The following is an 81,897-nucleotide window of genomic DNA, read 5'->3' as shown; positions in this document are numbered from 1 at the left end:
GTGCCGGCCGGGCCGCCCGACGGCGGGCCGGTGCGGCTCGCGGGCGCGTCCGTGCCGATCGGGCCCGGACCGCGGGTGGCCGACGCCCGGGCCGCCGCGGTGAAGGCGCCTCCCCCCGAGGCGGGTCTCGCCGCGTCCTGGTCCCGGCCGGGCACCGGGGTCAACGGAGTGGTCGGATCCGTGCCCACGGTCCCGCCGCCGAGCCTGCCCCCGGAGACGGCCACCGGCTGGCGGCCGTGGCGCTTCCGCATGTCCAACGACGTCTGGGGCACGCCGTCCGTCGCCGACGACCTCGTCTACGTCACGTCCTTCGAGGTCCACGCCCTGGACGTGGCGACGGGCCGCCGCCGCTTCAAGACCCGGGACGTGGCCTGGTCGATGGCGGTCGCGGACGGCCGTATCCACGCCTCCGACGGTCCCACGCTCTTCGCCCTGGACGCCCGTGAGGGCACGGACCTGTGGCGGCTGTCGACGGACGGCTGGGTGTACTCCCTCAAGGCCGACCGCGGCACGGTCGTCACCGGCACCCGCGGCGGCGGCGTGCAGGCGTGGGAGGCGTCCAACGGCCAGAAGCTGTGGGAGATCACCGGCGCACAGACGGACTTCGAGGCGCCGGAGGCCGGACCGCTGGTCCAGGACGGCACGGTGTACGTGTGGAAGGACGCCCGGCTGCGCGCCCTGGAGGCGCGTACGGGCGAGGAGCGCTGGTCGTACCCCATCGGGGACGCGGCGTCCTGCGGCGGCGTACCGGTGCGCCTGACCCAGGCGCCGGACGGCTATGTGTACGTCTCGGCCGGCACCCGGGTCCTGGCCGTCGAGGTGGCGAGCGGAATGGTGCGCTGGCACTTCGAGGCGCCGGCGGTGTTCCTGTGCCCGCCCACCTTCGTACCGGGCCCGGCGGTGAGCGGCGGCGGCATCTACCTCGCCGACTACCTGGGCACGGTGTACGCCCTCGACGCGACGGACGGCCGCGACCGCTGGCGCATCGCGACGGAGTCGCGGGCGGCGATCGAACCGGTGCTGGTGGCCGCGGGACACGTCCACGTGGGCAGCGGCAAGGGTCTCTACACCCTGGACGCGGTCACGGGCACCCCGAAGTGGCGCTTCCAGGCGGGCGGCGACATCGTGGGTACCCCGGCGGTGTCGGAGGGCCGCATCCACTTCGGCTCCACGGACCACCTGCTCTACACCCTCAAGGCCGACGACGGCCGGCTGCGCTGGAAACTGGCGACCGGCGGCGAGATCACCGGCGCGCCGGTCGTGAAGGACGGCGTGGTGTACGCGTGCAGCAAGGACCGCTGCGTCTACGCCCTGGACGCCGAGAAGGGGACGGGGACGGCACGGACCGCCTGAGCGGCCCAAGGGTCAAGACGGCCGTCGTACCAGACCGTACGGAAGGGGCTTTGGACGGCGGCCGTCATCGAAGACGCTACGCCCAGTACCCGAGACGTGCCACGCGGTGGCCACCCGCCCGGCCGTCACCGCACCCGGAACCCCTCCGCCCGCCTCCGGGCGAACAGCTCCGCCTGCCGCTCCGCCGGCAGGTTCCCGAGCGTGATGAGCGCGGGCGCCTGCGCGAAGGCCTGCGCTCGCGCCGCCTCCTTCGCCGCCCACAGGGCCCGTACGGTGCCCTGCACCCCCTCAGGTGGGTAGGAGGCGATGACGGCGGCGCAGCTGATGGCCGCCTCCAGCGCGCCACCGGGGGCGGTGAGTTCGGAGACCAGCCCGACCTCGTACGCCCGCTGCGCGGAGATCCGCTCGGCGGTCCCCATGAGCGCCATCCGCGCCGCCTCCCCGTAGGGCATCCGGTGCGCCATGTAGACGGACTCGTACGCGCTGACCATCCCGTAGGTGGTGTGCGGGTCGAAGAAGGCCGCGGTCGTGTCGGCGACGGTGAACTCGCTCTCGCCGAGCAGATAGAACGCCCCGCCGCAGGCCATGCCGCGCACGGCGGCGATCACCGGTTTCCACAGGTCGTTGGCCTTCGGGCCGATCCTCAGCAGGGGATCGTCCACCATGTACGGCGAGCCCGGCTGCGGCACGTCCGCGTCCCGGTCGAGCCCCGTGCAGAAGGCCCGCTCGCCCGCCCCGGTGAGAACGACGGCCCGTACGGAGTCGTCGAACCGCAACGCGCGCCAGCAGTCGGCGAGTTCGCAGGCCATGGTCAGGTCGACGGCGTTGAGCTTCGCCGGGCGGTCGAGGGTGACGACCGCGACCCCGGTCTCCTTGTCGGCGGCGATCCGCAGCCCCCCGCTCACGACCGCTCCAGAACCCACCGGGGCAGCCCGTCCCCGTCGAAGACGACCTGCACCCTGGCACCGATGCGGATCCGGTCGGTGGGCAGCGAGTTCAAAGGCGCGTCGGGGCCGCCGACGAGATTCCCGACCAGCCGGACGCGTGGCGCCTCGGCCAGCTCCACCACGATCACGTTGTACGGCGCCTGGGCCGCGTAGGCCGGAAGCAGCGGCGGATGCGGTACGACGTACGACCAGATCCGTCCCCTCCCGCTCATCCGCCGCCACTCGCTCGCGAACGACCGGCAGTGCGGGCAGCAGGGGCGGGGCGGGAAGCGCAGCTCGCCGCAGTGGGCGCAGGCCTGGATGCGCAGCTCGCCGAGGGCCGCGTACTCCCAGAAAGGAGCACCGTCCTCGTCGTGGACGGGAGAGAGGAGAGCGTCGCTCACGGTTCAGCTCCTCAGGAGAAGGGCGGAGGTCGGGACACCCTCGCCGGCGGTGACCAGACAGGTGGCGGCGCCCGGAACCTGCGCGGTGCTGGTTCCCCGGAGCTGCTTCACACCCTCGTTGATGAGATTGAACCCGTGGACGTACGCCTCGGACAGTCCGCCGCCCCCGGTGTTGAGGGGCAAGCGCCCCCCGATCTCCAGCGCGCCCCCCTCGGTGAACGCCCCGCCCTCCCCCCTGCCGCAGAAGCCGTACCCCTCCAGGGAGAGCGGTATCAGGGGCGTGAACGCGTCGTAGATCTGGGCGACGTCGATGTCGTCCGGAGTGAAGTCGGCGTGTTTCCACAGGTGCCGGGCGGCCGTCCAGGCCGGGCCGGTGAGCGGGTCGTCGTTCCAGTAGTTGACCATGCCGTGGTGCTGGGAGGGGAGGCCCTGGGCCGCGGAGTGGACGTACACGGGCCTGCGCCGGCAGTCGCGGGCGCGCTCGGCGGAGACGACGACGCAGGCCAGGGCGCCGTCCGTCTCGAGGCAGTTGTCGAAGAGACAGAGCGGCTCGCTGATCCACCGCGAGGTCATATACATGTCCCGCGTCAGGGGCCGCTCGTACATCATCGCGGCGGGATTCTGATTGGCCCGGTTCCGGCAGGCGAGGGCGACGTTGAAGAGATGGTCCCTGGTCGCGCCGTACTCGTGCATGTAGCGGCGGGCGAGCATCCCGATCTCGTCGACCGGCCTCAGCAGCCCGAAGGGCCGTGTCCACTGCGCCGGGGTGGGCAGCTGGACGGCCGTGTTCTTCCAGGGCCGGGGCCCGCTTCCGCGCTTGCGCGACCGCCAGGCGACACCGACGGTCGCCTGTCCGGTGGCGACGGCGGCCGCGAGGTGCGCGACGGTGGCACAGGAGCCGCCGCCCCCGTAGCCGACCTTGCTGAAGAAGGTGAGGTCACCGAGCCCGAGGGCCTTGGCGACCTCGACCTCGTCGGTCTCCTCCATGGTGTAGGAGGCGAGCGCGTCGACCTCGCCGGGCGCGATCCCGGCGTCATCGAGAGCGGCGAGGACGGCACGACAGGCCAAGGCCTTCTCGGACTGCGGGAGTTGCCGGGCGAAGGAGGTCTGTCCGATACCGACGATGGCGGTGGCGTCCTTGAGCCCGTTGAGCCCTGCCGTTGCCATGTGCACACCTCCGCGGGAGTCGCGACGGGCGGCTGACAGCCCGTCAGGCTACAGCTAATCTGACGGGTAGTCAGCTATGCGTCCGGGGTCGCGTTTCGGGAGGTCGCTGTGCGCGCAGACGTGGAGTGGGGCAGCATTCCGGGGCTGGTGCGGAGCGCCGCCCGGCGCTACGCCGCCGTCGAGGCGGTCGTCGAGGGCCGTACGCGGATCTCGTACGCCGAACTGGGCGCCCGGGTGGAACGTGCGGCGGGGGCCTGCGTCGCGAACGGGATCGGCGTCGGCGACCGGGTGGCGATCTGGGCGCCGAACACGCTCGACTGGATCGTCTCGGCGCTCGGCGCGGTGTCGGCGGGCGCGGTCCTGGTCCCGCTCAACACGCGCTTCAAGGGCACGGAGGCGGCGTACGTACTGGAGCGGAGCCGGGCGAAGCTGCTGTTCGTGACGGGCACGTTCCTGGGGACGTCGTACGTGGCGTCCCTGCGCCGCGCGGCGGGCGACGGACCCGGCGACGGCCCCCTCCCGGGCCTTCCGAACCTTGAACAGGTGGTGGTCCTGGCGGACGACGCGCCGGCCGACTTCCGTACGTGGAAGGACTTCCTGGCGAGCGGGGAGGGCGTCGGCGAGCCGGAGGTGCGGGAGCGTGCGGCGGCCCTGACCGGGACGTCCCTGTCGGACATCATCTTCACCTCGGGCACGACGGGCCGCCCGAAGGGCGCGATGATCACGCACGCGCAGACCCTGCGGGCCTACGGGATCTGGACGGACCTGGCGGGCCTGAGGCAGGGCGACCGCTATCTGATCGTGAACCCCTTCTTCCACACGTTCGGCTACAAGGCGGGCGTCCTGGCCTGCCTGATGCGCGGCGCGACGATGATCCCGCAGCCGGTGTTCAACGTGGACACGGCGCTTGCGAACATAGCGGCCGAGCGCGTCTCGGTCCTGCCCGGCCCGCCGACCCTGCACCAGTCCCTCCTGGACCACCCCTCCCGGGACGCCCACGACCTCTCGGCCCTGCGCCTGGTGGTGACGGGAGCGGCGGTGGTGCCTTTGAGGCTGGTGGAACGCCTGCGCGGCGAACTCGGCGTCGAAACGGTCCTGACGGCGTACGGCCTGTCGGAGGCGAGCGGTTTCGTGACGATGTGCCGCCGGGGGGACGATCCCTCGGTGACAGCGACGACCTCGGGCCGGGCGATACCCGGAACCGAGGTGCGGGTGGTGGACGCGAACGGCGCCCCGCTGCCCCCGGGCACCCCGGGGGAGATCCTGGTCCGCGGCTTCAACGTGATGCAGGGCTATTTCGAGGACGAGCGCGCCACGACGGAGGTCCTGACCCGGGACGGCTGGCTGAGGACGGGCGACGTGGGCATTCTCGACGCGTCCGGCAACCTCCGCATCACGGACCGCATCAAGGACATGTACATCGTGGGCGGCTTCAACGCCTACCCCGCGGAGATAGAGCAACTGCTGGGCCTGCACCCGGACGTGGCGGACGTGGCGGTGATCGGCGTACCGGATCCGCGGCTGGGCGAGGTCGGCAAGGCATACGTCGTCCGCCGCCCGCACTCGCTCCTGACGAGCGACGACCTGATCGCCTGGTCCCGCCGCGAGATGGCGAACTACAAGGTGCCGCGGGAGGTGGAGTTCGTCCCCGAACTGCCGCGGAACGCGAGCGGGAAGGTGGTGAAGGGGGAGTTGCGGGGGCGTGCGCGCTAGGGCCTGTCTTTCGGATCGGCTCGGCGTCCGAAAGACAGGCCCTGGCCGGACACACTTCGGCCGCGGCGGCTCCCCCTCCGCGCCGCCGCGGCCGATCCCCGTGTGGAGATGGGTCTGTTCAGGCCTTCTCGTCCGTCGCGTGGTTGTCCAGCGGGGTCACCGTGCCGCCGGTCGCGTGGTTGTCCAGCGGGATCACCGTGCCGCCGGTCGCGTGGTTGTCCAGCGCGATGATTTCCTCGTCGGTGGCGTGGTTGTCGAGCGTGGTGACGTCCTTCACGTCCGTGGCGTGGTTGTCGAGCGGCTTGACCACGGAGTCCTTCTTGGCATCGCTCATGGACTTGTAACTCCCGTTCAGTGATGGGCGCTGCCCGCCCGGCAACTCCCCCGAGGGCCGCCGGACGGGCATATCAGGGCCGTTCACCCTAGCGGTGGTAATCACCGCTGACCCGTCTGCCCCCCGACGCGACGGATCGACAACTCGAGAGTGCCTTGCCGCGATAAACGAACGATGAACGTCCCGCCGCAGGCTACGCGGCAGCCGCGGGGGTGAGCAGGAGCCGCACGTCGGCGGCCTCGGGCGAACCGAGTTGATCGAAGATTCCGAGGGCTTCCAGCCAGCAGGCCTGTGCCCGGCCGGTCTGGCCCAGGCCGCTGAGCGCGCGGCCGAGGACGGTGAGCACATTGCCCCGCCGCCATTCGCCTCCGATCCCGCGCAGGACCGCCAGCGCCTGCTCGGCAAGGGCCGCCGCCTGGGCCGGCCGTTGCCCGGCGAGGTGGGCCTCGGCGAGCCGGAAGAGCGTCATCCCTTCCCACAGCCGCTGCCTGCTGTCGCGGAAGACCTCCAGCGCCTCGGTCAGCCGGTCGACCGCGGCATCCAGTTCGCCCTGCCCGGTCAGCGCCATCCCCAGCGCGTACCGGCCGTTGGCGCCGCGCAGCGTGTGGCCCAGCCGGTCGTAGATGACGATTCCCTGCTGCGCGAGTTCCACCGCGCTGCCTACCTGCCCCATGGCCAGATGGATACGGGAGAGGTTGCAGAGCGCACTGGCCTCTCCCGCGAGGTTCCTGTCCAGGCGGAAGCTTTCGATGGCCTGCCGCAGATAGGCCTCGCCGTCGGCATGGCGGTTCTGGTAGAGCGCGATGATGCCCCGGTCGTTGGCGGCCCAGCAGCTGGGTGCCAAGTCGTCCGCGATGTGGGCCAGTTCCATCGCCGTGCGCGCTTCCTCGTCCGCCTGGCCGAAGCGCCCGGCCACGAGATGGACGTTGGTGAGCGTCGTGAGCGCACGGCTCCGGGCCTGCGGATCGCCCGCCTGGTCGGCGGCCTCCCGCAGTGCGTGCGCGGCGGTCTCGTACTGCTTGGAGTTGGCGCCCGATTCCGCGAGGTCCTTGGCCGCCCACAACAGGTCCACGGCGCGCCGCAGCATGGAACTCTTCGCGCACTGCTGGATGAAGGCGAGCAGGGCGTGGGCTTCGGAGTACAGCCAGTCCTGGGCCTGATGGCGGTCCTCGAACGTCAGCCCCGGGTACTGCGTGGCCTCGAGGTGCTCCACCAGCCGGTCCCCCGGCCGCTCGATCGCATAGACCCCCGCCGCCGTCGCCAGATAGAAGTCCAGCAGTCGCGACATCGCCGCGTCCCGCTCGCTCGGCGGTTGTTCGTCCCGTTCCGCGCACGCACGCGCGTAGAGCCGGACCAGGTCGTGGTAGCGGTAGCGGCCGGGCGCTGCCGACTCCAGCAGTGAGGTGTCCACCAAGGACTCCAGCAGGTCCTCGGTCGCCTCCACGGGCAGGTCCAGCACCGCCGCGGCCGCCGCCAGGGAGATGTCCGGACCGTCCGCCAGGCCGAGGAGGCGGAAGGCGCGGGCCTGGGCCGGCTCCAGCTGTCCGTAGCCCAGCTCGAAGGTGGCCTTGACCGCGAGGTCACCGGCCTGCAGCTCGTCCAGCCGGCGGCGTTCGTCCGCCAGCTTCGCGGCCAGGACCGAGACCGTCCAGGTGCGGCGCGCCGCGAGGCGGGAGGCTGCGATACGGATCGCCAGAGGGAGGAAGCCGCAGGCCGCGACCACGTCCAGTGCGGCCTTGCGCTCCGAGCCCACCCGCTCCTCGCCCACGATCTTCGTGAAGAGATGCAGGGCCTCCTCGGGGGACATCACGTCCAGGTCCACCAGATGGGCGCCCGCCAGGTCCACCATGCGCACCCGGGAGGTGACGAGGGCCGCGCAGCCCTCCGTGCCCGGCAGCAGCGGGCGTACCTGGGCCGCGTCCTTCGCGTTGTCCAGCAGGACCAGGACCCGTCGCCCGTCCAGCACCGAGCGGTACAGCGCCGCCCGCTCCTCCATCGAGTCGGGGATCGCCGAGTCCGGCGTGCCCAGGGCGCGCAGGAAGGAACCCAGGACCGTCTCCGGTTCCGCCGCACGCTGGCCCGCGCCCTGCAGGTCCACGTACAGCTGGCCGTCGGGGAACGCTCCGCGTGCCTGGTGCGCCACGTGCACGGCAAGGGTCGTCTTGCCGACGCCCCCGATGCCCGCCAGTGCCGAGACCGCCATCACCCGGCCCTCCGCCGAGGCCAGCACGTCGCTCAGCTCGGCGACGAAGGACGCGCGGCCCGTGAAGTCCGGGACCGTGGCCGGTAGTTGGGCCGGGCGCACCGGTGCGACGGAAGGCTCCGCTGCCGGGGCCGACGGTTCCGCCAGGGCCGGGTCCGCCCGCAGTATGCGCTGCTGGAGTTCCTTGAGGCCCGGACGCGGGTCGACCCCGAGTTCGTCGGCGAGCAGGCGGCGCGTGTCCGCGTACACCGCCAGCGCCTCCGCCTGGCGGCCGGACCGGTACAGCGCCAGCATCAGCAGCTCCCGCAGGCGCTCGCGCAGCGGGTGGGCCGCCGTCAGCGCGGTCAGCTCCGACACCGCCTCCGCGTGGCAGCCCTGCTCCAGGTCCATGTCGAGGCGGGACTCCAGCAACTGCTGGCGCCATTCCTCCAGGCGTGTGCGCTGCGCCTCCGCGTACGGGCCGGGCACGCTCGCCAGCGTCTCGCCGTCCCACAGCGCCAGCGACTCGTTCAGTGCATGCCGGGCATGGCACAGGTCCCCGGCGCTCTTCGCCTTCTCCGCCTCCGCGGCCAGCTCCTGGGCCGCCGCGAGGTCCAGGCTGCGGGACTCCCGCAGCCGCACCGCGTATCCGCCCGACTCGCTGACCAGCGTCCCGGCGGAGAGGATCTTCCGCAGCCGGGAGGCGTACGTCCGCACGGCCGCCAGCGCCCGCGGCGGCGGTTCGTCGCCCCACAGCGCGTCGATCAGCTCCGACGCCGTCGCCGTTCGGCCCTCGCGCAGCAGCAACGCGGCCAGCAGGGCACGCTGCTGTGGCGAGCCCGTGGGCAGCAACTCGTCTCCGTGCCAGGCGCGCACCGGTCCGAGCACGCCGAAGCGCAGTGTCGCCGATTGCTCGGGACTCCGCTGCTCCGGTACTCGCGGTACACCGTCCATCGCTGCTCCCTGGGCCCCTGCCGAACCGTCCACAACCAAGAGGCCAGTTTGCCTTGTTCATGGCGGATGCGTCAGCCGTGGGAGACGGCGATCACAGGCCGCCGCTCGGGGCATCACACGGTCTGCACATGCTCTCCCCACGGCGGGAGGCGGTCACGGTAGCTGACGGTTCGTCAGATCGGCGCTACCGTGACCGGCATGGAGACCTCACAGGCCAACGGAACCAACGGAACCAACGTCACCAATGGCACCTTCCCCAGGATCATCTCCGTCGACGACCACACGGTGGAGCCCCCGGACGTCTGGCAGGACCGGCTCCCGAAGAAGTACCGGGACGTCGGTCCGCGTATCGTCCGTGCGCCCCTGAAGGAAATGACCTTCCTCGGCGGGAAGTTCGCCCCGGTCATGGGCGCCCCCGGCGACGACGGCCCGCTCGGCGACTGGTGGGTGTACGAGGACCTGCACCGGCCCCTCACCCGCCTCGACACCGCCGTCGGCTGCAGCAGGGACGAGATCAAGCTGGAGATCATCACGTACGAGCAGATGCGGCCCGGCTCGTACGACGTCCCCCAGCGTCTCGCCGACATGGACGTCAACCACGTCCAGTCCGCCCTGTGCTTCCCCACCTTCCCCCGCTTCTGCGGGCAGACCTTCACCGAGGCCAAGGACCGCGAGCTGGGACTGCTGTCCGTCCGGGCCTACAACGACTGGATGGTGGAGGAATGGTGTGGGCCCGAGGCGCACGGCCGTCTCATACCTCTCACCCTCATCCCGCTCTGGGACGCGGAGCTCGCCGCCGCCGAGGTGCGCCGCAACGCGGAGCGCGGCGTCCGCGCCGTCGCCTTCTCCGAGATCCCGCCCCGCCTCGGGCTGCCGTCGGTCCATACCGACGACTGGGACCCCTTCCTCGCCGCCTGCGACGAGACGGGCACCGTCATCGCGATGCACATCGGCTCCAGCAGCAGGATGCCGTCCACGTCGGCCGACGCCCCGCCGGCCGTCGGCTCCACCATCACCTTCGCCAACTGCTGCTTCTCGATGGTCGACTGGCTGATGAGCGGCAAGTTCGAGCGCTTCCCGGACCTGAGGGTGATGTACGCGGAGGGGCAGATCGGCTGGATCCCCTACATCCTCGAGCGCGCCGACGTGGTGTGGGAGGAGAACCGGGGCTGGGGCGGGGTCGCCGACAAGGTCCACCGCCCGCCGTCCGAGCTCTTCGCCGACCACGTCTACGGCTGCTTCTTCGACGACGCCTTCGGCCTGAGGAACCTGGACGCCATCGGGGTCGGGAACGTCCTCTACGAGACCGACTATCCGCACTCCGACTCCACCTGGCCTAAGTCGCGGGAGGTCGGTGAGGCCCAGATGGGGCATCTGGACGGGGATGTCGTGGAGCGGATCGTACGGCGCAACGCCATCGAGCTGCTGGGGCTGACGGACGACGGTCTGTGGTCCGGGCCGGGCGGTACCCGTTGAGCGGGCGCCTGCGGTACGGGATGCAGCTGCCCGTCCAGTCCCAGAGCACGATCTACGCCGAGCTCTGGGAGGCCGGTGCGGGTCCGGAGGACCTCGTCGCCGTCGCCCGGGCCGCCGAGCGCGCCGGGTTCGACTATGTCGCGAGCTGCGACCACGTCGCCGTCCCGCGCCGTCTCGCGCCCGCCATGAGCACGGTCTGGTACGACCCCGTCGCCACCCTCTCCTACCTAGCGGGTGTCACCGAACGCGTGCGGCTGCTCAGCCATGTCGCGATCGTCGGGCTGCGGCATCCCCTCGTCACGGCCAAGCAGTACGCGACCCTCGACCACCTCTCCGGCGGACGGCTCGTCCTGGGGGTGGGGGCCGGGCACGTGGAGGAGGAGTTCGAGGCCCTGGGAGTGGACTTCCGCCGCAGGGGCGCCGTGCTGGACGAGTGCATCGACGCCCTGAGGGCGGCGCTCGGACCGGAGGAGTTCCCCGAGTACCACGGGAAGTCGTACGACTTCGAGGGGCTCGGGCAGCGGCCCCGGCCCCGGCAGGAGAACATCCCCCTCTGGGTCGGCGGCTCCTCGCCGGCCGCCGTGCGCCGGGCCGCGCTGAAGGGCGACGGCTGGCTGCCGCAGGGCGACCCGCGCGACCGGCTGCCCGGGCAGATCGGCCGTCTCAGGCGGCTGCGGGCGGAGGCGGGCATCGAGGCCCCGCTCACCGTCGGCGCCATCACCGAGCCTCTGTATGTGGGCGATCCGGCCTGGGACGTGGGGCGGCGCACGGTCAGCGGGGCACCGGAGGCGGTCGCCGAGTCGCTGCGCGCGTACCGCGCGATGGGCGTGGACCAGATCCAGGTGCGGTTCCGCTGCCGGAGCCGTACCGAACTCACGGACCAGATAGCAGCGTTCGGGGCCGAGGTCGCGCCCCGCCTGGACTGAGGAGACCCATGGGCAAGCTGGACGGGCGCGTCGTCATCGTCACCGGTGCGGCGCGCGGACAGGGCGAGCAGGAGGCGCGGCTGTTCACGGCGGAGGGCGCCCGGGTGGTCCTCGGGGATGTGCTGGACGACCAGGGCGAGGCCCTCGCCAAGGAGCTGGGCCAGTCGTACGTCCATCTCGATGTGAGCCGGGAGGCCGACTGGGCCGCCGCCGTGGCCGCCGCGAAGAAGGCGTACGGGCGCATCGACGGGCTGGTGAACAACGCCGGGATCCTGCGGTTCAACGCGCTGGTCGACACGCCTCTCGACGAGTTCATGAACGTCGTGCAGGTCAACCAGGTCGGCTGCTTCCTCGGCATCAAGGCCGTCGCCCCTCAGATCGCGGCCGCCGGCGGCGGCACCGTCGTCAACACCGCCTCGTACACCGCGATGACCGGGATGGCGGCCGTGGGCACGTACGCGGCGACCAAGCACGCCATCCTCGGTCTCACCCGGGTCGCCGCGATCGAGCTGGCGCCGCAGAAGGTCCGCGTCAACGCCATGTGTCCGGGGGCCATAGACACCCCGATGTCCAACCCCGCCCGGCTGGACGCGGAGGCGGACGCGGAGGAGATGTCCAGGGCCCTCGACGAGCTGTACCGCAAGCTGGTGCCGCTGGGCCGGATCGGGAAGCCTGCGGAAGTGGCGAAGCTCGCCCTCTTCCTGACCTCGGACGACTCCTCGTACATCACCGGGCAGCCGTTCGTGATCGACGGCGGGTGGCTGGCCGGGGTCTCCGTTATCTGACTTACCGTCAGCTATTGACGCTCCATCCCGGCAGTGCCAGAGTTTCGGCGCAGATGAATCTGACGGTATGTCAGATAGGCGACCGTCGGACAGGACTCGTGGGGACGGTGAACCTCCTTGGAATTCGGGCTCTTTGTACAGGGATACGTCGGCAAGCGGGCCGAGACCGACCCGCTCGCGGAGCACAAGGCGCTGATGGAGGAGACCGAGTACGTCATCCAGGCGGACAAGTCCGGCTTCAAGTACGCCTGGGCGTCCGAGCACCACTTCCTGGAGGAGTACTCGCACCTCTCCGCCAACGACGTCTTCCTCGGCTATCTGGCCCACGCGACGGAACGGATCCACCTCGGCTCCGGGATCTTCAACCCGCTCGCCCAGGTCAACCACCCGGTGAAGGTCGCCGAGAAGGTCGCCATGCTCGACCATCTCTCCGGCAACCGCTTCGAGTTCGGCAGCGGACGCGGGGCCGGGTCCCACGAGATCCTCGGGTTCCTGCCGGGCATAACCGACATGAACCACACCAAGGAGATCTGGGAAGAGACCATCGCCGAGTTCCCGAAGATGTGGCTGCAGGACGAGTACCAGGGCTTCCAGGGCAAGCACTGGTCGCTTCCCCCGAGGAAGGTGCTGCCCAAGCCGTACGGGAAGTCGCACCCCGCGATGTGGTACGCGGCCGGGTCCCCGCCGTCGTACGCCATGGCCGCGAAGAAGGGCCTCGGCGTGCTCGGCTTCAGCGTGCAGAAGGTCTCCGACATGGAGTGGGTGCTGGAGCAGTACAAGACGGCGGTCGTCGACGCGGAACCCATCGGGGACTTCGTCAACGACAACGTGATGGTGACGACCACCGCCATCTGCGCGCCCACGCACGAGGAGGCGATCCGGATCGCGGTGAACGGCGGACTGCACTACCTGCCGTCCCTCGTCTTCCGCTATCACGACACCTTCCCGCGCCCCGAGGGCTTCCCCGTCTGGCCCGAGACCCTCCCCGAGTACACCGAGGAATTCCTCGAACTCCTCATCGAGGAGGAGCTGCTCATCTGCGGCGACCCCGACGAGGTGCTCACCCAGTGCAAGAGGTGGGAGCAGGCCGGGGCCGACCAGCTCAGCTTCGGGCTGCCCGTCGGGATCCCGAAGGAGGAGACGCTTCAGACGATCCGGCTGATCGGGGAGCACGTGATCCCGAAGATCGACACGGATCCCGTGCACCGCACTACGCGGTTTCGGCAGGCCGCGTGATCGCTCCGCTTGGGCGGGCCGGATCGCCTGCCCGCCGTGGAGGCTGAGGAGCGTTCGCGACTGCGGGCCGTCTGTGGCTGGTCGCGCAGTTCCCCGCGCCCCTTCGGGCGCGACGCCGCACCGGACGTGAGGAGGCAAAACGACATGCTCGACCACCTGATCAGGGGTGCGACCGTGGTCGACGGCACGGGCCGCCCTGCGTACCGCGCCGACGTCGGCATACGGGACGGCCGTATCGCGGCCATCGGCGAGATCACCGAGGAGGCCAGGACCAGCGAAGACGCGCACGGCCTCGTCCTCGCCCCCGGCTTCGTCGACCCGCACACCCACTACGACGCCCAGCTCTTCTGGGACCCGTACGCGACCCCGTCCCTGAACCACGGGGTCACCACGGTCGCGGCGGGCAACTGCGGTTTCACCCTTGCGCCCCTCAACCCCGCCCGCCCCGAGGACGCCGACTACACCCGCCGGATGATGTCCAAGGTGGAGGGCATGTCCCTGGTCGCCCTGGAGGAGGGGGCGCCCTGGAACTGGCACACCTTCGGGGAGTACCTGGACAACCTCGAAGGCCGGATCGCCGTCAACGCGGGTTTCATGGTGGGGCACTGCGCGCTGCGGCGGTATGTGATGGGCCCGGACGCGATCGGCGGACAGCCGACCGGGGAGCAGTCGGCCGCCATGATCCGGCTCTTCCACGAGGCCATGGACGCGGGCGCCTGGGGCCTGTCCACCACCCAGTCCTCCACGCACTCCGACGGCGACGGGCAGCCGGTCGCCTCCCGGCATGCGAAACCCGCCGAGCTGCTGGCCCTCGCCAAAGCGTTGGGGGAGCACGAGGGCACTCAGATCGAGGCGATCGTCGCGGGCTGCCTGGACCAGTTCAGCGACGCCGAGATCGACCTGTTCGTGGAGATGAGCGCGGCGGCGGGACGCCCCCTGAACTGGAACGTCCTCACGATCGACGCCTCCGTTCCCGAGCGCGTTCCGCGCCAGCTCGTCGCGAGCGAGCGGGCCCGGAAGGCGGGCGGCCGGGTGGTGGCCCTCACCATGCCGATCCTCACGCCGATGAACATGTCGCTCGGCACCTTCTGCGCGCTCAATCTCATCCCCGGGTGGGGCCCGATCCTGGGCCTGCCCGTGCCCGAGCGGATCGAGAGACTGCGCGACGCCGACGTACGGGCCGAGATGCTGAGGCGCGCCGGTTCCAAGGAGGCGGGCGTCTTCCGGCGGCTCGCGAACTTCGGGCGGTACGTCATCGGGGACACCTACAGCCCGCGGAACGACGGCCTGACCGGGCGGGTGGTGAAGGACATCGCGGCCGAGCGCGGCCAGGACCCCTTCCACTGCCTGGTGGAGATCTGCGCGAACGACGACCTGCGTACGGTCCTGTGGCCCATGCCCACCGACAACGACCCCGACTCCTGGGCCCTGCGGGCCGAGACCTGGCGGCACGAGGACGTCCTGCTCGGTGGCTCCGACGCGGGCGCCCATCTGGACCGCATGTGCGGGGCGCCGTACACGACGCGGTTCCTCGGGGACTGTCTGCGCGGCCGGAGGCTGGTGCCGCTGGAGCAGGCCGTGAAGATGCTGACGGACGATCCCGCGCAGCTGTTCGGGCTCCGGGAGCGCGGCCTGGTGCGGGAGGGCTTCCATGCTGACCTGGTCCTCTTCGACCCGGAGCGGATCGACGCCGGCCAGGCCACCCTGGTGCACGACCTGCCGGGAGAGAGCCCGCGGCTGGACTCCCGGGCGATCGGGGTGAGGGCGGTCTGGGTCAACGGCGTCGAGGCGATCCGGGACGACGTGGTGTCCGGGGCCGTACCGGGCAGGGTGCTGCGGTCCGGGCAGGACACCAGGACGGTGAGCACCACGTGACCGAACGGCAGCGGCTGTTCGTCGGCGGCGCGTGGGTCGAGCCCGACGGGGGCCACTACGAGGTCGTCGACCCGGCGACCGAGCAGACCGTCGGATGGGCGCCGGAGGCCTCGCGGGATCAGGTGCACGCGGCCTGCGCCGCGGCCCGCGAGGCCTTCGGACCCTGGGCGCGGAAGACACCGGAGGAACGGGCGACCGTCCTCGCCCGTGCGGCGGACGTGATGCAGCGCAACCTCGTGCCGTACGCCGAGCTGGCGCAGGCGGAGAGCGGCGCCACGACCGGTACGGCGCGCGGGATGCAGGTCGGGGTCGCGGTGGCCCGGTTCCGGCGGTACGCGCGGGTGGAGCCGGTGGAGCAGCCGCTGCCGCCGCAGATCAACGAGGCGGGGCCGTTCGGACCGGCCGCCGTCATGGGTGCGCTCGCGGTGCGCCGGCCGGTCGGCGTGGTCACGTGCATCACCTCGTACAACAACCCGTGGGCGAACCCGGCGGGCAAGGTCGCCCCCGCGCTGGCGATGGGCAACACGGTGGTCGTGAAGCCGGCCCCGCAGGACCCGCTGTCGGTGTACCGCATGGCGGAGGCGCTGGAGGCGGCCGGTGCGCCGCCCGGTGTGGTGAACGTGGTCAGCGGTTCCCGGCCGGAGGCCGGTGAGGCGGCCGTGGACTGCCCGGACGTCGACATGGTGAGCTTCACCGGGTCGACGGCGGTCGGGCAGCGCATCGCCGAGGTCTGCGGTCGGTCCATGAAACGGCAGTTGATGGAGCTGGGCGGCAAGGGCGCGGCACTCGTCTTCGACGACGCGGACGTCCGGTCGGCGGTGGCCGGAATAGGAACCACCTTCTCCTTCTACAGCGGCCAGATCTGCACGGCGCCGACGCGGGTGATCGCACAGCGGGGCGTCTACGACCGCGTGGTCTCCGAACTCGCCGCTTACGCACGGGCCTTGACGATCGGCGACCCACGGGCGCGGGGCACGGTGGTGGGCCCGGTGATCTCGGCGGCGCACCGGGACCATGTGGAGTCGTACGTGGAACTGGGCCGCAAGGAGGGCGCGCGGCTGGTCACCGGCGGCGAACGCCCTCGGCACGACCACGGCTTCTACGTCGCCCCCACCCTCCTCGCGGACTGCACCCCCGACATGCGGGTGGTCCGTGAGGAGATCTTCGGCCCGGTCGTCGTGGTCGTCCCCTTCGACGACGAGGAGGAAGGCATGGCGCTGGCCAACGACACGGACTACGGCCTGATCGACTACGTCTGGTCCGGCGACGTGGCCCGCGCCTTCCGCGTCGCCGGCCGGCTGCGGGCGGGCGGCGTCGGCGTGAACACGGTCGGCCGCAACATGGAGGCCCCGTTCGGCGGCTTCAAGAAGAGCGGAGTCGGCCGCGACGTGGGCTCGTACGCCCTGCACGCGTACAGCGAGCTGCAGGCGATCGTGTGGCCCGGGTGAGGGTGACCTCACCCGTCCAGATCCACCCGCACCGTGAGCAACCCCGTCCCCAGCACCCGCACCGCCGCGCTGTTCATGCGGGGCAGCGTCTTCAGGCGGGCGCGGGGGTCGTCGTCAGGGAGGAGATGGGCCGTGCCCGGGTGCCAGCGGCCCCGGATGCGGACACGGACCCGCGGGTTCGCCCGGACGTTGCGGACGTACTGCGACCTCTCGCCGTACTCCGAGACCAGCCAGAAGGAATCCCCGATACGGCGCCCGCCCACGGGCGTCCGGCGCGGCAGCCCGGAGACGCGTCCCGTCGTCTCCAGGACCGTCTGGAGGGGCAGGCGGCGCAGCACCGGATTGCCGATGTTGCGCTGGAACGCGGTGACGGCCCGGTACTTGAGGTCGGCGTAGCGTGTCATGGTTCCATGATCTCCTCACCGGCCCGCCACCGTCGGCTGCGCCACCCCCAAGGGCCTACGCCCCGCCCAGGAAAATTGGATTGGTGAAGGCGGCCAGCGCCCCCGGCACCGGCCCCGCCGCCGTCTCGTGCCGCAGCTCCGCGCGTACGTACGCCGCGTACGACGGCGTCGTGTGCCACTCGACCGCGCCCGCCCCGGACACCGACAGCGGGTCGCTCGTGAACAGCACCCCCTGGTCGGTGACGAGGCGGATCGTGCAGCGCGGCACGCCCTGCGCCTCCACGCGGACCGTGACCGGCGTGTCGCGGTCCACCCGCAACCGCTCGCCGATGCCCGCGTGTTCGCCGCGGCTGCCCGACGCCGTGAAGGCCAGCGAGACGTTCTTCGACTCGGCGACATACGAACGGCCCGCGCGGATGCCCTCCTGGATGGCCTCCCGGGTCAGGTCGTCGGCGAGGACCACCGTCTGCGGCGTACCGATCGCATCGGGATCGCGGTGCGCGTCGCTGTTGCCCATCGCCGGCAGCCACCGGGCGTGGCCCTCACGGACCGACGCCACCAGCGTGTTGTCCCACTCCGCCAGCGTCGCCTCGTCGTCCGGCGTGTACGGGCCGTTCCACACCTCGACCGCATCGGCCTCGCCGAAGCCGAACTTCCAGCCGCAGCCGATGCAGGTGGCGTGCGGATGGGCGGGGACGACCAGGCCGCCCGCGCGGCGGATCTCCCGGGCGAACCGGGCCCAGCGGTTGTCGCGCGCCCGGTAGCGCCAGTCGATGAAGGTGCCGGGGTCGACGCCCAGCGCCACCACGTGCCCGTTCCGTGTGGTCACCTCCTCGCCCGTCATGATCAGCAGGTCGTCGCCCGCCTGGTCGGCCCAGTGGGCGTGCGAGGAGTGGGTGTTGTGCTCCGAGGTGTTGATGAAGTCGAGGCCGGCGGCCCGCGCCAGCGCCGCGATCTCCGCGGGCGTACGGCGGCCGTCCGAGTACCAGGAGTGCATATGGCAGTCACCGCGGTACCAGGCGCGGCCACGCCCCTTGGCCCGGGACGGCGGGTACACGGGCGCCGGGGTCTCGCCCTGCGCGCCGTAGGTGAGCGTGATCGTGACCTCGTAGGTGAGGCCCTGCGGCGCCACCGTGTACGGGCCCAGCGCGATATGCCAGGTGCCGGGGTTCACCGGGCCGGGGATGTACCCCGGGGTCGCGTCGTCCGCGCGGACGTAGAACTCGGTGCGGGCGCCGCCCGACCAGCCGCGGAAGCCCTTGCCGCCCAGTTCGGTGCCGCGCTCGTCGAAGATGCCGATGTCGAGGGCGTTGCCCTGGGTGCCGGCCGGGACGGACGGCTTGTCGTAGGTGTAGGCGACCTTGATCTCACGGACGTCCTCGGGGACGTCGACGGGGAGGTAGACGAAGTCGGGGGAGCCGGTGGGCAGAGTGCCGCGCACCGTCCTCGTCTCCTGGTTGTCGGCCGCTTCGGCGGCGGGACCGTTGGAGAAGCTCACGCTTCCCAACGTAAGCGCGGCGGCCGCACCCGTCACGAACAGTGCGCGTCTGCCGATGCCGTGGTCGTCCTCGCACATGCTGCTGCTCCCAACGTGTCGGATGACAGGGGTTGTGCAGGGGTAGCGCGTACCACTGTCATGGCGTGGGATTGCCGCGGTGCCGCGTGTCGGGTGACCCCGGAGCCACGCGCGGTGGAACATCCGGTGCAGGCGTCGGCCGGTCGGCCGGTCACATCGTGTCCAGTGACACCCTGTAACGAACGGCCCGGCCCACCGACTCACGTACGCCCTGTATGACCTGATCACCGCAAACGTATGCTCGGAGAATGACGACTTCCGCGACCCCCGGAACCGGCCCCACCGAGAACTCCATGCGTCGCGCCCTCAAACGTGCCCGTGACGGTGTCGCGCTCGACGTCACCGAGGCCGCGGTGCTCCTCCAGGCCCGCGGCGCCGACCTCGACGACCTGGCCGCCTCGGCCGCCCGGGTGCGCGACGCGGGCCTGCTGGCCGCGGGCCGGCCCGGTGTCATCACGTACTCGAAGAGCGTCTTCATCCCCCTGACCCGCCTGTGCCGCGACAAGTGCCACTACTGCACCTTCGTCACCGTGCCGGGCAAGCTGCGCCGGGCCGGGCACGGGATGTTCATGTCCCCCGACGAGGTCCTGGACATCGCCCGCAAGGGCGCCGCCCTCGGCTGCAAGGAAGCCCTCATCACCCTCGGCGACAAGCCGGAGGACCGCTGGCCCGAGGCCCGCGAATGGCTGGACGCGCACGGCTACGACGACACGATCGCCTACGTACGGGCCATCTCGATCCGGATCCTGGAGGAGACGGGCCTGCTGCCCCACCTCAACCCCGGGGTGATGTCCTGGACGGACTTCCAGCGCCTGAAGCCCGTCGCCCTCTCGATGGGCATGATGCTGGAGACCACGGCGACCCGGCTGTGGTCCGAGCCGGGCGGCCCCCACTACGGCTCCCCGGACAAGGAACCGGCGGTCCGCCTGCGGGTCCTGGAGGACGCGGGCCGTTCCTCCGTCCCCTTCACCTCCGGACTCCTCATCGGCATCGGCGAGACGCACGAGGAGCGCGCGGAGTCGCTGTTCGCGCTGCGGAAGGTCTCCCGCGCCTACCACGGCATCCAGGAGCTGATCATCCAGAACTTCCGCGCCAAGCCGGACACGGCGATGCGCGGCATGCCGGACGCGGAACTCGACGAGCTGGTCGCCGCGGTGGCCGTGGCCCGGCACATCATGGGGCCGAGCGCCTGCCTCCAGGCGCCGCCGAACCTGGTCGACGGCGAGTACGAGCGGCTCATCGGCGCCGGTATCGACGACTGGGGCGGGGTCTCGCCGCTGACGATCGACCATGTGAACCCGGAGCGCCCCTGGCCGCAGATCGAGCGGCTGGCCGAGCGCTCGCGCGCGGCGGGCTTCTCCCTGCGTGAACGTCTGTGCGTGTACCCGGAGTTCGTCCAGCGGGGCGAGCCGTGGCTGGATCCGCGGCTGCTGCCGCACGTCCGGGCGCTGGCGGACCCCGAGACGGGGCTCGCGCGCGAGGACGCGGTTGTCGAGGGGCATCCGTGGCAGGAGCCGGAAGAGGCCTTCCAGCCGTCCGGCCGTACGGATCTGCACCGCACGATCGACACCGAGGGGCGCACGGCCGACCGCCGGGACGACTTCGACGAGGTGTACGGCGACTGGGAGGCGCTGCGTGAGGCGGCGGCGCCGGGCATGGCACCGGAGCGCATCGACACGGACGTACGGACGGCACTGCGGACGGCCGCCGACGACCCGACCCGCCTGACCGACGACGAGGCGCTGGCCCTGCTGCACGCGGACGGCCCGGCGCTGGACGCGCTGTGCCGGGTGGCCGACGACGTCCGCAGGTCGGCGGTCGGCGACGACGTCACGTACATCGTCACCCGGAACATCAACTTCACGAATGTCTGTTACACGGGCTGCCGCTTCTGCGCCTTCGCGCAGCGCCGCACGGACGCCGACGCGTACACCCTCTCGCTGGAGCAGGTCGCGGACCGCGCCCAGCAGGCGTGGGACGTGGGCGCGGTGGAGGTGTGCATGCAGGGCGGGATCCACCCCGACCTGCCCGGGACGGCGTACTTCGACATCGCGCGGGCGGTGAAGAAGCGCGTCCCCGGCATGCACGTCCACGCCTTCTCCCCCATGGAGGTGGTGAACGGCGCGACGCGTACCGGCATGTCGATCCGCGAGTGGCTGACCGCGGCGAAGGAGGCGGGTCTCGACACGATCCCCGGCACGGCGGCCGAGATCCTGGACGACGAGGTCCGCTGGGTCCTGACCAAGGGCAAGCTGCCGACGGCGACGTGGATCGAGGTGGTGACAACAGCCCACGAACTGGGCATCCGGTCCTCGTCCACGATGATGTACGGCCATGTCGACCAGCCCCGCCACTGGCTGGGCCATCTGCGTACCCTCGCCCGCATCCAGCAACGGACCGGCGGCTTCACCGAGTTCGTCACCCTCCCCTTCATCCACACCAACGCGCCGGTGTATCTGGCGGGCATCTCCCGCCCCGGCCCGACGACCCGCGACAACCGTGCGGTCACGGCGATGGCGCGCCTGCTTCTGCACCCGCACATCCCCAACATCCAGACCAGCTGGGTGAAACTGGGCATGGAGGGCGCGGCGGAGATGCTCCGCTCCGGCGCCAACGACCTGGGCGGCACGCTGATGGAGGAGACCATCTCCCGTATGGCGGGTTCGTCCTACGGCTCGTACAAGTCGATCAAGGACCTCATCGCGGTGGCGGAGGCGGCGGGCCGCCCGGCCAAGCCCCGCACGACGCTGTACGGCGAGGTCGCGGAGGAGCGGCAGCGGGCGGCGGAGGCATCGGACGGGCATCTGCCTGAGCTGTTGCCGGTGCTGGACTGAGCAGGGGGCTGGACGGGCCCTACTCCGCATCTGCCGGGGCCGCCCCCGGCAGATGCGTCACCAGCAGGACCACCCCTGTCAGCACGATGATCCGGGTGGCCGCCTCCAGACCGTTCCACGTCTTGGACTGCCACATCGCGAACCACTCGCCGCCTATCGCGATGAACCCGGCGCCGAACAGCAGCAGAAGCATCAGCAGGCCGATGGTGGAGAGCTGCCGGGCGCGCGGATGGCGGCGGGCCCACAGATGGGTTGCGGCTGTCAGGACCAGCGCCGCGAGTGTCTCCCAGACGATGATCGCGACGTACGCCGCGTCCTGCCAGGCGTGCGAGGTGATGGCACGCCACATCAGGTCGTCGTCCTTGAACGTCGTGTCCATCGCCAGCACATGGCGGACGAACTGCTGGTTGGTGCCGAAGTCGGTGATGTTCCCGAAAGCCACGAGCGTGGTGTAGAGAGCGACGGTGGCGGTGAGGAGGGTGGCGGTGAGGGAGAGGGTGCGTGATGTGGGGGTGGCCATGCCCGTCTCCTTCCCGGCATCGGCCGCAATGTTCCGTACGCATTGAGCCAGAATGGTTCCGGGCCTGACCGGGCGAGTACGAGGGGGACGTACGGATGGCGCAGGCGCGACCGTCGATGCAGCAACTGATCCGGCAGCGCAGACGCGCCGGATTCGTGGGCCGGAGCGGCGAACGGGCCGCGTTCCGGGCGAACTTCGACCTTCCGCCGGAGGACGAGCGGCACCGCTTCCTCTTCCATGTGCACGGCAACGCGGGTGTGGGGAAGACCTTCCTCGTAAGGGAGTTGGAGCAACTCGCACGCGAGAGGGGCGCGCTCACCGCATACGTCGACGAGAGCGCCGGCAGTGTCCCGGAGGCGATGGCGACGATCAGCCGTCAATTCGCCGCCCAGGGGCGTCGGTTCAAGGACCTTGACCGGTTGCTGGCCGCACACCGGGAACGGCGGCACGAGGCGGAGGCGGTCGCCCTGATCGACCCCGATCCCGGGGAGCCCTCGGGGGGCAGCCTGGCGGTGGCGCGGGCCGGGCTGATCGGGCTGGGGATGGTGCCGGGGGTCGCCCCCTTCGTCGGTGCCCTGGATGCCGGTCAACTCGCCCAGGGGGCCGATCGGTTGAGGGCAAGCCTCAGCGCGCGCTTCCGCAACCAGGAGGACGTGCAGCTGGTCCTGTCCCCGGAGCGGGTGCTGACACCTGTGCTGCTGAGCGAATTGTCGGACGCTGCGTCCACCGTGCCGTGGATCGTCCTGTTCTTCGACACCTACGAGCGGACCGGGCCGTTCCTCGACGGGTGGCTCCACGAAGTGATGACGAGCGACCGCCACGGCGCGCTGCCCGCCACCGTCGTCGTGGTCACCGCCGGTCAACGCCCCTTCGACACCGCGCGCTGGGGCGGCTTCGCCGACTTCATGACGGACATACCGCTCGGGCCGTTCACGGAGGCGGAAGCGCGGGGGCTGCTCGCGGACAGGGGCGTGCGGGACGAGCCGGTGGTTGCCGAGGTGCTGCGGCTCACGGGCGGACTGCCGGTGCTCGTGTCGACCCTCGCCGAGGCGCGGCCCGCCGACCCGGACGACGTGGGCGATCCGAGTGCCACGGCCGTGGAGAGGTTTCTGAAGTGGGAGCAGGATCCGGTGCGCCGGAGCGTCGCGCTGGCATGTGCGCTGCCCCGGCGGCTGGACGCGGATGTGTTCCACGTGGTTGTCGAGTCCGGCGAGCACGCTGTGACTTCAGCCGCTGCCGCGGCGGGCGACGCGTTGTACGCGTGGTTGAGGGAGCTGCCGTTCGTCGACGAGCGCGGGGAGCGGGTGCAGTACCACGACGTCGTACGCGCGCCGATGCTGCGGTTGCAGCGGCGGCGGTCGCCGAGGGGGTGGGTGGAGCGGCACGGGCGGCTCGCGGAGGCCTTCGCCCGGTGGCGGGAGGAGGCCGAAACGGGCCTGGAGCCCCGCGAGTTCTGGGCGGACGACGGCTGGCGTGAGATGCGGCTCGCGGAGTCGTACCACTCCTTGTGCGCGGTGCCTCGTGCCGCACTGCCCGAGGTGCTGACGGATGTCGTCACCGTCTGCGACTACGGGGACGACGTTGCGCGGCGGTGGGCGCGGCTCCTCGTCGAGGCCGGCGGGGACGCGGAGGCGGAAGCCGTACGGGCGTGGGGCGGTGAACTCTCGGAGGCGCTTGCGGAGGGCGGGGTGGCCGAGGCGCTACGGCTGCTGCTGAGCCGAGCCCGGGGGGACGAGCCCTGGCGGGCGACGGCCTGGGCGTCACGTGGCGACGCCCTTGCGCGCGGCGGCGAGTACGAGCGGGCACTGGAGCAGTACGACCGGGCCCTCGCCCTCGACCCGGACCTGGTGCGGGCCCACCGGGGCAGGGCCCTGACGCGCGGCGGAACGGACGAGCACGAGGCCGCGCTCGACGACCTCGACCGCGCGCTCGCGCTGGAGCCCGACAACCCCTACAACCTCATCCTGCGTGGCGAGTACCACCGCATCCTGCGGCACCACGACGAGGCGGTCCGGGACCTGACCGAGGGCATCCGGCTCGACCCGACGAGCGACTTCGCCTGGGCCTCCCGCGGCGCCGCGTACGAACGCCACGGCGACCTGGAGGCGGCGCTCGCGGACTTCGACCGGGCCCTGGAACTCAAACCGGACTACGCCTGGGCGCTCGGCCGCCGGGCCCGGGCCTGGCGCGGGCTCGGCGACCACGCCCGGCAACTGGCCGACCTCGACCGGGCCCTCGTCCTGTGGCCCGACTGGGGGTGGGGCCACTGCGAGCGCGGCGACGCGCTGCGTGCGGCCGGCCGCGACGAGGAGGCCCTGGCCGACTACGACCGCGCGCTCGCCATCGATCCCGAGTACGCGTCGGCGTATGCGAGCCGGGGGGTGTCGCTGTCCAACCTCGGCCGCCACGAGGCCGCGCTCGCGGACCTGGACCGGGCCCTGGAACTGAACCCGTCGTACCCGTGGGCGCGGGAGCAACGGGCAGCCGTCCGGGCCCGGCTCGACCGAGCGCGCTACGCGGAGTGACTGGCGAAGGCGAGGAATGCCGTCCAGGAAGGGACTTCCGGCTCGGGCTGAAGCTGCACGACGACAGCACCCTCCGTATCGAGGTGACCGATGCCCGGGGCGACCGGATCCCGCGTATCCCGGACCCGGCGGCGGAGGACGCGGAAGCCGGCCGCGGTTTGCGGATCGCGGTGGCGTACGCGGATCGTTGGGGCGTGGACGAGGCGCCCGCGCACGGCAAGACGGTGTGGGCCGAACTCGTACCGGGTCGCGGCGGGGCGTGACCCGGCGGGTCCCGACGCCAAAGACCAAAGGACCGGGGAAAGAACCGAACCCGCCCCCGCCGCCCCCGTCGATCACCCGCCGGAGTGAATATGCCCAACGCAACTGGCGCGGCAGGGCAGTTGTGGTGCAGCGTCAGCCGCAACAGCCCCACACATGCATCGGCCCTCGCCGGGACTGGCATCCCAGTGCGAGGGCCTGATCACCAAGGAAGAAGACGCTTCCCGATGACTGACAAGCAGCGTAACGCGCCCAAGGGCGCGAAGTCCGCCCATTCCCACTCCGGTGTCATCCACGTCAACGAACCGCACCACGACAACTTCACCGTGGTCGGAAACCACTTGGCGCAGCACCCGGAGCTGTCTCTGACAGCGATCGGCCTGGCGACCCACATCCAGTCGCTGCCCGCCGGAACGCCGATCGGGATCAAGGTGCTGGCGGCCAAGTTCCCCGAGGGTGAGATCCGGATCGCCGCCGCCCTGCGGGAGCTGGAGGAACACGGTTACCTCACGCGTGCCAGGGAGCGTCTTCAATCGGGGCGAGTGACAACCCGGACGACCTCGTACAACAAGCCCCGGCTTGCGGTGGTCCGGGCGGCTGCGGAGCCTGAACCACGACCGGCACCGCCGCCCGCCCCGAAGGCCCCGGCCGTTCCCCGCGCCGCCGCCGACCTCCTCGCCGGTCTGCGCGCCCACGATTCCCGCCTGCTGCTGACCGAACGGGACGTACACCGCCTGGCGCCGACCGTCGCCGCCTGGCTGGAAAGGGGCGTTCCGCCCATCGCTGTACAGCGGACACTGACGAACAGCCTGCCCGAGGACCCGATCCTGCATCCGGCGGCATTTCTCGCCCACCGCCTCAAGTCGCTCCTGCCTCCGCCTCTCCCAGCCCCGGCACACCACCCGACTCCCGTCCGCCCATACCCCCTCCAGACCTGCGACGGCTGCGACCGCGCCTTCCGGGCTCCTGAGCCCGGAGCGTGCCGGGACTGCCGGTCGGCAACTGCGCGAGAGGTGGCGTAGGCATGACGGGGACGAGTCGTGTGGCCCGCACCGTCCCGGGGGTGCGCCGGGGTCCCCACCGGTACCGTACGAGGAGCGAACCACCACCACCGGAGGTCACCGTGAGTGCTCAGAGCGACGGCCCGTACGGACCGCTGATTCCCATGCCTGAGCCGACTCCGGACGCACTGAGGAGTGCAGTCGCACGCATCGCGCCCAGTCGTCTTCCGGCGCTCACACAGCACCTCTTCGAGGCCACGACCAACGCCCAGCAGACGCAGAGCCTCGCGCCTCTGCGGGCCTTCGTGCATTCCTGGGCCGTATTCATCGCCATCGAGCGCCACCCCGCGCGTGCCGAGCGACTGCGTGAGCTGGAGCGGATCGTGGATGCCGGGGAGCGGGACCCTTCGGAGGCCATCGCAGAGATCCGCGCCATCCGGGAGGCGGCGGAGGCAGAGGCAGGACTGTGACGGACTGGTCCTGGGACTACAACCCGAGCGCCGAATACATCACCGAGGGGCTGCCGCCCGGCGTCGTGGCCGAGGTGGAGAGGATCGCTGCGGAATTGGCTGCTCTCGGGCGCGATTCCGTGAGGGTCGGCAGGCCCTTCGACAGGGAGGGCGGGCTGCGTGAGTTCGACATCCTCGCCGGGCGTGGCTTCATCAGCTTCCTGGCCGTGCCCCGTCACGAGTGCGTCTACGTCTGCAACGTGACCTGGTACGGCTGACACGTTCCGCCCTGAGCTGCCGGAGCTCCACGCGGCTGTGACGTGGTCACCTCAACCCACCGTCCACGGTCGATTACAGTGCTGGCGTCGGACGTGCGTACGGTGCCGTGAGGAGGTGCAGGTGAGCGCGACAGCCGGCGCCGTCTGGGGGCGCAGCGAGCAGCAGGACTTTCGCAGCCGGGTGCGCGGGACGCTGCTGGGCGTGGCCGTCGGTGATGCCTTCGGCGCGCCGCTCGACGGGCTCACCCTGGAGGAGATCCGGCAGACACATGGCCACGAGGGGCTGACCGACCTCGCGTTCGGGCACGGCCGCTGCGGCGCGATCACCGACCTCACCCAGCTCACCCTGTTCTCGGTCGACGGCCTCATACGCGCCCAGGTCCGCCGCGACACCGGCGCCTGGCATCCGCCGACGGATCTGCACCGGGCGTATCTGCGCTGGGCGGCCACGCAGCGGGACTGGGGGCCGGACGAGCGCCGCAAGGAGGACGGCTGGCTGGCGCGCGAGGAGTGGCTGTACGCGCGCCGCTCCCCGGCCCGCGCCTGTCTGCTCGGCTTGGGCGACGACACCATGGGCACGCTGGACGCGCCCAAGAACCCCGGCGAGCTGGGGCCCGAGGCGGCCGTGCGCTCCGCGCCGTTCGGGCTGCTCGTCGGCTGGGAGCCGCAGCTCGTGCTGCAGCTCGCGATCGAGTGCGCCACGCAGACGCACGGGCACCCCACGGCGTACCTCGCTGCGGGCGCGTATGCCGTGATCGTGCACGCCCTGGCCCGTGGCGAGACGCTGGACGCGGGCGTGCAGCGGGCCCTCGCGCTGCTCGCACCGCGGCCGGGCATGCAGCCGGTCGCCGACGCGTTGCAGCATGCGCTGGGCGCGGTGCGGCAGGGGATGCCCGCTCCCGAGCGGATCGAGGAACTGGCCGGTGGCGGTACGGCGGAGGGGGCGCTGGCCGTCGCCGTGTACTGCACGCTGGTGGGGGAGGACGTACGGCACGGGCTGTGCCTGGCGGTGAACCACGGTGGGCCGTCGGGGGCGGCGGGTGCGCTGGCCGGCGGGCTGCTGGGCGCCCTGCACGGCGAGACGGCCCTCCCTCCGGCCTGGCTGGCCGAACTGGAGGGCCGTCCCACGCTGTTGGTCCTCGCGGACGACTTCGCGATGGAGATGACACAGGGCACGGCGCTGCACAGCCCTACGGGGTCTGCGCCGGGGTGGCTGGCCCGGTACCCCCGGGCGTAGCCGCCACACCCGGGGGCTGTGCCCCCGGATCCCCGGCCCGGGGGCTGCGCCCCCGGATCCCCGGCCCGGGGGCTGCGCCCCCGGACCCCCGTCGGCCTGAACGGCCTCGTCCTCAAACTCCCCCACTCTCGACTTCGCTCGAGCGGGGGGACCCCCACGGCGGGCCGGTTGTCGTACCCGGAGTCGGGATTGCGGCCGTCGCCCCGTCGTCGTCCCTGTTCACCTTGTCGATGATCTCGTCCCGCTCCGGCGTGTCCTCGGGCTTCACCAGGCCGATCAGGATGTACAGGACCAACGAGATCACCATCGGCAGCGCCACCTGGTACTCCAGCTTCACGTCCGTGCGCTGGGAGAAGTCGAGGTGGTAGTTGACGAAGAAGAACGCCAGCAGACCGGCCGCCCAGCTGGCCAGCGCCGCCGTCGGGCCCGACTTACGGAACGGGCGCAGCAGGCCCAGGATGAACGGGATGGCGATCGGGCCCATCAGACCGGCCACCCACTTGATGACCACCGTGATGATGTCCTTGAAGGCGGGGGAGTTGACCTGTGTCGCCACCGCCATCGACAGGCCCAGGAAGGCGACCGTGGTCACCCGGCCCGCGATCAGGCCGGCCCGCGTGGTCCAGGCCCGCGCCGCCTTCGAGAACACCGGTGCCACGTCCCGTGTGAACACCGCAGCGATCGCGTTCGCGTCGGAGGAGCACATGGCCATCGTGTGGGAGAAGAAGCCCACGACCACGAGCCCCAGCAGGCCGTGCGGCAGCAGCTGTTCCGTCATCAGACCGTACGCGTCCGAGCCGTCCGGCTTCTTCGCCGTGACCAGGAGCGGCGACAGCCACATCGGGATGAAGAGGATGACAGGCCAGACGAACCAGAGGCCCGCCGACAGCAGCGCGCTCCGGGTCGCCTCCTTCGCGCTGCCCGTCGCCATGTAGCGCTGGGCCTGGTTCCACATTCCGCCGTTGTACTCGAACAGCTTGATGAACAGGTACGCGAGGAAGAAGACCGTCAGGTACGGGCCCGCGAACCCGTGTCCGTGACCGTCCAGCTTCGGTGAGTCCAGCGCCTTGGACAGACCACCCCGGTCGGAGATCTTGTTCAGCGCGATGACCAGCATCGCGAGACCGGCCAGCAACTGGATGACGAACTGGCCCAGTTCGGTCAGCGCGTCCGCCCACAGACCGCCGATCGTGCAGTACACCGCCGTGATGCCGCCGGTGATGATGATGCCCTGGGTGAGCGTGACGCCGGTGAAGACGCTGAGCAGCGTGGCGATCGCCGCCCACTTCGCGCCCACGTCCACGATCTTCAGCAGAATGCCGGACCAGGCCAGCGCCTGCTGGGTGGGGACGTTGTAGCGGTCCTTCAGATACTCCAGCGGCGAGGCCACGTGCAGCCGGGACCTCAGCCGGTTCAGGCGCGGCGCGAACAGCTTCGCGCCGACCAGCACGCCGATGGCGATGGGCAGCGCCCAGGTGACGTAGGACGTGACGCCGTAGGTGTAGGCGATGCCGGCGTACCCCGTGAACATCACCGCGCTGTAGCCCGACATGTGGTGGGAGATGCCGGACAGCCACCACGGCATCTTGCCGCCCGCGGTGAAGAAGTCGCTGACGTTGTCGACCCGTTTGTGGGACCAGATGCCGATCGCGGTCATCACGCCGAAGTACGCGACCAGGACGGCCCAGTCGAGACCGTTCATGTGCCCCTCCCTGCCTGCCGGACTGCCCGCTCATCGTGGGTGCGGGGCCATGAGCACGACAACCGGCGGGAAGGTCAAGAGGAAGCAAAATCGTTCCTACTGGTGATGAGGGTTCATATACATGAAAAGCTGCCTGGTGGGGCTTAGCGCATCAGCTCACCCGCGTTCACCAGCAGGGACTGACCTGTGATCGCCCGCGCCCGGTCGGAGGCGAGGAACACCGCGGCGTCCGCCACATCGCCGTCCGTGGCCAGTTCGGGCAGCGCCATCCGGTCGGTCAGGCGCTGCTTCACCTCCGTCTCCGGTACGCCCTCCGTGTGCGCGGTGAACTGCACGTACGCCTCGACGGGCGGGCCCCACATCCAGCCGGGCAGCACGGTGTTGACCCGGATCCGGTACCGGCCGAGCTCACGCGCCAGCGAGTACATGGTGCTGGTCAGCGCTCCCTTGGACGCCGCGTACGCCGCCTGCCGCACCTGGGAGGGTGCGGCCACCGACGACTGCGTGCCGATGAAGACCACCGAGCCGCCGCACCGCTTCAGGGCGGGCAGGCACGCCCGTGTCATCCGCAGGGTTCCCAGCAGATTCACGTCGATGACCGACTGCCAGGTGGCGAAATCCGCGTCCTCCAGGCCGCCGAAGTAGCTGTCCCAGGCCGCGACATGGACCACCGCGTCGATCCGCCCGAACCGCTCCAGCGCGCGCGTCGCGAGCGCCTCGCACTGTGCCTCGTCGGTGATGTCCGTCGCCCGGTACGCCGTGTGCGCGCCGTCCGGGTCGAGCTCGGCGGCGGCCTTGGCGAGATTCGCCTCCGTGCGCGCCCCGAGCACCGCGTTGCCGCCGTCGCGCACCACGGCTGCCGCGACCTGGTGACCGAGCCCGGCGCCGACCCCCGACACGACGACGGTCTTGCCCTGGAGCAGTGACATCGACGCCTCCCCTTTTTCGCCCGGCGGCTGCCGTGGCTCTGGCGCATCATCTGACGGAGCGTCAGAGTATGGGCGACCGGCGGAGGAAGGAAGGGGAACGGCATGGGTGAGGACACGCGCAGCGAGGTGTACGCGGAACTGGCCGCCGTGGGGCCCTACGGCGTCCACCCGGGTCACGCCCTGATCACCATGGTGGAACCGCACCCGGGGCACGAGTACGCGTACAACCGCTGGTACGAGGACGATCACTACTACGCCGGCGCGATGGCCATGCCGTGGATGTACGCGGGCCGCCGCTGGGTCGCCACCCGGGATCTGCAACTCCTGCGCTACCCCGAGAAGTCGGCGGTCGCCCAGCCGGTGACCGCCGGATGCTACCTCTCGACGTACTGGGTCACGGACGGCCGCTACGACGACCACATGCGCTGGACGGTCTCGATCAACAAGCGCCTCAACCGCGACGCCCGGGTCTACCAGGACCGTACGCACGTCTTCACCGCCTTCCAGGACCACGAGGCGACGGTGTACCGGGACGGCGCGGCGGGCCCGCGCGACTTCCATGCGCTGGACCACCCGTACGTGGGTCTGGTCCTCGAGGTCGTCGACGCGGACGGGCCCGCGGAGCGCGCCGAGTTGCTGGAGTGGCTGCGCACCCGCCACCTGCCCCGGCGCCTGGCGGGATCCCCCGCGGCCATGGTCACGCTCTTTCGCCCGACGCCGCTGCCGGGCGACCGTATGACGTATGTGAAGCAGGTGGAAGGGGTGGACACCCGTCTGACCCTGCTGTGGTTCCTGGAGGCGGACCCGAGGGACTGCTGGGAGGAACACTTCACGGGACTGGACGGGGCGGTGGCGGAAGGGGGCCTGGGGCGGGTGGAGCTGGTGGCCCCGTTCATTCCGACGGTGCCGGGAACGGACCGGTACGTCGACCGGCTCCGCTGATGCCGGAGGCTCGGAGGCGAACCGAACCCGGAAAACAGACAGCCCCCTCGGCCGGGACGGCGGGCCAGTCGAGAGGGCTCTGTCGGTGAGCTGTGTGGAGTTGTTCTGCTCGGTCCTACTTGATCGACGCCACGAAGGCGTTCCAGGCGTCGGCGGGGAAAGCCAGGACGGGCCCCTCGGATACCTTGGAGTCGCGTACGGCGAGTCCCGCCGCGGTGGGCGACTTGACTTCGACGCAGGCGCCGTTGCCCGCCGAATACGACGACTTGGTCCACGTTTCCGTGGCCCCCTGAAGAACTGCCATGTTCACTCCGGTAGCGAGTTGCTGAGTTGCTGTCGTCGCGTCACGGGTTCCGGATGGTGCCCGCGATGCGATTCGCGCCAACTTGTTTTGCTGATGGCGAGATCGAAGCTACTCGGCAACATCGCCACTCGGAGCAGTCGTTCACTCGACCGGATGGCATATTCCAAGGGTGTCTTCCGCGGGAAGGCGGCTCTGGTGTAAGATCCGCCGCCCGCCGCGCGGAGGGCTCAGCGTGCGTACTCCTTCGCCACATCCGAGATGTACTGCCGGGACTGATCCACATTCAGGGCCTGCGCCCGCAGGTGCTCGTACATCACGGCGTACTTCTGCACGTCGTGCGCCTTTTCCAGGTACAGGTCGCTGGTGACCCCTTCGAGGTACACCACGCTGGAGTCGGCCGCGTCGGAGAACTCGAGGATCGCGTACTGTCCGTTGAGGCCGGGGTGCGCCCCCACCTCGAAGGGCAGCACCTGCACGGTGACGTGCGGGAGCCGGGACATCTCCGCGAGGTGCTCCAACTGCTCCCGCATCACCAGGTTGTTGCCCACGACGCGGCGCAGCGCGGCCTCGTCCAGGACCACCCACAGCCGCAGCGGGTTGTTCTCGGCGGCGATACGTTCCTGGCGCCGCATCCGTACCTGGACGCGCTTCTCGATATCGGCCGGCGACGTCTCGGGCAGTGCCCCATGGATGAGGGCTTCGGCGTAGGAGCGGGTCTGCAACAGCCCGGTGATGATCTGGGGTTCGTACACCCGCAGCGACTCCGCGTCGGTCTCAAGGCCGATGTAGACGCTGTAGGGGATGTCTCCGAACGCGTGCCACCAGCCCTGCTGGCGCGAGTCGCGGGCCATCTCCATCAGCGACTCGACCACACGCTGGTCCTCGACCTCGTACACCCCGCACAGATCGCGGACGTCGCGCTGGCTGATGCTGCGTCGGCCGTTCTCGAGGCGGCTGATCTTCGACTGCGAGACGAGCAACCGCTCGGCGACCTCTTCGGCGGTCATGCCCTTGAGCTCACGGAGCCGGCGGAGTTCCTGACCGAGCCGGCGTCGCCGGACGGTGGGATTGACATTCGACGCCACGGACGCGCACCTCCGGCTTACCGGCCTCTACTTTGTGTATCTGCTGCTGAGCAGATTGCCACCAAGCTGCTTCCTACCGCTGGGAAACCGCGGATATGCGGAGTGTGCGCACCGGTTGGGCGGTCCTCGGCCAAAATGTTGGCCCCGCCGTACCACGAATGCCGTACGGCTGCGGGCATGCGGCCGCGCGGGGCGGGTGAGGCCGTGTCGTCGTCCGGACGGACGGTCTCATCGCCCCGCGCGTGCCTGCGGCTCCCGAACCGGGTCTCGGGACTGCGTGCGTGTGCCGGGCCGTGCGGTACCTGCTGTACCGATCCTGCTGGTTCAGCCGGTGGTCGTGCCGGTGGTTCTGCCGTGATCCTGGCGAGCCGCGGGGCTGCGGCTCAGTGGGCCACGACGCGCGCCATGGGTCCGCGGCGCGGCTGCATCGGAACGCCACGAGCGGGTTCCGGTGCGGGCCTGGCTCCGGCGGCCGGACGGCCGGCCGTGGCCGGGCTGCGGCGCGGTTGTGCGACCGCACCGTTCTGGACGTCCATCACGGCGTGCGCCACGAGGCCGCCCATGGGGTCGTGCCTGATCAGATCCCGCAGCCGGGAGCGGGACGAGCGTCCCTCGTTGCCCGGATACAGGTGCTTGCCGAGACCGACCGCATGGGCCAGCGCGGCGAGCGCCGCGGTCCGCGGGTCCGGCGGAACGCCGGTGCGGATCGCGGAATCGAGCCGGGACCTGATCTCCCGGCTGATGGCCGTGTCCGTCGCCTGGTAGCGAGTCGTCGGCAGAACCCCGCACATCTGGCCGGCCACGGCCTGGACCATGCCGCACCGCTCCAGATGTGAGAGATAGGTTTGGCGTAGCCCGAGACGCGGCCCGCCGATCCAGTGGACCGCCCGTACCGGAGCGCCGCGCCTGCGCAGCAACTCCAACGCGCTGTCCAGAGTTGGATCTCCAGTCGGCCGTGGTGCCACCACGGCGATACGATCCCCGTCTGGGGCTATCCGTCCGGCCAGCGCCAGCTCCACTAGCTGTGCTCCGGCCAGACCAAGGTCGAGCGACTGCGGCTGTGCAGTGGTACCCGTGGCCGGGTCCAATGCCAGCAGCAGAAGCTCCTCCGGAAGTGTTCTGCGGCTCCTGCCCATCCATGCCTCCCCGCGTGGATGAATGACAGGGTGACCCCTCTCACATTGGTCTGTCGAGGGTGCGTGACCGGAATGTAGTGGAACCAGTAGGTATGTCGTTCTCGTCTAGCGCAGTGGTCAATCCCTCACACAGGACACTGGTACATGGTTCGGGCAGCGGTGTCCGGGCGGCGGTTCACGGTTCGGCAAGGCGCGCGAGTGGGTGCGTGGCGCAAGGAGGAGGCATCGGTGGCGGGCGAGTCCCCCGACAGGTCGAAGCAGCACGGGGCGTCGGCGGAACCGACGTCGGGGAGCGGGGCTCCGGTTCCCGGGCCGGCCACGGCCGACCGTGACCCCCGGCTCGCGATGACCGACGAGAAGGTGCGCGTCGACCAGGCTACGGCGGTGTTCTCCACGCGGGCGCTGCGCAGCTCCGCCGGTTCGGCCGTGGACGAGGCCGATACGGCGTCCGAGAGCACCGCGGTCCGCGGGAACGGTGCCGGGGGAGACGCGGCGAGGCGTGTTTCGCCGGCTTCCTGGGTAAGGAGTGCGGACGAGGCCGAGTCCGGGAGCGGGTCCGGGGCCGGGTCCAAGTCGGGTGCGGCGGACGGCCGTTCGGGTGATGTGGAGGGGGCGGCTGCCGAGGAGACCGAGGGCAAGGAGTCCGAGAGGTCCGTGGACGCCGAGGGCGAGGGCGCCGACGAGGAGGACACGAAGGCCGGGGACGCAGCCGAGTCGGAGACGGACACCGCCGACACCTCTGAGCCGGAGACGAAGGCCGAGGACGCCGCCGAGTCGGAGACGGACACCGCCGACACCTCCGGGGCCGAGGCGACGACCGCGGACGCTTCCGACGCCGAGCCGGCGGCCGAGGAGGACGCCGAGAGCGGGACCGAGGCCGGGACCGCCTCCGAAGCCGAGGCCGAGGAAGCCCTTGAGGCCGACGACAAGGCGGATGGCGGGGAAGCCTCCGACGACATCGCCGAGGCCGGGACCGGGACCGGGGGCAAGGACACCCCCAAGTCCGAAGACAAGGACGACTCCGAAGCCGAAGCCGAAGTCGAAGCCGAGGAAGGCTCCAGGGCCGCCAAGCCGTCCGTCGACCAGGCCACCGCCGTCTTCAAGACCGTACGACGCCCCGCCGTGGACCAGCCCACGACCATGCTCAAGGTCGGCGACGCCAAGCCGTCCGAGAAGCCTGAGGACAAGGCCCCGGAGAAGCCCGAGAGCAAGGCCCTGGAGAAGCCCGAGAGTAAGCCTTCGGAGGAGCCCGAGGACAAGGTCGCCGACAAGCCGGCCGTGGACCAGCCCACGACCATGCTCAAGCTGGGCGACGCCAAGCCGTCCGACAAGCCCGCCGTCGACCAGCCCACCACGATGCTCAAGCTCGGCGGCACCAAGCCGTCCGCGAAGCCCGGGGACAAGGCAGCCGACAGCCCCAACGACAAGCCCGCGCCGTCCTGGGCGGCCAAGTCGTCCGCGCCCGCGACCGGCAAACCGGAGACCGACAAGCCGGAGGCCGACAAGCCGGAAGCCGACGAGGCCGAGCCGGACGCGAAGTCCACCCCCAAGCCGCCGGCCGAGGGCGACGCCGAACGCACCAGCAGGTTCGTCGCGTTGAAGCAGCTGGACGAGCCGAAGCCCGCGAAGCCGAAGTCCCCTGCCGGCCCCGCCGATGCGACCGCCGCGCTGCCCCAGGTCGGCCCGGAGCGCACCGCGCAGCAGCCGCTTCCCCCGAAGCCGCCGCTGGACCTGCTCGCCGAGCTGACGAACACCCCGCCGCCCCCGGACACGGCGGTGCGCACCGTTCTGCGGCGGATCAAGATCTGGACGCCGCTGGTCATCCTGCTGGCGATCATCTTTGCGATCGTGCAGGCGGTCCGTCCGCTGCCGGCCGCGGCCCTGACACTCACCGCAGACGGCACGTACACCTTCGGCGGCGGCAAGCTCGACCTGCCCTGGCCGGGTCAGGGCCAGTCGGCGATAGAGGTCGAGGGCGTCGGCGTCGTCGGCGCCGACGGCAAGCAGTCCCCGAAGCCGATCGCGAGCGTCACCAAGATCATGACGGCGTACGTCACCCTCCAGGAGCACCCGCTCAAGGGGAACGACGGCGGCCCGAAGATCACCGTGGACCAGCAGGCCGAGGACGAGTCGAAGAACCAGGACGAGTCGACGGCGGCCATGAAGAAGGGGGAGGTGTTCACCGAGCGGCAGATGCTCCAGATGCTGATGATCCCGTCTGGGAACAACGCGGCCCGGCTGCTGGCCCGCTGGGACTCCGACAACAAGACCTTCGTCGGCAAGATGAACGCCGCCGCGAAGAAGCTCGGCATGACGAACACGACGTACACGGACCCGAGCGGGCTGGACAAGTCGACGGTGAGCACCGCGGTCGACCAGCTGAAGCTGGCGAAGAAGGTCATGCAGGACCCGGTGTTCCGCAGCATCGTCGGCATGGCCAAGGCGGACATTCCTGGTCTCAGCGGGACGATCTACAACAACAATGATCTGCTGGTGAAGCAGGTCGGCGTGATCGGCCTGAAGACCGGTTCGTCGACCCCGGCCGGCGGCAACCTGGTGTGGGCGGCCACGAAGGTCGTCAACGGCAGGACGCAGACGATCTACGGCGCGGTCCTCAACCAGGACGCCCACACCGGCCGCGTCTGGGACAGCCTCCAACTGGCGCTCACCAACAGCCAGAAGCTGATCGACAAGATCCAGCAGAGCCTGACGTCCGCGACGGTGGTGAAGAAGGGCGAGGTCGTCGGGTACGTGGACGACCAACTCGGCGGGAAGACGCCGGTGGTCGCCACCAAGAACATGACGGCGGTCGGCTGGCCGGGCCTGACGACCAAGCTCTCCATCGGTGACGACGGCAAGGCCCTCCCGCACGAGGCGAAGGCGGGCACGTCCGTCGGCGTCCTGACGGTCGGCGACGGTTCGAGTCACGCGGTGAAGATCCCGGTCGCCGTCCAGAAGGACCTCACCGAACCGGGCTACGGCGCGAAGTTCACCCGACTGGGCTGAACCGCCGTACCGGACGTCCCCTACCACGCCGCACACCCCGCCGGCGGAGCCCCCACCCGGGAGCCCGTCGGCGGGGTGCGTGCTAGCGTCGCGAGACCGGAGCAGGTCGCAAGCCGCCGACCTGGCCCGGGACGGATTCCCGAGAGAACCCCGATGGAACGGTGGCGGAACTCTTGCGGATGTCCGGACACGGGGAGAGAACGGAACCGGACGCGGGGCGAGAAAAGAAACGGGACACGGGGAGTGCCTTCAGGTGGCCACAGCGGAGCCGACACACGCCGACGACGCCCATCCGGGTCGTCCTGCGGACGGTCATACGGGCCCGCGAATACCGCTGCGCGCGCCCGCCGCTGACGCGAACCGCCCTCGGACCACCACGCCCCACGCCGAGGGCCCTCGACCAACGGCGGAGGACGCGACCTCCGGCGGCAGCCCCCGACCCACAGCCGGGGACGCGCCCCGGGACGGCGGCTCCCGGCCCGGGACCACGGCCCACGGCGGCAGCGCCCGGCCGCCGGCCGCGGACCCGTCGCCCGCGGGCATGGACTCGTCGGCGGCGGACTCGGACCCATCGCCTGCCGACACGGAAATGGACACGGACACGGGCCGCGGCTCCCGGCCCCCGGCCGAAGGCGCGCCCCCCGGCGGCATGCCCGAACCCCCCGCCGAGGACGCGACTTCCGGCGGTACCCCCGAACCCCCTGCCGAGGACAGGCCGTCGCCATCCCGCCTCCGCGCCCTGCTCACCCGTGTGAAGTCCTCCCGCTACGCGGACCGGGCCCGCCGGCACCCCGTCGTCGCGGTCACGGCGCTCGCCGGGATCCTGCACCTCGTCTGGTTCTTCACCTTCGCGAACAGCGGAGGTGACCTCGCCGCACAGGACGCATGGGCGGAGTTCGTGGGCCGGCACCCGGACTCGGCGTACAACCTCGCCTGGTACGGGGGCATGCACCCGGTGTCGTACAGCGTGGTGTCGCCGTATCTGATGTCGATCCTCGGCGTCCGTACGACGATGATGATCGCGGGGACGATCTCGGCCGGGTTGCTGACGCTGATCCTCATCCGCAGCCGAGCGGTCCGTGAGCCGTGGTGGCCCGCCCTGGCCGGAGTGTTCGCGCTGCTGTGCAACGCCATCTCGGGGCGTGTGACGTTCGGCCTGGGCACGATGTTCGCGCTGGGCGCCACCGCATGCGTCTTCTGCTGGCCGCACCGCCTGCGCCACAAACGCTGGGCGAAGGCCCTGAGCGCCGCGCCGCTGGCCGCGCTGGCCACGATGTCCTCCCCGGTGGCGGGCCTGTTCGTCGGCCTGGTCGCGGTCGCGCTGTTCCTGCAGAAGCGCCGCCCGGGCGCGTGGGCGCTGGGCCTGGCCCCGACCGTGGTCGTCGCGCTGTCGGCCTGGCTGTTCCCGTTCTCCGGTACGCAGCCGATGACCTGGGCGTCGGCGCTTCTGCCCTTCCTCTTTGCCGTCCTGGTCTTCCTTCTGGTCCCGCAGGAGTGGAAGACGGTACGGATCACGGCGGCGGTGTACGGGCTCTCCGTGCTCCTCGTCTGGCTGATCAGCTCCCAGATCGGCTCGAACATCACCCGCCTCGCGATGCTGTTCGCCGGTGTGGCGCTGGTCGCGGCGCTGCCGTTCACGGTGCCGCGCAGCCGGAAGTGGTACGCCGTCGTCCTCGCGCTCGTCGGCTTCACCGGCTGGATCGGCTTCAAGACGGTCGACGACATCATCCACACGACCCCGGCGGCCTCCTGGGCGCGCGAGCTGGCGCCGCTGGTCAACCAGCTCCAGGTGGTGGGCGCGGAGAAGGGCCGTGTGGAGGTCGTCCCCGCGCGCTCGCACCGCGAGGCGTCGGCGCTGGCCCCGTACGTGAACCTGGCCCGCGGCTGGAACCGCCAGGCCGACATGGAGCGCAACCCGCTCTTCTACGACGACACCCTCAACTCCGCGAACTACCACGCGTGGCTGCAGCGCTGGGCGGTGCACTATGTCGTGCTGCCGAAGGGCGAGCCGGACGGGGACGGCGGTGAACGCGAACGCGAACTCGTCCAGCGCGGCATGCCGTATCTGAAGCAGATCTGGGGCGACGCGAACTGGCAGCTGTTCGCGGTGACCGACTCCACCCCGATGGCGGACCCGCCGGCGGTCGTCGACCGGGCGGACCAGGGCGAGCTGACGATCGAGGTGAAGAAGGCGGGCCGCGTCCTCATCCGGATCCCCTACTCGCCGTGGCTCGGCCTGGTCGACGCGAAGGGCAAGGGCGTCAAGCCGCCGCAGGAGACGGAGACGTCGAAGCACCGCCCGGCAGGCACGCCGAAGACGTACGACAACGTCAACGGCTGTCTGATGGAGACGACGCAGGACGCGTCGGGTGACAAGTGGACGGAACTGCTGGCCCCTCGCGCGGGCACGTACCGCCTGGCGGCGCCGTACCAGCTGCCACGGGGGACCCCCTGTCCGCAGGAGCTGCGGCAGGGGAGCTGAGAAATTCAGCCCCTCCGGCGTGTGAGGAGCGGAGGCCAAGGGGGCGGCGGAGCCCCCTTGGCGCCCTGGCTCACCTCACGGGAAACGCGACATCACAGACGGAGTCGTCCGGCCCCGCCGCGTCCCAGTCCGCGAAGTACACCTCCCGGCAGGGGCCCGCGTACTCCAGTCCCTGCTCCGCGATCCATGCCTCCACCGCCTCGAAGGCCGCCAGGATCTGCGGATGCGCCACCTGGGCCTTGGTGATGCGGGTGTACGCGAGCCGCTGCGCCGGTTCCACCCGCACTCGCGTCTCCCACGCCCGCCCGTGGGTCTCCGCCCACGCCCGCGCCGCCGCCCGGTCGGCCACCGGCACACACGCCTCCGCGGGCCCGTCGCTCTCCTGGGACACCTCCGCGTGGTAGACGACGAAGGGTGCCGCGGTCACCCCGCCGCACTCCTTCGCGGCCGCCTCCAGCCGTCCCAGCGACGCCCCGATCCAGGCCGGCAGCTCGTCCGCCAGCGTGTGCCGCGTCTCGGTGATCAGCACCTGCTCCGGCACGTCCACCGTTTCGACCACGAACTTCCCGTACAACTCGGAGCTCCTCCCCGACAGTCGTCCACGGAGGTATTCGGCGAGGGTCCGCTGCGCGGCGATCCGCTCTTCGACGCCGGCCCAGTAGCCGGCGAGCAGCGCGGACGCGCGTACGCCGTCCGACTCGCGCGCCTCCACCACGTCGGCGATCCGCGCGAGCGGCATGTCGAGCCGACGCAGCAGCGCGACCATGCGGGCGCGTTCGACCTGCTCGGCCCGGTAGTAGCGGTAACCGCTGGTCTCGTCGACGTGCGCGGGCGCGAGCAGCCCCAGCCGGTCGTACAGCCGCAGTGCCTTCGGCGACAGCCGCGAGCGCGCGGCGAACGCGCCGATGGTCAGCAGATCGTCGTTCACCCTGTCATCCTCCGTCACCGGACGCCTTCCGCCCGGTGACGAGGACACTCCGCCCTGCCCCAGGGGCAAGGTCAACCGCGTGGGCGGGCCGTCAGGCGATCGCCTTCTCCACCGCCGCCAGGACCTCCGCCGACTCCGGCTCCGTCTGCGGCGAGAAGCGGGCGGCGATCTGTCCGTCCTTCCCGATCAGGAACTTCTCGAAGTTCCAGCGGATGTCCCCGCTGTGGCCCTCGGCGTCCGCGAACCCGACAAGACGGTCGTACAGCGTGTGCCGGCCCTCGCCGTTCACCTCGATCTTCTCGGTCATCGGGAAGGTGACGCCGTAGGTCGCCGAGCAGAACTCCGCGATCTCCTCCGCGCTCCCGGGCTCCTGGCCGAGGAACTGGTTGCAGGGCACCCCGAGCACGGTGAAGCCCAGCGGCGCAAACCGCTCCTGCAGCCGCTCAAGGCCCGCGTACTGCGGGGTCAGTCCGCACTTGGAGGCCACGTTCACCACGAGGACGGCCTTGCCCGCGTACTGGGACAGGTCTGCGGAACCGCCCTGCAGGGCGCCGATCTCGACGTCGAGGACGGAGGACCCGGAATTGTTGTCTGTAGTCGTCATGAAGCGGATGCTAACTCCGCTTCATGACGCTTCATGACGTGCCCGTCAGCCCCGCTGCTGCGCTGTGACGAGCACCTCACCGGCGGCCGTACGGGAATACAGCACCGACCGTCCCGCCCGGCGCCGCTCCACCAGCCGCGCGTCCAGCAGCACCTTGAGGTGGCGCCCGACCGAGCCGAGCCCCTGTCCGGTCACGGCGACCAACTGGCTCGTGCTCATGGGTGAGTCGAGCAGGACGAGGACCCCGGCCCGGGCCGGCCCGAGCAGCGCGCCGAGGCTCGCCGGCACCGCCGTCCGCGGCCCCTGGGCCAGCACGCCCGCACACGGGTAGATGACGGCGTACCGGTCGGGCTCCTCCCAGGACACCCAGCCGGTCTGCGGTGTGACGGGGACGAAGACCAACTCGGCGCCGGAGATCTCGCGGGGCGGGTACTCGTGAAGGTTGACCTGGAGCCGGTTGCCGCCGAGCCAGCGTGTCCGGCCCGGCCGCAGGGTGTCCACCGCGGCCGCCCAGCCGCCCCGGGTGAGCTGCGCCGTACGGGCGACCACATCGGCCTCCAGGATGCGCCGCCGCCGGTCCCAGTACGGTCGTACGGTCTCCGTCCATACGTAGGCCAGCAGATCGGCGGCGCGTTCGGGCAGGTCGTCGCGGTCGTCCAGGGCGGCGGGGAGCGGGCCGCGCAGGGAGACGGTGAGGTGAGCGCGGGCCTCGGCGGGAGGGGCCGCGCGGACCCGGGCGACACCCTCCTCGAAGCTCTCCCCGTCCCTCGGGGTGGGCGTGAGGAAGTCCGCGATCCACTCCGTCCCGAGGCCGGAGCGGATGAGCAGCGCGGTGAGGGGGTCGGCGGCCAGCCGCCGGCGGTAGGCGGGCAGGTGGGCGTCCAGCCAGGCCCGTTCCCCGGGGTGGGAGGCGGCGCCCGTGTGCAGCAGCTTCAGACTCGCGAAGACCTCGGCGAGCGGCGACAGCACGAAACGGCTCCCGGCGAGGGTGTCGGCGTTGACGTACCAGAGACCCATGGGCAGTACGCCCCCCTCGATGTTTCGCGCCTGCGCGAAACAATATCGGCCGTCCTCGGCGCCTGCTCAGACTCCGTGCATGCGCAGCTACTCCGACCTCTTCCGCACCCGGGAGTTCACTCCGTTCTTCCTGTCCACCGCTCTCCAGACGGCCGCCTCGACGGTCAGCGGTCTGGCGCTCGGCACGCTGGTGTACCGGGCCACCGACTCGCCGCTGCTCTCCGCGGTGAGCATGTTCGGCCCGCAGCTGGCGCAGGTCGTGGGCGCGACAACACTGCTGTCGGCCGCGGACCGGCTGCCGCCGCGCGCGACGATGACCGGTATCGCGTGCGCGTTCGCGGCCGGTACGGCGGCGATGGCCCTGCCCGGCCTGCCGGTCGGTGCGGTCTTCGTGCTGATTCTGCTCCTCGGCCTGGTCCAGTCGCTCGGCGGCGGGGTCCGCTGGGGCCTGCTGAACGAGATCCTGTCCAAGGACGGCTATCTGCCGGGCCGTTCCGTCTTCAACATGATGAACGGGCTTGTGCAGATCGCCGGGTACGCGACCGGTGGCCTCCTGGTGGCGGTGCTGTCCCCGCGCACGACGCTTGTGACGGCATCCGCTCTGTACCTGGCAGCCGCCCTCGGCACCCGCTTCGGCCTCACCCGCCGCGCCCCGCGCACCTCCGGCCGCCCGTCGGTCGCGCAGACCTGGCGCACCAACGCGCTGCTGTGGTCGTCCCCGCCGCGCCGGACGACATACCTCCTCCTGTGGGTCCCCAACGGTCTGGTCGTCGGCTGCGAGTCGCTGTTCGTCGCCTACGCCCCCGACCGTGCGGGCGCGCTGTTCGCGTGCGCCGCGTTCGGGATGTTCGTCGGGGACGTGACGACGGGCCGCATCCTCCCGCCCGCGTTGCGCCGCCGCCTCGGCATCCCGTTCCTGCTGGTGCTGGCGACCCCGTACCTGCTGTTCGCGCTGCACCCCGCCGTGCCGGTCGCGGCGGCCTGCGCGGCCCTGGCATCGGTCGGCTTCAGCGCGAGCCTCGTCCAGCAGGAGCGTCTGATGGCCCTGACTCCGGAGGAACTCAGCGGCCACGCCCTGGGACTGCACTCGGCGGGCATGCTCACGATGCAGGGCGTGAGCGCGGCCCTGGCGGGTGCGGTGGCCCAACTGACCTCGCCAGGATCGGCGATGACGGTGATGGCGGCGGCGTCCCTGGCGGCGACGCTGACGCTGGCGGCCGCGGGCGGACGGCGACGACGGATCCCGGCCGGCGGCATCGAAAGGGCGAAGGAACCGAGTTCCTCTCCCGAGTGCGTGATCAGCGGGCAGGATTGAGCGGTAGGTGCTGACACGTCGGGGGGACCGCGCTCATGCCGTACAGCTTCGCGGAGTGGCCCGCACGCAGTCTGCTCGGGGTGCTGTCGCCGCAGGCCCGGCGGGAGCTGCTCGAACTGGGTGTGGAGACACGGTTCGAGGCCGGCGACGTCCTGCTGAGCGAGGGGGCGCGCGACCGGCATGTCCTGGTCCTGCTCTCCGGCTTCGCCAAGGTGACGGCGCGAGTCGAGAACGGGGAGACGTCGCTGCTCGCGGTCCGCGTCGGCGGTGACACGGTCGGCGAGATGGCGGCCATGGACGGTTCGCCGCGCTCCGCAACGGTGACGGCCTGCGGGACCGTCACGGCTCGGGTGCTGCAACCCGCCGTGCTGCACCCGCTGTTGATGCGGCGGCCGGAGGTGTCCATGGCGCTGACCGGGATCGTCGCCGACCGGCTGCGCTGGGCCAACCGGCGCCGGCTGGACTTCCGCGGCTATCCGGCCAAGGTACGGCTGGCCCGGCTCCTGGTCGAACTCGCCACCTCCTACGGTCACCCGGTGGACGGCGGTGTGGTCGTCGGCTGCAGGCTGACCCAGCCGGAGATGGCCGCGCTCACCGGGGCCGCCGAGACGACCGTGCAGAAGGGGCTGCGGGAGCTGCGCCAGGACGGCCTGCTGGACACCGGCTACCGCTCGACGACGGTCCGCGATCTGCCCCGGCTCAGGCGGCTGGCGGACCTGGCACCGGAGGAATGAGCCCCTCGGACGCACGGATGCGCCCGCGCCGGATCTCCGGCGCCGGGCGGCGGCCGGTCGCAGACCGCGGCCATCGGGCCGGCGCTCCTGATGCGCCGGGGCGTGGCCGGGTGTCGTGCCTTCGCCGTTGGCACCTGGTGCCGGGTGCCCGGCCGGGGGCCGTGTGCCCGCGCGGCTCGGTGCGTGCCACTGTGACGGCTGCACGCGCCGAGCCGGGACGGCCTGCGGCCGGCACCGGGAGCGGCGCCGAGGTCGCGGGCGTGCCGAGGAGTTCGGCGGCGTCAGGCTCTCAGCAGGCTCCCGTAACCAGACCCGCACCGTAGCCGTCCGGCACCCCGGAGTGCCCCCCGGCACCGGTCCCGTTACCACGACCGTCCCGTAGCCGGTCCGCTTGCGGCCGGGCGAGGGTCAGGACAGCAACGGGCGCAGCACCACCAGCAGTCCGGCGCTGACGCCCATCACCGCTGTGCACACCACCGCGGCCGTCAGGCACCGGTACTTGCGCACGGCCACACGGGCGAGGAACCGGATCGTGCGGGACAACTCCTGTCGCTCCGAGGCCTCTTCGCCGCCCGTGCCCCCGCTCGGCAGGATGTCGGGCCCCGTCGCGAGGTGGACGAAGCCGTACCGGTTGGCGTCGGCGGAGTGCAGCAGCCGGGGGCGCAGGGTGGCGGCAAGGAAGGCGGCGCCGCCGAAGAGCCCGCACAGGAACAGCACGAGCAGGGTCCCGGCGAGCACCCCCGCCGCTCCGCCGCGCTCCGCGGTGTGCAGGGCCCGCCCGCTCCACGAGCCCGCCGTACCGACCAGTGCCGCCTGCGCGGCGGCCAGGATCCCGGCCTTGGTGTCGGCGTGCTGGTGGGTGGTCTGCAGGGCGCTGAACATGTGCTGGGCGGGACGGTTGTCCGGGTCGGCACCGACGGACGGCATAGGGTCCTCCTTCTTCGGCTCGGCGGGCCTCTCGTCGGGGCCGTCGAGGTCGCGGAGGTCCAGTAGGCCCGGAATCCGCCGGGACAACCCGGCATTTCTGCGGGTTCCGGGTTCTTTGGGAACCCGTCCGTAACATCCGTCGGCAGCTGTATGTTCTCGCCTTCTTCCACATCCCGTATTTCCACGGGGTTCGCGCGGGACGCGACGTGTACGACTGGCCTACCGGCGTCCGCACCCGGGGGAGCGGACGCCGGCGTGTTCCGGAGCGCATCCCGGACCCGAGGGGCACGGGGATGTGACTCCACTGAGTGAGCGGGGAGTTCGAGCATGGGAACGTTCGGTCGCAGACTGCTGCTGGCGGTCGACGCGAAGGGGTACGGCGGTGTCGACGTACTGACGCAGCGGCAGTTGCAGGAGGCCATCCAGCGGCTGCTCGGCGAGGCGGCCGACGCGGCCGGGCTGCAGCGGGAGCGGTGGGAGACGCAGGAGGCCGGGGACTCGGTGCTCGCCGTCCTGCCGGAGGGGGCGTCCGAGCCGGATCTGGTCGACCCGTTCATGCGCCATCTGGACGCCGGCCTGCGGGCCTTCAACCACGGCCGGCTGCCCGAGGCCCGGCTGCGGCTGCGGGCCGCCGTGCACTTCGGTACGGCGTCGCCGGCGGCCAACGGTTTCGTAGGCCGGGCCCCCGTCGAGATCGGCCGGATGCTGGACAGCGCGATGCTGCGGTCGGCCCTGGCCGCGGCCCCGGAGGCGTGCCTGGCCCTCGCGGTCTCGGCGACCGTCTTCAACGACGTGGTGCGCGAGGCGTACACGACCATCCGGGCCCAGGAGTTCCACGAGGTGCTGATCGAGGAGAAGGAGTACGCGGGGAGGGCGTGGATCTGGGTACCCGGGCACGACGCCCGCGCGCTGGGGCTGGACGGGGGTGCACCGCGTGGCGGGGGCACCCGCGCGGGTGCAGGTGCCGGTGGTGATGCGGGTGCGAGCGGTGGAGTTGGCGCGAGTGGGGGTGGTGAAGCGCCTGCCGTGCGCCCCCTGAGTGCGCCAACTGCACCAGCAGACACGGTAGTTCAGGCCTTTCACGGAACCGTCCACGCCGAGGGTGCCGTCTTCGGGATCTCCAAGTGACTCCAAGTGACTCCGAGTGACGGCTGAGGATGGACGAGGAACAGAGCGAACAGAGAGCTCAGGGCGGTCAGGGGGCCCGGAGCGATCAGCTGAGAGACGCTTGCGCGCCTGAGGATCCCTCGGGCGCGCAAGCCCCGGCCCCGGGCGCTCCCGGCCAGGGGCCGCCGCCCGGGGACGGACCGGCCGCCTCCGCCGAAGGTCCGGGCGCTCCCGCCGACAGCCAGGGCTCACACGGGGAACGGGCCACGGGCCAGGTGCACCACAACAACGTCAACCAGTTCTTCTACGGTCCCCTCGACGCGCGCCAGGCCCACTTCGGGATCGGCGGCACCGATCCCGCCCAGGCCCGCCGACGGGCCGTGGGGCGCCTGGACGCCGAGGAGGCGGACGCGCTCCTGGCGTCGTACGTCCCACCGTCCTGCTTCGACGAGGCGGTACACGCACTCCAGCGGGACAGGGTGGTGGTGCTGGTCGGGCCGCCCGGATCGGGCAAGCGCTCGGGGGCCGTGGCCCTTCTCAAGGAGGTCGCCGACGGGATGGAGTACGTGATGCTCTCCCCGGACCGGAGCCTGGAGGAACTCGCCGGCCGTCCCACCTTCGCGCCGGGCGTCGGCTATGTGCTCCTCGACCGGACGAACGAAGGCCCGTCGGAGACGGCGGACTTCGACTGGCGGCGGGTGCGCGACAAGGTGTGCGAGCAGGGTGCGCACCTGGTGGTCACCACCGTGCACGAGGTCGAGGGGGAGCGGCTCGAGTCCGTGCGCCATGTGCCGTGGCGGGCCCCCGAACCGAGCGATGTGATCCGGCTGCGGCTGCGCAAGGCGGGATGCGACGAGGTGACGGTCAAGGAGGCCGTCGAACTGCTGCCCGCCGGGTGCACGATCACGGAGGTCGTCGCGGCGGCGGACCGGATCGCGCAGGGAGCGGATGCCGCCGGGGTCTGGAAGGAGTACGGCAGCGGCGCGGCCCGGCCCGTGCGCGACTGGTTCGCCGCCGAGCGCTCGTTGCAGGAGATAGCCGAGGTCACCACGCTCGTCTTCGCCACGGGCCTCGGCCTGCGCGACTTCGAGTCCTGCCAGCAGCTCCTGGAGCCACACCTGGCCCCCGCCTTCCCCCACCCGCCGCCGGCCGGACCGGAGGCCGCCGACATCGTGGACGGCACGGCCGCCCCCCGGCGGGCGGCCGACCGCCGGCGCTCCCTGATCCGCAACGATCTGGCCGCCACCCAGGAGCAGAAGCTCGGTTCCCTCACCCGGACCGTTCTGGTCTTCGGCGCCCCGCAGTACCGCCAGTGGGTTCTGGAGGAGCTGTGGGTGAACCACTCGATGTCGTACTGGAACGGCGTACGGGACTGGCTCACCGCACTCGTCGGCGCAGAGCCGGACCCCTACCTCCAGCTGTCGATCGCCTCCGGACTCACCCTGCTCGCCCGCCCCGCCTTCGACGAGGTCGCCGACTGTTATCTGCGCCCCTGGGCCCAGGGCGTGGCGGGCATGCGCGGACAGGGCATGGCCACCCTGGTCCTGTGCTGCATGTCCCTGGACGAGGACCTCGGCGCCACCGCGCTCACCCTCGCCCGCAGCTGGGCCCAGTCGGGGGACAGGGGCCTGAGGTCGACGGCGGCACGGGCATTCGGCGGACAGCTCGGGGTCCGCTTCCCGACCGACGCCGTCAAGTGGCTGTGGCACCTGACCAGCCGCGGCGACGGCCAGTCGAACGAGGCGATGGGGGCGCTGGCCGATCTCGTCGTCGCGCTGGCCGAGAGCAGGGAGGACCCGAGCGTCGTCTTCTGGGCCCTGGCGCACCGGCTGAGCGTCCAGCGCGGGACCACGGTCGCCACCCGTTTGAAGGAGACCACCTTCGACACGGTCATGGCCGTGCTGACGGCGCACGATCTGCGGTCGGGACGGCCGGTCTGTGCCGGACTGGTCGCCCGCCAGCCCCAACTGACCGAAAAACTTGGCGAGTTGTGGGCCGGTGTGCTGTGCAACCGGCCGCGGCGCGCCAAGGCCCTGCGGGCCCTGCGCACCACCCTGCGCGCGGTGCCGGCCACCGGCGTCCGCCCCGAGCCCGTCGCCGAACGCTTCGGCAAGGCCGTCGGCGGGGCGCTGCCGATGCACGAGCGCCCGCTGCTTACGGCCGCGCTGCGGGCCGTGAGGGCCCAACCGGACGAGGCCGCGCTCGTCGAGATCTTCCTCAACGCCGTCATGGGCACGGCCGTACTGAGCACGAAGGACTGAAGGCATGGTTGAGAGGTATCCCCTCGTCGAGCAGAGGGAGTACGGGCGCCCGCAAAAGCGCGTCGGCCTGCTCCACAAACGGCCGGCCAGGGACGAAGACGAACTCCCCCGGCTCGCCGCACACGAGGTGCGGGTCTTCCGGCTGGGGGAGGACTACGTCGAGGACCACGGTCTGCTGCGCTGCGACGACAGCGTGGTGGTGGCCGCGAGCTCCGTCACCGTCGTCGACCGGCGGGTCGGTGTGCCCGTCGTCGTGGAGATGCGCATCCCCTCCGCCGAGGCGGGCGATTTCACCCTGCGCACGACCTTCCACTGCACCGTCACGGATGCGCGTGCGGTCGTACGGGACGGGATCACCGATGTCGAGGCACTGCTCTTCGGCTATCTGCGGGGGATCCCGGGCCTCACCGAGGAGGGCGCCGATCTGCCGATCGTCGAATCGGGCACCGTCCGCCGCCGGATCGACGCGCGGCTGACCGCCTACCTGGAGATGCGGCCGCCGGTCGTCTCGGGCCTCAACGCCGTGCCGTCCGCGGTCGACGTCCTCACCCCCGAGGAGCTGGCCGCCCATGTACGCGAGGTCGAGGAGGCCAGGCGCGCCCTGGAGAAGGACCGGCTCAGGGAGGAGCTGGAGCAGGAGCGGGCCCGGGCCGAGGCGGAGAAGAAGCGCCTGCTGGAGGAGATCCGGCGCGAGGACGCGCTCCGCAAGGAGCTGAACCGCCAGGAGTACGAAAGGATGCGCACCCGGTTCGAGCACGAAAGCGGCGCCGAGGGCCAGGAGCACGAGCTCATGATGAAGGCCCAGTACAACGGGTTCGTCAGGAACCAGCTGACCGAGGATCTGCGGGTCATCGGCAGCGATCCCGTCGCCGCCGACTTCAACGCGTACCGCAGCGGGGACATCTCCGCGGACACGCTCGCCGGACGGGTACGCGCGGACGCGTCGCACCGCAGCGAACGGGAGGGCGAACTGGCCAGGCTGGAGCGGGAGTACCTGGAGCGCCGGGCCGCCCTCGAACGCGAGGAACGGGAGCGCCGGGCCGCCCTGGAACGCGACGACAAGCGCCACAAGCTCGAACGGGACGACAGGCTCAGGGAGCTGACCCGCCAGGACCGGCGCGAGGACCTGGCCGCCAGGCGGCAGGAGGAGGCGCGCCGCTGGGACCTGAAGCGGGGCGACACGCTGCGGGAGCGGCAGGAGAACCGGGAGGACGCGCATCTGCAGCGCCAGGAGCAGCGTGAGTGGGCGGACCATCTCCTCGCCGCGAACCGGGACCTCAAGGCGCGGGCCATCGACCGCGGCCTTCTCGATGACACCGGTGCCGACATGGGCGCCTTCATCAACAGCATGGGGGAGATCCCCCAGTACGGGGCCCAGGCACTGCGGCAGGGGGACGCCCAGCCGGTGCAGAAGGTCTCCGCGGAACGGCTCGACCAGCGCCCGAAGGACGACGACGTGGTCGACGGCGACAGCGGCGACGACAGCGACCTCGACATCGGACCGGCGGGACTGGAGGAGCACGTTGGCCACTGACGTACCGGTCCGGCCGGCGGACGACGCCGCGTTCTCCGGGCCCCCGCTGCCCTTCCGCCCCGTGCTCCCCGACCTGGGCCCGTCGACCCGGCTGCGCCGGGTGATCGGGATCCGCGAGGACGTCCTGGACTGGGTGCCGGAGGAGCGCCCCCGCTACACCCGCTACGGCGCCATCGTCGTCAACACGGCGCTGCTCGCGGGCGTGTCCATGGGCCTGGCACTCGCGACCATCCGCGCCGAACTCCCCTTTGTGGTCGTCGTCGTGGTCGCCGTGTGCTGGTTCTGGGTCATCCTCGCCCTGGACAGCTGGCTGGTGGCCAGCACCCATGGCGTACCGGCCAGGAACCCGCTGCGGGTGCTGCTGCCCCGGCTTGTGATCTCCTTGCTGCTCAGCATCTTCATCGCGGAACCGCTTCTCTTCCAGATCTTCGACAAGGAAATCCGCCAGGAGATAGCCGTGGGCAACGAGCGCAAGGTCGCCGACTACCGCGGCATGCTCGTCTCCTGCAACCCCGCCGACGGTACGTCGACCACCGGCCGGCCCGCGTGCCAGGACTACCAGCTGAAGGTGCCGGGCTCCCCGGCCGAGCTGAACGAACAGATCAAGGCGAACGCGGCACAGACCAACGACCTGCAGACCCAGGTCGACCGGATCAACAAGACCCTGAGCGGCAAGAACACCATCGCCAACCGCGAGTGCGACAGCAGCAAGTGGATCCGGTACGCAGGCGGCGGCCGCGATGTCACCGAGACGTGCAAACGCGCTCGCGACGACCGCGACGCCTACAACAGCACCAGCCACATCAAGAAGTACCAGGGCCAACTGGCGGACCTGGTCGAGAAGGGCCAGACCCTGGCCGCGAAGAAGGACTCGGTCGCCAACGCCTACCAGCCCCTCCTGCAGCGGGCCATCGACACCAAGACGCGGCAGCGGGCGGCCGCCCTCGACAGCGACGGACTCCTCACCCGGGCGCACGGGCTCGAAGGCGTCGCCTGGTCCGACTGGTACGCCGGTCTTGTCTTCGTCGTGCTGCACCTGCTGCTCGTCGCCATCGACGCCATGCCCGTCCTGGCCAAGCTCATGAGCGGCTGCACGACGTACGACCGCCTGCTGACCACCCGCTTCGACGCGAGCCGCAAGATGCACGCCGAGGAACTGGAGGTCCAGCACGCCTGTGCCGTGATGGAGTACGAGGAGCGGAGGCACCGGGTCGAACAGGAGACGACCGACCGCATGCGCCGGCTCGAACACGACTACGGCCTGGCCCAGGCCGAACGCTCCGTCCGCCTCCGCGCGGAACTCGATGCGAGGGCGGCGCGGATCCTTCGGGGGACCCGTTCCTGACGAACGGGCGGGTGCGGCCCCGGGACCGGCGGTCCCGGGGCCGCGTCGTGTCACGCGCCCGTGCCGTGCGCTTCTTCGCCCTGCGTGGGCACACCGGCGGCAAGCCGCGGATCAACGGGCTGCGGACGCGGCGCCGCCTGCCCGTGCCCGTTGCCCGTCTCCGCCTTGGGACCGTCGTCGGACCCGAACTGGCGCGCCGCCCGGTCGAAGTACCGCAGCAGTTCGACGGGGAACGGCATCACGAGCGTCGAGTTCTTCTCGGCGGCGACCTCCACGACCGTCTGCAGGAGCCGCAGCTGCATGGCCTCCGGGGTGTCCGACATGATCCGGGAGGCGTTCGCGAGCTGCTGGGCGGCCTGGAACTCACCGTCCGCGGTGATGACCCGGGCCCGCCGCTCACGCTCGGCCTCGGCCTGCCGGGACATGGACCGCTTGAGCGACTCGGGGAGCTGTACGTCCTTGATCTCGACCCGGTCGATGTGGATGCCCCACTCGGCGGCAGGGCTGTCGATCATCAGCGCGAGCCCCTCGTGCAACCGCTCCCGGTCGGACAGCAGATCGTCCAGATCGCTCTTGCCGATGATGGACCGGAGCGAGGACTGGGCGACCTGCCCGACCGCGAACATGTAGTCCTGCACCTCGATGGCGGCCCGCACCGGGTCGGTCACCCGGAAGTACACGACCGCGTCGACCTTGACCGAGACATTGTCCTTGGTGATGCCTTCCTGGGTGGGCACCGGCATGGTGACCACCTGCACATTCACCTTCCGCATCCGGTCGGCGAACGGGATCAGGAACGTGATGCCCGGCTGCCGGTAGTTCGGCAGCGCCTTCCCCCAGCGGAACACGACCCCACGGTCGACCTGGTTGATCACCCGTATCCCGCTGCGCAATACGAGCAGCCCCAGCAGGACCACCAGCCCGACCGCGACGACGGTGCCTTCCATGGCACTTCACTTCCCTCACAGGGTGTCGATGAGTGACACCCAAGTGGACACCTGGGAACGGATCTTCGGATGCGGTGCGCGCGTCAGGACTTCGTCAAGAAACGGCGGTCGGCGGGGCAGGTGAGTGGGGGAAGTCGCCGGGTGAGCGGGGGAGGCCGCCGGGTGAGCGGGGGAGGTCGCCGGGTGAGCAGGGGGCCGGTGCGGGGCTCGGGCAGACGCGGCGGCCAGGCGGTCCGGGCCGAGGCCTCGACAACTCCGGGAAATACCACACTTGTTACTGAGGCTGACATGTCATCATGGCCGCGTTCTGGTTCAAGATCGGGGGAAGAGCAGAATGACGGCCGCCACCGACGTGTACGACAGGCCGCCCTACCGCGTCACCAGCCCGCCCCGGCCGAGCAGACCGGGCGCGTGGGTGCTCGACGTTTTCCTCCCCTGGCGGCTGGCCCGCCGTATCTACGGGCCGTTCCGCATCTTCCGGTTCAGCGCCGCCGACGCCATCGGCCTGGCCGGGCCCGGCGCCCTGTTCGGGCGGTACGGTGAGCCGGTCGCGGCCGCCGTCGCCGAGCAGGTGGCCGACCCGGTCATCGAACGCCTGCTGCTCCCGCGCGCGTTGCTGGGGCTCGGTGCCATCGTGTTCGTCATCCGGCTGCTGACCGGGGCGGGCGGGAACGACCTCCTCGAGGAGACCTTCGGCGACAGCCTCGTGATGCTGGGCACCGGGCCGGTGTCGCTGCTCCTCGCGTGCGTGCCGCTCGTCGTCCTGGCCCGCCGCGGCAACCGCTGGACGGTCACCCGTATGGTCACCCGCCCGCTGGTGACCGGGGTGATCACCGCGGCTTTCTGCGCCCTCTTCCTGTACTGGGCAAGCCACGGCGGAGCCAACTACCAGCAGCGCTCCATCACCGAGCTGTTGCTCTCGCTGGTCTTCGGCCCCTGGCTCGTGGTGTTCTTCGGCTCCGCCCTCTATCTGATCCACCGCAACGCCTTCAGCGTGGGCGGCCACCCCCTGGTGCGCCCCCTGACCAGCGTCCCGCTCGTCTGGCTGACCGCCGCAGGCCACGCCGTCCTCGTCGACCACGCCTTCTACGACTTCCGGCCGACGTCGGGCTACCTCGTGGCCCTGGTCGCCGGGCCCGCCGGGGTCACCCTCACCTCGGTGCTCGAGGTGGTTCTGCTGCGCCGCCGGCACGGGGTGGGTTTCCGTGGGCCGCTGCTGGGCTGGGAGCCGCCGCCGCGGCGGACGACCACGGTGCCGGGGGACATCGTCGAGCGACTGCAGGCCGACATGGCCCGCGGTCACGCGTATGCCTGGCCGCACTTCAGCGACCGCAACGGTGTCGTCTGGGCCGCCACCCCTGCGGTGTGGGCCCGGCAGACGGTCATGTGGCCGTATGTGCACCTCTTCAGCGAGCAGACACGTCCCATGCTGCGCTCGGACGTCGAGGCCACCGCTGGTCCCCTGACCCCGCGATAGCGGATGTGCATCAGGAGGGCCTTCAGCGAGCACCGGGCCGGGATGCACCCGGCCGCCAGTCGTCCCGTCTGCGCGTCCGTGCCCTCTTGTGAACGCCTGCCTCGCGGACGGCACGGAAAGCGGCCACGGCCTGCTGCTCAGCCGGTACATCCAGGGCATCGGCGCGCAACGCACGCCCGAGTCCCAGCTCCAGCCCGGCTCCGGCTTCGGCTTCGGCTCGGTGGCACTCGCTGCGGTGTCGGTGCCGGGCACGGGGCCGTCCGGGGCGGCGCGTCGGCGGGCCACGCCCTCGCCGTCGCTGAGTCGGTCGCCCATACCCGTGTCCATCTCCGTCGCTTGCTGCTCATTCCAGTGGAGCGCCTGGCAGGACCTCGAACTGGACGTCGACCAAGGGCAACGTACGGCACCCGGTAAATGGTTGATCAAGGATCGCTGAGGCCGCCCGATGCGGTGTTACGCTCCGCGAGCTCTGCGGCTCCGCACCGCAGCAACGGGGGACGGGTGGCCCGATGCGCCGGGGAGACGCATGCCGCCCTGGCAAACGCCGTGCGCACCACCCGATTCACGCGCGTTGACCCCGCCGCGAGCGGAGGCACTCAACACTGATGGTCGGGCCCTGCCCGGAAAGAAGACACCTGTGAATCGAACCGCGCACCGACGCGGCTGGCTCGCGCTTGTGCTGGCCGGCGCGTTCGTGGCAGCGCTTCCGGCGGCAGCGGCCGCCGACGAGACCCCGATCGACCCGGCACTACCGACGCCCACAGTGCCGGCCGGCACGAACTGCGGCAGCGACAGCAGCCCGGTCTGGAGCACCGTGTCCAGTCCGCCTCCGGCGGGCATGACGGTCACCATCGGCATCCCGCGACCGACGGTGAACGGGGTGTCGTACCAGGGAGTCGTCCACGCGTGGGACGTGGACGGTTCACAGGCCGCGGACGGGTCCGTCTCCGGCCTGCCGGTGCCCTCTCAATCCGTGTACGTCCCGTTGCCCTTGGCGGACGGGCACACCTACGGCTGGCACGCGTCGACATACGACGGGACGTCGTACTCGAATCCGACCGCGCCCTGCTACTTCAGGGTGGACGTAAGCGCGCCCGTCACCCCGGTCGTCACCAACCCGGACTTCCCCCCGGTGGGCGGCCCCGGAGCGCCGACGAAGGCCGCCGGGCAGCCCACCACGTTCAGCTTCGGCTCCAGCGACCCGCTGCCCGCCGGATGCACCCAGGCGGGAGTTCCGGACTGCCAGTCCAGCGGTTTGGACCACTTCGAGTACGCCTGGGACCAGGAGCCCGGCATCGGAGCTGCCCGGGTTCAGGCGGACGCACAGGGCAAGGGCAGTGTGACGGCCGCTCTGTCCTGGGGAACTCACACCCTCTACGTCGTCGGGGTCGATGCCGCGGGGAACGAGTCGCAGGTGCCGGCTGCATACACGTTCTACGTTCCGTCACAACTCCCGCCCCCCAACCCCACGACCCTCGACCTCACCGCCCCGGCGACCACGGCCCGAGCGGCCCAACTGACCGTCTCCGGCCAGCTGTCGGCAGCTCCATACCCCTCTGGTGAGGCGGTCCACGTGGTCAAGAGCGACCTTGCCCACCCCGCCGGTGAGGCACTGCCCGATGCGCCGCTCGCCGCCGACGGCACCTTCCGCATCACCGATGTCCCGCAGGTCGGCGGAGCCAACACCTACACCGTGACCTACCCGGGTGACTCCACCCACCAGACCGTCACCGCATCCGCGACCGTCCAGGTCTCCCGCAGCACCACGGCGGTGAACATCACCACCAACGCCGCGTCGTACGCCTACGGCTCGACCGCAAAGGTCACGGCCCACCTCGGCACGACATACAACGGCCGTACCCTCGCGATCTACGCCCAGCCCTACGGCGGCAAGAAGGTGCTGGTCAGTACCGGCACTGTGGACAGCCACGGCAACCTGACCACGACCTACAAGCTCACCCGCAGGACCACCTTCACCGCAGCTTTCGCCGGTGACTACCGCTACGCCCCGGCCTCGGCCTCCAGGACCGCGTCGGTGTACGCCAAGGTGTCCGAGTCGCTGAGCGGTTACTACGGGAGCACCTACTACGGCAGCCTCCTCTACCGGATCTACCATCACACCGCCGCGGCCAGGCTGAACGTCACGGTCACGCCCAACAAGGCCGGCCAGTGCGTGCAGTTCCAGACCCAGCGGTACTACAGCGGTGCCTGGCACACGCAGAGCACCTCCTCATGCCGCACGCTCAGCACCACGAGCACCGGCTACGCGACGCTGAGCCTGACCAGGTCGGTCAACAGCAAGTTCCGTATCCGGGCCGAGTACATCCACAGCAGCAAGGACAGCGGAAACCTCAGTACTTGGGGCGAATGGCAGTACTTCACCGTCAGGCAGTGACACACGAGGCGCCGGGCCCTCGCTGAGGGGGTACCCGGCGCCTTGCGCTGCCACTGTCTCTACCCATCGAGTGGACAGCCCGGTTCGGCGCGGACGATGGGGCTGTGGGCGCGCGACGAAGACCCCTGCCGAGCGGTCCAGCTAGCCCCCGCACGGGCCGTCGACAACGGCGCCGCTGCCGTCCGCGGTGTCCGGGACGGTGGCGCAGACCTGCTTCCCGCTGTCCGGGTCGGTCACGGTCACGTGCCCGTTCGTGTCGAAGGAGTCCGCTTCCTGCGCCCGGTACACGCCGTGGGAAGTCACCATCGTCGGGTCCGGCAGTGCGTCGCGCGGCGAGGTGCTGCACGGCGACGGAACGTACGTGGCCGCGCCCCCGGACCCCGGCTCGCTCGGGTAGACGATGGTGGGTTCCGGGGCGGCGGTTTCGCAGTTCCGGGCCGCTTCCAGTGCCTCGTCGATGATCTGACGACCAGCCGCGTGCAGCCCGTCGCTCGTCTGCCGGTCCTCGAAATAACGGCCCAGCAGCCCGAGTCCGCCCAGAAAGCACAAGCTCAGTCCGAGCCCGAACAACCAGCGGGTCAGGCGTCCGGCATCGCGCTCCCGCCGCGTCAGCGCGGCCGCCACGCCCGCTGTAACGACGACCACCCCGCCGGCCCCGAGCAGGGCCACGGCCGGCCCGGTCGAGATGGGTCCGAAGTGCTCCCCGTTGCGCGGCATCCACTGGGCGACCAGCATCCGCACCACCCCCGTTCGATCGTGGCTCCCAGACGTGATGTCCCCGGCACGGTCACGCGCCGGGGACATCACACTGCTCGCTCGTCAGTTCACCGAGAAGTCGTCATCGTAGGGGGCCAGTGTTCGACCCGCTCTCGGTGTAGACGTCCGAACTCACGGGCGGCGTGGGCGTGCCGGGCACCTTCACGTTCGCTCCGAAGGTGTAGGGCGTCGTGAGTTACACGTACTCCTTCAACGGGGGTGCCTGCTGCTCGTCAAGGACGCGATCGTGGCGGTGGCGGGCGACACGGTCTTCTCCGTACGTCCCGACCGTCCCACCGCCCAGCCGTTGCAGATCACCGGCAAATGACCGGCACCCGCCCGACCGGCGCTCTCGGCGCGACACCGCTTCCCACCCGTTCGCCCCGGGCCCGCCTAGAGGTCATCTTGCCGCAGACAGACGAACTCGTAGATCCGGCCGGGGCCTTGGCCATGCCCGGCGATCAACTTTCCGAAGGACGCGCCGTGCCGCACAGGCGTGTGACCTGACGGGGACCTTCACGACCGGCGAGGGCTGGAGGCCCTGGCCGGGAGAGGTGCTCGCCCGGCGGGTGGAGCCGCCCGGCGAGCACTCGAGGTGCGGTGACGGGTCACTTCTCGGCGCGCAGGGTTCCGAGCAGTCCGTGTTCCTCGTCTTCGATTCCCGCGGCGAACCAGACGCTCTCCCTGCCGCCGGACTGGTCGGTGCCGCGTTGCAGCCCCCACAGACCGGGGATCACGATCGGGTTCCCGCTGGGGTCCTTCACGGTGCCCTCGAACCGGCCGGTCCTCAGGTCGAAGGCGTTGATGCGGCCGTCTCCGAAGTTGCCGACGAGCAGGTCACCGGAGAACTTTCCGAATCCCTTGGGCGCCGTTTCGAGGCCCCAGGGCGAGTTGAGCACCCCCTGGCTCGCGAAGCGCCTGAGCAGCTTGCCCTCGGTGTTGAACACGTCGATGAAGCCGTTGCCCGGACCGGGGACGTCGTCGTGCTTGTCCTCGTCCTGCAAGGCGTACGTCACGAAGATCTTCTCGCCGATCTTCTTGATGTTGAACGGCGCGAAACCGGCGGGGAGGTTCGGGTCCTGGAACCGGTCGTCGGGCGGCAGCAGGTTGAAATCCGTGTCGAAGCTGTCGACGCGGGCGTCACGGAAGTTCGCGACGAGGAGGCGTGGCTTGTTGCGCTTGCCGTCATTCCCCCTCCCTCTGCCCTTCCTGTCGTGCCTCTTGCCCTTCTTCTCGCCCGGTACCAGCGTCAGGCCCTTGAAAACGGCGTTCGTGCCGTCGCTGGGCTCGAACGCGACCTGGATGGCGTTCGAGCTCACGTCCGGGTTGAACGCGAACAGGGCGCCGTTCTCGCCCGCGAAGATGAACCGGGCGGGACCGGACTTCCCGCCGTCACTGAAGCGGAAGTTGTCGGTGTCGTTGCGCACGACCCCGGTCGGAGCGGCACCGTCGGGGAACGGCACGACCAGCGGGCTGATGTCGACCGGCTGGTTGTCCACGGCGCCCGAGTACGCCGTGGCCTTGTCGGAGCCGTTGTCCGACACGAGGATCTCGCCAGTGGTCTTGGGGACCAGACCCCAGGAGTTGACCAGGTTCGGGTCGAGCTTCTCCGCCCTGCCCGGGAGGTCGGAGACGAGGTCGCGCTCCCGGAAGCCGTGATCGGCCCGGTGCGGCGTGTGCCCCGCCCCGGGCGGCGCCGCGGCGGCGAGCCCGCCGACCGCGCCCAGGGTCAGCATGACCGCCGTCAGCCGCCGCAGGCCGGGGCGGGATCTAGGGGCCATTGCCTGTGATGCCATGGCAGATGCTCCTGTTCCAGTGTGGGTCTCTGATGGGACGAACTGGTAGAAGTCATCTCATGTGCGCCCAATCGCACCCGTCATCGACACGCGAGCGAACCACGTCGTCCGACGCGCTCCGCGTTCGTAGGTCGAAAAGCTGGACGAACCCGTTGACCGGTCGGCGGGTGAGTGCGGCGTCGTTGAGATCGAGGGCACAGGCATCGAGTGACTGTGGGCTCCAACCCTGTTCCACGACCTCGGAACGGCGAGTGCTTCCCGATGCGAACGCGAGTTCTGTACGGCTTCTGCGCGATCTCGCACACGAAGATCTGTTCGCATGCGATCACCGCAGAGGCAGAAAGCGATCGCCCCGCAGGCGCCCGAGATGCCTGCCGCAGTGGGTACCACCGACGGCATCCGGCTGACCTGGTCCGTCAACGACCCCGCCGCAGCCCGCTACGAGGTCTGGCGCCGCACCGAGTCGGACGCCGTGTACATCAAGACCGGCGACACCCCCGCGACGACGTCCCCGGAGCGGACCGACACCGGCGCACCGGCCGGAGCGCCCTCCTGCTACCGGACGGTCGCGGTGGACGCGGTGGGGAACCGACACTCCGCCGCCCGTCGCACCGATGTGACACGGCGCCTGAAACGGCGAAGGGCCGGCCCGGGAGGAAAACCCTCCTGAGCCGGCCCTTCTCTCTGGGCCCCCGTCAGCATTCGAACCTGCGGCACCGACTACATGCGGCGCCCCCTGACGTGCCGGTACCCGACGGGCAGGTTCACAGGCTGCATCGGCAGGCCAGCTGATCGGTGAAGGGGACGGCCTCGGCGCAGGCGACCAGTTGGGCCAGGACGACGTTGGGGTCCAGGCCCTTCGCGTCGATCCAGTCCGCGCCCGCCTCCTCCAGCGAGGTCCCGTGGAGCCAGTCGCCGCCCCAGGAGATGAGGCCGCCCGGCTGAGGATGGAACGGGTACGGGACGGGTGCCGGGGCGGCACACCCGGCAAGTGCATCAGCTCGTCCAGACCCGACATGTGCCCATGTGCCTTTCGCATCCGCTCGTGACGCGGCAACCGTGACGCAGTCCTCGGCGCTGAAGCACGCTTTCCAAGTCTGTTGGTGGCACGCGGGGCCATGTGCGGGGGCGTTCAGCTGCGTTCATGGACAGCTGGTCTCCGCTGTGAAGGCGCCTGGCGCCTCACCCGAACGGCCGTGGAATGGGCTGAATGAGACGGAACCCAAAGGTGTCCATGGCGGACTTCCATCCAGGAGTGTTGAGGTAGAGGCGTCCGGCCAGATGATCAACCGGCGCGCAGATCTTCCTTCTCAGTGGGGCTGGACGCAAGGGCCTTCATGCCGATGGGCGGGAGCCCATGGACGGCCTGGCACCAGCCCTGATTGAAGGCGTCGTAACCTCCTCGGGTGGACAACTCCTCTTGCTTCTGCCTCCTGTGCGCGCCTCCTGCCGATGGCCCGGCCTGGGAAGCACGTGATGGCCGTATAGCCGCAAGCGTTACCGAGTTCGGCTGGCACGTGATGGGTGTCGGCGCCGGGGGCGATGCGCCCGCGGACTGGGCCTACTCGATCGGCCTGTGGCACACCCTGCGCAGCCCTGAAGTCTGCATCTTCGGCCTCCGGGTCGAATCGATGATGTCCATCCTCAACGTTGCAGGAGGAGAGATCCGTAACGGTCATGCGCTGGAAGCCGACCAGGTGCGTGACGACATCCTGAACGGGTATCCGGTGACCGTCCGGCCGGTCCACCCGAGTTGGTACCGGGACTTCTTCGGCGCCGGGACCGACTTCTACCAGACCCCTCCGCTTCCCGTCATGCAGCTGTTCTGGCCGGACAAGGAAGGCCGCTTCCCCTGGGATGACCAGACCGAGGAGTACTGCCGCACGAGCCAGCCTCTTCTGTGGATCCCGAAGGCGAAAACCAGCGGACCGTGGGCAGATCTCGACTGAGGCCGACGCTCAATCCTGCCGCGGGTCGCACTGAGTTGTTGTTGCCTTCCGACGTTGATGTCAGGTGTGGATGTCGGGCAGAGGGCTCGCGGGGCCTCGGAGATCTGCCGGCCCAACTACAGATGTCCGGCAGCGGGAGTGCCGTCAACAGGCGGCCGTAGGGCGGTTCAGGCGCCAGACCACCTCGATGCCGCTACCCGAGGGAGCTGCGGGAGGTGTTACCTGCTCACGCCGGACTTCGGTGAACCCCAAGCGGCGCGGAATGGCACCACTGGAGCTGTTGGCCAGATCGTGCGTGATTTCCAAGTACTCCACGTCCGGCAGGGCGAACATCTCGGTAACCATGGCTGCCGTCGCTCTCGTGGCGATGCCCTGGCCGGTGGCGGCAGGATGCAGCCAGTACCCCATCCTCCATCCCGGAGGTTCGGCCCCGCGGTAGGTCTGGCACATGCCGATCAGCGTGCCGTCTTTGGTGATGGCGTAGTTGTACGCGTCGCCGGTTGCCCACTTCCACTCGGACTTCGCGAGAAAGTCTCGGGTGCTCTTCTCGCTGTGACGGGCGACCCACGGCATCCACGGGCGCAGGTGGTCCAGAGACTCCTCGATCAACTTGAACGCCGGAGCGAAATCGCTCTGTCCCCGCCAGCGCCGCAGGACGAAGTCTCCGCACTCGATGATCTGACTCGGTCGCTCCATGACAGCCATGATTGTTTCGCAGAACGGGTCACTGCAACGGGACATGACGAACCGGCTGGCCGTCTACCTGGCAAGACGGCGGAAACAGAGCAAAACGGCTGCAATGCCGACGAAGGAGGAGGAGGAGTCGATGCGGTGCCGTGAAGACTCTGCTGTCGGACCCGGGCTTCTCCCGTGCCAGGTTGCGCTCCTTGATCGTGAAGGTTGTGTGGGGGCCTTTCATGAAACTGGCGCGATTCTCGACGCCATCAGCCGCAGCGCTGCTCCTGGGACTGACGACTGTCATCGGTCCCGGCGCGGTCGAGTCGTACGGGGCGTCGGTCGTTTGTGGTGCAACCCTCTGATGCGTGCCGTACCGAGGAGGCATCAGTGTCGGCCGGCCTGAGGCAGAGCAGACCCAAGCCGAAGGCGCGTCCGCGGCCAATGCCGGACAGGACCGCTCTCTGCAGTGCGACGGGGTCAGTGATCACGGCCACACCTTCGAGACGGGTTGCCTGGAGAAAGGTGGGGTTCCTTGCTGCGCGACTGGCAATGACAGGTCCCAATGACTGGTTGCGGACTTCGACAGTTGCCAGCCCGGCTCGGGAGGCTTGGCGTTCCCACCAGGCGGATATTTCAGCAGTCCCTAAGCCCACGCGTTTGCCGCGTTGCCCTGTCCTTGGGATCGCCTTGGTGGCGTTCGCGTCCAGGAGGAACCGCACCCGCTGCCCCTCGAAGCCTGTCTCCGACCAAGCGACCCGCTCAACCGCCACTGCGCGGGCGTAGTCGGCAGTCAGAGCGCGGAGAAACACGGGCTCGGTGGTCTGCACACGCAGGATCGCGTCACCACGGTCCATGTCCAATCGGTAGAGCAGGCGTCCGGTGTGTGGTGAGACGTGCCCCGCAGCGGCGTTCGGACACAGGGAGCGGACAGTGTGATGGAGGTGAAGGGCATCGCCGAGGTCACGTAGCACTTGTGGGTTGCGCGGGTTGAGGTGCAACACGATTTGCTGGGCGCTGTGGGGCGGCCGACGCGTCTGCTGAACGGCGCCCTCCGCCTTGGCTCGGTGCCACAACTCGTGGAAGCGGTTGGAGATCGCATCCAAAGCCTGCTCCCGTGAGGCTCCCATGGGGCGACGAGCGAGAGCCCGCAGGGCAAGACACCCTGTCACCGCCATGAACTGGTCGTACTGTGGCAGCCGACCCCGGGCGAACAGGTTGTGCACGGTGGAATGTCCCAAGCTTGCTGCCCGGGCCATCTCGCGGGCCGAGGGAAACCCCGCTTCCCGGTGCAACTCATGCAGCCCCGCGTTGAGGTCCCGCATCGGCCCCGCCGGCAGGTTCGGTCGTTTGATCTCACCGGCACGGCCCATGGCTTGCCCCCTTCATGAGTCGGACGTCTTCCCGCGTCGCGCCGCAGAGTTCGCCTGTGCCGTGGGCCTGCTCCGCTTCCGGCGGTGCCTCGCCCGGCTGCGCTGCCATGATTTTCCCGCTTGCCGGGCCGACCAGAGGACGAATGCCGCGATAACGCCGGCTGCTGCGTTCTCCAAGATGTTCACGGAGCCAACCTCCCTCGGCTCTCCCCGGCCGTGGACAGCTGTGGACAGCGACTTGGGGCCGGACAGGAGTCTCCAACTGCACGGTCCCGAGACGCCGAACGGCTCCGCACCCACCCCCTCGTGCGGGTTGATGCCCCCCTTGGGCCGTCCACCGCAGTTGGTTCCAGGGTGATCAACCTCGTATACCCTGCGTCGATGCTATGAACGCTTGCGATCTTTACTGCCCTGAAACCAGACGTGGCGGTCTGACATGTCTTGAGGCAGACTGCGTAGCGCGGCAAGAATGACAGAAAAGATCTTACGTTCGATTCAGTCATCCAACGAAGTGGCGGGGGCCTTGATGTCTGCGCGCAGGTCAGGTCGAGATGGAAATCGGGCGGCGTTCGAAAACTTCAGGCGGATTCTGGGCAGAGTCAAGCCGATTCTCATTAAGGCTACTCTCGGTGCAGTAGCTGTCTTGGGGGTTTTGGCGGAGATATTTGAGCCGGTGGGAGACTTTCTGAAGCGGAGCAGCTTCCTTGGGGGATCCTTTATCGCGCTTGTTGCTCTGATAATCTTTGACGCCATAAGCGAGTCCAGTGATGCGGCCGGAGATGACGGCGTATATCTCGTTTCCCGAGTGGAGGATCTTCGAGATCATGTGGAACTCGCCTTCGATTCGAAAGAAGTACGTATCGATTTCTCGGGCTTCACCATGGAGTCACTCCTGTTGGCTCTCCGGCCGGCCCTAGGGCGACTCGGAGACAGCAGGAGTCACAACAGAAGCATCAGGATCCGAGTGGCTTTGGCCCATCTGGACGCACCGATGAATTTTCCAAGCGGCCTGAGGCCGGCGAGGGAGTCGCCGAATGGATCCCCCGCAGGACTTCAATACTTCGAGGACTCTCCGCTTGTGCGAGAGCGCGCCCGGGAAATTAGAGAGAGAAGTGTGGCGTGGATGCGGAATTTGATCGCTTCCGCACAACAAGCGAATCCTCACTTGAGGGTGGAGTGCGAGGTGCGTGAATCTCCTGTAGGTCCAGCCTTCAAACTTTGCCTGATCAACAATGAAGTGGCATTTTTTGGCCTGTACGGGATCTCCGACGTTGAAATTTCTGAGCAGTTTCGCATGTTGGATGTCTCGGCATTTCGCGACGCCCCGGGCGGCTTGTCCCTGGTCGGTTGGAGTCGAAACTCGCGATCGGAATCCGTCCGTAAGGTTTTTGATCATTATTCTGAATGGTTTGAAAACCTTTGGGGGATGCTGGACTATGTGTCACCTCCTTCAAGGAATTCTGAATAGCGTAGGACGGTGGTTGTCAACGTCCGTCAACGTTGAGCGCCCTCCCACGGCTCGGAGACGCCCTCGGAAACTTGTCGAGAGCCACCGTAGGTCCACAGGGTGGGCAACGACTGTGCCAAGTACCGGTCAGTTCGGTGAGTGCCTCGCGCGCCGGCCAAGCGGACGCGCACCGCAGCGAAGCGGGAACGTAACGTAATTCCTCGCGCGAGCCCTGCCGCCGGCTGACAGGGGGTTATGGCCTCCTGCCCGAGACCGGCGGCGAGGGCCACCACCGACGGTGCGGGCTCACGGTAGCGAGGCTGGGGCCGGCACCTGGCCAGACCAACCGCGCCCCCGCTACGTTGGCGTCTGCGCACAACTGGACAGGAAATGAGGGGGCCAGGCGTGACGAGCGGGGAGCCCGGCGGCGGTGTATCCGCCACAGCAACAGCCGATACGGACACCACACCAGGCACGGACCCGCACGGGGACTCGCACACGGACCCGGACGCGCAGCCGAACCCGGGTGACGGGCCGGACCACTTAGCGGGTGGCGATCCGGGGCAGGGCGAAGCCAGCCTCACCGAGTACCTGTTCTTCTTCCTCGGCCTGTTGCCCACACTCATCGCCGGGACTCGGATCTATCTGATCGCTCACGGCGATCGTACGACCATGCTGGAACTGCTCGGCACGCTGAACGTGAGCGCCCTGGTGCTGGACACCTTCATCCGCTTCATCGGTGTGATCGGCGGGGCGGTGACGGCGTTCCTCCTGGTGCGCCTCCTCCTCGAACGCCCGGAATCCCCTCCCCGCTTCTGGCTCCGCCGCGTGATCTGGGCCCACCGCCGCCCGGCCCTCTGGCTGCTGGCAGGCACCTTCGCGGCGTTCATCAGTACCGCCTACCTGGAAGAGTTCTACGACGCCGACAACAAGTGGACCTGGCAGCCCGTCGACCTCTTCAGGATCTACGCCTGGCTCGCGGTGCTGTATGTAGGCCGCGCGCTGGCGGTCCGTGCCTGGCGACGCCGGACCGCATCCCGACGACCGAGCCCGGACGGCACAACGGCCGGCACGACGGACGACTCCGGCGACCCGGACCAGGCTTGGACGCCGGCTGCGCCCGCCCGCAGCCCCTGGCGTCTGTGGGGAGTGGCGACGTACACCCTCCTCCCGGTCGCCGTCCTGATGACGTGGTCATTGCTCAAGCAGTCCGACGACCGCATGTGGCTGCCCGCCCAGGTGATCACCCTCGACGGCGTCCCGGCCCCGGTCACGCAGGAGGGCATTCGGCAGGACCCGGAATTCCCGCATCTGAACGTCGAGCACGACGGTCACTACACCTTCGTCGGCTATGTCCTCGACGACGACGGCACCGCGGAGACCATCCTGTCCTCCAAGGGAGTTCTGCTGACCACCGACTCCAAACACGTTGTCGACCAGGAGTTCTGCCAGTACGAGCCCACCCACGACGTCGCGGACGACACCCCTTTCATCGACCGCATGCTCAACCACGACGACTCCTGGAATCCCGGATTCACCTGTGAGGACCTCCTCAAGAAGGTCATCGGGCTCAAGTAGGTCGTCGGCGAGCTCCTGCACCAACTCCCCCAGAACCGACCCGTACCGCCTTCCGGCGCGATTCCCAGGTCAATGCGAGTGAGCGCCGCCCGCACCCTCCAACGGGTCCAGCGCCGCCAGAAAGGCAGCAGGCCGCGCAACGTCTGTCAGCCCTTCACCCGCATCGTGGCCGATTCCCGTGCTGCGGGTGATCCGTGCCGCTGCGGCGCCGAGGTGGCATCGGACCCACCCCGGAACCCACGTCATCATGCTCATTCGAACCTGCGACACCCGCTTCAGGAGCGAGAGTTGAGACTCCGTCTGCTGACCTGGGACTTCGATTCCTGGTCAGGCGGACGGCAACGCGACTGCCGGACGCTCTCGTTGACCTTGCCCGGCCGAAGGGTGACGCGCGAGGTCAAAGATCAAACTGAGGCGGTGGGGAGGGGTTGTTCGGTCCAGATGGACTTGCCGGTGTGGGTGTGACGGGTGCCCCAGCGCTGGCAGAGTGCGGAGATGAGCTGCAGGCCGCGGCCGCCCTCGTCGGTGGCGGAGGTGTGGCGGATGTGCGGCGTGGTCAGGCTGGCGTCGGAGACCTCGCAGATCAGTGCGCGGCTGCGGAGCATGCGCAGCCGGATGGGGCCGCAGGCGTGCCGGACGACGTTCCCGACCAACTCGCTGACCAGGAGTTCGGTGGTCATGATCAGGTCCTCATCGGCCAGGTCCCAGTCGGTGAGCTGGGCGCGGACCAGGTCGCGGGCCTGGCCCGCCGCCACCGGGTCCTCCGGCAACGGCCACTCGGCGACGTTCTCCGCGTCCAGCGGGTGGGTGCGGGCCAGCAGCAGGGCGGCGTCGTCTGTCAGCGCGCCGTGGGCGGGGAGGAGAGCGGAGGTGAGGGTGGCGCAGAGGGCGTCCAGGTCGGACGCGTCCGACGGTGGGGCCGGCATGGCGTTCACGGACTGAAAGAGGAGCTCGGCGAGGCGGCTCATGCCGGTGGTGACATCCCTGTCCTTGCTCTCCACCAGGCCGTCGCTGTAGAGGGCGAGCAGGCTGTCGGCGGGCAGTAGGGTCTCGAGGGTTTCGAAGGGCGGAGCGGCCACCCCCAGTGGCGGGTCCGGGGACATGGACAGGAAGGTGACGGTGCCGTCGGGGTGGGCCACCGCCGGGGGCGGCTGACCGGCGCTGGCGTACGACAGACGCCGGGTCACCGGGTCGTAGATGCCGTACAGGCAGGTTGCGAAGGCATCGGTGCCCAGCTCGCCGACGATGTCGTTGAGGTGGCCGAGGATTTCGTCGGGCGGCAGCTCCAGCTCCGAAAGGGTGCGGACGGCCGTGCGGAGCGCGCCCATGGTGGCGGCCTCGGCCATGCCGTGGCCCATGACGTCGCCGATCACGAGCGCCACCCGGGCCGCGGAGAGCGGGATCACGTCGTACCAGTCGCCGCCGACGTCGGCTCCCTGCTTGGCCGGCTGGTAGCGCGCCGCCGTCGTCACCTCGGGCAGCTTGGGCAGTTCCTGCGGCAGCAGGCTGCGCTGGAGGGTACGGGCCCGGGTCGTCGCCTCGTCGTAGAGCCCGGCCCGCTCCAGGGCCTGCGCGATCAGTCCGCTGAGCGCGGTCAGCAGCGTTCTTTCGTCATCGTCCAGCACCCGCGGTCGGCCGAAGCCGATCACTGCCGCGCCGATCCCGCGCCCCGATACCGCCAGCGGCAGAAAGGCCCACGCCTGCCGGCCGCCCTCCCGGATCAGGATCTCGGTCCCCGGGTAACGCTTCAGGAACTCCTCCGGGGAGGAGATGCAGAGGGGGGTGCGGGTGCGCAGGGCGTCCCCCACCGGGTTCGTGGTGTCCCTCACTGTCCAGTGCCCGTCCAGCAGTCGGGTGAAGCGCTCCGGATATCCCCGGGAGCCGACCACGGTCAGCCGGTCGCCGACGACGCCGAGCATGATGAGTCCGGTGGCACCGAGGGGTGTCATCACGCCGTCGGCCACCGCCGCCATCACATCCTGGGCCGTGACGGCCTCGGCCAGCTCCCGCGTGATCCGCTGCACCAGGGCCGACCGCTCCGCGGCCGACCGCTCTGCGGCGGCCCGCTCGGCCTCCCGCAGATGCCGCTCGGTGGTGTCGGTGATGTAGAGCGTGAGGCCTTCCGGCACCGGAACCAGCCGCAGGTGGTACCAGGACGTCCCGTCCGGTCCCGGTACGTCGAATTCGGTCGGCCGGCCCTCGGCCGCCGTGGCCCTGCATCGCTGCTCCAGCCCCGGCACGGCCCGTACCGCGGGAATGTTCCAGAACAGGGCTCCGGCCACATCTCCCGCGGCGCCGAAGAGCCGTTCGGCGGCCTGATTGAGAAATCCGATGCGCCAGTCCGTGTCCAGGGAGACGAACCCGTCGCTCATGTGTCGCAGCGCCCGCCCCACCGACTCGGCGGCGGCGTGCGTTTCGCTGCTGTCCCAGAGGGTGCCGATCACCTTCACCGGCGTCTCTTCTTCGTCCGTGATCGTCCGGGCGCGGGCCTCGATCCAGAGGTATGTGCCGTCCTGGCGCCGGATCCGGTACTCGCTCTGGAAGCCGCCGCGCAGCTGGATGCCCGTGTCGAAGCCGGCTACCGCCCCCGGCAGGTCGTCCGGGTGGATCAGCGCTGCCCACGCCTCGATGCCGCCGTTCATCACCGCAGGATCGATGCCGGACAGCACCTCCTCGACGGGCCGGTCGGAGGTCAGCGCGCCGGTGCGCAGGTCCCAGGTGTACATGAGGGAGGGCATCCCGTCCGCGTCCCGCGGGGCGGTCTCCCGCGGTCCTGGACCGCTCGCCAGGGCGCGCAGCAGGGTGGGGGACGGATTGAGGATCCCGGACGACCTGAGCCTCCCGGACATCCAGGCCGCCACCTCGTTCAGAAACGCGTGCTCCGCAGCGCCGGGCTCGGCGCCAGGGGCGAAGAGGACGGAGAGCGCGCCGCGTCGCCGGCCATCGCTCGGAATGGGGACGGCCAGGTGACCGATGCCGGCGGGGAGCCGGGAGGGCCACAGGGCGGCGGGGTCCCGGCCTGGCACCGGGTCGGGCGGGGCCAGGTCGGGCTGCCAGGTGATGGTGTCGTTGCGGGCGGCCCTGCTGGGCGGCGCCGTGCCCCGTGCCGGGATGATCAGCCAGGGCCGGGTCATCGACTCCGGCAGGCCACTGTCGGCGACCAGGTAGAGGATGCCGCTCATGCCGCCGCCCGGGAGATGCACCATGCCACCCAGGCCGTGCACCTCGGCCACCGCCTGCTGGAGCGCGGTCAGCAGCACGTCGACATCGCGCCGGTCCTCGTCCACGGCGTCGAGCAGCCGCATCCGCATGCGGTGTCGCTCCAAGGGCCGTACGGCCTGTATGGTCCGCAGGCCCTGCGGCTGGTGCAGCGGATGGGGGACGTGGGGTATGGACGGGCCGGTGTTGTCATCGCCGCCTCTGGTGTTCACCACTGCCGACTGTCGCCTCCGCTCGCTGCTTGGGCACCCGCTGGGCCGCATGCGATCGGATGTGGACCTGCAGCGATCTACATCCGTCCAATCCATCCTAATCGGACCTAATCGGAATAACTTAGGCGATTTCATCTGTCCTGGGGAGCCTTTCGCATCCGATTAACCGTATGTGGCGTCAACTCACCCTTCGTTACCACTGAGGCTTTGTCCGCCGTTCTGCCGTCCCCTGCCGCGAACGGTTGAGGCGTCGCTCCGGAATGCAGAGATCAAGCGTCCGTAGCCATCGGTGAGCCGTGCGGTGCCGAGCCGCACCTCATATCCGTGGCACCTCATACCCGTGGCGCGGCATATCCGTGGCGCGGCATACCCGTGGCGCGGCATATCCGTGGCGCGGCATATCCATGGCACGGCATATCCATGGCACGGCCGACGCAGGGCCAGGCCACAGGCTGTCGTGGGGGATGATCGAATGAAATGGGGGCGGGTACGACGAGAGGGGTCCCGGGGTCGTGGATGAACAGGTGGAGATCTCGACGCCGCATGATGCCGCGAACAATGCGCTGGTCTTGGCCTTCGGGCGGCTGCAGGGGGCTGCGAACCGGCTGGAGTACATCCTGGGGCGGTCCCTGGAACAGGAGTGCGGGATCAGTCATCTCATGTACGAGGTGTTGCTCATCCTGGGGCGCGCCGACGAGCCAGGGCTGTCGATGCGAGCCATCGCCCAGGAACAGGTACTGACCACCGGGGGCGCGACTCGCCTGGTGGACCGTATGGAGGCTGCCGGGCTGGTCGAGCGGGCCGAGGATCCCGGCGACCGGCGTGGACGGCTGGTACGCCTGACCCGGAAGGGCGCGGCGACCACCGTGGCCGCTTCCCGCGTGCATGTGGGGAACATCCGCCGTTTCTTCCTGGCGCCGCTTCCGCCGGAGGATCGTGACCGGTTCGCCGAGGATCTGCGGATCCTGAGCCATGCGGCGCGGGACGAGCTGCCGCGGCTGCCCTGACTTCGGGCAGCCGGGCGGTGCCGCTGCTGCACTGACGGCAGAGGCAGAGATGTGGCAGCCGTCACACGAGTAGGGAAATATCTGACGCGTCAGTTACTGTTCTCTCAGGTGAATCGCTCGCATCCGGCGGGCGCCGCACCCCCTGCCGAGGTCCTCGATGAAGCTCGTCTACGTCTTCGACGCCTATTGCGGCTGGTCGCACGGGTTCTCCGGAACGCTGAGCGAGGTCGTCTCCCATCACCCCGAACTGCCGGTCGAAGTCGTGTCCGGCGGACTGTTCACCGGACCACGCCGGGTGCCGATCCGCGAGTTCGGCTACGTCCAGGGCGCGAACGCCAAGATCGCCGAGCTGACCGGCGCCGAGTTCGGCGAGGCGTATGAGCGGCTGATCGCCGACGGCTCGTTCGTGATGGACTCGGAGGCCGCTGCACGTGGGGTCGCCGCCCTGCGCCAGGCCGCTCCCGCCCGTGCGGCGGAACTGGCCATCGCACTGCAGCGGGCCTTCTACATGGACGGCCGCAGCCTCTCCGCCCCCGCGACCTACCGGAAGATCGCCGAGGAGGCCGGCCTGGACGCCGACGCCGTGGTCGCCGCCTCCGAAGGGTCCGAGGCGCGGGCAGCGGCGGGAGCCGATTTCCACCGGTCCGCCTCGCTGGGCGTCACCGGCTTCCCCACCCTCCTCGCAGTCGACGGCGACCGTGTCACCGCGCTGGCCCATGGCCATGCCACCGCCGACGAAGTCGACCAGCGGCTCGCGGCCCTTCGTGCCCCCTGAGCCTTGCCCGTCCCCAACTACCCCTCTCCGCAAGGAGTCAAAAGATGAGCACCCTCTCCTTCAAGGTCCTCGACCTGGACTTCCCCGCCGGCAGCAAGAACAAGACCGCCACCCTCGTCATGGGTGAGAGCGAGGCACTGCTCGTGGACGCCGGCTTCACCCGGGCCGACGGCCACCGCCTGGCTGCCGAGATCCTCGACTCGGGCAGGAAGCTGACCACCGTCTTCGTCAGCCACGGCGACCCCGACTTCTACTTCGGCGCCGAAGTCCTCGCCGATGCCTTCCCCGACGCGGAGTTCGTCGCCACCCCGATCGTCATCGAGCACATCAAGCACTCCTACGAGGGCAAGCTCAAGGCATGGGAGGCCCTTGGCCCCAACCTGCCCACCCGCCTGGTCGAGTTGCAGCCGCTGAACGGCGACCTCGCCCTGGAGGACAACCGGTTCGAGCTCAAGGGTGGCGCATCCGGGCTTCCCGACCGTCACTACCTGTGGCAGCCCGAGCAGCGCGCGATCCTCGGTGGCGTCCTGCTCTTCCAGCAGGAGCACGTATGGGTCGCCGACACGCCTGCCCCCGCCGACCGCGCCGCCTGGATCAAGCTGCTGGACGAGATGGCCGCCCTCGACCCCCAACTGGTCGTCCCCGGACACCGCCTGCCCGGCGCCCCGGCCGACGCCTCCGCCATCACCGCCACCCGTGCGTACCTGCTCGCCTTCGAGGAGGAACTGGGCAAGGCCGCTGACGGTGCCGCGCTGACGGACGCGCTGGTCAAGCGCTACCCGGACTACGGCATGCTGATCGCCGCCCAGATCGGTGCCAAGGTCGCCAAGGGCGAGATGAAGTGGGGCTGACCGCCATGACGCACGACAGCACCGATTTCGCGACCTCCACCGCCTCCGCGGACGTCGTACGCCGCCAGTACCTGGCCTCGGCCGCCGGCGACCTGCAGGCCCTGCGGGCCACCCTTGCCCCGGACGTGGAGTGGACGGAGATGGCCGGCTTTCCACTCGCCGGCACCTTCCGTACCCCCGAGGGGGTGACCTCGAACGTGATGGAGAAGCTCGGCCAGGACTGGGACGGCTGGACCGCCCACGACGACACCTACGTCGTCGACGGCGAGAACGTCGTCGTCCTCGCCCGCTACACCGCGACCAACAAGGCGACCGGCAAGCCGATCGACGTCCGCGTCGCTCACCACTTCGTCGTACGCGGCGGCCTGATCGTCCGCTTCGAGCAGTTCGTCGACACCGCGCTCGTCCGCGAGGCCATGACCGACTGACCTGCGCACCACCGGCCGTACGCTGCGGCCCGTCACATCGCGGCGTACGGACCGGTCGAAGGACGTCTGAAGCGCGCCGCCTCGCGCATTCAGCTGCTCGCTGCGCGAGAGGAAGCCGACCTGGAAGCCGACCTGTACGTCGGCGCTCGTCGCTGCGCGCGAGAGGAAGCCGGAGACCGCTCAGTCGGAGACGACGGCGGTGCGATGGATCCACTCGCTGCTGTGTACTGCCTGATGCATGAAGGCGGCGACGTCCGCCCGGCTGATGGTCGGGTTGCCGTTCATCGGCAGCCGGTCGTCCGCCCGGTAGCTGCCGCCCGCCGGGCCGTGGGTCAGCCTGGTCGGGTGGACCAGGGTCCAGTCCAGTCCGCTGGAGCGGATGGTCTCGTCGGCGATTTTCTTGATCGTGCTGCGAGGTGGCGTCTCCGGTGACCGCAGTGACCTGACCTGCCAGGTCACCCAGCGCAGTCGGGTTGCTTTGCCTGATCAGCGCCGCGCGGCTTCCTGCTCGGTCCCGCTCATGACGTCCTGTGCCGGGCAGTCCGCTCACGCATCGCGCACGCAGGAGCCCTGTCAGGGAGGGCGTAGCCACAGGTGGTGTGGTTTCCTTCAAAGCTGCGGGCCGTCGCTGAGCCCAGGGCCGCGGTCTCGGGGGTGGTTCGGATGCGGGCGTGGCGCTGACTTGTTCCGCCGTCCGCAGTGGGGGCGCATGGCTGGCCGGGCCGTCTCTGTCGACCTGCCCGGGTGGGCGTCAGGCCGTGTGCTGATAGGCAGGATAGGTGAGGTAGCCGGTGTCGCCGCCCTGGTAGTAGGTGGTCTCGTCGACGGGGGCGATCGGCAGGCCGGTGCGGAGGCGTTCGACGAGGTCGGGGTTGGCCAGGAAGCCGCGGCCGAAGCTGATCAGGTCGGCGCCCAGGCCCAGCCAGTGGTCGGCTTCCGCGCGGCCGGTCTGCTTGGGGCCCATGGGGAGGACCGGATTGACGATCAGGGTGCCGGGCCAGGCGCGGCGCAGGCCGATGAGCACCTCCTCGTCCGTGGTCACCTCCAGGTGGACGTAGGCGAGTTGGAGCCGGTCCAGTTCCGTCAGCAGCGCGGTGTTGAGGGCGAGCGCGTCGGTCTCCTCGACGCCCCAGAAGCCGCCCCCAGGGGAGAGGCGGATGCCCGTCCGGGCCGCGCCGATCGCGTCCACCGTCGCGGCCACGGCCTCTACGGCGAACCGGATCCGGCCCGCGATCGTGCCGCCGTAGCGGTCCGTGCGGCGGTTGGCGTTGGAGGAGAGGAACTGGGAGATCAAGTAGCCGTTGGCGCCGTGGAGTTCGACTCCGTCGAAGCCCGCGTCGATCGCGCGGCGGGCCGCCTCGGCATAGGCGTGGGCATGCTCGGGCACCTCGGTGGTGTCCAGTGCGCGGGGCGTGGGTGCGGGCTGCGGGCCGGATGGAGTGAAGACGTCGCCCACTGCGGCGATCGCCGAGGGGCCGACGGGCTGGTGGCCGGTCGTGTCGGGGTGCGAGACCCGGCCGCCGTGCATGAGCTGGGCGAAGATCCGCCCGCCGTTGATGTGTACGGCGTCGGTCACGGCACGCCACGAGGTGACCTGCTCCCCTGTGTGCAGTCCGGGCGTGCCCGGGTTGGACTGCCCGATGAGGCTGGGCTGCACGCCCTCGGACACGATCAGTCCGGCCGTCGCGCGTTGCGCGTAGTACGTAGCCATGGACGGTGTGGCGAGGCCGCCGGTCGCGGCCCTGACACGGGTCATCGGGGCCATCACCATCCGGTTGGGCAGGGTCAGGTCGCCGAGTCGGTAGCTGCTGAACAAGGTCGTCACGTCGGGCTCCTCCGTCCGTACATCGCGTGTCCGGATGCCGGGCACAGCGCTACGCTAAAACCTGACATGGATGTCAGAGGCAAGCGGTGTGGCGTGGTTCACCATGGGAGGCAGTCATGCGGATCGGCGAGCTCGCGGCGCGTACCGACGTCAGCGTCCGGTCGCTGCGCTACTACGAGGAGCAGGGGCTGCTGACCAGCAGTCGTAGCGCAAGTGGGCAGCGGCATTACACGGAGGCCGAGGTGGAGCGGGTGCGATTCATCCAGCGCCTGTACGCGGCGGGCCTGTCCAGTCGTACGATTGCCGAGCTGCTGCCCTGCGTCGACACGCCCAGCGAGGGTAACTACGATGCCGCTCTCGAGCGGATGGCGCAGGAGCGCAACCGGCTCTCCGAGCACATCGACGAACTCGTGCGGACCCGGGCCGCATTGGACGGCCTGATGGTCACGGCACGGGCCCATCGGGAGAGCGAGGCACTCGCGCACAGTGTCCGAGCGCGCCGTGGGTCAGGTGAGGGGACGAGCGCCCCACGCGGTCTGGAGAGCTGACTGCACGTCTTCCCCAAGAACCAGGTGCGTCATCCCGCCTGGAAGGGTGGGCAGCTCGGCCCAGTGAGTCACGGTTTCAGCACTGCCAAGGCCGTAAGGCAATCGGACAACCCCGTCGGAGTCGACGAAGCAGTCCCTGTGCTCCGCCCCGTCCTCACTCCAGTGCAGAGTCATGAAGACCATCGGCCTCACCAGCCAAAATTCCTCACCCAACGCCGTATCGGCCTCGGACTCAGTGGCGCTGTCAGCTGGATACCGGCCCGTGATCGCTGCTGCCACCGGTGCACCGCTCCAAGGCAGCCTCTCGCGTGCGTCAACCCACGTCACCACGGTGTTCAGATTCGTCATCTCCACCCTCACCAGGCCACTCGGCACATCGTCTTCTGCCCCTATGCCGGCGCCCGGCAAGGGCACTGCCCCGACCCCGGCATCTGGCAAGACTGACCGGCGCGCGCGAGGGTTGCTTGAGTCGCAACGAGCTCCGAGATGCCGGCGGATTCCGCGAGTTCGGCCAGTAACTCGCGAGGTTGTGCGGGATTCAGGAAGGCGCCGCCGTCTGACGTTGCTCACCGGCCGGCGGCATCAGGCGCGTTCCGGCTTGTTCGTCTCCTCGGTGGCTGCGGTCCGGGCGCGACGGCGGCTCAGCAAGGTGCTTCCAGCGATCACCAGGCCGATGGCGATGACCCTGGCGGCCTGGTAGTAGCCGGACGCCAGCTCCTCCGGGGTCCCGGGCAGCCGGAAAAAGACCCACGCTGCCGCGAGACCCCCGAAGACGATCAGTGCGACAGCCCCCCACGTCCCGAGGCTCGCCCACCAGGGCCCTGGGTCGTAACCCCGCTCGTCGGTCTGCTCAACGTCCTTGTCGGCCACGGTCTGTTCTCCTGGGCGCGTGGTGGCGGTCGCGCGGGAAGACGCGGGACGGGCGCGGAAGGTTCACCGGGCCAAACGTTCGCTGCTGGAGCCGACATCCTGCCAGCCGGCGAAAACCCCCGTCGTCCAACCCCACACGAACGACTCCCGCAGGGGTGCCGGCAGGACCAGCATCTGTGGGCGGCCGTGCTGCGGGACCTGTCTCGGCAGGGGTATGACGCGACGGGCCTCTGCTTCGCCCGCGGCGACCTGCGGCCCACGCCCGAAGAGGCCTCCGTGTTCGAACGGTTGGGGCTGCGGGGCGTCTACGTATCGCGCCTGAGCGACGAGAACGTACGGATCGAGGCGTACGTCTTCCGGGAGGGCGAACCGGCGACGGCGCGCGTCGTCGTGGTGAAGGACGAGCAGCCCGCGACGGGCGAACAGGAAGCGCGGAAGCGGAAGTTCGCGGGGGCCACGGGCGGCCGGATCGCGGTGCACCCGCAGGCCGCGGCCATCGGGACCTGGCGGGAGATGGAGCGGGCACGGCCCGCCGCCGGGTTGGACCAGCCACCGGTCTTCGGTACGTACGAGGTGCTGGAGTGCGTCGGCGAGGGCGGCTTCGGGCGTGTCTACCTGTGTCAGGATCCCGACGGGCTGATGGTCGCGGTCAAGACCCTGCATGCGCACCTCGCGGCGGCTCCCCCGATCAAGCGGGGCTTCGCCCACGAGGTGCGGGCGGCCCAGCGGGTCGGTGGGCGGTTCACCGTGCCGGTGATCGCCGCGGACTGCCGCGGGCGGCGGTGTCGAAGTTCGCCGCGCCGATGAGCTGGTCGTAGATGTTCCAGCTGGTGCCGACCTGCACCCGCGGCCGGAACGGCTGGCTGAGACTGTTCTGGCTGGCGTAGTACCAGAGCCGGCCGTGCGTGTCCCGGGCCATCAGATCGGCCCGGCCGTCGCCGCTGGGGTCGCCGACGACGGTGACCTGGTTGTACGTCTGCCACCCACTGCCGATGGCGATGTACTTCGCGCTGGGCCGGGTGTAGCTGCTGGGGTACAGGCGCAGCTGGCCGGAGGCGGTGACGCCGAGATAGTCGTCGCCGCTGCCGCCGCTGATGTGACCGACATCCAGCAGTTGCCGGAACTCGGCCGCACCCATGGGGGTGATGTCGGAGTAGTTCTGGCCACTCAGGGTTTCCACCGTCGTGCCGTACAACGACTGCGCGGTCACGCCGCCGGGCTCGGCCCAGGCGGTCACCGCCGCCGCGGTGCCGGCGGCCGAGACAGTGAGCGTGAGGGCGCTGAGGCCAAGGGCGGTACCCGTGGCCAGGGCCACGAGCCGTCTCACGGCCCTGATCGGGACTCTTGCCCTTCCGAACCTCGGTCCGCTCCCACCACCGGATGCCGAGACTCATGAGGACCAGCGCGCACCCCATCGCGACCACGGACCAGTCCATGAACCGCAGCATCACAACTCTTTATCGGGAGGAGGATCTTCCTCCCGAGGGTGTTCGCGGTCAAGGGGTCAGCGCCCCGCAACGGCCCTGGTCGGCCTCTATACGTCCGGGATCCGTGCGCTGGCGCCCCGGCACGCTTCGAACCTGTGACACTCGCTTCAGGAGTTCGGTTGGGCAGCTCTCAGACGGCCCTCGCACTCCTACCGGCATGGGCGTGCGTGATTGCTCAAGGATGCCTGCGTCTGCCGTCGTTGATGTCAGCTGGTGATGTCACGTTGGATGGTCCGATGGAGCGCATTGAGGCCGAACTCTTCACAGATGGCGGCAATGACGCCGTGGTCCGCATGCCCGGCAGACGGTTCCCCGGGGTCTTGGTACAGGGCGACTCTCTTCACGTCCTCCGCGGCGCCGTGGCCGAGGTGGCGGAAGCGTGCGAGCGAGGTGACCTGGATGAAGCTCGAGACTCCGCCGGCCTTCTCTTGGCGGACCTGGACGCTCTGCTGGCGCGGTACGAGGCTGCGTTGGGCGAGCACCACATTCCGCGGCCTTACTGAGATGTCGGGACGTCAGCTTGGGATGCTGCGATCATGCGGCGTCGGTTCGGGCGCTGACCTGGGCGAACGGCCGAAGCGTGGTCTCATCGGGCTCCGGCTGCTGACGCCGTGACTCCCCGCCATTCCCCGCGCGATCTGGTGCGCTTGTGGTGCGCTCGACCGTGGACGCGGTCGTCCGTAACCAGTCGGCAGGGTGCCGGCGCATACCGAGAGTCGGTTTCGTTGCGCTGGGTGCCTCGGCTGTGCCGCGTGCGGCCGCGTTCTGGATGGAGGCCGTGGGGTACGTCTCGCGCAAGGACATGGAAGACGACTGGATGGTGCCGGCGCCGGCGGAAGGGGCCGGAGTGCAGCCGGCACGGTACGACCGGCCTCTCCCCCACGCCGCTCGCCGGGCTGCACGGCGGGCCCGGCTTCCGTCCTGATCAGGACTGAGCGGCGGCGGCTCGGCGGTGAGGGATGCCGCCCAGCGCCGAGGGTGACTTCCTGGGGGCGATTCTGGGGCCGGTGGAGCGCGAAAGAAACGGAAGCCCATGTTCTATGACGTCAGTCACAGTGCTCCGCCAACCAACCAGCGCACTTAGTAGATACGGCGTGACGGACATCTGAGGATTTGTCCGTCTTGTACCGGATGCGGATCTCGACGCGCGTCCCGGAATTCCGCCCGGCCGGCCCGCACGCCCACTGCCCTGCAGCGTAAGGCTTCTGACGTCGCGACAGCTTTCCCTCCCGCCGCCATATCGCGGACCGGAGACCCGCGTACTGCCCTGGCAGGGTCCTGGGACCTACGAGGTGAGGTAGTGGCGGGACCCTTTGCACTCCCTGTCAAGCCGTTCTAAGAATGACGACCCACAGGACGTCGCCGCAGTTCAGAACCGGTGTTCACGCGGAGTCGACCCCGCACCGGGCGCTCGGCGTCATCGAGTGAGTAGGAGCCCCCCACATGAAGTCGTCCCGAACGTCCGCGAGACTCCTCGCTCTCGCTCTCGGCCTGGGTCTGGCCTCCAGCGCGCTGGGCGCGGCGGTGCCGGCAAGCGCCCAGACGGCCGCCACCCCGTCCGCTTCCGCCGGTACCTCCGTGGCGGGGTACGACGGGTCGGTTGAGGGGGCCGCGAACAACAAGGCGTTCTTCGAGGCTGTGCTCAAGTCGGTCGCCGAGAAGCGCGCCGCCCAGCCCAACGCGCAGGCGGTGACCGTCTACTACAACGCCTCCCGGGCACCGAGCTTCCGTTCGCAGATATCGAGCGCGGCCGCGATCTGGAACAGCTCCGAGTCCAACGTCAAGCTCCAGGAGACTTCGAGCGGTGCCGACTTCTCCTACTACGAGGGCAACGACTCGCGCGGGTCCTACGCCTCCACCAACGGCCACGGAAGCGGCTACATCTTCCTTGACTACACCCAGAGCCGGCAGTACGACTCGGTCCGCGTGGTCGCCCACGAGACCGGGCACGTGCTGGGCCTGCCGGACGACTACAGCGGGCCGTGCAGTGAGCTGATGTCGGGCGGCGGCCCCGGCCCGTCCTGCACCAACCGCTACCCGAACGCCGCCGAGCGCTCGCGTGTCGACCAGCTGTGGGCCACCGGACCCGCGCAGGCCCCGGGCACAGTGAACCAGCCCTCTGACCGGCCGAGCGCTACACCGCCGGTATGGACCGTGGCGCCGGGCCATGGCCCGTGGCGTCGGCTCCACCGCACGCCCTGGAGTTGATCGCGTTCCCAAGTGGGAAGCGGCTCGCTGTCGAGGATGGCTTCAGCCTTAGGCTCAAGGCCTGCTGATCCGTGACCGATGCGGGTGTCCGTACGGTCGTCCTCCCGGCCTTCTGGTGCACCTCCTTCGGTCGGAAGTGGCGCCGTGCGCGCGAGGCCGTCGGCCTCCCGGACGGCTTCCGGTTCTACGGCCTTCGTCACACCGGGCACACCCTCTTCAAAGAACCCCCGGGTCCACGACCCGGGGGTTTCTGCTGGAGCGGGTGGCGAGAATCGAACTCGCGCTCTCAGCTTGGGAGCTGCGGTCATTTGCGGTCGGCTCGGACGCTGACCTGCGTCAACGTCCGGAGCACGGCTCCTTTGGACTCGGCCGCCTTCACCGTGATTCCCCGCTGTTCCCCGCTCGATCTGGTGCGCTTGTGGTGCAGAGACGGGCACGGCTTCAGCGGTGGACGTCACCGCTGCGGACGAGTTGGGGATTTCTCTACGGCGTCCGCTACGACGCACTAGGGTGGAAGCCTGGCACCCCTGGAGCGCCCAGCTTCGGGAGCACGCGTTAGGCGCGTAAGAGCATCCATTGGTTGGCCGAGGTGAACTGATCAAGGTGGCTTTTTTGAGCGGCCCGGAGGTTCGCCCTGTGCGCATGCTCCCTGTCTCTGCAATCGTCGCTCTCATCGGTGCTCTCGGTGTGTTCACCGTCCAATTCACCCCGCTTGGGCGGGAACTGTGCCGACTTTACCTCGGGAAGCAGGCCCTTTCGAAGTGCAAGGCAGAGGACGTGCCTGCGGTACTTAAGGCGCTGTACTTCGACAAGGATGGGCCCACTCGTACCAACCGCCGGTAGCTGAACCCGCGGGCGGCGGAACGATTTTGGCCTGGAGTTTGAATGGCCGAGCCAAACGGATGGGGTGCCGTACATGAGTCAGGACGGCGCCTGCGCACGCTGAGCCTGCGTGGCGCTCACGCGGTTGTCGGATCCTCACGAGCCCAGTCGAAAGGCATCGGCGCGCCCTGCGGGATCACCCAAGGGCGGGGAAGTGAGCGTGACAACCAGTGCAGCGCGCGATGAACGGACCGACCTCGGGGTTCGTGAGAACGCTGTAGTGGCTGGAGGGCTGAGCCGGGAGCATATGCCCGTTCGCCGTCGGGCGGTCCTGGAGGACGCCACCTCAAACGCGTCCCGCCGGACCTCCAGGCCCGTGGTCTCCTCGCCCCAGGCGGCGAGGGCCTCGACGGCTCGCTCCTGGTACTGCCACAGGGTGCTGGTGGCCAGCGTCTCTCGCAGTAGCGGGGCCACGCCTTTCCGATGACGGCGCAGGCGGGGGTCGTCCAGTAGGGGGACGCAGGCGGCGAGAGCTGCTTCACGAACGTGCGGATCGTGGTCGTCGAAACAGGCGGAGACGGCGGAAAAAAGCAGCGGGCGAATTTCACGGGTTCGGACGAACGGAGGGTCGTCCTCTGGGGAGAAACCGAAGTGGCGCATCGTTGCCGCGGCCTGGTCGCTGACGGCGTCGGCCCCGAGTTCAGCCACGCCAGCAGCTCGGCGCGCAGCGGTCCAGGGAAGTCGTGGGGCCGCTTGTCGACGGCCACGGCGGTGCGCGGGTCACGGAGGACGGCGGCCACGTAGAGCGCGGCCGGGACCGTCGTGATGTAGAGGGTGTTCTGGTGGTGCACCACGTGATGCAGGTGGTTCCAGGGCCTGCGATCTCACGAGTTGGTCATCGTCCAACAGTCCGACGAGCTGCGCGGGGGTGTCCTCCGCCATTCCGTAGGCATGCTGCAGAGCGCTCCAGTCGGTCTCGGCCAGCACCACGGCGGTCTCGGGCAGGTGCACCAAGCTCACTGGTGCTCCCGCCGGGCCCGGTCCATCGCCGCGGCTGCCGTGTTCCCGGCGAGCTGCTGGACCTCCTCGGGTGACTCGCGCTCGTCGAGGACGAAGAGCCGGTCCCCGACAAGCCTGGTGGTCGGCTTCCAACCGAGGCGGCGGCCGGCTTCCTGCGCCGCACGCCGGACGTCCTTCAGGTCGCCCATTTCTTCAAGGTCGCCGCTGCTCGGAACGAGCTGTCCGTAGTACCCCTCGTACTGGGGCTTGAGAGCGACCCGCATCAGCGACTGCAGGTGGTCGACCAGCTTCTCGTACGGCGCCGGGCCACTCGTCCTTCGTGGGCATCCCGCACAGCTCCCCACCTCTGCCCGCAGCCCCATGTGTGCCATATGTGTGCTGCGAGTACGAAGGCCCTCCCGTCCGACGGACGGAAGGGCCTCTGAACAGGTGTTTCTCTGTGCCCCCGGCAGGATTCGAACCTGCGACACCCGCTTTAGGAGTGGGATCGAATCCTTGCCGGTGGGTGCCCGACGCTGCCACGTTGTGCTGATCTCCCTGGTCAGCGCGTCGCGGCAGCGCACTCGGTCCCGCTCATGCCACCTCGTGCCAGGCAGTCCGCTCACGCATCGCTCACGCATGAGGCACTGTTGAGCAGCGGGTTCACTCGCCGCCGAAGGACCAGGACCTGGACGACCTTGAGCCCCTCGACACGGTGACCAGCGCGAGGCGTGCCGCGTCGTGGGTACTCGCACGACGAGCCTCCGGCGCCTGCGGCGGTGGCAATCCGTCATACGGCGCTGTCCCATGCCGGCGATCGGCCATGGCGGCATTCCTCCGTGCGGGCCGCTGTGCTGAAGGCCCGGTGCATCGGGGCGGACAATACCGATCACCAGCGCGAATCTCGCTAGCTAGTGTCGTGCGCCGCAAATCACACGGGTAAGTTGCTACTCTTTTCGGGTGTCGCATCCGGGGCCTTCCGCAGTGTCGATCACGTTGTCTGAGGACGAGCGTGCCGAGTTGGTGCGCCG

At 70.1% G+C, this 81,897-nt stretch carries 68 protein-coding genes; 39 read left to right on the top strand and 29 right to left on the bottom strand.

Going from position 1 to position 81,897, the window contains the following annotated elements; translation table 11 throughout:
- Positions 1–1,353: outer membrane protein assembly factor BamB family protein (locus tag ABT186_RS26235; protein ID WP_351927099.1), on the top strand; the 1,353-nt coding region annotated here is incomplete at its 5' end.
- 125 nt (positions 1,354–1,478) lie between these two features.
- Here ABT186_RS26235 and ABT186_RS26230 read toward each other — a convergent pair.
- Genes ABT186_RS26230 through ABT186_RS26220 form a run of 3 tightly spaced genes read right to left on the bottom strand, consistent with a single transcriptional unit; the run spans position 1,479 to position 3,850 of the window.
- Positions 1,479–2,258, bottom strand: coding sequence for an enoyl-CoA hydratase/isomerase family protein (locus tag ABT186_RS26230; RefSeq protein ID WP_351230814.1), 780 nt, complete (start codon positions 2,256–2,258; stop codon positions 1,479–1,481).
- Positions 2,255–2,683, bottom strand: coding sequence for a Zn-ribbon domain-containing OB-fold protein (locus tag ABT186_RS26225; RefSeq protein ID WP_351927097.1), 429 nt, complete (start codon positions 2,681–2,683; stop codon positions 2,255–2,257). Before ABT186_RS26225 ends, ABT186_RS26230 begins: the two co-directional genes overlap by 4 nt.
- A 3-nt stretch (positions 2,684–2,686) precedes the next feature.
- The gene (locus tag ABT186_RS26220; RefSeq protein WP_351927095.1) at positions 2,687–3,850 is read right to left on the bottom strand and encodes a lipid-transfer protein; all 1,164 of its coding nucleotides are present in this window, start codon (positions 3,848–3,850) and stop codon (positions 2,687–2,689) included.
- 108 nt (positions 3,851–3,958) lie between these two features.
- Between ABT186_RS26220 and ABT186_RS26215 the strand changes: the two genes are divergently transcribed.
- Entirely contained in the window at positions 3,959–5,563 is a 1,605-nt protein-coding gene (locus ABT186_RS26215) for a FadD3 family acyl-CoA ligase (RefSeq protein WP_351927093.1), read from the top strand.
- A gap of 118 nt (positions 5,564–5,681) precedes the next feature.
- Here ABT186_RS26215 and ABT186_RS26210 read toward each other — a convergent pair whose 3' ends face one another.
- Entirely contained in the window at positions 5,682–5,897 is a 216-nt protein-coding gene (locus tag ABT186_RS26210; RefSeq protein WP_351230806.1) for a hypothetical protein, read from the bottom strand.
- 193 nt (positions 5,898–6,090) lie between these two features.
- The gene (afsR, locus tag ABT186_RS26205) at positions 6,091–9,033 is read right to left on the bottom strand and encodes an SARP-family global regulator AfsR (protein ID WP_351927091.1); all 2,943 of its coding nucleotides are present in this window, start codon (positions 9,031–9,033) and stop codon (positions 6,091–6,093) included.
- 198 nt (positions 9,034–9,231) lie between these two features.
- Between afsR and ABT186_RS26200 the strand changes: the two genes are divergently transcribed.
- The 6 genes from ABT186_RS26200 to ABT186_RS26175 all read left to right on the top strand — a co-directional run bounded on the left by ABT186_RS26200 (position 9,232) and on the right by ABT186_RS26175 (position 16,779).
- Entirely contained in the window at positions 9,232–10,509 is a 1,278-nt protein-coding gene (locus ABT186_RS26200; RefSeq protein WP_351230802.1) for an amidohydrolase family protein, read from the top strand.
- 20 nt (positions 10,510–10,529) lie between these two features.
- Entirely contained in the window at positions 10,530–11,435 is a 906-nt protein-coding gene (locus ABT186_RS26195) for an LLM class F420-dependent oxidoreductase (protein ID WP_351927101.1), read from the top strand.
- 8 nt (positions 11,436–11,443) lie between these two features.
- The gene (locus tag ABT186_RS26190) at positions 11,444–12,220 is read left to right on the top strand and encodes an SDR family NAD(P)-dependent oxidoreductase (RefSeq protein ID WP_351230800.1); all 777 of its coding nucleotides are present in this window, start codon (positions 11,444–11,446) and stop codon (positions 12,218–12,220) included.
- 117 nt (positions 12,221–12,337) lie between these two features.
- Complete coding sequence (locus ABT186_RS26185) at positions 12,338–13,456, top strand: LLM class flavin-dependent oxidoreductase (protein WP_351230798.1); 1,119 nt, start codon at positions 12,338–12,340, stop codon at positions 13,454–13,456.
- A 126-nt stretch (positions 13,457–13,582) separates the two neighbouring features.
- Complete coding sequence (locus ABT186_RS26180; RefSeq protein WP_351927089.1) at positions 13,583–15,331, top strand: N-acyl-D-amino-acid deacylase family protein; 1,749 nt, start codon at positions 13,583–13,585, stop codon at positions 15,329–15,331.
- Entirely contained in the window at positions 15,328–16,779 is a 1,452-nt protein-coding gene (locus tag ABT186_RS26175; RefSeq protein ID WP_351230796.1) for an aldehyde dehydrogenase family protein, read from the top strand. Before ABT186_RS26180 ends, ABT186_RS26175 begins: the two co-directional genes overlap by 4 nt.
- Positions 16,780–16,787: 8 nt before the next feature.
- On the opposite strand, the gene ABT186_RS26170 is transcribed toward ABT186_RS26175, so the two are convergent.
- Both ABT186_RS26170 and ABT186_RS26165 read right to left on the bottom strand, forming a co-directional pair.
- Positions 16,788–17,183, bottom strand: a complete 396-nt coding sequence (locus ABT186_RS26170) for a nitroreductase/quinone reductase family protein (protein ID WP_351230794.1) — start codon at positions 17,181–17,183, stop codon at positions 16,788–16,790.
- A 55-nt stretch (positions 17,184–17,238) separates the two neighbouring features.
- Complete coding sequence (locus tag ABT186_RS26165) at positions 17,239–18,759, bottom strand: CehA/McbA family metallohydrolase (RefSeq protein WP_351927087.1); 1,521 nt, start codon at positions 18,757–18,759, stop codon at positions 17,239–17,241.
- Positions 18,760–19,007: 248 nt separating this feature from the next.
- Here ABT186_RS26165 and ABT186_RS26160 point away from each other — a divergent pair, with 248 nt between their 5' ends.
- Positions 19,008–21,593 (top strand): bifunctional FO biosynthesis protein CofGH, encoded by a 2,586-nt coding sequence (locus ABT186_RS26160; RefSeq protein ID WP_351927085.1) that lies wholly within the window; start codon positions 19,008–19,010, stop codon positions 21,591–21,593.
- A 19-nt stretch (positions 21,594–21,612) separates the two neighbouring features.
- On the opposite strand, the gene ABT186_RS26155 is transcribed toward ABT186_RS26160, so the two are convergent.
- Positions 21,613–22,113, bottom strand: a complete 501-nt coding sequence (locus ABT186_RS26155; RefSeq protein ID WP_351927083.1) for a DUF2165 domain-containing protein — start codon at positions 22,111–22,113, stop codon at positions 21,613–21,615.
- Positions 22,114–22,208: 95 nt separating this feature from the next.
- Here ABT186_RS26155 and ABT186_RS26150 point away from each other — a divergent pair, with 95 nt between their 5' ends.
- The 6 genes from ABT186_RS26150 (at position 22,209) to ABT186_RS26125 (ending at position 27,864) form a co-directional block, all read left to right on the top strand.
- On the top strand, positions 22,209–24,638 hold the full coding sequence (locus tag ABT186_RS26150; RefSeq protein WP_351927081.1) for a tetratricopeptide repeat protein: 2,430 nt from the start codon (positions 22,209–22,211) through the stop codon (positions 24,636–24,638).
- Positions 24,635–24,901 carry an ATP-binding protein gene (locus ABT186_RS26145; RefSeq protein WP_351230784.1) on the top strand — a complete coding sequence of 89 codons (267 nt, stop codon included), beginning with the start codon at positions 24,635–24,637 and terminating at the stop codon, positions 24,899–24,901. Before ABT186_RS26150 ends, ABT186_RS26145 begins: the two co-directional genes overlap by 4 nt.
- A gap of 225 nt (positions 24,902–25,126) precedes the next feature.
- Entirely contained in the window at positions 25,127–25,921 is a 795-nt protein-coding gene (locus ABT186_RS26140) for a helix-turn-helix domain-containing protein (protein ID WP_351927079.1), read from the top strand.
- A 143-nt stretch (positions 25,922–26,064) separates the two neighbouring features.
- Positions 26,065–26,370, top strand: a complete 306-nt coding sequence (locus ABT186_RS26135; protein ID WP_351927077.1) for a DUF6247 family protein — start codon at positions 26,065–26,067, stop codon at positions 26,368–26,370.
- A complete protein-coding gene (locus ABT186_RS26130) occupies positions 26,367–26,627 on the top strand; it encodes a hypothetical protein (protein ID WP_351230778.1) in 261 nt (86 codons plus the stop codon). Before ABT186_RS26135 ends, ABT186_RS26130 begins: the two co-directional genes overlap by 4 nt.
- A gap of 121 nt (positions 26,628–26,748) precedes the next feature.
- Positions 26,749–27,864, top strand: a complete 1,116-nt coding sequence (locus tag ABT186_RS26125) for an ADP-ribosylglycohydrolase family protein (protein WP_351230776.1) — start codon at positions 26,749–26,751, stop codon at positions 27,862–27,864.
- A 112-nt stretch (positions 27,865–27,976) separates the two neighbouring features.
- Here the strand turns inward: ABT186_RS26125 and ABT186_RS26120 are convergent, their stop codons facing one another.
- The gene (locus tag ABT186_RS26120; protein ID WP_351927075.1) at positions 27,977–29,566 is read right to left on the bottom strand and encodes a sodium:solute symporter family protein; all 1,590 of its coding nucleotides are present in this window, start codon (positions 29,564–29,566) and stop codon (positions 27,977–27,979) included.
- A 143-nt stretch (positions 29,567–29,709) separates the two neighbouring features.
- On the bottom strand, positions 29,710–30,495 hold the full coding sequence (locus tag ABT186_RS26115) for an SDR family oxidoreductase (RefSeq protein WP_351927073.1): 786 nt from the start codon (positions 30,493–30,495) through the stop codon (positions 29,710–29,712).
- A gap of 102 nt (positions 30,496–30,597) precedes the next feature.
- On the opposite strand from ABT186_RS26115, the gene ABT186_RS26110 reads away from it, so the two are divergent.
- On the top strand, positions 30,598–31,437 hold the full coding sequence (locus ABT186_RS26110; protein ID WP_351232881.1) for a hypothetical protein: 840 nt from the start codon (positions 30,598–30,600) through the stop codon (positions 31,435–31,437).
- A gap of 115 nt (positions 31,438–31,552) precedes the next feature.
- Here ABT186_RS26110 and ABT186_RS26105 read toward each other — a convergent pair whose 3' ends face one another.
- The 3 genes from ABT186_RS26105 to ABT186_RS26095 form a co-directional block, all read right to left on the bottom strand.
- A complete protein-coding gene (locus ABT186_RS26105) occupies positions 31,553–31,741 on the bottom strand; it encodes a DUF397 domain-containing protein (protein ID WP_351232879.1) in 189 nt (62 codons plus the stop codon).
- Between the two features lie 227 nt (positions 31,742–31,968).
- Entirely contained in the window at positions 31,969–32,826 is an 858-nt protein-coding gene (locus ABT186_RS26100; RefSeq protein ID WP_351232877.1) for a helix-turn-helix domain-containing protein, read from the bottom strand.
- A 383-nt stretch (positions 32,827–33,209) separates the two neighbouring features.
- A complete protein-coding gene (locus tag ABT186_RS26095; protein ID WP_351232876.1) occupies positions 33,210–33,962 on the bottom strand; it encodes a GOLPH3/VPS74 family protein in 753 nt (250 codons plus the stop codon).
- Between the two features lie 228 nt (positions 33,963–34,190).
- On the opposite strand from ABT186_RS26095, the gene ABT186_RS26090 reads away from it, so the two are divergent.
- Complete coding sequence (locus tag ABT186_RS26090; RefSeq protein WP_351927071.1) at positions 34,191–36,968, top strand: D-alanyl-D-alanine carboxypeptidase; 2,778 nt, start codon at positions 34,191–34,193, stop codon at positions 36,966–36,968.
- A gap of 649 nt (positions 36,969–37,617) precedes the next feature.
- Positions 37,618–39,450, top strand: coding sequence for a DUF8823 domain-containing protein (locus ABT186_RS26085; RefSeq protein WP_502973327.1), 1,833 nt, complete (start codon positions 37,618–37,620; stop codon positions 39,448–39,450).
- 70 nt (positions 39,451–39,520) lie between these two features.
- Here the strand turns inward: ABT186_RS26085 and ABT186_RS26080 are convergent, their stop codons facing one another.
- The 3 genes from ABT186_RS26080 to ABT186_RS26070 form a co-directional block, all read right to left on the bottom strand.
- Entirely contained in the window at positions 39,521–40,396 is an 876-nt protein-coding gene (locus ABT186_RS26080) for a MerR family transcriptional regulator (protein ID WP_351232872.1), read from the bottom strand.
- Between the two features lie 73 nt (positions 40,397–40,469).
- Complete coding sequence (locus ABT186_RS26075) at positions 40,470–40,982, bottom strand: glutathione peroxidase (protein ID WP_351232870.1); 513 nt, start codon at positions 40,980–40,982, stop codon at positions 40,470–40,472.
- Positions 40,983–41,027: 45 nt separating this feature from the next.
- Positions 41,028–41,999, bottom strand: a complete 972-nt coding sequence (locus tag ABT186_RS26070; RefSeq protein WP_351927069.1) for an ArsR/SmtB family transcription factor — start codon at positions 41,997–41,999, stop codon at positions 41,028–41,030.
- Between the two features lie 79 nt (positions 42,000–42,078).
- Between ABT186_RS26070 and ABT186_RS26065 the strand changes: the two genes are divergently transcribed.
- Positions 42,079–43,314, top strand: a complete 1,236-nt coding sequence (locus tag ABT186_RS26065) for an MFS transporter (protein WP_351927067.1) — start codon at positions 42,079–42,081, stop codon at positions 43,312–43,314.
- Between the two features lie 35 nt (positions 43,315–43,349).
- Entirely contained in the window at positions 43,350–44,048 is a 699-nt protein-coding gene (locus ABT186_RS26060; protein WP_351232864.1) for a Crp/Fnr family transcriptional regulator, read from the top strand.
- Between the two features lie 408 nt (positions 44,049–44,456).
- On the opposite strand, the gene ABT186_RS26055 is transcribed toward ABT186_RS26060, so the two are convergent.
- Complete coding sequence (locus ABT186_RS26055) at positions 44,457–44,975, bottom strand: Pycsar system effector family protein (protein ID WP_351232862.1); 519 nt, start codon at positions 44,973–44,975, stop codon at positions 44,457–44,459.
- Between the two features lie 327 nt (positions 44,976–45,302).
- Between ABT186_RS26055 and ABT186_RS26050 the strand changes: the two genes are divergently transcribed.
- From ABT186_RS26050 to ABT186_RS26035, 4 genes are all read left to right on the top strand, one after another.
- Positions 45,303–46,103 carry a hypothetical protein gene (locus ABT186_RS26050; RefSeq protein WP_351927065.1) on the top strand — a complete coding sequence of 267 codons (801 nt, stop codon included), beginning with the start codon at positions 45,303–45,305 and terminating at the stop codon, positions 46,101–46,103.
- A 254-nt stretch (positions 46,104–46,357) separates the two neighbouring features.
- The gene (locus ABT186_RS26045; protein WP_351232858.1) at positions 46,358–48,343 is read left to right on the top strand and encodes an nSTAND3 domain-containing NTPase; all 1,986 of its coding nucleotides are present in this window, start codon (positions 46,358–46,360) and stop codon (positions 48,341–48,343) included.
- Between the two features lie 4 nt (positions 48,344–48,347).
- Complete coding sequence (locus ABT186_RS26040; RefSeq protein WP_351927063.1) at positions 48,348–49,877, top strand: hypothetical protein; 1,530 nt, start codon at positions 48,348–48,350, stop codon at positions 49,875–49,877.
- Positions 49,867–51,222: a DUF4407 domain-containing protein gene (locus tag ABT186_RS26035; protein WP_351927061.1), complete on the top strand. Its 1,356-nt coding sequence runs from the start codon at positions 49,867–49,869 to the stop codon at positions 51,220–51,222. The genes ABT186_RS26040 and ABT186_RS26035 overlap by 11 nt, the downstream gene beginning before the upstream one ends.
- 50 nt (positions 51,223–51,272) lie before the next feature.
- On the opposite strand, the gene ABT186_RS26030 is transcribed toward ABT186_RS26035, so the two are convergent.
- Entirely contained in the window at positions 51,273–52,169 is an 897-nt protein-coding gene (locus tag ABT186_RS26030) for a slipin family protein (RefSeq protein ID WP_351231180.1), read from the bottom strand.
- A 334-nt stretch (positions 52,170–52,503) separates the two neighbouring features.
- On the opposite strand from ABT186_RS26030, the gene ABT186_RS26025 reads away from it, so the two are divergent.
- The 3 genes from ABT186_RS26025 to ABT186_RS26015 all read left to right on the top strand — a co-directional run bounded on the left by ABT186_RS26025 (position 52,504) and on the right by ABT186_RS26015 (position 56,041).
- A complete protein-coding gene (locus tag ABT186_RS26025; RefSeq protein ID WP_351927059.1) occupies positions 52,504–53,646 on the top strand; it encodes a hypothetical protein in 1,143 nt (380 codons plus the stop codon).
- Positions 53,647–53,734: 88 nt separating this feature from the next.
- Positions 53,735–54,082, top strand: a complete 348-nt coding sequence (locus ABT186_RS26020) for a hypothetical protein (protein ID WP_351927057.1) — start codon at positions 53,735–53,737, stop codon at positions 54,080–54,082.
- Between the two features lie 201 nt (positions 54,083–54,283).
- The gene (locus ABT186_RS26015) at positions 54,284–56,041 is read left to right on the top strand and encodes a hypothetical protein (RefSeq protein WP_351231186.1); all 1,758 of its coding nucleotides are present in this window, start codon (positions 54,284–54,286) and stop codon (positions 56,039–56,041) included.
- A gap of 141 nt (positions 56,042–56,182) precedes the next feature.
- Here the strand turns inward: ABT186_RS26015 and ABT186_RS26010 are convergent, their stop codons facing one another.
- Positions 56,183–56,776, bottom strand: a complete 594-nt coding sequence (locus ABT186_RS26010) for a hypothetical protein (protein ID WP_351231188.1) — start codon at positions 56,774–56,776, stop codon at positions 56,183–56,185.
- 629 nt (positions 56,777–57,405) lie between these two features.
- On the bottom strand, positions 57,406–58,593 hold the full coding sequence (locus tag ABT186_RS26005) for a TIGR03118 family protein (protein WP_351231190.1): 1,188 nt from the start codon (positions 58,591–58,593) through the stop codon (positions 57,406–57,408).
- Between the two features lie 367 nt (positions 58,594–58,960).
- Here ABT186_RS26005 and ABT186_RS26000 point away from each other — a divergent pair, with 367 nt between their 5' ends.
- The gene (locus ABT186_RS26000) at positions 58,961–59,263 is read left to right on the top strand and encodes a hypothetical protein (protein ID WP_351231192.1); all 303 of its coding nucleotides are present in this window, start codon (positions 58,961–58,963) and stop codon (positions 59,261–59,263) included.
- Between the two features lie 736 nt (positions 59,264–59,999).
- A complete protein-coding gene (locus tag ABT186_RS25995; protein ID WP_351927055.1) occupies positions 60,000–60,542 on the top strand; it encodes a DUF4262 domain-containing protein in 543 nt (180 codons plus the stop codon).
- A gap of 144 nt (positions 60,543–60,686) precedes the next feature.
- On the opposite strand, the gene ABT186_RS25990 is transcribed toward ABT186_RS25995, so the two are convergent.
- Together ABT186_RS25990 and ABT186_RS25985 are read right to left on the bottom strand one after the other, a co-directional pair.
- Complete coding sequence (locus tag ABT186_RS25990; protein ID WP_351927053.1) at positions 60,687–61,247, bottom strand: GNAT family N-acetyltransferase; 561 nt, start codon at positions 61,245–61,247, stop codon at positions 60,687–60,689.
- 239 nt (positions 61,248–61,486) lie between these two features.
- The gene (locus ABT186_RS25985; protein ID WP_351927051.1) at positions 61,487–62,590 is read right to left on the bottom strand and encodes a type I-E CRISPR-associated protein Cas6/Cse3/CasE; all 1,104 of its coding nucleotides are present in this window, start codon (positions 62,588–62,590) and stop codon (positions 61,487–61,489) included.
- A 469-nt stretch (positions 62,591–63,059) separates the two neighbouring features.
- Here ABT186_RS25985 and ABT186_RS25980 point away from each other — a divergent pair, with 469 nt between their 5' ends.
- Positions 63,060–64,058, top strand: coding sequence for a hypothetical protein (locus ABT186_RS25980; RefSeq protein ID WP_351231200.1), 999 nt, complete (start codon positions 63,060–63,062; stop codon positions 64,056–64,058).
- Positions 64,059–64,442: 384 nt separating this feature from the next.
- Positions 64,443–65,615, top strand: coding sequence for a hypothetical protein (locus ABT186_RS25975; protein WP_351927049.1), 1,173 nt, complete (start codon positions 64,443–64,445; stop codon positions 65,613–65,615).
- 404 nt (positions 65,616–66,019) lie between these two features.
- Here ABT186_RS25975 and ABT186_RS25970 read toward each other — a convergent pair whose 3' ends face one another.
- On the bottom strand, positions 66,020–69,046 hold the full coding sequence (locus ABT186_RS25970; RefSeq protein WP_351927047.1) for a SpoIIE family protein phosphatase: 3,027 nt from the start codon (positions 69,044–69,046) through the stop codon (positions 66,020–66,022).
- A gap of 512 nt (positions 69,047–69,558) precedes the next feature.
- Between ABT186_RS25970 and ABT186_RS25965 the strand changes: the two genes are divergently transcribed.
- The 4 genes from ABT186_RS25965 (at position 69,559) to ABT186_RS25950 (ending at position 72,107) form a co-directional block, all read left to right on the top strand.
- Positions 69,559–70,053, top strand: coding sequence for a MarR family winged helix-turn-helix transcriptional regulator (locus ABT186_RS25965; protein ID WP_351927046.1), 495 nt, complete (start codon positions 69,559–69,561; stop codon positions 70,051–70,053).
- A 157-nt stretch (positions 70,054–70,210) separates the two neighbouring features.
- Complete coding sequence (locus tag ABT186_RS25960) at positions 70,211–70,828, top strand: DsbA family protein (protein WP_351927045.1); 618 nt, start codon at positions 70,211–70,213, stop codon at positions 70,826–70,828.
- A gap of 44 nt (positions 70,829–70,872) precedes the next feature.
- A complete protein-coding gene (locus ABT186_RS25955) occupies positions 70,873–71,679 on the top strand; it encodes an MBL fold metallo-hydrolase (RefSeq protein ID WP_351231209.1) in 807 nt (268 codons plus the stop codon).
- 5 nt (positions 71,680–71,684) lie between these two features.
- Complete coding sequence (locus ABT186_RS25950; protein ID WP_351231211.1) at positions 71,685–72,107, top strand: nuclear transport factor 2 family protein; 423 nt, start codon at positions 71,685–71,687, stop codon at positions 72,105–72,107.
- A 180-nt stretch (positions 72,108–72,287) separates the two neighbouring features.
- Here ABT186_RS25950 and ABT186_RS25945 read toward each other — a convergent pair whose 3' ends face one another.
- Together ABT186_RS25945 and ABT186_RS25940 are read right to left on the bottom strand one after the other, a co-directional pair.
- Positions 72,288–72,566 carry an NAD(P)H-binding protein gene (locus ABT186_RS25945; RefSeq protein WP_351231213.1) on the bottom strand — a complete coding sequence of 93 codons (279 nt, stop codon included), beginning with the start codon at positions 72,564–72,566 and terminating at the stop codon, positions 72,288–72,290.
- A 292-nt stretch (positions 72,567–72,858) separates the two neighbouring features.
- Positions 72,859–73,932 (bottom strand): alkene reductase, encoded by a 1,074-nt coding sequence (locus tag ABT186_RS25940; protein WP_351231215.1) that lies wholly within the window; start codon positions 73,930–73,932, stop codon positions 72,859–72,861.
- Between the two features lie 116 nt (positions 73,933–74,048).
- On the opposite strand from ABT186_RS25940, the gene ABT186_RS25935 reads away from it, so the two are divergent.
- Positions 74,049–74,480, top strand: coding sequence for a MerR family transcriptional regulator (locus tag ABT186_RS25935; RefSeq protein WP_351231217.1), 432 nt, complete (start codon positions 74,049–74,051; stop codon positions 74,478–74,480).
- On the opposite strand, the gene ABT186_RS25930 is transcribed toward ABT186_RS25935, so the two are convergent.
- Complete coding sequence (locus tag ABT186_RS25930; protein ID WP_351231219.1) at positions 74,439–74,828, bottom strand: AQJ64_40280 family protein; 390 nt, start codon at positions 74,826–74,828, stop codon at positions 74,439–74,441. The two genes, ABT186_RS25935 and ABT186_RS25930, sit on opposite strands and share 42 nt — an antisense overlap.
- Positions 74,829–75,062: 234 nt before the next feature.
- Entirely contained in the window at positions 75,063–75,350 is a 288-nt protein-coding gene (locus tag ABT186_RS25925) for a hypothetical protein (protein ID WP_351231221.1), read from the bottom strand.
- 276 nt (positions 75,351–75,626) lie between these two features.
- Between ABT186_RS25925 and ABT186_RS25920 the strand changes: the two genes are divergently transcribed.
- Complete coding sequence (locus ABT186_RS25920; RefSeq protein ID WP_351927044.1) at positions 75,627–76,157, top strand: hypothetical protein; 531 nt, start codon at positions 75,627–75,629, stop codon at positions 76,155–76,157.
- On the opposite strand, the gene ABT186_RS25915 is transcribed toward ABT186_RS25920, so the two are convergent.
- A complete protein-coding gene (locus tag ABT186_RS25915; protein ID WP_351231225.1) occupies positions 76,093–76,677 on the bottom strand; it encodes a hypothetical protein in 585 nt (194 codons plus the stop codon). The genes ABT186_RS25920 and ABT186_RS25915 overlap by 65 nt on opposite strands.
- Before the next feature lie 363 nt (positions 76,678–77,040).
- On the opposite strand from ABT186_RS25915, the gene ABT186_RS48035 reads away from it, so the two are divergent.
- Together ABT186_RS48035 and snpA are read left to right on the top strand one after the other, a co-directional pair.
- On the top strand, positions 77,041–77,340 hold the full coding sequence (locus ABT186_RS48035; protein WP_502973328.1) for a DUF6959 family protein: 300 nt from the start codon (positions 77,041–77,043) through the stop codon (positions 77,338–77,340).
- Between the two features lie 940 nt (positions 77,341–78,280).
- Positions 78,281–79,045 (top strand): snapalysin, encoded by a 765-nt coding sequence (gene snpA / locus ABT186_RS25905; RefSeq protein ID WP_351231227.1) that lies wholly within the window; start codon positions 78,281–78,283, stop codon positions 79,043–79,045.
- A 1,838-nt stretch (positions 79,046–80,883) separates the two neighbouring features.
- Here snpA and ABT186_RS25895 read toward each other — a convergent pair.
- Positions 80,884–81,249, bottom strand: a complete 366-nt coding sequence (locus tag ABT186_RS25895) for a hypothetical protein (protein ID WP_351231229.1) — start codon at positions 81,247–81,249, stop codon at positions 80,884–80,886.
- Between the last annotated feature and the right edge of the window lie 648 nt (positions 81,250–81,897).

The organism is Streptomyces sp. NPDC001634, assembly GCF_040298185.1.
Taxonomy (GTDB): Bacteria; Actinomycetota; Actinomycetes; order Streptomycetales; family Streptomycetaceae; genus Streptomyces.
This window is presented reverse-complemented; position numbering and strand designations above follow the sequence as displayed.

Coding starts and splice junctions, on each gene's coding strand:
- ABT186_RS26000 (WP_351231192.1), top strand. CDS start 58,961: ATGCCTGCCGCAGTGGGTACCACCGACGGCATCCGGCTGACCTGGTCC.
- ABT186_RS26160 (WP_351927085.1), top strand. CDS start 19,008: ATGACGACTTCCGCGACCCCCGGAACCGGCCCCACCGAGAACTCCATG.
- snpA (WP_351231227.1), top strand. CDS start 78,281: ATGAAGTCGTCCCGAACGTCCGCGAGACTCCTCGCTCTCGCTCTCGGC.
- ABT186_RS25990 (WP_351927053.1), bottom strand. CDS start 61,247: ATGGCTGTCATGGAGCGACCGAGTCAGATCATCGAGTGCGGAGACTTC.
- ABT186_RS25960 (WP_351927045.1), top strand. CDS start 70,211: ATGAAGCTCGTCTACGTCTTCGACGCCTATTGCGGCTGGTCGCACGGG.
- ABT186_RS26210 (WP_351230806.1), bottom strand. CDS start 5,897: ATGAGCGATGCCAAGAAGGACTCCGTGGTCAAGCCGCTCGACAACCAC.
- ABT186_RS26025 (WP_351927059.1), top strand. CDS start 52,504: ATGACGGCCGCCACCGACGTGTACGACAGGCCGCCCTACCGCGTCACC.
- ABT186_RS26200 (WP_351230802.1), top strand. CDS start 9,232: ATGGAGACCTCACAGGCCAACGGAACCAACGGAACCAACGTCACCAAT.
- ABT186_RS26220 (WP_351927095.1), bottom strand. CDS start 3,850: ATGGCAACGGCAGGGCTCAACGGGCTCAAGGACGCCACCGCCATCGTC.
- ABT186_RS26190 (WP_351230800.1), top strand. CDS start 11,444: ATGGGCAAGCTGGACGGGCGCGTCGTCATCGTCACCGGTGCGGCGCGC.
- ABT186_RS26070 (WP_351927069.1), bottom strand. CDS start 41,999: ATGGGTCTCTGGTACGTCAACGCCGACACCCTCGCCGGGAGCCGTTTC.
- ABT186_RS26135 (WP_351927077.1), top strand. CDS start 26,065: ATGCCTGAGCCGACTCCGGACGCACTGAGGAGTGCAGTCGCACGCATC.
- ABT186_RS26195 (WP_351927101.1), top strand. CDS start 10,530: ATGCAGCTGCCCGTCCAGTCCCAGAGCACGATCTACGCCGAGCTCTGG.
- ABT186_RS25935 (WP_351231217.1), top strand. CDS start 74,049: ATGCGGATCGGCGAGCTCGCGGCGCGTACCGACGTCAGCGTCCGGTCG.
- ABT186_RS26085 (WP_502973327.1), top strand. CDS start 37,618: ATGCCCGAACCCCCCGCCGAGGACGCGACTTCCGGCGGTACCCCCGAA.
- ABT186_RS26040 (WP_351927063.1), top strand. CDS start 48,348: ATGGTTGAGAGGTATCCCCTCGTCGAGCAGAGGGAGTACGGGCGCCCG.
- ABT186_RS26065 (WP_351927067.1), top strand. CDS start 42,079: ATGCGCAGCTACTCCGACCTCTTCCGCACCCGGGAGTTCACTCCGTTC.
- ABT186_RS26050 (WP_351927065.1), top strand. CDS start 45,303: ATGGGAACGTTCGGTCGCAGACTGCTGCTGGCGGTCGACGCGAAGGGG.
- ABT186_RS26115 (WP_351927073.1), bottom strand. CDS start 30,495: ATGTCACTGCTCCAGGGCAAGACCGTCGTCGTGTCGGGGGTCGGCGCC.
- ABT186_RS25950 (WP_351231211.1), top strand. CDS start 71,685: ATGACGCACGACAGCACCGATTTCGCGACCTCCACCGCCTCCGCGGAC.
- ABT186_RS26150 (WP_351927081.1), top strand. CDS start 22,209: ATGGCGCAGGCGCGACCGTCGATGCAGCAACTGATCCGGCAGCGCAGA.
- ABT186_RS26005 (WP_351231190.1), bottom strand. CDS start 58,593: ATGGCATCACAGGCAATGGCCCCTAGATCCCGCCCCGGCCTGCGGCGG.
- ABT186_RS26140 (WP_351927079.1), top strand. CDS start 25,127: ATGACTGACAAGCAGCGTAACGCGCCCAAGGGCGCGAAGTCCGCCCAT.
- ABT186_RS26170 (WP_351230794.1), bottom strand. CDS start 17,183: ATGACACGCTACGCCGACCTCAAGTACCGGGCCGTCACCGCGTTCCAG.
- ABT186_RS25955 (WP_351231209.1), top strand. CDS start 70,873: ATGAGCACCCTCTCCTTCAAGGTCCTCGACCTGGACTTCCCCGCCGGC.
- ABT186_RS25930 (WP_351231219.1), bottom strand. CDS start 74,828: ATGACGAATCTGAACACCGTGGTGACGTGGGTTGACGCACGCGAGAGG.
- ABT186_RS48035 (WP_502973328.1), top strand. CDS start 77,041: ATGTCAGCTGGTGATGTCACGTTGGATGGTCCGATGGAGCGCATTGAG.
- ABT186_RS26165 (WP_351927087.1), bottom strand. CDS start 18,759: ATGTGCGAGGACGACCACGGCATCGGCAGACGCGCACTGTTCGTGACG.
- ABT186_RS26120 (WP_351927075.1), bottom strand. CDS start 29,566: ATGAACGGTCTCGACTGGGCCGTCCTGGTCGCGTACTTCGGCGTGATG.
- afsR (WP_351927091.1), bottom strand. CDS start 9,033: ATGGACGGTGTACCGCGAGTACCGGAGCAGCGGAGTCCCGAGCAATCG.
- ABT186_RS25895 (WP_351231229.1), bottom strand. CDS start 81,249: ATGGGGCTGCGGGCAGAGGTGGGGAGCTGTGCGGGATGCCCACGAAGG.
- ABT186_RS26010 (WP_351231188.1), bottom strand. CDS start 56,776: ATGCTGGTCGCCCAGTGGATGCCGCGCAACGGGGAGCACTTCGGACCC.
- ABT186_RS25980 (WP_351231200.1), top strand. CDS start 63,060: ATGACAGAAAAGATCTTACGTTCGATTCAGTCATCCAACGAAGTGGCG.
- ABT186_RS26110 (WP_351232881.1), top strand. CDS start 30,598: ATGGGTGAGGACACGCGCAGCGAGGTGTACGCGGAACTGGCCGCCGTG.
- ABT186_RS25985 (WP_351927051.1), bottom strand. CDS start 62,590: ATGGGCCGTGCCGGTGAGATCAAACGACCGAACCTGCCGGCGGGGCCG.
- ABT186_RS26060 (WP_351232864.1), top strand. CDS start 43,350: ATGCCGTACAGCTTCGCGGAGTGGCCCGCACGCAGTCTGCTCGGGGTG.
- ABT186_RS26055 (WP_351232862.1), bottom strand. CDS start 44,975: ATGCCGTCCGTCGGTGCCGACCCGGACAACCGTCCCGCCCAGCACATG.
- ABT186_RS26105 (WP_351232879.1), bottom strand. CDS start 31,741: ATGGCAGTTCTTCAGGGGGCCACGGAAACGTGGACCAAGTCGTCGTAT.
- ABT186_RS26095 (WP_351232876.1), bottom strand. CDS start 33,962: ATGGGCAGGAGCCGCAGAACACTTCCGGAGGAGCTTCTGCTGCTGGCA.
- ABT186_RS26075 (WP_351232870.1), bottom strand. CDS start 40,982: ATGACGACTACAGACAACAATTCCGGGTCCTCCGTCCTCGACGTCGAG.
- ABT186_RS26155 (WP_351927083.1), bottom strand. CDS start 22,113: ATGGCCACCCCCACATCACGCACCCTCTCCCTCACCGCCACCCTCCTC.
- ABT186_RS26030 (WP_351231180.1), bottom strand. CDS start 52,169: ATGGAAGGCACCGTCGTCGCGGTCGGGCTGGTGGTCCTGCTGGGGCTG.